This is a genomic window from Pseudomonas sp. G5(2012) (assembly GCF_000408945.1).
GTDB classification, from domain to species: domain Bacteria; phylum Pseudomonadota; class Gammaproteobacteria; order Pseudomonadales; family Pseudomonadaceae; genus Aquipseudomonas; species Aquipseudomonas umsongensis.
Map to the genome: position 1 here is coordinate 1 of NZ_APIO01000012.1, position 90,557 is coordinate 90,557.

At 60.2% G+C, this 90,557-nt stretch carries 77 protein-coding genes; 39 read left to right on the forward strand and 38 right to left on the reverse strand.

The window, feature by feature from the left end; translation table 11 throughout:
- Positions 1–104 precede the first annotated feature (104 nt).
- From pqqC to PG5_RS05095, 4 genes are read left to right on the forward strand one after another with little or no spacing between them, the layout of a single operon-like run.
- A complete protein-coding gene (gene pqqC, locus PG5_RS05080) occupies positions 105–857 on the forward strand; it encodes a pyrroloquinoline-quinone synthase PqqC (protein WP_020796018.1) in 753 nt (250 codons plus the stop codon).
- A complete protein-coding gene (gene pqqD / locus PG5_RS05085; protein ID WP_020796019.1) occupies positions 854–1,129 on the forward strand; it encodes a pyrroloquinoline quinone biosynthesis peptide chaperone PqqD in 276 nt (91 codons plus the stop codon). Before pqqC ends, pqqD begins: the two co-directional genes overlap by 4 nt.
- Positions 1,101–2,273: a pyrroloquinoline quinone biosynthesis protein PqqE gene (gene pqqE, locus PG5_RS05090; RefSeq protein WP_020796020.1), complete on the forward strand. Its 1,173-nt coding sequence runs from the start codon at positions 1,101–1,103 to the stop codon at positions 2,271–2,273. Before pqqD ends, pqqE begins: the two co-directional genes overlap by 29 nt.
- Positions 2,239–4,065: a S9 family peptidase gene (locus tag PG5_RS05095; RefSeq protein ID WP_020796021.1), complete on the forward strand. Its 1,827-nt coding sequence runs from the start codon at positions 2,239–2,241 to the stop codon at positions 4,063–4,065. Before pqqE ends, PG5_RS05095 begins: the two co-directional genes overlap by 35 nt.
- 24 nt (positions 4,066–4,089) lie before the next feature.
- On the opposite strand, the gene PG5_RS33215 is transcribed toward PG5_RS05095, so the two are convergent.
- Positions 4,090–4,248, reverse strand: a complete 159-nt coding sequence (locus tag PG5_RS33215; protein WP_003228885.1) for a YqaE/Pmp3 family membrane protein — start codon at positions 4,246–4,248, stop codon at positions 4,090–4,092.
- Positions 4,249–4,465: 217 nt separating this feature from the next.
- Positions 4,466–5,749 (reverse strand): aspartate aminotransferase family protein, encoded by a 1,284-nt coding sequence (locus PG5_RS05105; protein WP_020796022.1) that lies wholly within the window; start codon positions 5,747–5,749, stop codon positions 4,466–4,468.
- Between the two features lie 169 nt (positions 5,750–5,918).
- Here PG5_RS05105 and PG5_RS05110 point away from each other — a divergent pair, with 169 nt between their 5' ends.
- Positions 5,919–6,848 carry a LysR family transcriptional regulator gene (locus PG5_RS05110; protein ID WP_020796023.1) on the forward strand — a complete coding sequence of 310 codons (930 nt, stop codon included), beginning with the start codon at positions 5,919–5,921 and terminating at the stop codon, positions 6,846–6,848.
- Positions 6,849–7,075: 227 nt separating this feature from the next.
- On the opposite strand, the gene PG5_RS05115 is transcribed toward PG5_RS05110, so the two are convergent.
- The 10 genes from PG5_RS05115 to bioB all read right to left on the reverse strand — a co-directional run bounded on the left by PG5_RS05115 (position 7,076) and on the right by bioB (position 19,585).
- Positions 7,076–8,854: an acyl-CoA dehydrogenase C-terminal domain-containing protein gene (locus PG5_RS05115; RefSeq protein ID WP_020796024.1), complete on the reverse strand. Its 1,779-nt coding sequence runs from the start codon at positions 8,852–8,854 to the stop codon at positions 7,076–7,078.
- Between the two features lie 265 nt (positions 8,855–9,119).
- Complete coding sequence (locus tag PG5_RS05120) at positions 9,120–10,916, reverse strand: acyl-CoA dehydrogenase C-terminal domain-containing protein (RefSeq protein WP_020796025.1); 1,797 nt, start codon at positions 10,914–10,916, stop codon at positions 9,120–9,122.
- A gap of 87 nt (positions 10,917–11,003) precedes the next feature.
- Positions 11,004–12,296, reverse strand: coding sequence for a GGDEF domain-containing protein (locus PG5_RS05125; RefSeq protein ID WP_042955245.1), 1,293 nt, complete (start codon positions 12,294–12,296; stop codon positions 11,004–11,006).
- A gap of 239 nt (positions 12,297–12,535) precedes the next feature.
- Positions 12,536–14,341, reverse strand: a complete 1,806-nt coding sequence (locus PG5_RS05130; protein WP_020796028.1) for a phenylacyl-CoA dehydrogenase — start codon at positions 14,339–14,341, stop codon at positions 12,536–12,538.
- A 252-nt stretch (positions 14,342–14,593) separates the two neighbouring features.
- Positions 14,594–14,890 carry a hypothetical protein gene (locus tag PG5_RS05135; protein WP_020796029.1) on the reverse strand — a complete coding sequence of 99 codons (297 nt, stop codon included), beginning with the start codon at positions 14,888–14,890 and terminating at the stop codon, positions 14,594–14,596.
- Between the two features lie 107 nt (positions 14,891–14,997).
- Positions 14,998–15,678, reverse strand: a complete 681-nt coding sequence (gene bioD, locus PG5_RS05140; RefSeq protein ID WP_020796030.1) for a dethiobiotin synthase — start codon at positions 15,676–15,678, stop codon at positions 14,998–15,000.
- The gene (bioC, locus tag PG5_RS05145; RefSeq protein WP_020796031.1) at positions 15,675–16,487 is read right to left on the reverse strand and encodes a malonyl-ACP O-methyltransferase BioC; all 813 of its coding nucleotides are present in this window, start codon (positions 16,485–16,487) and stop codon (positions 15,675–15,677) included. The genes bioD and bioC overlap by 4 nt, the downstream gene beginning before the upstream one ends.
- Positions 16,480–17,211, reverse strand: a complete 732-nt coding sequence (locus tag PG5_RS05150; RefSeq protein ID WP_020796032.1) for an alpha/beta fold hydrolase — start codon at positions 17,209–17,211, stop codon at positions 16,480–16,482. Before PG5_RS05150 ends, bioC begins: the two co-directional genes overlap by 8 nt.
- The gene (gene bioF / locus PG5_RS05155; RefSeq protein WP_033043280.1) at positions 17,204–18,382 is read right to left on the reverse strand and encodes an 8-amino-7-oxononanoate synthase; all 1,179 of its coding nucleotides are present in this window, start codon (positions 18,380–18,382) and stop codon (positions 17,204–17,206) included. Before bioF ends, PG5_RS05150 begins: the two co-directional genes overlap by 8 nt.
- Positions 18,383–18,529: 147 nt before the next feature.
- Positions 18,530–19,585 carry a biotin synthase BioB gene (bioB, locus tag PG5_RS05160; RefSeq protein WP_020796035.1) on the reverse strand — a complete coding sequence of 352 codons (1,056 nt, stop codon included), beginning with the start codon at positions 19,583–19,585 and terminating at the stop codon, positions 18,530–18,532.
- Positions 19,586–19,679: 94 nt separating this feature from the next.
- Here bioB and PG5_RS05165 point away from each other — a divergent pair, with 94 nt between their 5' ends.
- From PG5_RS05165 to rarD, 5 genes are all read left to right on the forward strand, one after another.
- A complete protein-coding gene (locus PG5_RS05165; protein WP_020796036.1) occupies positions 19,680–20,420 on the forward strand; it encodes a ComF family protein in 741 nt (246 codons plus the stop codon).
- Between the two features lie 62 nt (positions 20,421–20,482).
- Positions 20,483–21,247, forward strand: a complete 765-nt coding sequence (locus tag PG5_RS05170) for a TOBE domain-containing protein (RefSeq protein WP_020796037.1) — start codon at positions 20,483–20,485, stop codon at positions 21,245–21,247.
- Between the two features lie 139 nt (positions 21,248–21,386).
- Entirely contained in the window at positions 21,387–23,288 is a 1,902-nt protein-coding gene (locus PG5_RS05175) for a PhoX family phosphatase (RefSeq protein ID WP_020796038.1), read from the forward strand.
- A gap of 186 nt (positions 23,289–23,474) precedes the next feature.
- A complete protein-coding gene (locus PG5_RS05180) occupies positions 23,475–24,449 on the forward strand; it encodes a serine/threonine protein kinase (RefSeq protein WP_020796039.1) in 975 nt (324 codons plus the stop codon).
- A 159-nt stretch (positions 24,450–24,608) separates the two neighbouring features.
- Complete coding sequence (gene rarD / locus PG5_RS05185; RefSeq protein WP_020796040.1) at positions 24,609–25,496, forward strand: EamA family transporter RarD; 888 nt, start codon at positions 24,609–24,611, stop codon at positions 25,494–25,496.
- Between the two features lie 215 nt (positions 25,497–25,711).
- On the opposite strand, the gene PG5_RS05190 is transcribed toward rarD, so the two are convergent.
- Positions 25,712–26,230, reverse strand: coding sequence for a glycine cleavage system protein R (locus tag PG5_RS05190; RefSeq protein ID WP_020796041.1), 519 nt, complete (start codon positions 26,228–26,230; stop codon positions 25,712–25,714).
- A 535-nt stretch (positions 26,231–26,765) separates the two neighbouring features.
- Between PG5_RS05190 and PG5_RS05200 the strand changes: the two genes are divergently transcribed.
- Entirely contained in the window at positions 26,766–28,943 is a 2,178-nt protein-coding gene (locus PG5_RS05200) for a malate synthase G (protein WP_020796042.1), read from the forward strand.
- A gap of 63 nt (positions 28,944–29,006) precedes the next feature.
- On the opposite strand, the gene PG5_RS05205 is transcribed toward PG5_RS05200, so the two are convergent.
- Together PG5_RS05205 and PG5_RS05210 are read right to left on the reverse strand one after the other, a co-directional pair.
- Entirely contained in the window at positions 29,007–29,915 is a 909-nt protein-coding gene (locus tag PG5_RS05205) for an EamA family transporter (RefSeq protein ID WP_020796043.1), read from the reverse strand.
- Positions 29,916–30,296: 381 nt separating this feature from the next.
- Entirely contained in the window at positions 30,297–30,755 is a 459-nt protein-coding gene (locus tag PG5_RS05210) for a response regulator (protein WP_020796044.1), read from the reverse strand.
- Between the two features lie 259 nt (positions 30,756–31,014).
- Here PG5_RS05210 and PG5_RS05215 point away from each other — a divergent pair, with 259 nt between their 5' ends.
- From PG5_RS05215 to PG5_RS05250, 8 genes are all read left to right on the forward strand, one after another.
- On the forward strand, positions 31,015–32,949 hold the full coding sequence (locus PG5_RS05215) for a putative nucleotidyltransferase substrate binding domain-containing protein (RefSeq protein WP_305366734.1): 1,935 nt from the start codon (positions 31,015–31,017) through the stop codon (positions 32,947–32,949).
- A 10-nt stretch (positions 32,950–32,959) separates the two neighbouring features.
- Positions 32,960–33,667: a PolC-type DNA polymerase III gene (locus tag PG5_RS05220; RefSeq protein ID WP_020796046.1), complete on the forward strand. Its 708-nt coding sequence runs from the start codon at positions 32,960–32,962 to the stop codon at positions 33,665–33,667.
- A gap of 207 nt (positions 33,668–33,874) precedes the next feature.
- Entirely contained in the window at positions 33,875–34,393 is a 519-nt protein-coding gene (locus PG5_RS05225; RefSeq protein WP_033045381.1) for an RNA polymerase sigma factor, read from the forward strand.
- The gene (locus PG5_RS05230; protein WP_020796048.1) at positions 34,390–35,364 is read left to right on the forward strand and encodes a FecR domain-containing protein; all 975 of its coding nucleotides are present in this window, start codon (positions 34,390–34,392) and stop codon (positions 35,362–35,364) included. The genes PG5_RS05225 and PG5_RS05230 overlap by 4 nt, the downstream gene beginning before the upstream one ends.
- A 247-nt stretch (positions 35,365–35,611) precedes the next feature.
- Positions 35,612–38,047 (forward strand): TonB-dependent siderophore receptor, encoded by a 2,436-nt coding sequence (locus tag PG5_RS05235; RefSeq protein ID WP_020796049.1) that lies wholly within the window; start codon positions 35,612–35,614, stop codon positions 38,045–38,047.
- A 57-nt stretch (positions 38,048–38,104) separates the two neighbouring features.
- The gene (locus PG5_RS05240; protein ID WP_020796050.1) at positions 38,105–39,235 is read left to right on the forward strand and encodes a PepSY domain-containing protein; all 1,131 of its coding nucleotides are present in this window, start codon (positions 38,105–38,107) and stop codon (positions 39,233–39,235) included.
- Positions 39,232–39,411, forward strand: a complete 180-nt coding sequence (locus tag PG5_RS05245; RefSeq protein WP_020796051.1) for a hypothetical protein — start codon at positions 39,232–39,234, stop codon at positions 39,409–39,411. Before PG5_RS05240 ends, PG5_RS05245 begins: the two co-directional genes overlap by 4 nt.
- A gap of 174 nt (positions 39,412–39,585) precedes the next feature.
- Complete coding sequence (locus PG5_RS05250) at positions 39,586–40,215, forward strand: glutathione S-transferase (protein WP_033045382.1); 630 nt, start codon at positions 39,586–39,588, stop codon at positions 40,213–40,215.
- A 29-nt stretch (positions 40,216–40,244) separates the two neighbouring features.
- Here the strand turns inward: PG5_RS05250 and PG5_RS05255 are convergent, their stop codons facing one another.
- A complete protein-coding gene (locus PG5_RS05255; protein ID WP_020796053.1) occupies positions 40,245–40,751 on the reverse strand; it encodes an ATP-dependent zinc protease in 507 nt (168 codons plus the stop codon).
- Positions 40,752–41,025: 274 nt separating this feature from the next.
- Between PG5_RS05255 and PG5_RS05260 the strand changes: the two genes are divergently transcribed.
- On the forward strand, positions 41,026–41,913 hold the full coding sequence (locus PG5_RS05260; protein ID WP_020796054.1) for an acyltransferase: 888 nt from the start codon (positions 41,026–41,028) through the stop codon (positions 41,911–41,913).
- A 1-nt stretch (position 41,914) separates the two neighbouring features.
- Here PG5_RS05260 and PG5_RS05265 read toward each other — a convergent pair whose 3' ends face one another.
- From PG5_RS05265 to PG5_RS05305, 10 genes are all read right to left on the reverse strand, one after another.
- Positions 41,915–42,514 (reverse strand): DUF2780 domain-containing protein, encoded by a 600-nt coding sequence (locus PG5_RS05265; RefSeq protein WP_020796055.1) that lies wholly within the window; start codon positions 42,512–42,514, stop codon positions 41,915–41,917.
- 263 nt (positions 42,515–42,777) lie between these two features.
- Complete coding sequence (gene fdhA, locus PG5_RS05270) at positions 42,778–43,977, reverse strand: formaldehyde dehydrogenase, glutathione-independent (RefSeq protein WP_020796056.1); 1,200 nt, start codon at positions 43,975–43,977, stop codon at positions 42,778–42,780.
- A 190-nt stretch (positions 43,978–44,167) separates the two neighbouring features.
- Positions 44,168–45,025 carry a formyltetrahydrofolate deformylase gene (gene purU / locus PG5_RS05275; RefSeq protein ID WP_020796057.1) on the reverse strand — a complete coding sequence of 286 codons (858 nt, stop codon included), beginning with the start codon at positions 45,023–45,025 and terminating at the stop codon, positions 44,168–44,170.
- A complete protein-coding gene (locus PG5_RS34105; protein WP_020796058.1) occupies positions 45,022–45,183 on the reverse strand; it encodes a hypothetical protein in 162 nt (53 codons plus the stop codon). Before PG5_RS34105 ends, purU begins: the two co-directional genes overlap by 4 nt.
- Positions 45,184–45,195: 12 nt before the next feature.
- Positions 45,196–45,828, reverse strand: a complete 633-nt coding sequence (locus PG5_RS05280; RefSeq protein WP_020796059.1) for a sarcosine oxidase subunit gamma — start codon at positions 45,826–45,828, stop codon at positions 45,196–45,198.
- A gap of 148 nt (positions 45,829–45,976) precedes the next feature.
- Positions 45,977–48,994, reverse strand: coding sequence for a sarcosine oxidase subunit alpha (locus PG5_RS05285; RefSeq protein WP_020796060.1), 3,018 nt, complete (start codon positions 48,992–48,994; stop codon positions 45,977–45,979).
- Entirely contained in the window at positions 48,991–49,320 is a 330-nt protein-coding gene (locus tag PG5_RS05290; protein ID WP_008057118.1) for a sarcosine oxidase subunit delta, read from the reverse strand. The genes PG5_RS05285 and PG5_RS05290 overlap by 4 nt, the downstream gene beginning before the upstream one ends.
- Before the next feature lie 14 nt (positions 49,321–49,334).
- Positions 49,335–50,585 (reverse strand): sarcosine oxidase subunit beta, encoded by a 1,251-nt coding sequence (locus PG5_RS05295; RefSeq protein WP_007980419.1) that lies wholly within the window; start codon positions 50,583–50,585, stop codon positions 49,335–49,337.
- 23 nt (positions 50,586–50,608) lie between these two features.
- The gene (gene glyA, locus PG5_RS05300; RefSeq protein WP_020796061.1) at positions 50,609–51,862 is read right to left on the reverse strand and encodes a serine hydroxymethyltransferase; all 1,254 of its coding nucleotides are present in this window, start codon (positions 51,860–51,862) and stop codon (positions 50,609–50,611) included.
- Positions 51,863–52,155: 293 nt separating this feature from the next.
- Positions 52,156–52,884, reverse strand: a complete 729-nt coding sequence (locus PG5_RS05305) for a TraX family protein (protein WP_020796063.1) — start codon at positions 52,882–52,884, stop codon at positions 52,156–52,158.
- A 131-nt stretch (positions 52,885–53,015) separates the two neighbouring features.
- On the opposite strand from PG5_RS05305, the gene PG5_RS05310 reads away from it, so the two are divergent.
- Positions 53,016–54,056, forward strand: a complete 1,041-nt coding sequence (locus PG5_RS05310; protein ID WP_020796064.1) for a low specificity L-threonine aldolase — start codon at positions 53,016–53,018, stop codon at positions 54,054–54,056.
- Positions 54,057–54,244: 188 nt separating this feature from the next.
- Positions 54,245–54,436: a hypothetical protein gene (locus PG5_RS05315; protein WP_033042007.1), complete on the forward strand. Its 192-nt coding sequence runs from the start codon at positions 54,245–54,247 to the stop codon at positions 54,434–54,436.
- Between the two features lie 350 nt (positions 54,437–54,786).
- Here the strand turns inward: PG5_RS05315 and gbcB are convergent, their stop codons facing one another.
- Complete coding sequence (gene gbcB, locus PG5_RS05325) at positions 54,787–55,887, reverse strand: glycine-betaine demethylase subunit GbcB (protein ID WP_020796065.1); 1,101 nt, start codon at positions 55,885–55,887, stop codon at positions 54,787–54,789.
- Positions 55,888–56,181: 294 nt separating this feature from the next.
- Between gbcB and gbcA the strand changes: the two genes are divergently transcribed.
- A complete protein-coding gene (gbcA, locus tag PG5_RS05330) occupies positions 56,182–57,477 on the forward strand; it encodes a glycine-betaine demethylase subunit GbcA (RefSeq protein ID WP_020796067.1) in 1,296 nt (431 codons plus the stop codon).
- Positions 57,478–58,329: 852 nt separating this feature from the next.
- On the opposite strand, the gene PG5_RS05335 is transcribed toward gbcA, so the two are convergent.
- The 7 genes from PG5_RS05335 to PG5_RS05365 all read right to left on the reverse strand — a co-directional run bounded on the left by PG5_RS05335 (position 58,330) and on the right by PG5_RS05365 (position 66,689).
- Positions 58,330–58,896 carry a GNAT family N-acetyltransferase gene (locus tag PG5_RS05335; RefSeq protein WP_020796068.1) on the reverse strand — a complete coding sequence of 189 codons (567 nt, stop codon included), beginning with the start codon at positions 58,894–58,896 and terminating at the stop codon, positions 58,330–58,332.
- 22 nt (positions 58,897–58,918) lie between these two features.
- Positions 58,919–59,689 (reverse strand): electron transfer flavoprotein subunit beta, encoded by a 771-nt coding sequence (locus tag PG5_RS05340; protein WP_020796069.1) that lies wholly within the window; start codon positions 59,687–59,689, stop codon positions 58,919–58,921.
- A 15-nt stretch (positions 59,690–59,704) separates the two neighbouring features.
- The gene (locus tag PG5_RS05345) at positions 59,705–60,925 is read right to left on the reverse strand and encodes an electron transfer flavoprotein subunit alpha/FixB family protein (RefSeq protein ID WP_020796070.1); all 1,221 of its coding nucleotides are present in this window, start codon (positions 60,923–60,925) and stop codon (positions 59,705–59,707) included.
- Positions 60,925–62,871 (reverse strand): dimethylglycine demethylation protein DgcB, encoded by a 1,947-nt coding sequence (dgcB, locus tag PG5_RS05350; RefSeq protein ID WP_020796071.1) that lies wholly within the window; start codon positions 62,869–62,871, stop codon positions 60,925–60,927. The genes PG5_RS05345 and dgcB overlap by 1 nt, the downstream gene beginning before the upstream one ends.
- Before the next feature lie 155 nt (positions 62,872–63,026).
- A complete protein-coding gene (dgcA, locus tag PG5_RS05355; protein ID WP_020796072.1) occupies positions 63,027–65,087 on the reverse strand; it encodes a dimethylglycine demethylation protein DgcA in 2,061 nt (686 codons plus the stop codon).
- A 15-nt stretch (positions 65,088–65,102) separates the two neighbouring features.
- The gene (locus tag PG5_RS05360; RefSeq protein WP_020796073.1) at positions 65,103–65,633 is read right to left on the reverse strand and encodes a DUF5943 domain-containing protein; all 531 of its coding nucleotides are present in this window, start codon (positions 65,631–65,633) and stop codon (positions 65,103–65,105) included.
- A 78-nt stretch (positions 65,634–65,711) separates the two neighbouring features.
- Entirely contained in the window at positions 65,712–66,689 is a 978-nt protein-coding gene (locus PG5_RS05365; RefSeq protein ID WP_008019494.1) for a dipeptidase, read from the reverse strand.
- 235 nt (positions 66,690–66,924) lie between these two features.
- Between PG5_RS05365 and PG5_RS05370 the strand changes: the two genes are divergently transcribed.
- Both PG5_RS05370 and PG5_RS05375 read left to right on the forward strand, forming a co-directional pair.
- Positions 66,925–67,326: a lysozyme inhibitor LprI family protein gene (locus PG5_RS05370; RefSeq protein WP_020796075.1), complete on the forward strand. Its 402-nt coding sequence runs from the start codon at positions 66,925–66,927 to the stop codon at positions 67,324–67,326.
- A 59-nt stretch (positions 67,327–67,385) separates the two neighbouring features.
- The gene (locus PG5_RS05375; RefSeq protein WP_020796076.1) at positions 67,386–67,802 is read left to right on the forward strand and encodes a DUF3010 family protein; all 417 of its coding nucleotides are present in this window, start codon (positions 67,386–67,388) and stop codon (positions 67,800–67,802) included.
- A 113-nt stretch (positions 67,803–67,915) separates the two neighbouring features.
- On the opposite strand, the gene PG5_RS05380 is transcribed toward PG5_RS05375, so the two are convergent.
- On the reverse strand, positions 67,916–68,860 hold the full coding sequence (locus PG5_RS05380) for a GlxA family transcriptional regulator (RefSeq protein ID WP_020796077.1): 945 nt from the start codon (positions 68,858–68,860) through the stop codon (positions 67,916–67,918).
- 194 nt (positions 68,861–69,054) lie between these two features.
- On the opposite strand from PG5_RS05380, the gene PG5_RS05385 reads away from it, so the two are divergent.
- From PG5_RS05385 to PG5_RS05410, 6 genes are all read left to right on the forward strand, one after another.
- Positions 69,055–69,999, forward strand: coding sequence for a choline ABC transporter substrate-binding protein (locus PG5_RS05385; protein WP_020796078.1), 945 nt, complete (start codon positions 69,055–69,057; stop codon positions 69,997–69,999).
- 74 nt (positions 70,000–70,073) lie between these two features.
- Positions 70,074–70,961, forward strand: a complete 888-nt coding sequence (locus tag PG5_RS05390; RefSeq protein WP_020796079.1) for a 3-keto-5-aminohexanoate cleavage protein — start codon at positions 70,074–70,076, stop codon at positions 70,959–70,961.
- 91 nt (positions 70,962–71,052) lie between these two features.
- Positions 71,053–72,018, forward strand: coding sequence for an L-carnitine dehydrogenase (locus PG5_RS05395; RefSeq protein WP_020796081.1), 966 nt, complete (start codon positions 71,053–71,055; stop codon positions 72,016–72,018).
- Positions 72,019–72,155: 137 nt separating this feature from the next.
- Positions 72,156–72,632 (forward strand): thioesterase family protein, encoded by a 477-nt coding sequence (locus PG5_RS05400; protein ID WP_020796082.1) that lies wholly within the window; start codon positions 72,156–72,158, stop codon positions 72,630–72,632.
- A gap of 12 nt (positions 72,633–72,644) precedes the next feature.
- On the forward strand, positions 72,645–73,808 hold the full coding sequence (locus tag PG5_RS05405) for a gamma-butyrobetaine dioxygenase (protein ID WP_020796083.1): 1,164 nt from the start codon (positions 72,645–72,647) through the stop codon (positions 73,806–73,808).
- 372 nt (positions 73,809–74,180) lie between these two features.
- Positions 74,181–74,447 (forward strand): hypothetical protein, encoded by a 267-nt coding sequence (locus tag PG5_RS05410; protein ID WP_020796085.1) that lies wholly within the window; start codon positions 74,181–74,183, stop codon positions 74,445–74,447.
- Positions 74,448–74,549: 102 nt separating this feature from the next.
- On the opposite strand, the gene PG5_RS05415 is transcribed toward PG5_RS05410, so the two are convergent.
- Together PG5_RS05415 and PG5_RS05420 are read right to left on the reverse strand one after the other, a co-directional pair.
- A complete protein-coding gene (locus tag PG5_RS05415) occupies positions 74,550–75,653 on the reverse strand; it encodes a GlxA family transcriptional regulator (RefSeq protein WP_007975492.1) in 1,104 nt (367 codons plus the stop codon).
- 513 nt (positions 75,654–76,166) lie between these two features.
- Entirely contained in the window at positions 76,167–77,543 is a 1,377-nt protein-coding gene (locus tag PG5_RS05420; protein ID WP_020796087.1) for an L-serine ammonia-lyase, read from the reverse strand.
- Between the two features lie 438 nt (positions 77,544–77,981).
- On the opposite strand from PG5_RS05420, the gene PG5_RS05425 reads away from it, so the two are divergent.
- The 3 genes from PG5_RS05425 (at position 77,982) to choV (ending at position 81,027) form a co-directional block, all read left to right on the forward strand.
- Positions 77,982–78,929: a choline ABC transporter substrate-binding protein gene (locus PG5_RS05425; protein ID WP_020796088.1), complete on the forward strand. Its 948-nt coding sequence runs from the start codon at positions 77,982–77,984 to the stop codon at positions 78,927–78,929.
- 77 nt (positions 78,930–79,006) lie between these two features.
- Complete coding sequence (gene choW, locus PG5_RS05430; RefSeq protein ID WP_020796089.1) at positions 79,007–79,852, forward strand: choline ABC transporter permease subunit; 846 nt, start codon at positions 79,007–79,009, stop codon at positions 79,850–79,852.
- Entirely contained in the window at positions 79,849–81,027 is a 1,179-nt protein-coding gene (gene choV / locus PG5_RS05435; RefSeq protein WP_020796090.1) for a choline ABC transporter ATP-binding protein, read from the forward strand. The genes choW and choV overlap by 4 nt, the downstream gene beginning before the upstream one ends.
- Positions 81,028–81,221: 194 nt before the next feature.
- Here the strand turns inward: choV and PG5_RS05440 are convergent, their stop codons facing one another.
- A complete protein-coding gene (locus tag PG5_RS05440; protein WP_256228076.1) occupies positions 81,222–83,162 on the reverse strand; it encodes a BCCT family transporter in 1,941 nt (646 codons plus the stop codon).
- A 381-nt stretch (positions 83,163–83,543) separates the two neighbouring features.
- On the opposite strand from PG5_RS05440, the gene betI reads away from it, so the two are divergent.
- From betI to PG5_RS05465, 5 genes are all read left to right on the forward strand, one after another.
- Positions 83,544–84,137, forward strand: a complete 594-nt coding sequence (betI, locus tag PG5_RS05445) for a transcriptional regulator BetI (protein ID WP_020796092.1) — start codon at positions 83,544–83,546, stop codon at positions 84,135–84,137.
- A 62-nt stretch (positions 84,138–84,199) separates the two neighbouring features.
- Positions 84,200–85,672, forward strand: coding sequence for a betaine-aldehyde dehydrogenase (betB, locus tag PG5_RS05450; protein WP_020796093.1), 1,473 nt, complete (start codon positions 84,200–84,202; stop codon positions 85,670–85,672).
- Positions 85,673–85,890: 218 nt separating this feature from the next.
- Positions 85,891–87,594 (forward strand): choline dehydrogenase, encoded by a 1,704-nt coding sequence (gene betA / locus PG5_RS05455; protein ID WP_020796094.1) that lies wholly within the window; start codon positions 85,891–85,893, stop codon positions 87,592–87,594.
- 160 nt (positions 87,595–87,754) lie between these two features.
- Positions 87,755–89,197, forward strand: coding sequence for a TldD/PmbA family protein (locus tag PG5_RS05460; RefSeq protein WP_020796095.1), 1,443 nt, complete (start codon positions 87,755–87,757; stop codon positions 89,195–89,197).
- Positions 89,197–90,534 carry a TldD/PmbA family protein gene (locus tag PG5_RS05465; RefSeq protein ID WP_020796096.1) on the forward strand — a complete coding sequence of 446 codons (1,338 nt, stop codon included), beginning with the start codon at positions 89,197–89,199 and terminating at the stop codon, positions 90,532–90,534. Before PG5_RS05460 ends, PG5_RS05465 begins: the two co-directional genes overlap by 1 nt.
- Positions 90,535–90,557: the final 23 nt, after the last annotated feature.

Genomic DNA, 90,557 nt, shown 5'->3' on the forward strand with positions numbered 1-90,557 from the left:
GCTCGCTCCCACAGGGGGAAGGCGATCTACTGTGGGAGCGAGCCTGCTCGCGAAGAGGCCGGTAATAACGCCTCATTTCTACGGCTGTTCGTTGGAGAACCGCAATGACCGACACCCCCATGTCCCCCGCCGAATTCGAAGCCGCCCTGCGCGCCAAGGGCGCCTACTACCACATCCACCACCCCTACCACGTGGCGATGTACGAAGGCCGGGCCACCCGCGAGCAGATCCAGGGCTGGGTCGCCAACCGCTTTTACTATCAGGTGAACATCCCCCTGAAGGACGCGGCCATCCTGGCCAATTGCCCGGACCGCGAGGTCCGTCGCGAATGGATTCAACGCCTGCTCGACCATGACGGCGCCCCCGGCGAAGACGGCGGTATCGAAGCCTGGCTGCGCCTGGGCCAGGCCGTCGGTCTCGACCCGGACCAATTGCGCTCCCAGGAACTGGTGCTGCCCGGCGTGCGTTTTGCTGTCGACGCCTACGTCAACTTCGCTCGCCGCGCCCGTTGGCAGGAAGCGGCCAGCAGCTCGCTGACCGAGCTGTTCGCCCCGCAGATCCACCAATCGCGCCTGGACAGCTGGCCGCAGCACTACCCGTGGATCGACCCCACCGGCTACGCGTATTTCCGCACGCGCCTGGGCCAGGCGCGGCGCGATGTCGAGCACGGCCTGGCCATCACCCTCGAGCACTACACGACCCGGGAAGGCCAGGAACGCATGCTGGAAATTCTCCAGTTCAAACTGGACATTCTTTGGAGCATGCTCGATGCCATGAGCATGGCCTATGAGTTGAACCGCCCGCCCTACCATACGGTGACGAGTGAACGGGTCTGGCACAAAGGAATCACCCTATGAGTTTCGATCGCAGCAAGACCCCGACCTGGCGTCCTGGCTACCGTTTCCAGTACGAACCGGCACAGAAAGGCCACGTGCTGCTGTACCCGGAAGGCATGATTAAACTCAATGAAAGCGCGGCGCTGATCGGCGGCTTGATCGATGGCGAGCGCAATGTCGCGGCGATCATCAATGAGCTCGACCAGCAGTTCCCCGGCGTGCCCGAGCTCGGTGATGACATCGAGCAATTCATGGAGGTTGCCCGTGCACAGCACTGGATCGAACTTGCCTGATTCATCCAGGCAAGTGCCGCCCAAGCCCGAGATCGGCCTGCCCCTTTGGTTGCTGGCCGAGCTGACTTATCGCTGCCCGCTGCAATGCCCGTACTGCTCCAATCCGCTGGATTTTGCCGAACAAGGCCAGGAGCTCAGTACCGAGCAGTGGATCAAGGTGTTCCGCGAGGCACGCGAGATGGGCGCGGCGCAGCTGGGCTTTTCCGGTGGTGAGCCGTTGGTGCGCCAGGACCTCGCCGAGCTGATTGGCGAAGCGCGCCAGCTGGGGTTCTACACCAACCTGATCACCTCCGGCATCGGCCTGACCGAGCAGAAAATCAGCGATTTCAAAAAGGCCGGTCTCGATCACATCCAGATCAGTTTCCAGGCCAGCGACGAGCAGGTGAACAACCTGCTGGCGGGCTCGAAAAAAGCCTTCGCGCAAAAGCTGGAAATGGCCCGCGCCGTGAAAGCCCATGGCTACCCGATGGTGCTGAACTTCGTCACCCATCGGCACAACATCGACAAGATCGACCGCATCATCGAGCTGTGCATTGCCCTGGAGGCCGACTTCGTCGAACTCGCCACCTGCCAGTTCTACGGCTGGGCGCAACTCAACCGGGCGGGGCTGCTGCCGACCCGGGAACAGCTTGTTCGTGCGGAGCGCATCACCAACGAATACCGCGCCAAACTGGAAGCCGAAGGGCATCCCTGCAAGTTGATTTTCGTCACCCCGGACTACTACGAAGAACGCCCGAAAGCCTGCATGAACGGCTGGGGCAGTATCTTCCTGACGGTCACACCGGACGGCACCGCCCTGCCCTGTCATGGCGCCCGACAGCTGCCGGTGCAGTTTCCCAACGTGCGCGAGCACAGCATGCAGCACATCTGGTACGACTCGTTCGGCTTCAACCGCTTTCGCGGTTACGACTGGATGCCGGAGCCATGCCGCTCCTGCGACGAGAAAGAAAAGGACTTCGGCGGCTGTCGCTGCCAGGCCTTCATGCTCACGGGGGATGCGCGCAACGCCGACCCGGTGTGCAGCAAGTCGCCTCATCACGGCGTGATCCTCAAGGCCCGCGAAGAGGCCGAGCACGCGACCCAGACCATTGAACAACTGGCCTTTCGCAATGAACGAAACTCACGCCTCATCGCCAAAAGCTGAACCCTTCAGCGCCGCCAACGCCGTCGCGGCCGGCATCGATTTTGCCGAGCTGCAGGTCGGCGCCCATGGTTTGTTCTGGAACGAATACCGCCCGGAGGATGCCGCGTGTCGGATCTGGCACTGGCGTGATGGTGTGGCCAGTTGCCTGACGCCACCCCCGTTCAGTGTGCGCAGTCGAGTGTATGAATATGGCGGTGGCGCGTTTTGCCTGACCGACGACGGCGTGGTGTTCGTCAATGAGGCGGATCAGCAGCTTTATCGCCAATCACTGCAAGGCGAGACGCCAGAGGTGCTGACCTCAGGTGTGTGTCGATATGGTGATCTGCAGTTCGCCAATGGCCAGGTACTGGCGGTAGAGGAAAACCGCAATGTACACCGCCTGGTGGCGATCGACCTGGTGGATGGCGCGCGGCATTTGTTGGCCGAAGGCGCGGACTTTTACGCCGCACCGACCTTGAGTCCCGATGCGCAACGACTGGCCTGGATTGAGTGGAGTCGCCCGGATCAACCCTGGACCGCGACCCGTTTGATGGTCGCCCGACGCCAGGCCGATGGCGGCTTCGCTGCCCCTTGCTGCGTGGCCGGCGACCAGGCGCAGGAATCGCTGCAACAACCTCGTTTCGATGCTGACAGTCGCTTGTTCTGCCTGACCGATCGCGGTGGTTTCTGGCAGCCCTGGATGGAATCGGCCGATGGCCTGACACCATTGCCCAGCACCGCCGCCGACCACGGCCCGGCACCCTGGCAACTGGGTGGTTGTACCTGGTTACCGCTAAGCGAAGGTACTTATCTGGCCAGCTGGACGGAAGGCGGTTTTGGCCGATTGGGGCTTTGCGGTACTTCGTGCAAAGACTTTACCGGCGATTACAGCCGCTTCCGCCATCTTGCCGTGGATGATCATTTCATCTACTGCATTGCTGCGTCCCCCGTCAGCTCAGCGGCGGTGATCGCCATCGATCGCCAGACCCACCAAGTGAAAGTCCTCGCCGGCGGTATTGCACCGCTGCCCGCCGAACAAATCAGTCGCCCGCAAACGCTGCACTACCCAAGCGGTTCGGGTGAAGCCTACGGTTTCTTCTACCCGGCGATGAACGGCGATGCCCAGCCGCCATTGGTGGTGTTCATCCATGGCGGCCCAACCTCGGCGTGCTACCCGATGCTCGATCCGCGCATCCAGTACTGGGCGCAACGAGGTTTTGCCGTGGCCGATCTCAACTATCGCGGCAGCAGCGGATACGGCCGGGACTATCGCCAGGCCCTGCATTTGCGCTGGGGCGAAGTCGATGTCGAAGACGCTTGCGCGGTGGTCAGCCATCTCGCCGAACGTGGCTTGATCGATGGCCAGCGAGCTTTCATTCGCGGTGGCAGCGCCGGTGGATATACGGCGCTGTGCGCGTTGGCGTTCCACCAGGTGTTTCGTGCCGGTGCCAGTCTTTATGGGGTCAGCGACCCTGTGGCGCTGGGCCGGGCGACGCACAAATTCGAGGGTGACTACCTGGACTGGCTGATCGGTGACCCACAACAGGATGCCGAACGCTACGCCGCACGCACGCCGTTATTGCATGCCAGCAACATTCGCGTGCCGGTGATCTTCTTTCAAGGTGAGCTGGATGCCGTGGTAGTACCTCAGCAAACCCGCGACATGGTCGAGGCCCTGCAGAACAACGGTATCCTGGTCGAAGCCCATTACTACGCGGACGAACGTCACGGTTTTCGCAAAGCCGGCAACCAGGCGCATGCGCTGGAGCAGGAATGGTTGTTCTATCGGCGGGTGATGGCGCTCACAAATTGAGAGCGCCACACAGGGAGAAACGCCTCACCGCTTGGCGATGATGTACACCGCATGCACGATCCCGGGAATGTAACCGCACAGCGTCAGCAGAATATTCAGCCAGAACGCTCCACCGAACCCCACTTGCAGAAATACACCCAGTGGTGGCAACAGAATGGCGATGATGATGCGGATAAAGTCCATGGACATAGCTCCTGATTGAAGTGGGCTCACGCGAGCCCATACCCTATCGACCTGTACCGTTGGTCAGGGTTCAGCCCGACTGTTCAGGCCAATGTACCCAGGCCATGTTTCTGAACGATGCAACCGCCATAAAAAAACGCCCCACGCCAAAAGAATCAGGCGTGGGGCGTGCGTTATACCGCGAGACGGTTCGGGAATTCGTGCAGGAAGCGTCCGCTCAGACGGCAATCCCTTTACGGCATTGCAGCTGTGCGGTGCGTACGCGGGAGAAGGCACGGGCCAGGCGCAGCAGCATTTCATCGATATTGGACTTGCTGACCGTCAGCGCCGGGGTAAATCGCAGGCAATCGGCTCGCGGCGCGTCGAGCAGCAGCCCTTCGTACAACGCGGCCTTGACCACGGCGTCTGCCGAGTCGTCGGAAAGCGTCAACCCCCAGAGCAACCCTTGCCCGCGTAATTCGCCGTGTCCGTAACGATGGGACAAACGCTGCAGGCCTTCGCGCAGGTGCTGCGCCATTTCCCCGACATGCTCGAGAAAGCCTTTGTCCTGCACGCTATCGAGCACCGCCAGGCCGGCTGCGGTCAGCAGTGCGTTGCCATGATGGGTACCGCTCATTTCGCCGGTTTCCAGGCAGCAGGCCTTGCCCCGCGCCAGCAGCGCCGCCACCGGTACGCCACCGCCAAGCCCTTTGCCGAGCACGACGATATCGGCACGCACACCGAAGGACTGTTCAGCCAGCAGGCTGCCACAGCGACCGACACCGGTTTGCACCTCGTCGAAGATCAGCAGGATGCCCAACTCGCGACACAGGCGCTCGACCCCCTTGAGGTAATGTGCGGTAGCCGCAATCACCCCAGCTACACTTTGGATCGGCTCGAGCATGATCGCCACGGTCCGTTCATCCACCGCCGCATTCAGCGCCGCAAGATCATTGAAGGGGACGCGACTGAACCCCGGAAGCTGCGGCTCGAAGCGGTTGACCAGGGTCGAACTGTCCGACGCCGAAATCGTCCCCAGGCTACGACCATGGCAAGCCTGATTGGCCACGATAATCCGCGAAGCCCCGCCGCGATGCCGTTGACCCCATTTGCGCGCCAGCTTGATCGCCGCCTCACAGGCCTCGCTGCCGCTGTTGAGCAGGTACGCCTGGTCGCTGCCGGTGATGGCACACAGGCGCTCGGCGAGCTTGAGCATGCCGCGGTTATGCAGGGCGAAACCGGGATTGATCAACGCTTGCGCCTGCGCAGTAATGGCGCTGACCAGTGCCTTGGGGCTGTGACCAAGGCTATTGGCACCGCTGCCCTGGGAGAAATCCAGATACGCACGGTCATCGCTGTCCCACAACCAGGAACCCTGGCCGCGGGCAAAAACCTGTTGGGGTCGATCGACACTGGGCATCAGGTACTCGCTGCAAAGATTGTCTGCGTTGGGGGCAGAGGAACTGTCCTCCAGCAAATCGTCGAGACTGGGCGCATGTCGGCGCAGGCTGAACAGATTCATAGGTGCAACCCTCGCAGAAGGTTTTTTGCGTTACCTATGCAAACGTCATCGAAGCGAAGGGAGTTCATCGCGTTCCGGGGCCCTGTAAGCCGTGTGAATAGGGTTAGACTAGGCTCACCCAAGGCGATGAGCTATTTCGATTTCCCAGCATTTTCGATAAGAATTACTTATGGATTTCAAGCAACTGCGTTATTTCGTCGCGGTCTACGAAGAGGGCCATGTGGGCCGGGCTGCCGAGCGCCTGTCCATTTCACAGCCGGCGCTGTCTCAACAGATCCGCCACCTTGAACAAACCCTGGATGTGAGCCTGTTCGAACGCAGCAGCAAACGCCTATTGCCGACCCTTGCGGCCCATACGCTCTACAACCATGCCCTGCCCTTGCTCGATGGCCTGCAACGGGCACGTGAAGCACTGGGCAACTTCAAGGGGCATGCGCTGCGCACCCTGGCCATTGGCGTACTGCAAACCGTGCACACCAGCCTGGTGCCACAAATGCTCGAGCGGGTGCGCAAGGCGCAACCTCATCTGGTGGTGCAGATCTATGAACTGACGGGACTGGAAATCGAGCGACGCCTGCTCAATGGTTCGCTGGACATCGGCATCGGCTACTTGCCGCCTCGTCAGCCGGGTCTGCACGGAGTGCTGTTGTACGAAGACGAACTGACGCTGGTCATCCCGGCAGACCATCCATTGCGCGAATTCAAGAAAGTCTCCATGAGCCAGGCTGCCGAATTGCCGATGTTGCTGCTGGGCGAAGAGTTTCAGATACGGCAGATCTGGCAGGCGCAAATGGCCAGCCTGGGACGGCGTCCGCAAGTGCAGGCCGAGCTGAACAACATGGCCGGCATACTCGACAGCCTGCCGCACACGCGACTGGCGACGGTGCTGCCTGGACGCTCGCAGAAGACCCACGGCAACCAGCAATTGTTGTGGAAACCCCTGAGCGAGCCGCGGGTGCCGCTGAAAGTCGGGTTGGTCTGTCGCGATGTGCAACGGCAACAGGCATCGCTGGCCTTGCTGCGCACATTGCTGGAAGAGGTGATCAATCGGCCGGATGAACGCTTGAACAGCCCGCCGGCACTGGATGGCCTGAGCTGAACACTTTTCTCGAGGCAAAAGAAAACCCCGCCGAAGCGGGGCTTTGCAGACTGTTTCCCTGACATCCATTTCACTCCGCCGTCCTGGCAGAATCCTACGTGTCCGTGTTGTTGCTTTGCGCTTCCTGCGCTACGTCCATAAGCAGTAGATTAGCTGTGGATCCAATTTACGACTATGGGAGAACAGCAGCACGTCATGTAAGAGAATGCTTACATCAGGTTACAAACTCAGAATTGCCCGGCCTCCAACAGGAACAGCGATTCGCTACCGGCCTTCACCGACGCGTTCAGCGAGTGAATACGCGGTAGCAAACGGGCGAAATAGAAGCGCGCGGTGCCCAGCTTGCTGGCGTAGAAATCGTCCTGCGTTTCCTTGCCGAGAGCCGCCTTGGCCATCAAGGCCCACATGTAGGCATAGGCTACGTAGCCAAATACTTGCAGGTACTCGACCGACGCCGCGCCGATTTCATTCGGGTTGTTTTTCGCCCGGTCCAGCAGCCATGCCGTCAGCTCGTCGAGCGTCGTCACCGCATCGTTGAGCGGCTTGGTGAACTCCGCCAGGTCAGCACTGGCCGTTGCGGTGAAGTGACGAATCTCGTCGGCAAACAGATTGTAGAACGCCCCGCCGCTGCCGACGATCTTGCGTCCCACCAGGTCCAGCGCCTGGATACCGTTGGTGCCTTCGTAGATCTGGGTGATGCGCACGTCGCGCACCAATTGCTCCTGGCCCCACTCACGGATGTAACCGTGGCCGCCGAATACCTGCTGGCCGTGAACCGTGGTTTCCAGGCCCAGATCGGTGAGGAACGCCTTGGCCACCGGGGTCAGCAAGGCCACCAGGTCTTCCGCGCGCTTGCGGGTGGTGGCGTCTTCGCTGAACTTGGCGGTGTCCAATTGCATGGCGACGTAGGTCGAGAAAGCGCGGCCACCTTCGTTCGCGGCTTTCATGGTCAGCAACATGCGACGCACGTCCGGGTGGACGATGATCGGGTCAGCGACTTTGTCTTTGTTCTGCGCGCCGGTTGGCGAACGGCTCTGCAGACGATCACGAGCGTACTCGACAGCGTTCTGGTAGGAGCGCTCGCCGGTGGCCAGGCCCTGGATGCCGACGCCCAGGCGCTCGTAGTTCATCATGGTGAACATTGCCGCCAAGCCCTTGTTCGGCTCGCCGACCAGGTAACCCACGGCTTCATCGAAGTTCATCACGCAGGTCGCAGAGGCCTGGATGCCCATCTTGTGTTCGATCGAGCCGCAGTTGGCCGGGTTGCGCGCACCCAGGCTGCCGTCGGCATTGACCATGAACTTGGGCACCAGGAACAGCGAAATCCCTTTAGGTCCAGCCGGCGCATCGGGCAGTTTGGCCAGCACCAGGTGGATGATGTTTTCGGTCAGGTCGTGTTCGCCGCCGGTGATGAAGATCTTGGTGCCGCTGACCTTGTAGGAACCGTCGGCCTGAGGCTCGGCCTTGGTGCGGATGATCCCCAGGTCGGTGCCGGCGTGCGGTTCGGTCAGGCACATGGAACCGGCCCAGACGCCGGCGTACATGTTCGGCAGGTAGGCGGCCTTCAGTTCTTCACTGGCGTGGGCGTTGATCGACAGGCAAGCGCCGGCGGTCAGCATCGGGTACAGACCGAACGACAGGCTGGCCGAGTTGACCATTTCCTCGACCTGGGCCGAAACGGCCTTGGGCATGCCCATGCCGCCGTAGGCCGGATCTCCACCAACACCGACCCAACCACCTTCAGCGTAGGTTTGGTAAGCCTGTGGGAAACCCGCCGGCGTGGTGACAGCACCGTCCGCCCAGTGACAACCTTCCTCGTCAGCCGCACGGCTCAGGGGCGCAACGCTTTTACTGGTGACCTTGCCGGCTTCTTCGAGAATGGCTTCGACCGTTTCAGCATCAATGGAATCGGCCAATGCTGGCAGCTCGGCCCAGAGGTTGGCGACCTCGAACACCTCATTGAGGACGAAGCGCATATCGCGCAGGGGCGCTTTGTAGTCAGCCATGGCAAACCTCGCAAATCTAAACAGATGGCTCGTAGGAAAGATGCTTTTCTTTGGGTCCGAGTGTAACCCAACAACTTTTGCGACACATAGGGTCAGCACATGACTGTTTTGTAATTTTTAGTCATCGGTGAAATGTAGAGGGGAAACGCAAGAATTGTAGGAGCGAGCCTGCTCGCGATAAACCTGAGGACGCCTCGGGGCACCTGGCTTCCAACGTTATCGTTAACGACCATCGCGAGCATGCTCGCTCCTACAGAAAAGCCCATCAGAGCGCAAACAACTCCGCCGGTAACTGCATCAGGCAATCACTCCCCGCTTCGATCGCCGCCCGATGAGCGTCGGTACGCGGCAACAGGCGCTTGAAGTAAAACTCACTGGTCGCCAGTTTGGCCCGGCAGAAATCCGCGTCGCCGCTGCCAGCATCGAGCTGCGCCTGCGCCACCAACGCCATACGCAACCACAAGTAGCCGAGGATGATGTAACCGCTGTACATCAGGTAATCCACCGATGCGGCGCCGACTTCATCCGGGTTTTTCATCGCCGCCATGCCGACCTTGGTCGTCAACTCGCCCCATTGCTGATTCAGCGCATCGAGCTGCGCCACATAGTTGCCCAACTGTGGATGCGCGACGTTGGCCGCGCAAAACTTGTGGACGATTTTAGTGAAGCCGCGCAACAGCTTGCCCTGGCTGCCGAGCACTTTGCGCCCGAGCAGGTCCAACGCCTGGATGCCATTGGTGCCCTCATAGATCGGCGCGATCCGGCAGTCGCGAACCAGCTGTTCCATACCCCATTCACGAATGAATCCGTGGCCGCCGAATACCTGCATGCCATGGTTGGTCACTTCCAGCCCGGTTTCAGTCATGAAGGCTTTGCAGATCGGCGTCAGGAAGGCCAGCAGGTCTTCGGCATCCTGGCGTGCCGTTGCATCCGAGCTCCGGTGCGCCACGTCGAGCAACTGCGCAGTGAAATAAGTCAGTGCCCGATTGCCTTCGTTGAAGGCTTTCATGGTCAGCAACATCCGACGTACATCCGGATGCACGATGATAGGGTCGGCAGCTTTATCCGGGGCTTTCGGGCCTGTCAATGCGCGCATCTGCAAACGGTCGTTGGCGTACTGGATCGCGCCCTGGAAACTCGCTTCGCCCAGGCACAAACCCTGCATGCCCGTGCCCAGCCGCGCGTGGTTCATCATGGTGAACATACAGTTGAGGCCCTTGTTCGCTTCCCCGATCAAAAAGCCCTTGGCCCCGTCGAAATTCAGCACGCAGGTGGCCGAGGCCTTGATCCCCATCTTGTGCTCGATGGCGCCGCAGGAAACCCCATTGCGCTCGCCCGCTTCGCCCTCGGTATCGGGCAGGAACTTGGGCACGATAAACAGCGAAATACCCTTGGTCCCGGCCGGCGCCTCCGGCAGTTTCGCCAGTACCAGGTGAATGATGTTGGCGCTCATGTCGTGCTCGCCGGCGGAGATGAAAATCTTGCTGCCGGTGATCGTATAACTGCCGTCGGCTGCAGGCACGGCACGGGTCTTGATGATGCCCAGGTCGGTGCCGCAATGGGCTTCGGTCAGGCACATGGTGCCGGTCCATTGGCCGGCGGTGAGTTTGCTCAGGTAGGTTTGTTTCTGTTCTTCAGTGCCATGGGCGTGGATCGCCGACATGGCGCCGTGGGTCAGGCCTGGGTACATGCCCCACGACGTGTTGCTCGAACCCACCATCTCGCTGATGACCAGCCCCAGCGAGCCGGGCAGACCCTGACCGCCATACGCCGGATCAGCCGCCAGGCCATGCCAGCCACCTTCGACGTATTGGGCGAAAGCCCGCTTGAAACCTGCAGGCGTCGTGACCACACCGTTGTCGAAATGGCAGCCCTCTTCGTCGCCGCTACGGTTGAGAGGCGACAGCACGTTTTCACAAAACCTGGCACCCTCTTCGAGGATCGCACTGACCATGTCCGGACTGGCCTCGGTGGCGCCGAGCGCTGCGTAGTTGCTGTGGAAATCGAAGACGTGGTCAATCAGGAAGCGCATGTCGCGCAGGGGAGCCTTGTAGGCGGGCATGGTCGTTTCTCCGGCAGTAGATGACTCAAACCTACTGCCGCCGCCCCGCCCTTCACAATGACAGTCCAGACGCTGAATGCGCCGTCATCACTCAACCGCAGCAGCGTCCATGCGCACGGCGCCACGGCGGTTCTGACCGAACGCCATCACGCAGTTGCGTCCGGCGCCCTTGGCGCTGTAAAGCGCCTGGTCGGCGGACTTGAGCACTTTCTCGGGCGTGCGTTGTTCCACCCGTTCGGCAACGCCGATGCTGACAGTCACCGACACACTCGAGGCACTGGCGCCGGCGCGACGCTGGCGGCCCTGATTGTCATCCTGTGGACGGCTGTCCTGATTGCGCAGATGAATGTTGTAGGTGGCAATGGATTCGCGAATGACCTCCAGGTGCGGCATGCATTCTTCGAGGGTCTTGCCGGCAAACACCAGGGCGAACTCCTCTCCACCATAACGATAGGCCTTACCGCCTCCGCCGATTTTCGACAGTTTGCTGGCGACCAGTCGCAGCACCTGGTCACCGACGTCATGGCCGTGGGTGTCATTGAATTTCTTGAAGTGGTCGACGTCACTCATGGCCAACACATAGTTGCGCCCCAGGCGCTGCATGCGCTCATTCAACGCGCGGCGCCCGGGCAGGCCGGTGAGTTCGTCACGGAAGGCCATTTGATAGGCCTCATGAGCAACGGCGGCCGCGATCATCAGCATCACCTGGCTGCACATGATGTTCAGGGTGAAGGGCAGGATGAAGGTTTTCGGCAACATCCAGAACAGCCCGAGCAACCCCACCAGCTGTGCCGCATGCAGCGGTCTTGGGTGACGCCAGTACTGGTAGGCCAGCAGCGCGAACGATGCGATGAACACGGGATAGGACAGCTGGATCAGGCTCATCCAGGCGCCGTGCAAGGCAGGCCAGCGTATCTGCGACAGCCACACCAGCAACGCCTGTGGGTAACTTTGTTCCAGTGCCAATGCAACGCTACCGACGGCCAGTAAAACGGCGAAACGGGCGACCATGTCCTGGAACAGATGTGTACGCTCCTGCCACGCGGCGAATACGCCGAACAGCAATGGCAATAGCAGGCAACACAAATGAAAGACCACGGCGGCGTCGTCTCGCACCTTGCCGTTGTCACGGTAGTAATCGGTCTGGGTGTCGAGCAGGAAGTAGGCGATGTACACCGTGACCATCAGAAACAGCTCGCGCTGGCGTCGGTAAACCGCACAGTAGGCACCGCCGAGCAACAACACCAAGGTTGGAAGCACCTGGAACAACGACGTGAAGAACACGTTCAGGTCCTTGATGTAGGCAGCCGCGAGCCCCGCCAGTAACAGCACTGACGACGGCAAAAAATGACCCACACGGACAGCGGATGAACGCGGCAAAGGTAAAGCTCCGACCCGTCATTTCGATTGATGGCAATGTGCCAACAACTGTAACGGCATCAATCTCGACTTGCTGAGTCAATTACCAAGAAATTTTTAAGACAGCGTCTGCGGCCTGCCGGGTGGTGCAGCGTTGCATCGCGAGCAGGCTCGCTCCTACAAAGAGCATCAACCAACAGGCAAAAAAAAAACCGCTGCCCCGAAGGAGCAGCGGTTTTCTTGAAGTACCGCGTTAAGGCTTAGTAGCCCAGCGCGAAGTCCTCTTCCTTCATGTCCATCAGGTTGTTGGCGCCCGACAGCATGGTTGCAACGTGAGTGCGGGTGCGCGGCAGGATACGCTGGAAGTAGAAGCGCGCCGTCTGCAGCTTGGCGGTGTAGAACGCCTCGTCAGAAGTGCCGGCAGCCAGTTTCTCGGCGGCCAGGCGTGCCATGTCAGCCCAGAAGTAGGCCAGGCAGGCGTAACCCGAGTACATCAGGTAGTCCACCGAGGCCGCGCCGACTTCTTCGCGGTCTTTCATGGCAGCCATACCGACCTTCATGGTCAGCTCGCCCCATTCCTTGTTCAATGCAGCCAGCGGTGTGACGAACTCTTTGACAGCTTCGTTGCCTTCGTTGGTCTGGCAGAACTTGTGCACGATCTTGGTGAAGCCCTTGAGGGCCTCGCCTTGAGTCATCAGCACTTTACGGCCCAGCAGGTCGAGTGCCTGGATGCCGGTGGTGCCTTCGTACAGCATCGAAATACGGCTGTCGCGAACGTTCTGCTCCATGCCCCACTCGGCGATGAAGCCATGGCCACCGTAGATTTGCACGCCGTGGTTAGCCGATTCGAAACCGACTTCGGTCATGAAGGCCTTGGCGATCGGAGTCATGAACGCCAGCAGCGCATCGGCCTTCTTCTTCTCTTCCTCGTCCACGCCGTACTTGACGATGTCGACTTGCTTGGCGGTGAAGTAGACCATCGCACGGTTGCCTTCGGCGAATGCCTTCATGGTCAACAGCATGCGACGTACATCCGGGTGCACGATGATCGGGTCAGCGGCTTTTTCCGGCGCTTTCGGGCCAGTCAGCGAGCGCATTTGCAGACGATCACGAGCGTATTTCAGGCCACCCTGGAAACCGATTTCGGCGTGGGCCAGGCCTTGCAGCGCGGTACCCAGACGTGCGGTGTTCATGAAGGTGAACATGCAGTTCAGGCCTTTGTTCGCCGGGCCGATCAGGAAACCGGTGGCCGCGTCGAAGTTCATCACGCAGGTGGCGTTACCGTGGATGCCCATCTTGTGTTCCAGGGAGCCACAGGACACGGCGTTACGCGCACCGATCGAACCATCGGCGTTTGGCAGGAACTTTGGCACGATGAACAGCGAAATGCCTTTGGTGCCAGCCGGCGCATCGGGCAGGCGGGCCAGCACGATGTGCACGATGTTGTCGGCCATGTCGTGTTCACCGGCCGAGATGAAGATCTTGGTGCCGGAGACTTTGTAGGAACCGTCGGCCTGAGGTTCAGCCTTGGTGCGCAACATGCCCAGGTCGGTGCCGCAGTGCGGTTCGGTCAGGCACATGGTGCCGGTCCATTCACCGGAAACCAGCTTGGTCAGGTATGCCTCTTGTTGCTCAGGCGTGCCGTGCTCGGAAATGGTGTTCATCGCGCCGTGGGACAGGCCCGGGTACATGCCCCACGACCAGTTGGCTTCGCCAACCATTTCGCTGACTGCCAGGCCCAGAGACTCCGGCAGGCCTTGGCCACCGTGCTCAACGTCGTGGGCCAGGCTTGGCCAGCCGCCTTCGACGAATTGCTTGTAGGCCTCTTTGAAGCCAGTCGGGGTCTTAACGCCGGACTCGCTCCAGGTGCAGCCTTCGGTGTCGCCCACGCGGTTCAGCGGAGCCAGTACCTGCTCACAAAACTTGGCGCCTTCTTCGAGAATGGCGTCAACCATGTCCGGAGTTGCGTCTGCACAAGCCGGAAGGCTCTGATAGTGCGCTTCGTAGCCGAGCAGTTCGTCACGAACGAAGCGAATATCACGCAAGGGGGCCTTGTAGTCAGGCATAGCGATAAACCTCTGCTGATGTAACCGGGAATGAGCGACCGTTGTCGAAACGATCAAACAGTTGTTTGAAACATACGTTTACGCCCAAATCTTGTCAAGCACCGATCTTTTGCCATTCGTCATCCAACCAATAAACAGCGCGCACGCGAGCCTGACGCTATTGCACGAGCAGCGCGCAGCGCGAGAAAAGAAGATGGGTACAGGAACTCACGCTGAAAGCGTACCGCCAGACGGTGCGCTTTCAGCGTGAGTTCAGGCGTAGGTGTCGATCAAGGTGCCGAGCATTTCATCGGAAGCCTTGGCGACTTTGGCGCCCAACTCCACCTGAAACCGGCCTTCGGCCATTTCGATTTCATGGCTCACGAGGTCCGACTGCCGACTACGGTCGACCGAACGCAGGCGATCGACCTGAGCCTCGGAGGACTGGCTGCTCACCGAACGCTCGATCGTCGCGTTGGCGATTTTTCCGGCGGCTTGATCAATACGGTCTTGCCCCGCCTGAACAGTGCTCAGGCCGGCATAGAAAGCGGTATTTCCCGAGATTTCCATGGAAGTGCTCGTCCTTGCAAAGAGTCATCAGTGTTCATTGAAGCAGACATACCGAGAAATCGCCCGTCAAAAACACTAATGGCACAGTGCCGCACCATAGCCAACATCTAGTCCAGGAGGTCGAGTTGCAGGTGCTCCGCGACTGCTTCGGCCGTGACCACCTTGAGCTTCGGCACCCGCCCCAGGCAGGGCGCTGGCAAGCGTTCGGCGAGGGTCGCCAGATTTTCTTCAAGGCGCGAAGTCTTCGGATCTATGATGTTCGCCACCCATCCCGCCAGCTGCAAACCGTCCCGGGCAATCGCTTCGGCCGTCAGCAACGCGTGGTTGATGCAGCCCAAGCGTACGCCGACCACCAGGATGACCGGCAGACCCAGCGCCATCGCCAGGTCCGACAGGTTGTCCTGGTCGGCCAATGGCACGCGCCAGCCTCCAGCCCCCTCGACCAGGGTGAAGTCGGCCTGCATGTCGAGTATGTGCTGCATCGGAGTCAGCAGCGATTGCACGGTTAACGCGATGCCGGCCTCACGCGCGGCCAGGTGCGGCGCAATCGCCGGCTCCAGCGCCACCGGATTGACCTGGGTGTAGGTCAAGGGCAGCGAACACTCCGCCAGTAACGCCAGCGCGTCAGCATTGCGCAGCCCCTTGGGCGTCACCGAACAACCAGAGGCCACCGGCTTGCCTGCTGCCGTGCTTAACCCGGCTGATCGCGCGGCATACAACAGACCGGCGGCGATCGTGGTTTTCCCGACATCGGTGTCCGTACCGGTGATGAAATACGCGGAGCTCATAAGGGTTTCTCCAAAACGGCGTACACCACTTGATAAGTCGCCGGCAGGCCTTGGGCCTGACGAAACTGCTCGTAAGCCTCGACCAGGCCGAGAATCCGCGCCCGACCGGTCAAGCCGCCCGGACGCCCAGGGTTGAGGTTGTGCGCCCCCAAGGCCTTGAGCTCATGGGTCAGGCTGCGCACGTCCGGGTAATGCAGCACATGTGCCTGGTTTTCCAGGCTGATTGCGCGCAAGCCGCTGGCCGCACACAGCTGTTGATAAACGTTGAACTCGCGGAAGCGGTTGACGTGCACCATGCCATCCACCTGACGCCAGCTGTCACGCAACTCGAACAACGTGCCTACACAGAGACTAGCAAATGCAAAGACACCGCCCGGCTTGAGCACCCGATGCGCTTCGCTGAGCACCGACGCGAAGTCCGCGCACCACTGCACGGCCAGGCTGGAGAAAATCAGGTCGCACGTCGCATCGCGCAATGGCATCCGCTCGGCGTCGCCGGCGATGAAGTGCGCGGCGCCGCCCAACGGTCGGGCGTGATTGAGCATGCCTTCGGCGATGTCCAGCGCCACGCCCTGGCCGTCGGGAAACCGCTCGCCCAGCGCACGACTGAAATAGCCGGTGCCGCACCCGAGATCGAGCCAGCGCCGGGGTACGAACGCCTGCGGTAAACGGTGCAACAACTGGCCACCGACATCACGTTGCAACTCGGCCACGCTGTCGTAGCTTGCCGCGGCACGGGAAAACGACGCGGCTACCTGGCGCTTGTCGGGCAAACCACCGGGCAACTTGGGAAAGGATAAATCAGTCATCGCCGCACTCATGCAAAAAGGCCTGGATCGCCCCCGCGACACCGTGGGGATTTTCCAGGAGAAACGCGTGGCCGGCCTGTTCGATCAGACCGATTTCGACATCGGGTAGCAACGCCAGCAAGGCCTCGGCGGCTTCGGCCGGCACCAGCCCGTCGAGGCCGGCAAACAGATGCAATTGCGGACCGCGGAATGTCTGCAGGGCTTGGCGAGTGTCCATCTGCGCGAGCAATTCCAGGCCACTCAATAGCACTGCCGCCGTTGAGTGCGGCGCCCCTGCGAGCAACAGGCGAGACAAGCCGCGCGGGTCTTCGGCACCTTGGGCGCAGAGCAATGAAAAACGCTTCAAGGTCATGCGCGGATCGGCAGCGCAGCCTGCCAGAAAGGCATCGAACGTTTCGCCAGGCATTGCGTTTGGCCATTGGTCGTGGCTGACAAAAGAAGGATTGCTCGCCAAGGTCAGCAGACCACAGCAACGGTCGCCACGGCGCGCCGCCAACTCGGACGCGAGCATGCCACCCAGTGACCAGCCGCCGAGCCAGGCGTCCTGCGGCACGCTGGCGTCGAGTTCATCGAGCCAATGTTCAAGATTGCTCGAATCCAGCTCGGGCAGCGGCTCGATTTCGACCCGCATGTGTTCGTCCAGGCCCTGCAGGGCAGCGCCCAATGGTTGCAGCGGCGAAATTCCGAGGCCCCAACCGGGCAACAGAATCAATCGATCACGCATGGCCAGGCTCCGCTCCCAGTCGTTGATAACAATCGGCCAGTCCCTCCAACAATAGCTGCACTTGCGCCTCGCTATGGGCGGCAGTCAGGGTTACGCGCAGTCGGGCACTGCCGGCCGGCACGGTTGGCGGACGGATCGCACTCACCATCAAGCCGCGTTCGCGCAGCATCTGCGACAAGCGCACCGCGCGCCCGGCGTCACCAATCATGATCGGCTGGATCGGCGTGAAACTGTCCATCAGCTCCAGGCCGATTTGCTCGGCGCCCTGCCGGAACTGGCGGATCAGCGTCTGCAAATGCTCGCGGCGCCAATGCTCGCTGCGCAGCAGTTCCAGGCTTTTGAGGGTCGCACAGGCCAGGGCCGGTGGTTGGCTGGTGGTGTAAATGTAGGGGCGAGCGAACTGGATCAGGCTCTCGATCAACTCTTCGCTGCCGGCTACGAAAGCCCCCGCCGTTCCGAACGCCTTGCCGAGCGTGCCGACCAGTACCGGCACGTCGTCCTGGCTCAGGCCGAAATGTTCGACGCTCCCGCCGCCATTGGCGCCCAGCGGGCCGAAACCGTGCGCATCATCGACCATCAGCCATGCACCTTTGGCCTTGGCTTCTCGCGCCAGCGCTGGCAGATCGGCGATGTCACCGTCCATGCTGAAGACGCCGTCAGTCACGACCAGCGTATTGCCGGTGGCTTTCTCAAGACGATTGGCCAGACTCGCCGCATCGTTGTGCAAGTAGCGATTGAAACGTGCCCCTGACAAGAGGCCCGCATCGAGCAACGAAGCATGGTTGAGCCGGTCTTCGAGCACCGTATCGCCCTGCCCCACCAACGCCGTGACCGCCCCGAGATTGGCCATGTAGCCCGTGGTGAACAGCAGGGCGCGCGGACGACCGGTGAGGTCGGCCAAGGCTTCTTCCAAGGCATGATGCGGGCCGCTGTGGCCGATGACCAGATGCGACGCCCCACCCCCCACGCCCCACTTGGCAGCCCCTGCGCGCCAGGCTTCGATCACTTGGGGGTGACTGGCCAGGCCCAGGTAGTCGTTGTTGCAGAACGCCAGCAATGGCTGACCGTCGACCACCACTTGCGGCCCTTGCGGGCTTTCGAGCAACGGACGTTGGCGGTAGAGGTTTTCGGCACGACGGGCAGCCAGGCGTGCGGCGAGATCGAAAGACATGCAGGCCTCGACTATCAAATGACACATCTCCACTGTGGGAGCGAGCCTGCTCGCGAAGAGGCCTTCACATTCAACATAAGTGTCGACTGTTACATAGCTTTCGCGAGCAGGCTCGCTCCCACAGGGTTTTGCCTTCCTTCAGAAGGATCAAACAGCCGCGTTATAGAACTGCTCGCTGCTCTTTTGCTCCACCAGCGCCTGTTCAATGGCGGCCTGGTGCACTTCGTCGGCGTGCTCTTCGCGGGCTTCCGGCAAAATCCCCAAGCGCCCGAACAGTTGCATGTCCTTGTCGGCCTGCGGGTTGGCGGTGGTCAGCAGTTTTTCGCCGTAGAAAATCGAGTTGGCGCCGGCAAAGAACGCCAGGGCCTGCATCTGCTCGTTCATGGCTTCGCGGCCAGCGGACAGGCGCACGTGGGATTTAGGCATGAGGATCCGCGCGACGGCGAGCATGCGGATGAAGTCGAACGGGTCGACGTCGTCGGCATTCTCCAGGGGCGTGCCGGCGACTTTCACCAACATGTTGATCGGCACCGACTCCGGGTGCTCCGGCAGGTTGGCCAGCTGGATCAGCAGGTTGGCACGGTCATCGAGGGACTCGCCCATGCCAAGGATGCCACCGGAGCAGATCTTCATCCCCGATTCACGGACGTAGGCCAAGGTTTGCAGGCGCTCGCTGTAAGTGCGGGTGGTGATGATGCTGCCGTAGAACTCAGGCGAGGTGTCGAGGTTGTGGTTGTAGTAGTCAAGGCCAGCCTTGGCCAGCGCTTCGGTCTGGTCTTGATCGAGGCGACCGAGGGTCATGCAGGTTTCCAGGCCAAGGGCCTTGACGCCTTCGACCATCTTCAGCACATACGGCATGTCTTTGGCCGACGGGTGCTTCCACGCCGCGCCCATGCAGAAACGGGTCGACCCGATGGCCTTGGCCCGCGCGGCCTCTTCGAGGACCTTCTGCACTTCCATCAGCTTTTCTTTTTCCAGGCCGGTGTTGTAGTGACCCGACTGCGGACAATATTTGCAATCTTCCGGGCAAGCACCGGTCTTGATCGACAGCAAGGTCGATACCTGGACGCGGTTAGCGTCGAAATGCGCGCGGTGCACCGTCTGCGCCTGGAACAACAGGTCATTGAATGGCTGAACGAAGAGTGCTTTGACTTCGGCCAAAGACCAGTCATGACGCAAAGTTGCAGAGGTGCTGGCGCTCATGGGCGTTTCCTTTGTTTTATGCTTTGGCAGGCGACCGGGAAATGGAATTTCCACCGGCGCATCACAGGTGTTTCGGCATATTTAAGGAAGAGTCATGCGCTGTCAACCACGATACGATAGGCCGGTTTACATCTGGTTAAAAAATAACCACCACTGTTTACTGTGTGATGAAGTAGCCGATGGCACCACGCCCGTTTGCATGGCTTGCGAAACCGAGTTGCCATGGCTCGGCGATCATTGCCAGCGCTGCGCAGTGCCCTTGCCCGCTGCGGGCATGACGTGCGGCCAATGCCTCATGCAGCCACCGGCCTTCGAGCGAGTGGTCGCGCCCTGGACTTACAACTTCCCGATCGACAGCCTGATTACTCGCTTCAAGCACAGCGCGAAATGGCCGTATGGCCATCTGCTCGGCGACCTTCTCGCTCAATCACTGCAACATCGCTTCAACGATGACCTGCCGCGTCCCGATGTGCTGGTACCCGTGCCGATGTCTACCCGGCGCCTGCGCCAACGCGGCTTCAATCAGGCTGCCATGCTGGCGCGCTGGCTCAGCGAACGCCTCGACGTGCCTATTGATGAACGATTGCTATTGAGGCCTCAAGACACCAACGCCCAGCAAGACCTGAACGCCGAGGCACGCAAACGCAACCTGCACCACGCCTTCGCCATGGCAAGCGACGCATCAGTGAAGGGTCGCCACCTGGCGCTGGTGGACGACGTTCTGACCACCGGTGCCACGGCGCAGGCACTGACCCTGCTGCTGCTGGACGCAGGCGCCATACGGGTCGACGTCTATTGCCTGGCGCGCACACCCAAACCTGGCGAGTCGCCGTGACTTGACTCCCGGGTCCCGAGCCGCCAACGTCCTCACCACCGTCATAGCCAAAGCGTCTTGCCATGTCCTTGCCTACGTTGTTGTCCCAGCACATTGTCCGTCGCCCGCAACGCATTGCCTTGCTGCAACACATCGCCGAGCAGGGATCGATCACCCGCGCGGCGAAAAGCGCGGGCCTGAGCTACAAGGCCGCTTGGGATGCTATCGATGAGCTGAACAACCTGGCGCAGAAACCGCTGGTGGAACGCAGTGTCGGCGGCAAAGGAGGGGGTGGCGCCAAACTGTCAGCTGAAGGCGAGCGTGTGCTGCGCCTCTATCAAAAGCTGCAGGCGCTGCAAGCCCAGGTACTGGAAGCCGCTGAAGACGCAAGCGACCTTGACCTGCTCGGTCGCCTGATGCTCAGGACCAGCGCACGCAACCAGTTGCATGGAAAAGTCGCGGCCATTGAAACCCAGGGCCATAACGATCGGGTTCGCCTTGAGCTGCCCGAAGGCCTGAGTATCGCGGCGCAGATCACCCACGACAGTACCGTGCGCCTGGACCTGCAAACCGGCACTGAAGTTGTCGCCCTGATCAAGGCCGGTTGGCTCGATCTGCTGGGCGGCCGCGACGAGGCAACACCCGGTCACAATTGCCTCGAAGGTGTCATCGAGGAAATCCTCGACGCCGAAGACGGCCCCTGCGAAGTGCGAATCAGTTTGCCTAATGGCCAGACGCTCTGTGCTCTGGTCGAACCCCGGCATTTGCAATCACGCAAGCTGACCCGCGGAACATCGGTACGCGCGCAGTTCTCTCCCTCCAATGTATTGCTCGGCACTCCGTTGTAGGAGCTGCCGCAGGCTGCGATCTTTTGACTTTGCTTTTCAAGATCAAGATCAAAAGATCGCAGCCTGCGGCAGCTCCTACTGCAACAAAAGCTTCATCACCCACCATTAAGGTGACTGCAAAATTCGCAGGGAGCCTGATGTGAGCCTATTAGAAGAAAACCAGTCCACCGACCTCGAACAGATGGTCGGCCTCAGCCGTCGTGGCTTTATCAGCGCAGGCGCCTTGTGCGGTGCCGCCATGTTCCTCGGCGGCAACCTGCTGAGCCGCAGCGTACTGGCCGCCAGCGTCAGCGCCGGCACCAGCCAGTTGCTGGGTTTCGAAAGCATTCCCGCCGCGACTGCCGACGCGATCAGCTTGCCCCCCGGCTACAAATCTTCGGTACTGATCAGTTGGGGTCAGCCCCTGCAGAAAAACGGCCCGGCGTTCGACATGAGTGGCAACGGCACCGCCGAGCATCAGGAAGTCCAGTTCGGCGACAACAACGATGGCATGAGCCTGTTTGCCTTCCCGGATGACAACAATCGGGCGCTGATGGCGATCAACAACGAATACACCAATTACCGCTACCTCTACCCCCACGCGGGCATGCCGCAATCGGCGCAGGAAGTGCATAAGGCCCTGGCTTGCGAAGGCGTGTCGGTAATCGAAGTACAGCGTGAGAATGGTCATTGGCAGTTTGTGCAGGGCTCGCGCTATAACCGGCGCATTCACGGTAACTCGCCGATCCATCTGAGCGGCCCGGCCGCCGGTCACGAACTGTTGAAAACCCGTGCAGATGCACAAGGTAAAACGGTCCTCGGCACGTTCCAGAACTGCGCCAACGGCAAGACGCCATGGGGCACCTACCTGACCTGCGAAGAGAACTTTACCGACTGCTTTGGCAGCAGCGATGCCGAACAGAAATTCGATGCCGCACAGAAACGCTACGGCGTGGTGGCAACCAGCAAAGACATCAACTGGCATCAACACGACTCGCGCTTCGACATGGCGCACAATCCCAACGAGCTCAACCGTCATGGCTGGGTCGTCGAGATCGACCCGTTCGACCCGCAGTCGACCCCGGTCAAGCGCACTGCACTGGGCCGCTTCAAACATGAAAACGCAGCCCTGGCTGAAACCACAGACGGCCGCGCCGTGGTTTACATGGGCGACGATGAGCGCGGCGAATTCATCTATAAGTTCGTCAGCCGCGACAAGATCAATCACCAGAATCCCAAGGCCAACCGCGATCTGCTGGACCACGGCACCTTGTACGTGGCACGTTTCGACGCGGGCGACGGCAATGCCGATCACCCCAAGGGCCAAGGGCAATGGATCGAATTGACCCATGGTAAAAACGGCATCGACGCCAGCAGCGGTTTTGCCGACCAGGGCCAAGTGCTGATTCACGCGCGCCTGGCAGCCAGCGTGGTGAAGGCCACGCGCATGGACCGCCCGGAATGGATTGTCGTCAGCCCCAAGGACAGTCAGGTTTACTGCACCCTGACCAACAACGCCAAGCGTGGCGAAGAAGGGCAACCGGTAGGCGGGCCAAACCCGCGCGAGAAGAACGTCTACGGGCAGATCCTGCGCTGGCGCACCGACCGCGACGACCACGCCTCGAACACCTTTGCCTGGGACCTGTTCGTGGTCGCCGGCAACCCGCAAGTGCACGCCGGTACGCCGAAGGGCGGTTCGTCGAACATCACCCCGCAGAACATGTTCAACAGTCCGGATGGCTTGGCGTTCGATAACGCTGGGCGGCTGTGGATTCAAACCGACGGCGATTCGAGTAATGCCGGTGACTTCGCCGGCATGGGCAACAATCAGATGCTCTGCGCCGACCCGACGACCGGCGAGATCCGTCGGTTCATGGTCGGGCCGATTGGTTGTGAGGTAACGGGGATCAGCTTTTCGCCGGACCAGAAGACCTTGTTCGTCGGCATTCAGCACCCGGGGGAGAACGGCGGTTCGACCTTCCCTGAGCACTTGCCGAATGGAAAGCCGCGGTCTTCGGTGATTGCCATTTCGCGTGAAGACGGAGGGGTCGTCGGCGCCTGATAGTGCCTCTTCGCGAGCAAGCCCGCTCCCACAGGGTAAGCAGTGAGCCTGCAACATGTGCCACACAGGAGATCAACTGTGGGAGCGAGCCTGCTCGCGAAGGCGTCAGTACAGACACCACCTATGTGTCCGTCTGCGCTACCATGCCTGGCCGGACGCAGCAGCCTGCTGCGCGCAGGAGTCAGCATGGCCCACCCGTTTGAAACGCTCACCCCAGACCTCGTGCTCGATGCCGTCGAAAGCATCGGCTTTCTCAGCGATGCCCGCATTCTGGCGCTCAACAGCTACGAAAACCGTGTCTACCAGGTTGGTATCGAAGACGCCGAACCGTTGATCGCCAAGTTCTATCGCCCGCAGCGCTGGACCAACGAAGCGATTCTGGAAGAACACCAGTTCACGTTCGAGCTCGCCGAGGTCGAGGTACCGGTCGTCGCGCCGCTGATCCACAACGGTGAAACCCTGCACGAGCACAACGGCTTCCGTTTCACCCTGTTCCCCCGCCGCGGCGGACGCGCGCCGGAACCTGGCAATCTCGATCAGCTGTATCGCCTGGGGCAACTGCTCGGCCGACTGCATGCAGTGGGCTCGACCAAACCGTTTGAGCACCGTGAGGCGCTGGCGGTGAAAAACTTTGGCCATGATTCGCTGACGACTTTGCTCGAAGGCAACTTCATTCCCCGCAGCCTGCTGCCGGCCTACGAGTCCGTGGCCCGCGATCTGCTCAAGCGTGTGGAAGATGTCTACAGCAATACGCCGCACCAGAACATCCGAATGCACGGCGATTGCCACCCCGGCAACATGATGTGCCGTGATGAGATGTTCCACATCGTCGACCTCGACGACTGCCGCATGGGCCCGGCGGTACAGGACATCTGGATGATGCTGGCCGGCGATCGCCAGGAATGCCTGGGCCAGTTGTCGGAATTGATGGATGGCTACAACGAATTCCACGATTTCAATCCCCGGGAACTGGCGCTGATCGAACCCCTTCGCGCGCTGCGCCTGATGCACTACAGCGCCTGGCTCGCCCGTCGCTGGGACGACCCGGCATTCCCGCGCAGCTTTCCGTGGTTCGGCACCGAACGCTATTGGGGCGACCAGGTGTTGGCGTTGCGCGAGCAGCTCGCGGCGCTCAATGAAGAACCACTGAAGCTTTTTTAATCCGGGATCAAAAGATCGCAGCCTGCGGCAGCTCCTACGGGTGTACACCATTCCCTGTAGGAGCTGCCGCAGGCTGCGATCTTTTGCTTTCAGAAGCGACACATCTATACAACCGCCCTACAATCCCTCCTTTGTTAGCTGCCTAAGCAAGGATTCTGCATGCAAGCCGCCAACCTGCGTCGCGGGTACATTCTGGGCCTGAGTGCCTACATCATCTGGGGACTTTTCCCGCTCTACTTCAAGGCCATTGCCAACGTGCCCGCCGTGGAGATCATCATTCACCGCGTGCTGTGGTCGGCGTTGTTCGGCGCCTTGTTGCTGATGGTCTGGAAACATCCGGGCTGGTGGCGCGAGCTACGGGAGAACCCACGTCGGCTGGCGATCCTGGCCCTGAGCGGTACGCTGATCGCCGCCAACTGGCTGACGTATGTGTGGTCGGTGAACAACGGGCGCATGTTGGAGGCCAGCCTCGGTTACTACATCAACCCCTTGGTGAACGTGCTGCTGGGGATGCTGATCCTCGGTGAGCGGCTGCGACGCATGCAATGGATTGCCGTGGGGCTGGCGGCGGTTGGCGTGGCGCAACAAGTATGGCAAGTGGGCAGCCTGCCTTGGGTGTCGCTGGTGCTGGCATTGACCTTCGGTTTCTACGGGTTGATTCGCAAGCAGGCGCCGGTCAAGGCGCTCCCGGGATTGGTGGTCGAAACCTGGATGTTGGTGCCGATAGCGCTGGCCTGGTTACTGCTCAATCCAACCGCCAGCAGCGCCCAGGCTGAATTCTGGACCACCTCCGAAGCCTGGTGGCTGGTGGCTGCCGGTCCGGTAACGCTGGTGCCGCTGGTCTGCTTCAACGCTGCCGCGCGGCATTTACCCTACACGACCCTGGGATTCCTGCAATACCTGGCACCGACCCTGGTGCTGCTGCAGGCCGTCCTGCTGTTTGATGAGCAACTATCGTCGAGTACGCTGGTTGCGTTCATCTTCATCTGGGCAGGCCTGGCGGTTTACAGCGTCGATGCCTGGTTCAGCCTGCGCCGTCGCAACTGATCAAAAAACACACAACCCTCTGCAGGCCACGTTGTCCGTGGCCTGCACCGATCCTTCCCAAGGTTATCCACAGCGTGATCCCCGCCGTTTGTGCGCAAGTTACTGAAACTGCTGGTTTTTTGATCAATCTTTGAAGAGCCACGGCCGGCATGGCCTGGCGGGCTGTCTCTACAGGTTATCCACAGGCGGGTGCACGTTTAAACTGGATAACCTGATCAAGGTTCACTGCGCAGCACCAATTCCACCATCAGGTCGTCCGCCAGGGTTTCCAGGCGCGATTGCAGCACGTCCAGAGACAGCGTCAGGGGCACCGCCAGTATCGCTTCGGCGTGGAACAGCGGCTCGCTGCTCATGGGGGCCGGACGTACCTCCGTCACCAGCCGTTCCAGGTTTACCCCCTGCTCACTGAGCAAGCGCGTGATGTCGCGCACGATCCCCGGCCGGTCATTGCCCACCAGCTCCATGGCAATCGGCTTCCAAGTGCACGACTGTTCGATACCGCTTTCGGCGATCAAGACGCGAATGCCGTGGGACGATAATCCTTGCAGGGCGTCGACCAGTGAGTCGTAGGCTTCCGCCGGGACCCCCACCCGAAGAATCCCGGCAAATTGCCCGGCCATGCGTGACATGCGGCTTTCCAGCCAGTTACCACCATGCTCGGCGATGCATTGGGCTATGCGCTCGACCTGTCCAGGCTTGTCCGGTGCAAAAACAGTGAGTACGAGGTGGTCCATGGCGCAGCCCTCTTTTGTTATTGAAAGAGAAGTATAGGCAAGGGTTGATTCGGCGCTGGCAGGTCCGACCTCTTCGCGAGCAGGCTCGCTCCCACAAGGTCGGCGCAGGGCTTTGTGGGAGCGAGCCTGCTCGCGAATGAGTCCCGCCCAAGAACCTGCGCAACATAAATCGTGTACAACTTTTTATATTTAACTGGAACAATCTCATGCTTTTTTGAGAACATCCTCATCCCCGACGTGACTGCAATGCGTCATGGGGTCGCAGAACGACGTAATTAGTCTAATTTTCACAACCGCAACTCATCATGTAGTATGCCGCTGCGCGCACTACATAACGTTGGATCGATGTCCGCCACAGGCGCAGACGCATCCCTGAAAGCCCTGTCAGCAAGGCCCTAAAGCCGTTGATTGGTCCCCACCCAGCCGTCAGAAATGGCATGTACTGGTCGCAGGGTTTGTGGTTTAAATGGCCAGAGGCTTCATTGTTAAATTGAAGAGCTGAAAAGCGAAATAGCTGAGCAGAGTGAGGCAAGCAATGACTGAACACGTTCAAGTCGGTGGCCTGCAGGTCGCCAAAGTCCTGTTCGACTTCGTGAACAACGAAGCCATTCCCGGAACCGGCCTCACCGCCGACCAATTCTGGGCCGGTGCCGACAAGGTCATCCATGACCTGGCGCCGAAGAACAAAGCCCTACTCGCCAAACGCGATGATTTCCAGGCTCGTATCGACGGCTGGCACCAATCCCGTGCCGGTCAACCACACGACGCCGTGGCTTATAAAGCCTTCTTGCAAGACATCGGTTATCTGCTGCCAGAAGCGGCCGATTTCCAGGCAACGACGCAAAACGTCGATGAAGAAATCGCCCACATGGCCGGCCCACAGCTTGTGGTGCCGGTGATGAATGCCCGCTTCGCGCTTAACGCTTCGAACGCCCGCTGGGGTTCGCTGTACGACGCGCTCTACGGCACCGACGCCATCAGCGAGGCTGACGGCGCGGAAAAAGGCAAAGGCTACAACAAGGTTCGCGGCGACAAGGTCATCGCCTTCGCCCGGGCCTTCCTCGACGAAGCGGCGCCATTGGCGGCCGGCTCCCACGTCGATTCGACACACTACAAAATCGTTGACGGCAAACTGGTCGTCGCCCTTAAAGGCGGTAGCAACAGCGGCCTGCGCAACGACGCCCAACTGATCGGTTTCCAGGGCGATGCGGCGGCACCCACCGCGATCCTGCTGAAAAACAATGGCCTGCATTTCGAAATCCAGGTCGATGCCAGCACCCCGGTCGGCCAGACCGACGCTGCCGGTGTCAAAGACATCCTGATGGAAGCCGCACTCACCACCATCATGGACTGCGAAGACTCCGTCGCCGCCGTCGACGCCGATGACAAGGTAGTGATCTACCGCAACTGGCTCGGCCTGATGAAGGGCGACCTGGCGGAAGAAGTCGCCAAGGGCGGCAAGACGTTTACTCGCACCATGAACGCCGACCGCACCTACACCGCCGTCGACGGCAGCGAATTGAGCCTGCATGGTCGTTCGTTGTTGTTCGTGCGTAACGTCGGTCACCTGATGACCATCGATGCGATCCTCGATAAAGATGGCAACGAAGTACCGGAAGGCATCCTCGACGGTCTGGTGACTGTTCTGGCGGCGATGCACAACCTGAACGGCAATACCTCGCGCAAAAATACCCGCACCGGTTCCGTCTACATCGTGAAGCCAAAGATGCACGGTCCTGAAGAAGCTGCGTTCACCAACGAGCTGTTCGGGCGCATCGAAGACGTGCTGGGCCTGCCTCGCAACACCCTGAAGGTCGGGATCATGGACGAGGAGCGCCGTACCACGGTCAACCTCAAGGCCTGTATCAAGGCTGCCAGCGAGCGCGTGGTGTTCATCAACACCGGCTTCCTCGATCGCACGGGCGATGAAATCCACACCTCCATGGAAGCCGGCCCGATGGTGCGCAAGGCCGACATGAAGGCCGAAAAATGGATTGGCGCCTACGAGAACTCCAACGTTGATATCGGCTTGAGCACCGGCCTGCAAGGCCGTGCGCAGATCGGTAAAGGCATGTGGGCAATGCCCGACCTGATGGCGGCGATGCTGGAACAGAAAATCGCTCACCCACTGGCGGGTGCCAACACCGCATGGGTGCCTTCGCCGACCGCTGCCGCGCTGCACGCGCTGCACTACCACAAGGTTGACGTGTTCGCCCGTCAGGCCGAACTGGCCAAGCGTGCTCCTGCGTCGGTGGACGATATCCTGACCATCCCGCTGGCAGTGAACCCACAGTGGACCGCAGAACAGATCCAGAACGAACTGGACAACAACAGCCAAGGCATTCTGGGTTATGTGGTGCGCTGGATCGACCAGGGCGTTGGTTGCTCGAAGGTGCCGGACATCAATGACGTCGGCCTGATGGAAGACCGTGCGACGCTGCGTATTTCCAGCCAGCACATCGCCAACTGGCTGCGTCATGGCATCGTTACCGAAGAGCAGGTGATGGCCAGCCTTAAGCGCATGGCGCCGGTGGTGGACCGTCAGAATGCCGGTGATGCGCTGTACCGTCCGCTGGCACCGAACTTCGACAGCAACATCGCCTTCCAGGCGGCTGTCGAGCTGGTGGTGGAAGGTACCAAGCAGCCCAACGGCTACACCGAGCCGGTCCTGCACCGTCGTCGTCGCGAGTTCAAGGCCAGGAACGCGCTGTAAAAAATAGTCTGCCAGACAACAATCCCCCGGCCTCACGACCGGGGGATTGTAGTTTCTGACCGGTCATTTCCTGTGGCGCAAGGCGCTTTCAGCGATGCAGTTAGCGATTTTCGGTGCACACATGAACAAGGCAATACCCAGGACCGTAAGCACAAGGGCGAACAGTTTCTCGCCCCCAATGGGTTCGTCGAGCACATACCAGGAAGTCACGATGCCGGATATCGGAATGATGATCGACAATGGGGCAACCTGGCTCGCCGGATATTTCCTGATCAAGCGGTTCCATGCCCAATAACCGAAAATCGTCGCCACATAGGCCTGGAACAGAATGGACAGCAGCACCGGAGCCTTGATGTCCGTCAATAACGCCTGGAAAGGCGCAGCCCCCCTGGCCCAGTAGGTCATCAAGTACAACGGCGCAATTGCATACAGACTCGACCAGACAACGAAGGAAAAAATGTCGATTACCTTGCTTTTCTTGATCACGACATTGCAAAGACTCCAGCACAAAGCTGCCAGCAGTATCAGAAACAGACCATGGCTCTGGCCTTGCGTCTCGGTCACATTGATGATGAACATAAGCCCCACCAATGCCAGGAGAATTCCTGCCACCTGGATCCCCGACATTTTTTCGCCGAACAACATCACCCCCCAGATGACTGTAAAAAAGGCACTGAATTGCAGGAGCAGAGAAGTCACACCGGCACTGACCCCGAGAAACATGCCATAGTTCATCAGCCAACACATCCCGACTCCGAACAAAAAACCATATAAAGCGATAGTTGAGGAACTGATGTTTTTCGGCTTGGGAACGAAGAACACCAACGGAAAGGCGCAGAAAGTTAAACGCAAGGCCGTCAGCATATACGGGTCTATACCGTCGAGACTGATATCAATGACCGAATAGTTACTTCCCCACATAACCGTTACAACAAGAATCAGGAGCAGGTCGCGCAAATCCATTTTTATCATGTTGTGTCCTGATTATCATTCACACGCATGCAAACCAGGAAAATCGCCTTTCCCGATCAAGCCATAGTTTTTCAGGCGCATGGAAACAAACGTTCGTTCAATAGTCCTCCTCAAGGAGGTCACAAGCACGGGCGTAAACTTCAGCGTGGAATAATAAATTAATATTTTCGAATTTGATTAAAACAAAGGCTAACTATAAACAGCCACCCGCACTTCAATCATCACGACGATATCTGAAACTACAGCCGCAGCTGACAGACATTTATGAATGGATATTTCTCAACCGCGGCAGAAAAACTTCATTACACCGAATAGACGCAGACTTAACTCGAATACCTCTGCGCGTTGGCTTTCAGGCAACTATCACTTACAAATCTTTGGTTACTCAATCCCCAACTCATGTTTGACCAGTGCTAACAACTTTCCGGTATCAATCGGTTTGAGCAAAAAGTCGACCACGCTCAAATGCATCGCGGCAATGGCGTCTTTGACGTCGGCATCGCCGGAAACGATGATAATCGGCAGCGCGGCTCGTACGGTTTCACGAATCTGCCGAACCAGTTCCAGACCATCCACATTGCCCATGCGCAAATCGGTAATCAGCAGGCCAATTGAAGGTTTCTTGATCTCCGCTTCTGCCACCAGCATCTTGAGTGCGGTCTCGCCACTGGCTGCCGTCATGCAACGAATGCCGTCCAGTGCCAGAATCTCCGACAACAGTTCCCGGGCATCCTTGTCGTCGTCAACGATCAGCACCCGCTGCGGCGGCAGGTCGGGTTCCAGCATGACGTCACTGAGCGCCTGGCGCTCGGCATCACTCAAAATATCGTGGTCGGACATGGCATTCTCTACATGTTCAATTCAATTCCCTAGCACAGTGGTAAGACATCGCTAAGCACACCATCAATGTGCACTCCGTCGGATAATTTTCCAATGGGGAAAGGTGAGGTTTTTCTCACATTTAGGTAGGTTCTTTCCGACAATGCATCACTTTTCCCGCCTACCTAGACTTACGTCCAATGGGCACCCCGACCGTAGGGGTCGACCATGGGTGAGTCATCCGACAACAACAATTCAAAAAAAGACTGCGGTAATGGTTATGAGTAAAGCGGACGCCTTCACCCAGGCAGGGAAAACCGCGGTGTTGCAGAACATCCAGGGCACTTTGCAATTCCTTCAGCGCTTCCCGCCCTTCAACCAGATGGAACACGCCCACCTGGCGTATCTGGTCGAGCAATGTCAGCTGCGTTTTTATGCCCCCGGCGAGAGCATCATCAAACCCGCCGACGGCCCGGTTGAGCATTTTTACATCGTCAAACAGGGTCGCGTTGTCGGTGAACGCCCGCACTCGGCCAAGGGCGGGACCGAAACCACCTTCGAAATCACCACGGGCGAGTGCTTTCCACTCGCTGCGCTGCTGGGGGAGCGTGCGACACGCACCGAACACCTGGCTGCCGAAGACACTTTTTGCCTACAGCTGAACAAACTTGCATTCATCAAGCTGTTCGCCATTTCCGGCACCTTCCGCGACTTTGCCCTACGCGGGGTGAGCAGCCTGTTGGACCAGGTCAACCAGCAGGTCCAGCAAAAAGCCGTGGAAACCCTCGGCACCCAATACTCGCTTAATACCCGCCTGGGCGAATTGGCCATGCGCCATCCGGTGACATGCGCCCCAACCACACCCTTGCGTGAAGCCGTGACCCAAATGCACGAGCAGCAGGTCGGCAGCATCGTGATCGTCAATGAACATAAAGCGCCGCTGGGCATTTTCACCCTGCGCGATTTGCGCCATGTCGTGGCCAACGGTATCGGCGATTTCAGCGAGGCGATCGAGCGGCACATGACCCCGTCGCCGTTTTACCTGTCTCCAGACCATAGTGCCTTCGATGCCGCGATTGCGATGACAGAGCGGCATATCGCCCACGTCTGCCTGGTCAAGGATCAGCGCCTGTGCGGTGTGGTTTCGGAACGCGATCTGTTTTCCCTGCAACGGGTCGACCTGGTTCACCTGGCGCGCACCATCCGCAGCGCCCAGCGTGTGGAAAACCTGGTGCTGCTGCGTGGCGAAATTGGTCAACTGGTGGAGCGCATGCTGGCCCACGGTGCGTCTTCGACCCAGATCACCCACATCATTACCCTGCTCAACGACCACACCGTGTGCCGGGTGATCGAGCTGACCCTGGCTGAGAAAGGCGATCCGGGCATCCCGTTCAGTTGGCTGTGTTTCGGCAGCGAAGGTCGCCGCGAACAGACACTGCACACCGATCAAGACAACGGCATTCTGTTCGAAGCGCGGGACGCGGCCCACGCCGCCGAGATTCGTGGGAAATTGCTGCCCATTGCCCATCAGATCAACCAAAGCCTGGCGCTTTGCGGTTTCACGCTGTGCAAAGGCAACATCATGGCCAGCAATCCAGAACTGTGCCTGTCGCGGATCGAATGGGCCCGACGCTTCAGCGCGTTCATTCGCGAAGCCACGCCGGAGAACCTGTTAGGGTCGAGCATCTATTTCGATTTGCGCGTGGTCTGGGGCAGCGAGCTAGGCTGCGAACAACTGCGCCGTGCGATTCTCGACCAGGTGGCCGACAACCGACTGTTCCAGCGCATGATGGCTGAAAACGCGTTGCGAAATCGTCCGCCTGTAGGACGTTTCCGTGAGTTCGTGCTGGCGCGTAAAAATGGCGAAAAAGCCACGCTGGACCTGAAGATCCAGGGCCTGACCCCCTTTGTCGACGGGGCGCGGTTACTCGCCCTCGCCCACGGCATCGAAGCGAACAATACCCTGGAGCGCTTTCGCCAACTGGTGGCCAAAGAGGTCATCGAGCCACTGGACGGTGCGGCGTATGAAGAGGCCTATCACTTCATCCAGCAAACCCGCATGCAGCAACATCAGCTACAGACCCGGGAGAATTTGCCCTACTCCAACCGGGTCGACCCCGACAGCCTCAATCATCTGGATCGACGCATCCTGCGCGAATCCCTGCGCCAGGCCCAACGCCTGCAAAGCAGCCTGTCCCTGCGATACCAATTATGAGCTACCAACTATGAGTCTTTTTTCATGGTTGCGCCCCGCCGGCCCGAGCTTGTCCGCGGACCTGCAACAACGCCTTCAACGCCTGCCTGTGGTCCAGGGATTAAGTGAATGCAGCCTGCGCGAACAGCGCTGGGTAGTGCTCGACCTGGAAACCACCGGGCTGAATATGAACAAGGACCGGGTACTGTCCATCGGCGCCGTGGTGATCGAGGATGGCGCGATCGATTTCAGCCGGCAGTTCGAGCGCACCTTGCAGTGCGACGAAATCAAACTCGGCCCCAGTGTGCTGATTCACGGCTTGGGGCCCAGTGCAATCGCCGCCGGCAGTGACCCGGCTGAGGCGTTGCTCGAGTTCATGGAGTTTGTCGGCGATAGCCCGGTGCTGGCCTTTCATGCGCCTTTCGACCAGCACATGCTCGGACGCGCATTGAAAGAGCACCTGGGCTACAAGTTGCAACATCCCTTTATGGATGTGGCGGACATCGCCCCGCTGCTGTGTCCGCAGGCCAATATCCGCGAGGCCGGCCTGGACGAGTGGATCGATTGGTTCAAGCTGGAAGTCTTCGAGCGGCATAATGCCAGCGCCGACGCCCTGGCAACCGCCGAACTGGCGCTGATCCTGTTCAGCCGTGCACGTCAGCAGCAGATTCACAGCCCGCTGAATCTGCAGCAGCGGTTGAACCAGTGGAAGCGGCGGCAGCAAACACATTCTTTCTAACGGTCACGCCGTCCCGTGTAGGAGCTGCCGCAGGCTGCGATCTTTTGATCTTGGAAATCAAAATCAAAAGATCGCAGCCTGCGGCAGCTCCTACAGGGTCATACGACAACCTCCTGCCCGACCAACGCCGATTGCTTTCACTCCCCCGCCTCTGACACAATCGCGAACAATTCTCGTTAGTTAACATTTCCCAATCGGTGATGCTGCGTGTCGTCAGTTCCAAGCCCCCAAAGTGAGCTCGTCGGTGCGTTGTATCGCGACCACCGTGGTTGGCTATTGGCTTGGCTACGTCGCAATGTCACCTGCCCGCAACGGGCCGAGGACTTGAGCCAGGACACTTTCGTGCGCTTGCTCGGGCGCGAAGAACTGAAAGAGCCGCGCGAGCCGCGGGCATTGCTGGTGGCGATTGCCAAGGGCCTGCTGTTCGACTACTTCCGCCGCGCCGCGCTGGAGCAGGCTTATCTCACCGAACTGATGCTGATTCCAGAAGCCGAACAACCGTCGGTGGAAGAACAGCAAATGATCCTCGAAGACCTGAAAAACATCGATCGCCTGCTCGGCAAGCTGTCGAGCAAGGCCCGTGCGGCGTTCCTCTACAATCGACTCGATGGCCTCGGCCACGCGCAAATCGCCGAGCGCCTTGGTGTGTCGGTGCCGCGAGTGCGCCAGTACCTGGCCCAAGGCATCCGTCAGTGCTACATCGCCTTGTACGGGGAGCCGACATGAACCCGGTCAGTTCCAAGCCGGTGTCGGCACAGGTGCTCGACGCTGCCATCGCCTGGCAACTGTCCCTGGACTCCGGCAGCCCTGTGGAACGCGAAGAGTTCGCCAAATGGCACGCCGCCCACGAAGAACATGCCCGCGCCTGGCGTCAATTGGGCATGCTCGACCAGCGTTTCAGCGTCGCCAGCGGCCCCGCCCGCGCCGCCCTGCTGCAATCGCGCGAAGGCATTCGCCGCCGGGTGCGCAAGCTCGGCAGCGGCCTGGCCAGCATCGTTGCGGTGTTCGGGCTGGCACTGTTTGCCGGTGAGCGCTATCTGCCGATCGATTATTGGCTGGCCGACCAGCGCACTGCCACCGGCGAACAACGCACGATTCGCCTGGACGACGGCACCCTGATCAACCTCAACACCCACAGTGCCGTGGACGTGCGCTTCGATGACAAGCAGCGGCGGGTCATCCTCCAGGAAGGCGAAATACTGATCGAGACCGGCCACGGCGACGCACGGCCGTTCATCGTTGAAACCCGCGAAGGCCGCATGCGTGCCTTGGGCACAAGGTTCCTGGTCAAGCGTGAAGAGCAAGGTACGCGCCTGAGCGTGTTGCAATCGGCGGTGGCTGCCCATCCGCAATCGAGTCCTGAAGAGCAGGTCCTGCGCGAAGGCCAGCAAATGCTGATCCGCAGCGACGGCCTGGGCCCGATTGTCGCGCTCAACCTCGGCGCCGATGCCTGGACCCGCGGCATGCTGGTAGTGGACAACGCGCGACTGGAAGATCTGGTGCGTGAAATCGGTCGCTATCGCCCGGGTCTACTGGGTGTGGCACCGGAAGTGGCCGACCTGCGGATCACCGGTAGCTTCCCGTTGCAAAACACCGACCTGGCCCTGAGCGCGCTGTTGCCAACGCTGCCGGTGCAGATTGAGCATCGTACGCAATGGTGGGTGACGGTGGTGGCGAAGACCGAGGCCAAGCCCTAAAAGGTGCTGTGTCAGTGAAGCCGCCTTCGCGGGCAAGCCACGCTCCCACAGGTTTTGTGTCGGTCACAAAATTACCGGTCAGTGCAGAACCTGTGGGAGCGGGCTTGCCCGCGGTGAGGCCATCAGATCTGCCACAAAACCCAACTTTGTTTACTGAATCGAAATTATTTCCATCCAGCCCTATCACTTTTTGATTTTCGTTCGGTACTTAGGCAATTGAGAAGTATTCACTTTCAGGAGCCGCTGTATGTCCCGTTCGTTAGACGCCTTGTTGCGCCCCGGTTTGCTGGCGCTTGCCATTGCTCTTTGTACGCCTTTGGCCAGCAGCCAATTGATCGCCGCTGAACAGGCGTCCAGCGTTCGTGCCTACAACCTGCCGGCCGCACCACTGGCCAGCACCCTGAACCAGATTGCCAGCCAGGCCGGCCTGGCGTTGTCGTTGAACCCGTCGCTGGCCGCCGGCAAGAGTTCGGCCCCGGTCCAGGGCCAGTTCGACGCTGCCGGCGCCCTGCGCGAAGCCCTGCGTGGCACCGGGCTGCAACTGGAGCAAAGCGGCGGCACCTACACCCTGGTGACCGTGCCTGAGGGTGTGATGGCTTTGCCGGCAACCAGCGTCATCGGTGTAGAAGCAGAGACTGAAAACGCCTGGGGTCCGGTGCAAGGCTACCTGGCCAAGCGCACCGCTGCCGGCACCAAGACCGACACGGCACTGGCAGAAGTACCACGCTCGATTTCTGTTGCCACCCGCGAGCAGATGCAAGACCGTGCCGTACAGAATCTCGATGACGCTGTACGCTACATGCCCGGGGTCATTGCCAGCAGCTACGGCAGCGATAGCCGTGCCGAGTGGCTGAAAGTTCGTGGATTTGAGCCCACTCAGTTCCTCGATGGATTGCCGCTGCCAAAGGGCACTTACACCATGCCGAAAATAGAGACCTGGGACCTTGAGCGAGTAGCACTGCTGCGTGGCCCTGCCTCCTCGCTTTACGGCCAGACACCGCCTGGCGGCTTGCTCGACATGGTCAGCCGACGCCCTGATGCGTTGGCCAGCAACGAAGTGCAATTGCAAGTTGGCAGCTACGAGCGTAAGCAGATCAGTTTCGACAGTACCGGTCCGGTCGATGACGAAGGGCGTTTTTTGTACCGCGTCAGCGGTGTGGTGCGTGATAGCAACACCACCATCGAGCACATCGACGACAAGCGTTACAACATCGCTCCCAGCCTGACCTGGAACATCGATCCCGATACCACGCTGACTTTCCTCAGCCAGTACAACCGTGACGATACCGGTACCACCAGCCAGTTCCTTCCGCTACAGGGCACCAAACTGTCCTCGCCCGCTGGAGAAGTGAAGTTCCACAAGAATCTCGGTGATCCGGAATGGGAGTTCTACGACAAGACCTATTACGCGTTGGGATATGCCTTTGAGCACCGGATGAACGACGTTTGGCAGTTCCGTCAGAACCTTCGCTATACCAAGAGCGATCTGTCCTTCCAGAGCATTACCGCGGGCGGTTTCTATGGTTCGGTCGAAGACGACGGCACCCTGTCCCGGGGTGCCAACGTAGTTGACGAAGACCTCAGCCAGTTTGCCGTGGATAACAATTTCCAGGCCGATTTCGACACCGCCGCCATCAGGCACACACTGTTGCTGGGGCTGGATCACCAACGCGTCAACACCAACTACAAATGGCTGTTCGGCAACGCGCCAACCAGCAACATCACCCACCCGATCTACGGGCAGGACTTCAGTAACGTCCAATACACCGCGTTCAATGACTACAACCAGAAGACCCATGACACAGGCCTCTATGTCCAGGACCAGATGGCCCTCGACAACTGGCGCCTGACCCTGGGCGGTCGTCAGGACTGGCTGCACACGGAATCGACGTTCTACAACATGAACAATGCCAAGGACACCCGCGACGACACCAACTTCAGCGGCAACGCGGCCATCAGCTATGTGTTCGACTCCGGCTTCACTCCCTACATCTCCTACGCCGAATCCTTCCAGGCAGAAGCAGGTGGCGCCAACGGCGAGGCATTCCGTCCTGGCACCGGCAAGCAATATGAAATCGGACTCAAGTACCAACCACCGGGCACCGACATGCTGTTCACGGCTGCCGCCTATGACCTGACCCGCAAGGACATCGTACTCAGCGACACCCTGGGCGTTTCTCGCCCGCTGGGTGAAGCGAAAGTCCGAGGCTTCGAGCTGGAGGCAACCGGCAACGTCAACGAAAACCTGAATCTGACGGCTTCGTACACCTACGCCAACAGCAAGATGACCAAAGTCACCGATCCGCTGGACAAAAATCGCCCGCTGCCACTGACCCCGGAAAACCAGGCCGCGGCATGGGCTGACTACACCTGGCATACCGGTGTTCTGGATGGCTTTGGAATCGGCTTTGGTGTGCGCTATATCGGCGAAACCGACAACATCGCCATCGGCAGCATGGCCTTTGTACGCGATCCGTCAGACGGCCACAGCGATTCCTATACCGTCTATGACGCGGCCGTTCATTACGACCTGGGCCGCCTGGACAATGCACTCAAGGGCGTCAGTGTCAGCGTCAACGCCAACAACGTATTCGACAAGGAATACATCTCGACCTGTGACGGTTTCTACTGCTACTACGGCGACCGTCGCAACGTCATGGCCAGCCTTGACTACAAGTGGTAACGCCCGGTACCCAGGCCGTCCTTCGAGGACGGCCTGGGTATTTCTGGAGGCTACGAAATGAAAAGTAAAACAATTCGCCGCTGGTCCTTTGTCCACACCTGGACCAGCCTGATCTGCACGGTGTTCCTGCTGATGCTGGCACTCACCGGCCTGCCGTTGATCTTTCACCATGAGATCGACCATTTGCTGGGCGATGCCGCCGAATTGAAGCAAATGCCGGCAGACACACCGCAACTGAATCTGCAGCAGCTTGTGCAGGCGGCTGAAAAGCATCGTCCCGGTGACGTCATGCAGTATTTCGGTTTCGACGATGATGAGCCCAACGGCGCAATCGCGATCATGGCGGCCACCGCCGGCACCGAGCCGAACTCTTCCCACACCTTCATGCTCGACGCCCGCACCGGCGAAGCGCTGGAGATGCCATCGGCCAATGGCGGCTTCATGATGGTCATGCTGCGCTTGCATGTAGACATGTTCGCCGGGCTGCCGGGCAAGTTGTTGCTGGCGTTCATGGGTTTGCTGTTCGTCGTCGCGATCGTTTCCGGCACGGTGCTGTACCTGCCGTTCATGCGTCGCCTGAAATTCGCCACCGTGCGCCAGGACAAATCCACCCGCCTGCGCTGGCTCGACCTGCACAACCTGATCGGCGTGGTGACCCTGACCTGGGCCCTGGTGGTCGGCGTAACCGGCGTGATCAGTGCCTGCGCCGACCTGTTGATCGCCGCGTGGCGCAACGACAGCCTGAGCGCGATGGTTGCGCCGTATCGCGATGCGCCCCCGCTGTCGCAACTGGCGCCGGCTACACGTTTGCTCGATATCGCCAAGGAAGTCGCACCCGGCATGCAACCGGACTTCATTGCCTTTCCCGGCACGCGGTTCTCCAGCGAACACCATTACGCTGTGTTCATGAAAGGCAGCACGCACCTGACCTCGCACTTGCTGACACCGGTGCTGATCGACGCCAGCACCCTGAAAGTCACCGCCGTGGCCGAGCGTCCCTGGTACATGGACGCCATGGGCATGTCGCAGCCTTTGCATTTCGGTGACTATGGCGGCATGCCGATGCAAATCCTCTGGGCCACCCTGGATGTGCTGACGATCATTGTGCTCGGCAGTGGCGTTTACCTGTGGGTGGTGCGGCGCAAGGCGGTGAAACCCGTACTGGAGAAAGCGGAGAGCGTGGCATGAGGCCCCGCCAGTCGAGTTTCTGGAAGGTGTTCGCCACCCCAACTGTTATCGCCTTGTTCAGCGCGGGCGGGTTATTTGCCGCGTTGCTCGGCGATGGCGTTTGGGATGCCCTGAGCTGGCTTGGATTAGGCATCCCTGCCGTCCTCGCCCTGCGCGGCCTCCTGCAATGCCGGTAACGGACATCCCCCTGTAGGAGCGAGCCTGCTCGCGAAAGCGGTGTGTCAGAGAGCATTGATGTCAACTGACACGGCCTCTTCGCGAGCAGGCTCGCTCCCACAATTGAATGTGATCTTGAGCTCTCGCCTCCACACGTTATGCTGCGTGACACCGCCACCAACCGAGTCACTGCCATGTCCACCCCGAGCATGACCCTGTACCACAACCCCCTCTCCCCCTTCGTCCGCAAAGTCATGGTGCTCTTGCACGAAACCGGTCAACAGGACCGCGTTGCCCTACAGAATTGCGTGCTCACACCGGTTGATCCGGACCAGACCCTGATCGACGACAACCCCTTGAGCAAGATCCCCGCCCTGCGACTGGCCGATGGCAGCATCATCCACGACAGCCGGGTGATCCTCGACTATCTGGATCACCAGCACGTCGGCAACCCGCTGATCCCCCGCGAAGGCTCGGCCCGCTGGCGGCGCCTGACACTCGCCTCCCTGGCCGACGGCATCATGGACGCCGCGGTACTGGTGCGCTACGAAGTCGCCCTGCGCGCCCCGGAAAAACACTGGGACCAATGGCTCGACGGCCAGCGCGACAAAATCCGCCGTGCCCTGGCGTTGCTGGAAAAAGATGCGATGGCCGAGCTGGCCAGCCATTTCGACATCGCCGCGATCGGAGTGGCCTGTGCGTTAGGGTATCTGGATTTGCGCCATCCGGACCTGGACTGGCGATCGGCCAATCCGCAGTTGGCGGCGTGGTATTTCGAGGTGAGTCAAAGGCCTTCGATGTTGGCGACGATGCCGAAGGTTTGATGAAGCTACACCAACACCCTGTGAACCGATCAACAATCCGGCTTGTCCGCCGTAAACCTGCGAGCCGGATTCACCGCCGCGCCAAACTCGCGCAAGGCCTTGGCGCCGATCAACAATGGGTAATTGAAGCTACTGCGATCGGTGAGGTTAACCTCGACCGTGCGTTTGACATTGCCCAGGCACAACTCCAGATCCACCACCGGTCGCTTGGTGGGCGCGATCACTTCGCTGTCATCTTCGTCCTCTTCGGAACGGGTCTTGATCTTGCTGATCCGCGCGACCTTGTGTTCGTAAACCTTATTGCTCGCGCCCTTGGTGGCGAGACGGAAGCGCACCCAGTCTTCGCCGTCGCGGGTGAAGGTTTCGATGTCCTTGGCCGACAGCGACGCGGTCAGGGCGCCGGTGTCCATCTTGGCCTTGAGCACTTCGCCGCCGATTTCCGGTAGCGCGATGTATTCGTAGCGACCGTACAGGGTCGGCTCGGCGGCCATGACCGGCAGGGCGATGAGTGAAAACAGTGCAAGAAGGGATTTCACGTACGGGGAGTCCTTGAGAGATGGGCAGCGCAATTTTAGACCGTTGTCGAATAGATCGTTCCCACGCAGCGCAAAGGATTGCCTCAACGTACGCTCTGCGTTCGGCCCCTGATTTGGGACGCAGCGCGTCCCGGTCTGCATTCCCACGCGGAGCGTGGGAATGATCGGTGTCAGGAGGTTAGCGCGTCAAAGGTGAAACATTCGTCACCGGTGATTTGGCCTGTCGCCCGAAGCTGCTTATCATGGCGCGCCCAAACGCTTCCAAGAGTTCTTTATGCGCCGCCTGCTCACCGGCTGTTTTGTCACATTGCTGCTGTTACTTAACACCCTGGTCCTGATCGGCCCCTTGATGGTGTTTGCCCTGCTCAAGCTGGTCCTGCCCGGCCGCTTTCGCGATTATGCGTCCTGGGTGGTGATGTGGATTGCCGAGACCTGGTCGGAAATCGACAAGCTGATCTTTCGCCTGTGCATTCCCACCCGATGGGATATCCGCGGCGGTGACGATCTGCGTCGTGACACTTCGTATCTGGTGATCAGCAATCATCAGTCCTGGGTCGATATCCCGGCGCTGATCCAGACGCTGAACCGACGCACACCGTTTTTCAAATTCTTCCTCAAGAAAGAACTGATCTGGGTGCCGTTCCTCGGCCTGGCATGGTGGGCGCTGGATTACCCATTCATGAAGCGCTACACCAAGGCTTTTCTGGCGAAGAACCCGGAACTGGCCGGCAAGGATCTGGAGATCACCAAACAGGCCTGCGAACTGTTCAAGCGCCAGCCCGTGACCGTGGTCAACTATCTGGAAGGCACTCGCTACACCAGCGCCAAAAGCACCCAGCAACAATCACCCTTCACTCACCTGCTCAGGCCCAAGGCCGGTGGGGTAGCCTTTGTGCTGGCAGCGATGGGCGAACAACTGGATGCCATTCTCGACGTCACCGTGGTCTATCCACAGCAAGCGATTCCGGGGTTCTGGGACTTGATCAGCGGCAACGTTCCGAGGGTCATCATTGACATCAAGACCCGCGAACTCGACCCGGCGCTTTGGCAGGGCGACTACGAAAACGATCCACTGTTTCGCGAGAAAGTCCAGAACTGGGTCAACCAGCTCTGGAACGAGAAGGACCGGCGTATCGACGATTTGCGCGCCGAGAGTCGCTGAATCAGCTACCGGTGCTGGTGCCGAATCCTGTGTCTGTGCCTGTGCCTGTGCCTGTGCCTGTGCCTGTGCCCCAGATGCTGCCCAAGCTACTCAGCAGGGAACCGCCGACGCCTTGTTGACCTAGGTACTGCAGGATCACCGGGGTAAACATCCCGATCATGCCGGTGTCCATGCCCAGGGCGCTGAAGGCGTTGTTCAGGTCATTGGTGTCCTTGACGTTGCCCAGGGCGTTATCCAGCCCTGCGGCCTTGCCGCTCGAACCGAGCAAACCGGCGAGCGCCCCCAACTCTCCCCCACCCGAGAGAATGTCGATGCCCGGCACGCTTTTGGCCAGCTCCGAATAATCGGTCGAACTCAGCTGATTCTTCGCCAACCCAAGCATCGCCCCGGCGCCGCCGACGGCTTGCTCTGGCGTGATGTTCAATTGGGTGAGCGCGCCCAGCAGGTCTGCTGTCTCAGAGGTCGGCGCAGCCTCCGTGGCCGCGTTGCCCTTCATGCCGGAAATGGCACTGGCCGCATCGCTCAGGCTGAATTGTGCAAAAGCCGGGCTGACCACCAGGGTCATGAGCGATGCCAGGACAAAACCGCGTGAAATCTTCATTCAGACATCCTCTTGCGTCGAGAAAAAACACCCGGCTTTCGGGCGCAAAGCTGCCGGTTTGACCGGGTAGCCGCGGGCATGTTCCTCAGGCCTGCATCCATTTCTCATCCGTTCGTCACAAAGGAGCCCTGAAGCCTGCGGCAATATCAAATTTTCAAACGAAAAAGTGATGTGCACACGCAGCTCTAAAAAACGCGCATTGAGCAAATGCAACTTACAAAAAAAGGGCGATCCAAGATCGCCCTTTTTTACCTATACAGCGTTTACGCCGCGCTGAACAACTTATGCGGATCAATCACAAATTTCTTCGGCACGCCCGCATCAAACTCGCCATACCCTTCCGGCGCCTGATCCAGGCTAATCACCTGCACACCCACCACTTCAGCAATGTTGATACGGTCCCACATGATCGCCTGCATCAGCTGGCGGTTGTACTTCATGACCGGGGTCTGGCCGGTGTGGAAGCTGTGGGATTTGGCCCAGCCCAGACCAAAGCGAATGCTCAGGCTGCCCATTTTCGCGGCGGCGTCCACGGCGCCCGGGTCTTCGGTGACGTAGAGACCTGGGATACCGATCTTGCCGGCTACGCGTACTACGCCCATCAGCGAATTGAGCACGGTGGCCGGAGCTTCGTGTTTCACGCCGTCATGGCCGTGACCGCGGGCTTCGAAGCCTACGGCGTCGATGGCGCAATCCACTTCTGGCTCGCCCAGCAGTGCGGCGATTTGCTCGTGCAGTGGAGTGTCAAGGGACAGGTCGGCGATTTCGAAACCCTGGGCCTTGGCGTGGGCCAGGCGCACGGTATTGACGTCACCGACGATTACCACCGCCGCACCCAGCAGGCGAGCGGAAGCGGCCGCCGCCAAGCCGACCGGGCCAGCACCGGCGATGTATACGGTGCTGCCTGGGCCAACGCCGGCGGTCACTGCGCCGTGGTAGCCGGTCGGCAGGATGTCGGAGAGGCAGGTCAGGTCGCGGATTTTTTCCATCGCGCGATCGCGGTCCGGCAGTTTCAGCAGGTTGAAGTCGGCGTAAGGCACCATCGCGTATTCAGCCTGGCCACCGGTCCAGTCACCCATGTCGACGTAACCATAAGCACCACCGGGACGCGCCGGGTTAACGCTCAGGCATACGCCGGTATGCATTTCCTTGCAGGAACGGCAGCGCCCGCAAGCCACGTTGAACGGAACAGACACCAGGTCGCCGATCTGCAGGTTCTCGACGTCGCTGCCCTTCTCGATCACTTCACCGGTGATCTCGTGACCCAGGACCAGGCCGGTTTGCGCAGTGGTACGGCCGCGCACCATGTGCTGGTCGGAACCACAGATATTGGTGGAAACCACGCGCAGGATGACGGCGTGGTTGATTTTCCTGCCGCGCGGGTCCTGCATTTTCGGATAGTCGATTTTCTGTACTTCGACCTTGCCAGCGCCGAGATACACCACACCACGATTGCCAGACATGCTTTCACCTCGCTGTTGTTTTTATGTAGCGGTCGCGTCGCCATGAATCGGCGGCGCGTTGATTGCTCGGGTTATTGCCTGTTTGTCTTGTGTTGCTTGTCAGGGCCTCTTCGCGAGCAGGCTCGCTCCCACAGTGAATCTCGGAACAACACAAAAAACCTGTGGGAGCGAGCCTGCTCGCGAAGGCGATCTAAAGAACGACCGTACGATTGGCGTTCAAGAACACTCTTCTCTCAATGTGATAACCCACCGCCCGGGCCAATGTCAGCCCTTCGATATCGCGCCCCTTGGCGATCAGGTCTTCCGGGTAATGACTGTGATCCACCACCTCGACGCCTTGGGCGATGATCGGTCCTTCGTCCAGGTCGTTGTTGATGTAGTGCGCCGTGGCACCGACCAGTTTCACGCCTTTGTTGTAGGCCTGGTGATAGGGTTTGGCACCCTTGAAACCCGGCAGCAGGGAGTGGTGGATGTTGATCGCCCTGCCGTCGAGCTTGCGGCACAGCTCCGGCGACAGCACCTGCATGTAGCGGGCAAGGATCACCAACTCGGCACCGGACTCCTCGATCACCTGCAAGACCTGACGCTCTTGGGATGGTTTGTCGTTCGGGTCCAGCGGGAAATGGTAGTACGGGATCTGGTGCCAGTCGGCCAGCGGCTTGAGGTCCGGGTGGTTGGAGACCACGGCGACTACGTCCATCGACAATTGGCCGATGCGTTGGCGGTAGAGCAGGTCGTTGAGGCAGTGATCGGCCTTGGAGACCATGATCACCACTTTAGGCCGGTAATGCGGCGGCGTCAGTTCGAAGACCATGCCGAAAGATGCACCGCGTTCAGCGAGGCCTGCGCGAAACGACTGTTCGTCGAAACCCTCCGGCTGGCGGAACTCCACCCGAATGAAGAAACGGCCCGAGAGCCGGTCATCGAAGGAGTGGTGCTCGGTGACGTAACAGCCCTGCTCGAACAGAAAGCGCGTCACCGCGTCCACGGTGCCGAGCACGCTGGGGCAGTCGGCGGTCAAGATCCATGTGTCTGGGGCGCGGCTCATAGTGCGGTGACTCCTGAGGCATCGATAAACGAAAGCTGCATCTTGTGGGAGCGAGCCTGCTCGCGATGGACGTTAACGATAACGCGTATTTCCTGAATCAACGCGTTGCCCTCAAGTTCATCGCGAGCAGGCTCGCTCCCACAGTTGATCGCCTCCATGACTGGCTCTAATCAAGCCTGGACGCTAAGCCCGTATTCGGCAGACGCATCCTGCAACCACAACCACCAGTAATCCGAGAAGCTGCGACGGATCAGCAGCTCCCAGGTGTCTTCAGCGGTGTGACGGATCACCAGTTGCGATTTGGCGAACACCGTGCCAACAGCCTTGCCCACCGGGAAGTTGTTGGGGTGCACGTCGTAGCTGGTGGACTTCATCAATACCTGGCGCACGTTCGGGCCGCTCAGTTCGAGGATCTGCTGGCCACCGCTGACGTTGACGATCTGGATGTGCAGGTCGCCCAGCGCTTTGCGCAGTTTTTGCTCGGCGGCGAATTCTTCGCCGGTCGGGACGATCAGCAGCCACTCATCCGGCCCCATCCATTGCAGGCTGGTCTCGCCTTTGACGATGACGGTCAGAGCGCCCGGCAATTCGATGCCCAGGGCCTTGTGCACGCCCGCGGCAAATGCAGCGTCGTGGCCATCACCACGGATGGTCAGGTGACCAAGGAGTTTTTTCTCACGCACGGTCACGCCGGCGTTCTTGCGACCCTTGCCCACGAGGCTGGCGAGGTCGGCGTGATGCAGCGACGACTCGGCCTTGGCCCCGTTGGTTGGGCGCTGTTGGTAAACATTGGCTGCGGTCATAAAGCACCTGTTCCTGAATTCTGTTGGCCCTGTGGAGGCTGTTCCGCCGCCTTCGCGAGCAGGCTCGCTCCCACAAGGGTTACGCAATCTCTGTGGGAGCGAGCCTGCTCGCGAAAGCGTCGGCAGGCTCACCACAGGGCCTGGGCAATTACACGTTCTGGCGTTCGCCTTTCGGATCGAAGAACACCGAAGAAACGATTTCCGCCTCGATCACGCTGCCATCCGCCAGTGGCGCGAACACACGTTCGCCCATGCGGTTCAGGCCGCCCTTGACCACGCCCATGGCAAACGAATAGCCCAGGGAGTTGTGCAGGTAGCTGGAGGTCACGTGACCGACCATGGTCATCGGGATGGCCTGCTTGGTGTTGAACACCAGCTGCGCACCTTCCGGCAGCCACTTGTTCGGATCGATCGGCTTGAGGCCGACCAGCTGCTTGCGCTGATCACGCACGCAGTCTTCACGGTTCATCCCGCGCCAGCCGATCCACGAGAACGGTTTGTTGCGACCGACACACCAGCCCATGTTCAGGTCATCCGGGGTCATCGAGCTGTCAGTGTCCTGGCCGACGATGATGAAGCCCTTCTCGGCCCGCAGCACGTGCATGGTTTCGGTGCCGTACGGCGTCAGGTTGTACTTCTTGCCCGCGTCGACGATTTTTTCCAGCACGCCCATGGCGTAGTCGGCTTGCACGTTGACCTCGTACGACAGCTCACCGGTAAACGAAATCCGGAAAATCCTCGCCGGCACGCCACCGACCTGGGCTTCTTTCCAGGTCATGAACGGGAAGGCTTCGTTGCTCAGGTCGGCGTCGGTGACTTCGCTGAGCAGCTTGCGGCTGTTCGGCCCGGACAGGGTCATGGTCGCCCAGTGATCGGTCACGGAAGTGAAGTACACCTTCAGGTCCGGCCATTCGGTCTGGTGGTAGATCTCCAGCCATTGCAGCACGCGTGCAGCGCCGCCAGTGGTGGTGGTCATCACGAAATGGTTGTCGGCGAGGCAGGCGGTTACGCCGTCGTCGAAGACCATGCCGTCTTCTTTGCACATCAGGCCGTAGCGGGCCTTGCCCACGTCGAGCTTGGTCCAGGCGTTGGTGTAGATGCGGTTGAGGAACTCGCGTGAATCCGGGCCCTGGATGTCGATCTTGCCCAGGGTCGAAGCATCCAGCAGGCCGACGCTGTCGCGCACGGCTTTGCATTCGCGCTTGACTGCCGCGTGCATGTCTTCACCGGATTTCGGGAAGTACCATGGACGTTTCCACTGGCCAACATCTTCAAACTCGGCACCATTTTTCAGGTGCCACTGATGCAGCGCGGTGTAGCGCACTGGCTCGAAAATGTGCCCACAGTGACGACCAGCCACCGCGCCGAAGGTCACCGGCGTGTAGTTCGGACGGAACATGGTGGTGCCCATCTGCGGGATGGTCACGTTCAGCGAACGGGCAGCAATGGCCAAGCCGTTGACGTTGCCGAGCTTGCCCTGATCGGTGCCGAAGCCCAGCGCGGTATAGCGCTTGACGTGCTCGACCGACTCGAAGCCCTCGCGGGTCGCCAGTTCGATGGCGGCGGCGGTGACGTCGTTCTGCAGGTCGACGAATTGCTTCGGAGCCCGTGCGGTGCTCTTTTCGTGCGGCACCTGGAACAGCGCCAGTGTCGGCTCTTCCAGACGGGTCAGGGCTTTTGGCAAGGTCGCTTCGACCGCACCGAAACCGGCTTCGCTGGCAGCGCGAACACCGCCTTCAAAACCGTCAGCCAGGGAATCGCCGAGACCGTAGACGCCGTTGATTCCACCGACGCATACACGTTTCTGCGGTGCTTCGCCCGGTACGAAACCAAGGATATCTTCGCGCCAGATCGGCTTGCCGCCCAGGTGCGAGGCCAAGTGAACCACCGGGCTGTAACCGCCGGAACTGGCGACGATGTCGCAGTCGAGCCATTCACCAGGGCTGGTGACTTTGTGGCCTTTGACATCGATCGCGGCCACGCGGGCAGCGGTCACGTGCTTGGTGCCACGGGCCTCGATCACGGCGCTGCCGGTGAGGATGCGGATGCCCTTGGCGCGTGCTTCTTCCACCAGCGCACCGCGCGGGTTGCTGCGGGCGTCGGCGACGGCCACCACTTGCAGGCCGGCATCGAGCCAGTCCAGGGCCACGCGATAGGCGTGGTCGTTATTGGTCGACAGCACCAGTTTCTTGCCCGGTGCTACACCGTAGCGGCGCACATAAGTCGAGACGGCACCGGCCAGCATGTTGCCCGGCACGTCGTTGTTGCCGTAGACCAGTGGACGCTCGTGAGCGCCGGTCGCCAGCACGACACGCTTGGCGCGAACACGGTGGATGCGCTGACGTACCTGGCCAATCGGCGCGCGGTCACCGAGGTGATCGGTGAGGCGTTCGTGAATGGTCAGGAAGTTGTGGTCGTGGTAGCCGTTGACCGTGGCGCGCGGCAACAGCAGCACGTCCGGGGTGTTCTTCAGCTCGGCGATGACGCTGGCGACCCACTCGGTCGCAGGCTTGCCGTCGAGGCTTTCGCGGGAGTCGAGCAGGCTGCCGCCGAACTCTTCCTGTTCGTCCGCCAGGATCACCCGGGCACCGCTACGCGCAGCCGCCAGTGCAGCGGCCAGGCCTGCAGGGCCGGCGCCGACGATCAGCACGTCGCAGTGCTGGTTCATGTAGTCGTAGGTGTCCGGATCGTTCTCGGTCGGCGAGCGGCCAAGACCGGCTGCCTTACGAATGTACTTCTCGTAGGTCATCCAGAACGATTGCGGGTACATGAAGGTTTTGTAGTAGAAACCCGGTGGCATCAGCTTGCCGCCGACCTTGCCGAGAATCCCCATCATGTCGTTGTTGACGCTTGGCCAGCCGTTGGTGCTGGTGGCGACCAGGCCCTGGTACAGCGCTTGTTGCGTAGCGCGCACGTTCGGGATTTGCGTGGCTTCGGTGGCACCGATCTGCAGCACCGCGTTCGGCTCTTCGGCACCGGCGGCGAAAATGCCGCGCGGACGGGAATACTTGAAGCTGCGACCGATGATGTCGACGCCGTTAGCCAGCAGTGCTGCGGCCAGGGAGTCGCCTTCAAAGCCTTTGTAGCTCTGACCGTTGAAGGTGAACGTCAGGACTTTGTTGCGGTCGATCCGTCCGCCGTTGGACAGGCGATTGATCTGGCTCATACCTTCTCTCCCAGAGCCGTGGTGGCCGCTTTCGGGCTATCGGTCTTGTCGGTGAATTGTGGCTTGGTGCCGATCTTGTAGGTTTCGAGAATCTCGTAGGTCACGGTGTCGCGGGTGACGTTGAAGTATTGGCGGCAACCGGCGACGTGATCCCACAGCTCGTGGTGCAGGCCGCGAGGGTTATCGCGGAAGAACATGTAGTCGCCCCACTCCTCGTCGGTGCAGCTGTTGGGGTCCAGTGGACGCGGGATGTGCGCCTGGCCGGATGCATGGAATTCCTCTTCGGAGCGCAGTTCGCCGCAGTGAGGACAGAAGATATGCAACATGGGGATTTCTCCTGTTAGTGGGCAACCGCAGCAGCGCCGTGTTCATCGATCAACGCACCGTTGTGGAAACGGTCGATGGAGAAAGGTGCGGCCAACGGGTGCATTTCACCCTTGGCCAGGCTTGCGGCAAACACGTTGCCCGAGCCAGGTGTTGCCTTGAAGCCACCGGTACCCCAACCGCAGTTGAAGAACATGTTCGGGACCGGGGTTTTCGAAATGATCGGGCACGCATCCGGCGTGGTGTCGACGATGCCGCCCCACTGACGGTTCATGCGTACGCGGGACAAGACCGGGAACATCTCGACGATGGCCTGGATGGTGTGCTCGATCACCGGGTACGAACCACGCTGGCCATAGCCGTTGTAGCCATCGATACCGGCGCCGATCACCAGGTCGCCCTTGTCGGACTGGCTGATGTAGCCGTGTACGGCGTTGGACATGATCACGCTGTCGATAATCGGCTTGATCGGCTCGGACACCAGCGCTTGCAGCGGGTGGGATTCGATCGGCAGACGGAAACCGGCCAGCTTGGCCATGTGCCCGGAGTTACCGGCGGTCACTACGCCGACGCGCTTGGCGCCGATGAAGCCCTTGTTGGTTTCCACGCCGATGCACACGCCGTTTTCCTTGCGGAAACCGATTACTTCGGTCTGCTGGATCAGGTCCACGCCCAAGGCGTCGGCGGCACGGGCAAAACCCCAGGCCACGGCATCGTGACGGGCCACGCCGCCGCGACGCTGGACGGTAGCGCCCATCACCGGGTAGCGGGTGTTCTTCGAGCAGTCGAGGTACGGGATCTCATCGGCCACTTGCTTGGCATCGAGCAGCTCGCCGTCCACGCCGTTGAGGCGGTTGGCGCTGACCCGACGCTCGGAATCACGGATGTCCTGCAGGGTGTGGCACAGGTTGTAGACGCCACGCTGGGAGAACATCACGTTGTAGTTGAGGTCCTGGGACAGGCCTTCCCACAGTTTCATCGCGTGTTCGTACAGGTGCGCAGACTCGTCCCACAGGTAGTTGGAGCGAACGATGGTGGTGTTGCGCGCGGTGTTACCGCCGCCCAGCCAGCCTTTCTCGACCACGGCTACGTTAGTGATGCCGTGTTCCTTGGCCAGGTAATAGGCGGTCGCCAGACCGTGCCCGCCACCGCCGACGATGACTACGTCGTAGACCTTTTTAGGGGTCGGCGTGCGCCACATGCGCTGCCAGTTTTCATGGTGACTGAGAGAGTGTTTGAAGAGGCCGAAGCCCGAATAGCGTTGCATAGTCATTTACTCCAAAACCGCACTCAGCGATAAACCGGGAAGTCCGCGCACAGAGCCGACACTTGCTGCGCAACATTGGCCTCGACGTCGGCATCGCCGAGGTTGTCGAGGATGTCGCAGATCCAGCCGGCCAGCGTCACGCACTGGGTCACCTTGAAGCCGCGAGTGGTCACCGCCGGGGTGCCGATACGCAGGCCGGAGGTCACGAACGGCGACTGTGGATCGTTCGGGACAGCGTTCTTGTTCACGGTGATGTGGGCGCGACCGAGGGCTGCATCCGCCTCTTTGCCGGTGAGGCCCTGACGGATCAGGCTGACCAGGAACAGGTGGTTGTCGGTGCCGCCGGACACTACATCGTAGCCGCGTTTGATAAATACGCCGGCCATGGCCTGGGCGTTGTCGATCACTTGCTGCTGGTAGGCCTTGAAGCCTGGCTCCAGCGCTTCCTTGAAGCACACCGCCTTACCGGCGATCACGTGCATCAGCGGGCCGCCCTGGGCACCGGGGAACACTGCAGCGTTGAGTTTCTTCTCGATTTCTTCGTTGGACTTGGCCAGGATCAGCCCGCCACGTGGACCGCGCAGGGTCTTGTGGGTGGTGGTGGTGACCACGTCGGCGTAAGGCAGCGGGTTCGGGTACAGGCCGGCGGCGACCAGGCCGGCAACGTGGGCCATGTCGACGAACAGCAGCGCACCGACTTTGTCAGCGATCTGACGGAAACGTGGGAAGTCGAGGGTCTTGGAGTAGGCCGAGAAGCCGGCGACGATCATCTTCGGCTTGCACTCGACGGCCAGGCGCTCGACTTCGTCGTAGTCGATCAGGCCGGTCTTGGTGTCGATGCCGTACTGCACGGCGTTGTACAGCTTGCCCGAGGACGACACTTTCGCACCGTGGGTCAGGTGACCACCGTGGGCCAAGCTCATGCCGAGGATGGTGTCGCCGGCTTGCAGCAGCGCCAGGTACACGGCGCTGTTGGCCGAGGAACCGGAGTGCGGCTGGACGTTGGCGTAGTCGGCGCCGAACAGTTGCTTGGCGCGTTCGATGGCCAGGGCTTCAACCTTGTCCACGTGCTCGCAGCCACCGTAGTAGCGCTTGCCCGGATAGCCTTCGGCGTATTTGTTGGTCAGGCCGCTGCCTTGCGCTTCCATCACACGTTTGCTGGTGTAGTTCTCTGACGCGATCAGCTCGATGTGATCTTCCTGGCGTTGCTCCTCGGCATTCATCGCCGCCAGCAGTGCATCGTCGTAACCCTGGATCTGGTCTTGCTTGCTGAACATCGCGTCTCTCCCAGCGGCGGCACTGCGCCATTCGTCTCGGTGAGGCACTGGCTTTTCGGCAGTGCCCTTTGATAGCGATGGTATGACCGGCTTCGAGTCGTCAAATGCCTACGCGCGCCACGTAAAGGTGCGTTTACGACATGGCGGGAAATGGCAGGTCGGACACGACCCGCGAACCAACTGCAATCCCCTGTGGGAGCGAGCCTGCTCGCGAAGGCGATGAGTCAGAAACATTGATGTCGCCTGACACTCCCTCTTCGCGAGCAGGCTCGCTCCCACAAGCTTTCCCGGGGTTATGCGAGGGCTTGGCGCAGTGCTAGCAACACCAGGAAATGCACGGGATACAGCGCATACGCCCAGCGCCGCATCGGCGGTGGTTTTACGTCACTGGCATGTCGCAATAGGAACAGCCCCAGCCATGGCGCAATCAGACAAGTGGCGATGGCCGCCATCGCCACCTCATTACCCTGTCGAACGGAGTAATAAAGCACCTGCCATTGATTGGCCGCCAGACAAACCACCCCCGGTAACAGCGCGAAATACCAGGGACGCCGGATCACCAGCAGCATCGCCAGCGGCAACATCACGCCGAAAAATCCGAACATCAGTTGTCGCGCAAACAGTGCCGCCAGCACGACGGCGCCGGCCGCGACCAGACGCGCCTGCAGGGTCCGGTCCTGCCAGCCGAGCACCACCAGCAGACCGAGTGCCAGCGTGGGCATCACATTCAACGTATCGGGGCTGGGAATGAACATTCGGTAGGGAATTTCACTCACTGCGCTAAACATCAGTAACCAACTCAGATAGCGCCACTGTCCGCTGGTCGCCACCGCCGGCTTGCGCGTCAGATTGATCACCATCGCCAGGCAAAACCACGGGAACGCCAAGCGCCCCGGCACATACAGCCAATCGGCGGAGTAACCGACATATCGCAGGTGATCGAGCACCATGCTCAAAAGCGCCAGCCACTTGAGCAAATCCAGTGCACGGTCGCGCTGCTTTAAGTGTGTAGCCGTGTGCATAATTGCCCGACATCCTTGTAATGTTCTGACAGTGACATCCCGTGCGCTCCCCGGATGATCTTCGGTACAGTGCGCACCATCATTGACCACGAGACGCTTCACCATAAGCGTCCCGACCACGGAAGCAGGCCATGACCGATAAGAGCCAACAATTCGCCAGCGACAACTACTCCGGCATTTGCCCTGAAGCCTGGGCTGCCATGGAGCAGGCCAACCATGGCCACCAGCGCGCTTACGGCGACGACGAATGGACCGCCCGCGCGTCCGACGATTTCCGCAAATTGTTCGAAACCGACTGCGAAGTGTTCTTCGCCTTCAACGGCACTGCCGCCAACTCGCTGGCCTTGTCGTCGTTGTGCCAGAGTTACCACAGTGTGATCTGCTCGGAAACCGCCCACGTCGAAACCGACGAATGCGGCGCCCCGGAATTCTTCTCCAACGGCTCCAAGCTGCTGATCGCCCGTACCGAAAACGGCAAACTGACGCCGGAATCGATCCGCGAAGTGGCCCTCAAGCGCCAAGACATTCACTACCCCAAACCCCGCGTCGTGACCCTCACCCAGGCCACCGAAGTCGGCAGTGTCTACACCCCGGACGAAATCCGCGCCATCAGTGCCACCTGCAAGGAGCTGGGCTTGAACCTGCACATGGACGGCGCGCGGTTCTCCAACGCCTGTGCGTTCCTCGGGTGTACGCCAGCAGATCTGACCTGGAAGGCCGGTGTTGATGTGCTGTGTTTCGGCGGTACTAAAAACGGCATGGCCGTGGGCGAAGCGATTCTGTTCTTCAACCATAAGCTGGCTGAAGACTTTGATTACCGCTGCAAACAGGCTGGGCAACTGGCGTCGAAAATGCGCTTCCTCTCGGCGCCGTGGGTCGGCATCCTGGAAAACGATGCCTGGCTCAAATACGCGCGCCACGCCAACAGCTGCGCGCAATTGCTGGCTGAACTGGTGAGCGACATTCCAGGTGTGGAACTGATGTTCCCGGTGCAGGCCAATGGCGTATTCCTGCAACTGTCGGAACCGGCCATCGCTGCACTGACCGCCAAGGGCTGGCGTTTCTACACCTTCATCGGCAACGGCGGCGCACGCTTCATGTGTTCGTGGGATACCGAAGAAGAGCGTGTGCGGGAATTGGCGCGGGATATTCGCGAAGTGATGTCGCACTGATAACTGACGAGGCCGGGCGCGCTGGAATGCGCGCCTGACCGCTCGTCTGTACTGATATTTCTGACAGTACCGCCACCTGACTGTGCAAGGTTACTTTCTGACGACCTGAAAAGAGGTCTATGCAGTCTTTCGGGCCAACTTCCTGCCGACGTCTCGGCTGGAGAATAATCCAACAGGAGATTGCAGAAATGGAAACCAAAAGCGACTCAACCAGAAACATTGATCGAGACGAATTCTTCAAACTTGTACAAGTGGGCGACCACGACGTCACAGAACATTTTGGCGATCGTATCATTACGAAAAAGGCCTACGTGACGCTCCCCGACAAGTCGATTCAGATCCAGATCTGGTCTACCCCCGCCCCTACCTCCGCCCAATAATCATTCGCTCTGCGTACGGAGGCTAATGACTGTGCGCGGAACATCAATATCTCGACGTGAAACTATTGCTAAAGGGGATATCCCAGATATGGAAACCAAACATTCCAACGAAATATCTGACATTCAAAAATTCTATGAACTCGTTCAGGTGGGGGATCACTTCAAATAGAAAGGCAAGACGCACCGCATCGTCAAAAAGACCTTTGATATCCTTCCGGGTGGACACAGTTCGGAATTGAAATTGAATGGGAAGACATCCCTGCCGCCAAGTAACCCGCGCAACTTCCGCACACAGGCTGTTAACCCGTGTGCGGAATTTCATGCCTTACACGCCAATATTGGCGGCGCGATCAAAACTCAATCCGCACATCCCCCTTCGGCACGCTGCAGCACGACAGGATGTACCCTTCGGCTTCGTCTTCCTCGGTGATCCCGCCGTTGTGCTCCATCTCCACTTCACCTCCCAGCTTCAGCACCTTGCATGTGCCACAGATGCCCATGCCGCAGGCTTTGGGAATCAGCAAACCGACCTTGGCCGCTGCCGCATGCACGGTTTCGCCAGGCGCCACGCGAATGCTCTTGCCGGACGAGATGAACTCCACCTGATGCAGATCCGCCACGTCGACTTCCGGTGCTTCGGCCGCTTGTTCGGCGTGTTCCACAGCGTCGGCACGCGCCTCTGGCGGCGTCGCGCCGAAGGATTCCTCGTGATAACGCTTCATGTCGAATCCGGCGGCTTCCAGCAGGCGCTTCACCGCATTCATATACGGTGTCGGGCCGCAGCAAAACACTTCCCGTTCCAGGAAGTCCGGCGCCATCAATTCAAGCATTCTATGGTTGAGGTAACCGCGATAGCCGGCCCAAGGCTCACCCATACCGTGCTTCTCGCAGATCAGGTGCAGGCTGAAGTTGTCGATCCGCGACGCCATGTGTTCCAGCTCGCGGTGGTAAATGATGTCCTTGGGCGAACGGGCGCTGTGGATAAACACCATGTCGACATTGCCGTTGGTGTCGTAGAACCAGCGCGCCATGGACATGACTGGCGTGATACCAACGCCGCCGCTGAGGTAAAGCACCTTTGGCGCAGTGAAATCCATGGCGTTGAACAGCCCGACCGGCCCGTGTACCGCCAGCTCCTGGCCTTCGTGCAAGGTGTCGTGCAGCCAGTTGGAAACCTTGCCGCCCGGCACTCGCTTGATGGTCACCGAAAAGCTGTACGGCACCGACGGCGAGCTGGAAATGGTGTACGAACGCATGATCTGCTGGCCTTCGATTTCCAGCTCCAGGGTGACAAACTGCCCCGGCTTGAAGAAGAACATGATCGGCTGGTCGGCCATAAAGCAGAAGGTGCGCACATCCCAGGTTTCCTGGATGACTTTGACACAACGGACGATGTGCCGACCATTGGCCCAGGTCTGGGTGGTTACCGGGTTCAGGAAGCTGTTGGACATGCTGATCTCCACGGCCGACTGTCGGCCTTCATGTTGGCGATTCTGCGTATAGCGCGAAACAGCCATTTACCTATCTGCGACATTCACATGCTTATCGCGACCAGCCCCCAACGACCGGGGCTTGCGCGTCGGGAACAGATTGCACCATGTCGCCCATGGATAAGGTTCTGGCCAGCGCCGGCCCCACACTCGCCCCATACCAAGACACAATCTTTACACCTTGCGTAGCACCCTTAGCAGTACACCTGATTAGCCACTTTCGCCGGCCACGCAGATGGCCTTGAGGATTAAACGATGGACGTCACTACTACCCTGAGCCTGGGCGATCCGCTGGAACCCGCACGCAAGGCCACCGCGCAGATGCTGCAAGAGCGCGAACGCACGTTCTCGCTGCCGCAGCCTTTCTACTCTGACGAGCGCCTGTTTGATATCGACATGCAGGAAATCTTTCAGAAAGAGTGGTTGATCGCCGGCATGACCTGCGAAATCCCAGCCAAGGGCAACTACCTGACCCTACAAGTGGGCAAGAACCCGATCATCGTGATTCGTGGTGCCGAAGGCGTGGTGCATGCCTTCCATAACGTCTGCCGCCACCGTGGTTCGCGCCTGTGCACCAGCGAAAAAGGCAAGGTCGCCAAACTGGTCTGCCACTACCACCAGTGGACGTATGAACTGGACGGTCGCCTGCTGTTTGCCGGCACCGAAATGGGCGCCGACTTCGACATGAAGCAGTACGGCCTCAAGCCGGTGAACGTAAAGACCGCCGGTGGCTACATCTTCATCAGCCTGTCGGAGAATCCGCCAGCCATTGATGACTTCCTGTCGACGCTCAGCCATTACATGGAACCGTACGACATGGAAAACACCAAGGTGGCAATCACCACCACCTTGATGGAGAAAGCCAACTGGAAGCTGGTGCTGGAAAACAACCGCGAGTGCTACCACTGCAATGCGTCGCACCCGGAACTGCTGAAAACCCTGCTGGAATGGGACGACGTCACCGACCCGCGCGCCGACCAGGCGTTCAAGGACCACGTGGCCGCCTCTGCCGCTGCCTGGGAAGCCGAAAAGATCCCTTACGCCCACGCCAGCTTCGGCCTGCGTAACCGCATCGTGCGCATGCCTTTGCTCAAGGGCACCGTGTCGATGACCCTGGACGGCAAACAAGGCTGTGCCAAACTCATGGGCCGCATCAAGAACCCGGATCTGGGCTCGATGCGCATCCTGCACCTGCCACACTCGTGGAACCACTGCATGGGCGACCACATCATCGTGTTCACCGTGTGGCCGATCAGCGCGCAGGAAACCATGGTCACCACCAAGTGGATCGTGCACAAGGACGCCGTTGAAGGTGTGGATTACGACGTTGACCGCATGCGCCAGGTCTGGGACGCCACCAACGACCAGGACCGTCGCCTGGCCGAAGAGAACCAGCGTGGCATCAACTCCACGGCATACCAGCCAGGTCCGTACTCCAAGACTTACGAATTCGGCGTGGTGAACTTCGTGGATTGGTACAGCGAGCGCCTGCTGAGCAACCTGGGCGCCGAGCCTGCGCCGTACCTCAAAGGCGTCCCTGTCCAGGGCTAACGCCCACGCCCCCCTGTAGGAGCGAGCATGCTCGCTCCTACAGGGACGGGTTCTCTTCCGAATTCATATCTCATATCACCTCTTTAGCACTGTACGAAATATGATCTATTGCGTTCAGAGCTATACCCTGTGTGCCTCCCAGCCTTCCGCAAACAAGTTATCCACATATCCACCCACAGCAAATGGGGACAACTGTGGAAATGCCGATAACTTTCTCCACAGAACTCAAAGAAAATCCGTGACTTATCCAGAATCAAGGTTTTTCACAGCGCCTGATCATTTATTGATCAAACCTCTATAAAGCACGAAATACGTGGCCTGCAGAGGATGGCGAACACCTTATCCACAGAAGCGCCAACAGACTTTGGGGGCAACTATTGTTCATCTGTGGAAAAGCGCTGAAAGCCGCGATTTTTGAGGGTTTACGCAGGGGATAACCGTTAAAAAGCCATCTTTGATCAATTTTTAACCAGAATCCTGAAAGCCGCTGTTTATAAGGCCCTCAGCGGTAAGCGAACATCTTATCCACAGAAGCGCCAACAGACTTTGGGGGCAACTAGGGGCCTGCTTTGGATAAAAAAGTGTGAAAAAACCGTATCTTATGCTGGTTATAATTTGACCTAAGGCTTGCAGCCCACGGTTTTAAAGAGGTATAGCGAGGGGCGAACATGTTATCCACAGAAGAGCTAACAGGGATTGTGGGTAAACCAGGCAAAATCTTGTTAAAACGACTCACTGTGTTTTAACGGCACTGCCGAAGATGGTGGGTACAAACTGTTAACTACCCTAACAAAGCGCCACTAAAGCCAACACTATCAGATCTGATAGGGCCGCCCGCCACCGGGCAGCCCGTTAAGGCCGATACATCAAATAGGCTTCTCCCGTGACTCGAATCATCGGATGCGGCGCAATCTGGCAGGTATCGACAACACGGAAACCATGGCGCTCATAGAACCGCCGGGCACCGGTGTTTGCGGCGTAGTCGATCAGGCTCAAGCCATTGAGCCCGAGCCGGTTGGCGCGGTCGTAGGCGTAGGCAAGGAACTGCTTGCCCAGCCCCTGGTTGCGCCAGCCTTCGTGCAGCGCCAGGCTGGAAATATAAAGGGTGTCGGGGATTTCCATCTTGGCGTACGGCGCCAGCACCGGGTCGGTCACCGGTGCCGCGAACGGATCGTGACGCATCACGTAGCTGTGCAGCATGCCAATGACCTTACCTTCAGCTTCGGCGATCAGGCAGTTCTGCCAGGAGAAATCCACATCGTCGCGGGCGTAACGCAGGGCTCCGACGTCCAACAGATCCTGCCCCGGTTCTGCTATCTGGCTCCAGATGTAATCCGCAGCACCCTCCGATGAAATCTGGAACAAACGCGCAATCTCGCGCGCATCCGCGCGCACTGCCGGACGAAATTCTACTGCCATTGACCTGCCCCCAAACGGACCGCTAGCGGACCACACCTTCTTCGATCAGCAACTTAAGGATGGCTTCAGCCCCCGCCTGTGCCGTCACGCCCTTGAGCACTTGTCCGCCACCACCACTGGCTTTCGCCGTTGCGGCTTTCATGCGATCGGCGCCGCTCTTGGCCTTGATTACCTTCAAGCGCTTCGGCCGTGGCTTGGCCGGTTGCAGGGTGGCGACCGCGAGCAATTCATCGTCGACGATTTCCACCTCATTGGCTTGCAAAACTCCGCGCCGGGCCGGACCGTAGGCGCTTTGCCGAGGCTTTGGCGCAGCGTTATCCACAGTGGCGAGAAACGGCAAGCGAACCTTCAAGCGACGCCGCTGACCGCGCGGCAGAGCCTGCAGTACCAGCGCCGAACCCCCATCAATCGACTCGACCTGCGCCAATCCCACCACCAGCGGCCAGCCAAGGCCTTCGGCCAGCAGGAACGGCAGCATGCCCGAGCCCTCGCCGGTTTCCGCCTGGCTACCGGTCAGGACCACCTGTGCCCCGGCATCGCGCAAATAAGCGGTCAACGCCGGAAGCGCATCGGCGCCCTGCGGTTGTTCAAGCACATGCAATTGTTCCAGCCCCATGCCCAGATAAGCGCGCAAGGCCGGTTCGCCAACGTCGCCGGCGTGCAGCACCTGCAAGTTATCCCCAGCCAGCTGCAAGCCCAACTCCACCGCCCGTGCATCCTGTTCCGCGCGACGTGGTCGACCGGAAGTCGGGTGGGCGCCGATGGACACCAGGCTGATGATTTTCGTGCTCATAACCCTTTCCTTCCCTTAAGCCGCATCGCGCTTGGCGTCGTTGCGGTAGGCTTCTACCGCCGCGATCAAGGCCCGAAGAATCTCCGCACTTTCGCCGATTACCGACAGGTCGGCCCGTTTGATCATGTCGCAACCCGGGTCGAGGTTGATCGCCACCACCTTGTCGCAGGCACCGATGCCCTGCAGGTGCTGGATTGCCCCGGAAATCCCCACCGCCACATAGACCCTCGCGGTGACCCAGGTGCCGGACGCGCCGACCTGACGGTCGCGCGCCATGAAACCATCGTCCACCGCCACCCGCGACGCGCCTTCGGTGGCGCCAAGGGCTGCGGCGGTCTGGTGGAACAAGTCCCAATCCTTGACCCCGTTGCCGCCGGAGAAGATGAATTCGGCTTCGGCCATGGGAATCGCCGCCGGGTCCACCGCCACCGCCCCCAGATCCTCGATGCGCGAGAGACTGCGGGCGACGGCTGTGGATAACTCCACCGGCAAAACTTCGTGACGGGTTTCGCTGACCGGCTCGGCGCATTCGACGGCGGCCAGCATCAACCGTGCAACCGGACGCGCCAGATCTTGCAAACCGGCACCGGCGCGACCAATGCACTCCTGATCCTTGACCTGCCAAACCCGCGTGGCCGGGCGTTCGCCCAAGGCAGCGGCAAAGCGCCGACCCAATTCGCCACCGCCGCTGCGACTGTCCGGCAGCAGCCAGTGACGTGGGTTGAACTGGTTATCCACAGCCCGCAGGCCCTGGACACGTTGTTCCGGTGCATAACCACTGAACTCTTCGCCTTCCAGCACCAGCAGGCGATCGACGCCGGCTGTGGAAAACGCGTTTTCCTTGTGTTCGCCAAAGACCACCGCCAACACCGCGCCGTCGCTGCCGGCCAGTTGATGGGCCAGTCCCAGCAGATCTCGGTCGTGACTGCTCAAGCGGCCGCCGACCATGTCCGGCACCACGCAGATGAAGAATGCCGGCGCAGGGACTTGATGCAGCGGTAATTGCACTTCAACGGCGGCCGAACGTTTCGTCGTCCCGCCCTGCTGAGCGCCGCTACGGTCGATTCGCTTGATGCCGTTAGGGCCGATGAAACCGATGCCGTGCGGGTTCTTGCGAATGACGCCGTTAGGCCCCATCCAACTGTGCTGCGCCGGTTGCATGGCGGCGTGCAGAGGGTGCAAACGGTTACGGGCGATCCATTCGGCACGGGGGTCGCGGCGGATAATGTCGCTCATCAGTGCACCTCCGCGGGTTCACGTTTGGCCGGCGTAGCCGACTTTGGGGCCTGATCCTCCAGGAGCGCGTCGGCCACCAGTTCGGCAATGTCCTTGATCAACGGTCGTGGTTCGACCACACCTTCAAGCATCGCGGTGCACTGCGGGCAGCCCACGGCCACCAGTTCGGCGCCCGTCTCGCGGATGTCTTCCATGCGCATGTCGGGGATACGCTGCTTGCCCGGAATGTCGGTGATCGGCGCACCGCCGCCACCGCCGCAGCAGCGCGAGCGGAAACCGGAGCGTTGCATTTCCTTGACCTCGATGCCGAGCGCGCGCAGAACCTGGCGCGGCGCTTCGTACTCGCCGTTGTAGCGGCCGAGGTAGCACGGATCGTGATAGGTCACGCTGTCGCCCTTGTGCTGGCCAAGGTTCAGCGCGCCGGCGTCGATGATTTCCGCCATGTAGGTGCTGTGGTGCTGCACCAGGTAGTTTCCATCGAAAGCGCCGTATTCGTTTTTCAGCACGTGGAAGCTGTGCGGATCGCAGGTGACGATGCGGTTGAAGCTGTACTTGGCCAAGGTCTGGATGTTGCGCTTGGCCAGCAACTGGAAGGTTGCCTCGTCGCCCAGGCGGCGAGCCACGTCACCGCTGTCGCGCTCTTCGAGGCCAAGCACGGCGAAGTCGATTTTTGCCGCTTTCAGCACTTTGACGAACGCACGCAAGGTGCGCTGGTTGCGCATGTCGAAGGCGCCATCGCCCACCCAGAACAGCACGTCGGTGGATTTCTTTTCGCTGAGCAGATTGAGGTTCAAGTCCGCCGCCCAGTTCATCCGCCCGCCTGGCGCAAAACCGCCCGGGTTATCGGTGGCGATCAGGTTTTCCAGGACTTCGGCACCCTTGTTCGGGGTAGCGCCTTTTTCCAGGGTCAGATGGCGACGCATGTCGACGATGGCATCGACGTGCTCGATCATCATCGGGCATTCCTCGACACAGGCGCGGCAGGTGGTGCACGACCACAGGGTTTCGGCGTCCACCAGACCGTTGACGATCGGTTGATGCGGATTACCGGCGTGTTCACCGATTGGCTTGCCCGGATACGGACTGCCGGCAAATTTGGCATCGGTGCCGCCAGCCAGGCCGACGACCATGTCCTGGATCAATTTTTTCGGGTTCAACGGCTGGCCGGCGGCGAAGGCCGGGCACGCGGCTTCGCATTTACCGCACTGCACGCAGGCGTCGAAGCCGAGCAACTGGTTCCAGGTGAAATCCTTGGGTTTTTCCACGCCCAGTGGCGCGCTTGGGTCGTTCAGATCCAAGGGTTTCAGACCGGTGGAACGACCGCCGCCAAAGCGCTCGGCACGACGGTGCCAGGCCAGGTGCAGGGCACCGGCGAAGGCATGCTTCATCGGCCCGCCCCAGGTCATGCCGAAGAACAGCTCGGACACGCCCCACAGCACGCCAATCCCGAGGATCACCGCCAACAGCCAGCCGCCGAAGTTTTCCGGCAGGATACCGGCCACCGGCAGGGTCACGAGGAAGAACGACACCGAAAATGCCATCAGGCTTTTCGGCAGGCGCATCCACGGACCTTTCGACAGGCGCGCAGGTGGATTGCGCCGACGCAGGTAAACAAAGACCGCACCGACGAACATCACCGCCGACATCAACAACAATGCATAACCGAGGAAGCGGTTATGCAATCCGAAACCATGCACCAGAATTGCCAGCACGATGGACGCCACTGCGCCGCCGGCCGTCGCGACGTGGGTGTTGGCAATGTATTTGTCCCGCGCCACTACATGGTGCAGATCGACCATGTAGCGCTTGGGCATGGCGAACAGGCCGCCGATCAGATCGACCTTCGAGGCCCGGCCTCGGCGCCACATGGCTACCCGCCGCAACGCGCCCAGAACCGCGAGGCCCAGGGCAGCGAACAACAGGATTGGAAGAAGGGTGTTCAACATGGTGGAGCTCCCGCCAGTACAACTTGGAGAATCTCGGTCGGCGACGTCTGTGGGAGCGAGCCTGCTCGCGAAAGCGGTGGGTCAGTCGACATCGATGTCGGCAGACAGATAGCATTCGCGAGCAGGCTCGCTCCCACAGGGTTTACTGCAACCCGTTAGAAGTCCTTGCACAGCCGCAGCGCGTCATAGATCGCCGCATGCACGTTACGCTGGGCCACACAGTCGCCGATGCGGAACAGCAGGTAGCCGTCGCCGCTCTGTTCCAGGCATGGCTGCGGCTTGATCGCGAACAAGGCTTCGACGTCGATCTGGCCTTTGTTGCGCGAGCCTTCCTTCATCGCGTAGTAGATCTCCTCGTCCGGACGCACGCCGTTCTCGATGACCACCTGGTCCACCACCCGCTCCTCTTTGGCGCCGGTGTATTCGTTTTCCAGCACCGCTATCAGCTTGTCGCCTTCGCGGTAGACCTTCTCCAGCATCATGTCGCCAGTCATGATCACTTCTTTCGGATACATGCTGCGGTAGTAGGTCGGGAACGACGTACCGCCAATGGCCACGCCTGGCTTGATGTCGTCGGTGACGATCTCGACCTGGCTGCCCTTGTCGGCGAGGAAGTCGGCAGTCGACATGCCGGTGAATTCGCAAATGGTGTCGTAGACCAGCACGTTCTTGGCGGGTGCAACCTTGCCGTCGAGAATGTCCCAGCTGCTGACCACCAGGCCTTCAGCCGCGCCCCAGTGCTCGTTCTGCTCGATGAACGGATGACCGCCGACGGCCAGCACCACCACATCCGGACGCAGGTCCATGATGGTCGGCGCATCCGCCGCGGTGCCCAGGCGCAGGTCGACTTTCAACCGTGCCAGCTCCAGCTGATACCAGCGGGTGATACCGGCGATCTGGTCACGCTGCGGCGCTTTCGACGCCGTGGTGATCTGGCCACCGATAAAGTCCTTTTTCTCGAACAGGGTTACGTCGTGGCCGCGCTCGGCAGCCACACGAGCGGCTTCCATCCCGGCAGGACCGGCACCGACCACCACCACTTTGCGTTTAACGCCGGTGGTTTTTTCGATGATGTGCGGCAGACCCATGTATTCACGGGAAGTCGCGGCGTTCTGGATGCACAGCACGTCCAGGCCCTGGTACTGGCGGTCGATGCAGTAGTTGGCACCGACACACTGCTTGATCTGGTCGATCTGGCCCATCTTGATCTTGGCGATCAGGTGCGGGTCGGCAATGTGCGCGCGGGTCATGCCGACCATGTCGACGTAACCGCCTTCCAGGATACGGGTGGCCTGGTTCGGGTCCTTGATGTTCTGCGCATGCAGCACCGGAACCTTGACCACTTCCTTGATACCGGCGGCCAAATGCAGGAACGGCTCCGGTGGATAACTCATGTTCGGAATCACGTTGGCCAGGGTGTTGTGGGTGTCGCAACCCGAGCCCACGACGCCGATGAAATCGAGCATGCCGGTGTCGTCGTAATACTTGGCGATCTGCTTCATGTCTTCATGGGACAGGCCATCCGGGTGGAACTCGTCACCGCAGATACGCATGCCCACGCAGAAATCGTCACCGACCTCCGCGCGCACCGCTTTCAACACTTCCAGGCCGAATTTCATGCGGCCTTCGAAGGTGCCACCCCATTCGTCGGTACGCTTGTTGACCCGCGGGCTCCAGAACTGGTCGATCATGTGCTGGTGCACCGCCGACAATTCCACGCCGTCCAGGCCACCGGCCTTGGCGCGACGCGCAGCTTGCGCGTAGTTGCCGATCACCCGCCAGATTTCTTCCGGCTCGATGGTCTTGCAGGTGGCGCGGTGCACCGGCTCGCGTACGCCGGACGGCGACATCAGCGTCGGCCAGTTGAAGCCGTCCCAACGCGAGCGACGGCCCATGTGGGTAATCTGGATCATGATCTTGGCGCCGTGCTTGTGCATGGCGTCCGCAAGATTCTGGAAGTGCGGGATGATGCGGTCGGTGGACAGGTTCACCGAGCTCCACCACTCCTGCGGGCTGTCGATGGCGACGACGGACGAACCGCCACAGATCGCCAGGCCGATCCCGCCCTTGGCCTTCTCTTCGTAATACTTGACGTACCGGTCGGTGGTCATGCCGCCGTCGGTCGCATAGACCTCGGCGTGTGCAGTGCTGAGCACGCGGTTACGGATGGTCAGTTTGCCGATCTGGATCGGCTGGAACATTGCTTCGAAAGCCATGGCGGGTTCCTCGACTTACAACGGCTTGACGGTGAACAAGCCGTCTTCGTGGCCCTCTTCGGAGCCACCGTAGACTTGTTCGGCCACGGTGCGGATCTTGCTGCCACGAGCGGCGAGGATCTGGTCCATCGCGCCGGCAAACCAACCGGTGAACATGTAGTCGACCTTGCGCCCGACCTTGCCGTACACGTAGACGAATGCCGAGTGTTCAAGCTTGACGCTGCAGGTGCCTTTGTCGAGGTCGATGTCCTGGATCTTGAACAGGCCCCAGCCGCGCTGCGACAGGCGCTTCATGTAGTGCTCGAACACCGCAACGCCTTCCAGGCCATGGCATTCGGCTTCTTTTTCACACCAGTGCCAGGCGGACTTGTAGCCGGCCTTGTAGAGAATCTCGGCGTAAGCTTCGGCGCCCAGCACTTCCTCGATGCCCATGTGGTTGTTGACGAAGAAATGACGGGGCACATACAGCATCGGCAGGGCGTCGGACGTCCAGACACCGGTTTCGCTGTCGACTTCGATAGGCAATTGCGGGGCGATCTTGGCCATGGAAACTTAACTCCAGAAAAATTTTGTTGTTGCCTGCGGCGCGGACGGCCGCAGGAAAGGATTCAGAAGAGCGGTGGCTTATTCGCCCCAGACATCTTTCAAGACGTTCACCCAGTTCTCGCCCATGATCTTGCGCACTACGCGCTCGGAATGGCCGCGCTTTAGCAGGGTTTCGGTGAGGTTCGGGAACTCGCCGACGGTGCGGATGCCCAGCGGGTTGATGATCTTGCCGAAGCTGGTCAGGCGGCGGGCATAGCCCTTGTCGTGGGTCAGGTACTCGAAGAAGTCCTGGCCGTGACCCTGGGTGAAGTCGGTGCCGATACCGATCGAATCTTCACCGACGATGTTCAGGGTGTATTCGATGGCTTCGGCGTAGTCGTCGATGGTCGAATCGATGCCCTTGGCCAGGAATGGCGCGAACATGGTCACACCGACGAAACCGCCGTGGTCGGCAATGAACTTCAGTTCTTCATCGGACTTGTTGCGCGGGTGCTCCTTGAGGCCAGACGGCAGGCAGTGGGAGTAGCACACCGGCTTTTTCGATTCGAGGATGACTTCTTCGGACGTCTTGGAACCGACGTGGGACAGGTCGCACATGACGCCTACGCGGTTCATCTCGGCAACGATTTCACGACCGAAGCCCGACAGGCCGCCGTCACGCTCGTAGCAACCGGTACCGACCAGGTTCTGGGTGTTGTAGCACATCTGCACAATACCGACGCCCAGCTGCTTGAACACTTCGACATAGCCGATCTGGTCTTCAAACGCATGGGCATTCTGGAAACCGAAGAGGATGCCGGTCTTGCCCTGCTCCTTGGCCTTGCGGATGTCGGCGGTGGTGCGCACCGGAATCACCAGGTCGCTGTTCTCGCGGATCAGCTTCTGGCTGGCGGCGATGTTGTTGACGGTGGCCTGGAAGCCCTCCCATACCGACACGGTGCAGTTGGCTGCGGTCAAACCGCCCTTGCGCATGTCTTCGAACAGTTCACGGTTCCACTTGGCAATAATCAGCCCGTCGATAACGATGCTGTCGGCGTGCAATTCGGCTGGGCTCATCAGGCTGTCCCCTTGTTAGCGATTCATGCGCCGAATCGTCTGTCGGCGCTTTGGGGCCAGCATATGCCTCGGTGCATTGGTAGCCGGGTGCAAAAACGACAGGGGAATTGCCGAAAGCGTCAATCCGCGACAAAGGGTCGTCGCAAGGCACAATTGCCGACCTGTTCAAGGCAATCCGCTTGGGCCAGAATTCGCCACATCTCTTGATGCTTCACTGGATGGGAGCGGCAACCACATGAAATTCATCGTCCTGGCCTTGGCACTGATTGCGACCGGCGTACACGCCGCCGAGGAATCTGAAGACACCCCCTGCGACAAAGTCGAAAACGACGTACAGACCCTGGAATGCTCCGCCTTCAGCAAAACCACCGCCGAAGACTTGCTGAGCGAAAACTACAAAAGCCTGAACGAACGCATGCAGTCGCTCTACGGCAAGAACCCGTCGCAATTGGCCGACATCACCGCCAAGATCAAGGCCGCCCAGCAACAATGGCTGAAAACCCGCGACGCCGACTGCGCCATCGAAACCTTCCCGGCCACCGCCGGCAGCAAGGCATTCACTATTGCGCAGAATGATTGCGTGGCGCGGATGAGTGACGAGCGGTCGGAGTTTTTGGAGACGATTGGGCAGGAGTAACGCCTGCTATTCAACTGGAGCTGTAAGCTTCACGCCTTCAGCCAGAAAAGGGATTCACCATGAAAGTCTGCGGCATCGAAATCAAAGGCAGCGAAGCGATCATCGCCGTGGCAGCTCTCGACGGTTCCACGCTGAGCCATGTCGCGCTTGCGACCAAGAAAATCGCCCTGGAGGATGACGACGAAGCCGCCAATGTCAAAGTGTTTGCCGCTCAGGTCGCATCCTTTGTTCGCGAGAACTCGATAGATCGAATCGTGATCAAGAAGCGCAGCAAGAAAGGTGAGTTTGCCGGTGGGCCGACCACGTTCAAGATCGAGGGCGTTTTCCAGTTGCTGGAGAATTGCGAGGTGACGCTGCTGTCGCCGCAGACGATCAATGCACAGGCCAAGAAGCATGGTTTTGAGCCGCCGGAGACGCTGAACAAGTATCAGCATGAGGCGTACAAGGCAGCCTGCTCGGCACTTCTGAAGAAATAAGTTGCCCATTGTGGGAGCGAGCCTGCTCGCGAAGGCGGCGGTTCAGTCAACATCCATGTTGAATGTGCCGGACTCTTCGCGAGCAGGCTCGCTCCCACAGGTTTTCGGGGTGGTTATGCTTTGGCGGTACGCCGATCCTCCCGCGGGCACCGCTCGAACTTCGCCCGATAACTGCGGGTGAAATACGACGGCGATTCAAACCCGCAGGCAATACTCACCTCCAACACACTCATATCGGTCTGGCGCAGCAGTTGCCGGGCTTTCTCCAGCCTCAGGCGCAGGTAGAAATTGCTCGGTGTGTCGTTCAGGTGCAGGCGAAACAAGCGCTCCAGCTGACGCCGGGTGACCTTGATCGATTCCGCCAATTCCAACGTACTCAGCGGCGGCTCGCTGTGCTGCTCCATCTCGCCAATCACGTGAACAAGCTTCTTGTTGCTGATGCCATAACGCGTCGCGACTTCCATGCGCTGGTGGTCTTTACGCGGACGGATGCGCCCGAGCACGAATTGCTCGCTGACCTGGATTGCCAGTTCCGGGCCATGGGACTGGGCGATCAGATCCAGCATTAAATCGATCGACGCGGTCCCGCCAGCGCTGGTGATGCGTCGACGGTCGATCTCGAATAACTCTTGGGTGACGCTGAGCTGCGGATAGGACTCCTTGAAGGCGTCGATGGCCTCCCAGTGCAGGGTCAGGCGATGGCCGTCGAGCAAACCTGCCTCAGCGAGAATGAAGCTGCCGGTGTCAATGGCGCCGAGCGTCACGCCTTCGTTGTCGAGGCGACGCAGCCAGTGCTCCAGCGCCGGGGTGGCGAATTTCAGCGGTTCGAAGCCGGCGACCACCCATAACGTCGCGCCTTTTTTCAACGGCTCCAGCGCCGCGTCGGCGTTGACCGACATGCCGTTACTGGCCAGCACCGCCCCACCATCGGCGCTCAATACATGCCAGCGATAGAGCTCGCCGCGAAAGCGATTGGCAACCCGCAATGGCTCGATTGCCGAGATAAATCCAATCGCCGAGAAACCCGGCATCAACAAGAAATAGAAATCCTGGGACATGGAGCGCACTCGTTCGACGGGTAGCGTGAAGACGTTGATACGCCACTTGCAGAAGGCATTCAAGAGCACAGGTCGCTGCAGTGCAAGAGTCGGTCGCCGCAGTGCGCTTTCATGACAGATTAGCTGCGTAACGTGACATCACCGGCGCACAGACGACCGGACCCACAATAATGAAACTGCCGAGGAACCTGAGAATGAAACGACTGATCAGCAGCTGTGTTCTTGCACTCAGTGGTACCGCTTTGCTGAGCGCCAGTGTCATGGCAGCCGAACCGGCGTCGTGCCAGAACGTGCGCATGGGCGTGGTGAACTGGACCGACGTGATCGCCACCAGTGCGATGACCCAGGTATTGCTCGACGGCCTCGGCTACAGCACCAAACAAACCAGCGCCTCCCAGCAAATCATCTTCGCCGGGATTCGCGATCAGCGCCTGGACCTGTTCCTGGGTTACTGGAACCCGCTGATGACCCAGACCATCACCCCGTTCGTCGACGCCAATCAGGTCAAGGTGCTTGAAGCGCCCAACTTGAAAGACGCACGTGCCACCCTCGCCGTTCCGACCTATCTCGCCGACAAGGGCCTGAAGACCTTCGCCGACATCGCCAAGTTCGAAAAAGAGCTGGGCGGCAAGATCTACGGCATCGAGCCAGGCTCAGGCGCCAACACCCAGATCAAGGCGATGATTGCCAAGAATCAGTTCGGCCTCGGCAAATTCCAACTGGTCGAATCCAGCGAGGCGGGCATGCTCGCGGCGGTGGATCGCGCCGTGCGCCGCAAGGAAGCCGTGGTGTTCTTCGGCTGGGCACCGCACCCCATGAACGTCAACGTACAGATGACCTATCTCACCGGCAGTGAAGACGCCCTCGGCCCTAACGAAGGCATGGCCACGGTTTGGACCGTGACCTCGCCGACCTACGCCGAGCAGTGCCCGAACATCGGTCGCCTGCTGAGCAACCTGACGTTCACCGCCGAAGATGAAAGCCGGATGATGCAGCCGCTGCTGGATCACAAGGACGCCTTCGAGTCCGCCAAACAGTGGCTGAAGGATCACCCGCAAGACAAGCAGCGCTGGCTGGAAGGCGTGACCACCTTCGACGGCAAGCCTGCGGCTGAAAACCTCAAGCTGACCAGCAAGTAACCCTCAATTGAACCACCGATTCGCGGCCCGAACGGGCTGCGAACGGGACCACCACGCCTGAAGGAAACCGCCAAATGAACCACGACGTCATCATCACCTGCGCACTCACCGGTGCTGGCGACACGACCGCCAAGAGCCCACATGTGCCGGTCACCCCGAAACAGATTGCAGCCGCAGCCGTGGAGGCCGCCAAGGCCGGCGCTACCGTGGTTCACTGCCACGTTCGCGATCCCGAAACCGGCAAGTTCAGCCGTGACGTGGCGCTGTACCGCGAAGTGATGGAGCGTATTCGCGAGGCCGACGTGGACATCATCGTCAACCTCACTGCCGGCATGGGCGGCGACCTGGAAATCGGCGCAGGCGAGAACCCGATGGAGTTCGGCCCGAACACTGACCTGGTCGGCCCGTTGACTCGTCTGGCCCATGTCGAGGAACTGCTGCCGGAAATCTGCACCCTCGATTGCGGCACCCTGAACTTCGGCGATGGCGACACCATTTACGTCTCTACTCCGGCACAGCTGCGTGCGGGCGCCAAACGCATCCAGGAACTGGGCGTTAAGGCCGAGCTGGAGATCTTCGACACCGGTCACCTGTGGTTCGCCAAGCAGATGATCAAGGAAGGCCTGCTCGACAACCCGCTGTTCCAACTGTGCCTGGGCATCCCGTGGGGCGCGCCGGCTGACACCACGACCATGAAAGCCATGGTCGACAACCTGCCGGCCGACGCCGTGTGGGCCGGTTTCGGCATCGGCCGCATGCAAATGCCGATGGCCGCGCAAGCCGTGCTGCTGGGTGGCAACGTGCGAGTTGGGCTGGAAGACAACTTGTGGCTGGACAAGGGCGTACTGGCGACCAATGGCCAACTGGTCGAACGCGCCAGCGAAATCCTCAGCCGCCTCGGTGCCCGTGTGCTCACGCCTGCTGAGGGCCGCAAGAAAATGGGCCTGAAACAGCGCGGTTAATCCTCCCCCCCCCTTTTCCCCTTGTGGGTGTGGGCTTTTGTGGCAAGGGTCTGCCCCACAAGGGAATCATCGAATTCTTCAGGAAATTGCCATGACCTTCATTACCGAAATCAAAACCTTCGCCGCACTGGGCAGCGGTGTCATCGGCAGCGGCTGGGTGTCCCGCGCCCTCGCCCACGGCCTCGACGTGGTGGCCTGGGACCCGGCCCCCGGTGCCGAAGCCGCCCTGCGCAAACGCGTCGCCAATGCCTGGGGCGCCCTTGAGAAACAAGGCCTGGCGCCCGGAGCCTCGCAGGATCGCCTGCGCTTTGTCGCAACCATCGAAGAATGCGTGCGCGACGCCGATTTCATCCAGGAAAGCGCTCCTGAGCGCCTGGAACTGAAACTGGAGTTGCACAGCAAGATCAGCGCCGCGGCCAAGCCCAATGCATTGATCGGCTCCAGCACCTCCGGCCTGTTGCCAAGCGAGTTCTACGAGAGTTCGACCCACCCGGAGCGCTGTGTGGTCGGCCACCCGTTCAACCCGGTTTACCTGTTGCCATTGGTGGAAGTGGTCGGTGGCAAGAATACCGCCCCCGAAGCCGTGCAGGCGGCAATGAAAGTCTACGAATCGCTTGGCATGCGCCCGCTGCACGTGCGCAAGGAAGTGCCGGGATTCATCGCCGACCGCTTGCTCGAAGCGCTGTGGCGCGAGGCGCTGCACCTGGTTAACGACGGTGTGGCGACGACCGGCGAAATCGACGACGCGATTCGTTTTGGCGCCGGTCTGCGCTGGTCGTTCATGGGCACATTCCTGACCTATACCCTGGCCGGTGGCGACGCCGGGATGCGCCACTTCATGGCACAGTTCGGCCCCGCCCTGCAGTTGCCGTGGACCTACCTGCCGGCACCGGAACTGACGGAAAAACTGATCGACGATGTGGTGGATGGCACCAGCGATCAGTTGGGCACACACAGCATTTCGGCGCTGGAGCGCTATCGTGATGATTGCCTGCTGGCGGTGCTGGAAGCCGTGAAGACCACCAAAGAGAAGCATGGGATGAGTTTCAGCGAGTAACCCGTACCACTGATCGTTCCCACGCTCTGCGTGGGAATGCAGCCCGGGACGCTCGGCGTCCCAAAAGATCGTGACGCAGAGCGTCACAGGAGGCGTTACCACGCAGAGCGTGGGAACGATCATCTCTGGAGAGCAAGATGCCCGCACTAACCACCTATCAAACCCGCATCATCCCCGATTGGGTCGACTACAACGGCCACCTGCGCGACGCGTTCTACCTGCTGATCTTCAGCTACGCCACCGACGCCCTGATGGACCGCCTCGGCATGGACAGCAGCAACCGCGAAGCCAGCGGCAACTCGCTGTTCACCCTGGAACTGCACCTCAACTACCTGCACGAAGTGAAGCTCGACGCCGAGGTCGAGGTGCACACACAAATCATCGGCCACGACAATAAACGCCTGCACCTCTACCACAGCCTGCACTTGGTGGGCGACGCCAAGGAGCTGGCGGGCAACGAGCAAATGCTGTTGCACGTCGACCTCGCCGGACCACGCTCCACGCCATTCAGCGAGCAGACCCTGGGCCGGCTGCAAGCCATGGTCGCCGAACAGAGCGACCTGCCCGCCCCCGCCTGCATCGGCCGAGTGATCGCATTGCCGCCAAAAAAATAACAAGGAGATCCCATGAACACTGCCGCCGCTTTTGCCGACTTCCGTACTTATCCGCTGATCAGCGCGCTGACAGGCGTGCAGGCCATGGCCGATCGTATCCTGGTGACGTGGGCCGACAACCGCGTCAGTCCCTTCCACCACCCATGGCTGCGGGACAATTGCCCGTGTCCGCAATGCGTCTACACGGTGACGCGCGAACAGGTGCTGGAAATCGTCGATGTGCCGGAGAACCTTAAGCCTGTCCAAACCAGTGTCGACCCTGATGGTTGCCTGAGCGTGCAGTGGCAGGATGGCCACCTCAGCCGCTTCGACCCTGGCTGGCTGCGGGCCCACGCCTATGACGACGAGTCCCGCGCCGAGCGCCTGGCAAGCAAGCCCAAGGCCAGGCTTTGGCACAGTGATTTGCAGTTGCCGGTGTTCGAGTATCAAGCACTGATGAACGACAACCAGGCGCTATTGCAATGGCTGCTGGCCGTGCGTGACACCGGCCTGACCCAGGTCCGTGGCGTACCCACCGAGCCTGGCTCGCTGAAGCTGGTCGCCCAGCGCATTTCCTTCATCCGCGAGAGCAATTTCGGCGTGCTGTTCAATGTGCAATCGAAGGCCGACGCCGACAGCAACGCCTACACCGCTTTCAACTTGCCGCTGCACAGCGACCTGCCGACGCGCGAGTTGCAACCGGGGCTGCAGTTCCTGCATTGCCTGGTCAACGATGCCGAGGGTGGCGAGAGTATTTTCGTCGACGGTTTTGCCATCGCCGAGGCGTTACGCCAGGAGGACCCCGAGTCGTTCCGAAGCCTGTGCGAAATCCCCGTGGAATTTCGCAATAAAGACCGCCTCAGTGACTATCGTTGCCTGGCGCCGATCATCGCGCTGGATACCTTGGGGCGGGTCTCGGAAATCCGCATGGCGAACTTTCTGCGAGGGCCGTTCGATGCATCGGTGGAGCAGATGCCCAGGCTCTATCACGCCTATCGCCGTTTCATCGCGATGACTCGCGAGCCTCGATTCAGGCTGATGCAAAGGCTCAACCCCGGCGAACTCTGGTGCTTCGACAATCGCCGTACCCTGCACGCGCGCAACGCCTTCGACCCTGCCACGGGTGCCCGCCATTTCCAGGGGTGTTATGTGGATCGGGATGAGTTGTTGTCGCGCATCCTCGTGCTACAGCGTTAAACCGCGTCATCGTTCTTCGCGAGCAAGCCCGCTCCCACAGGGGATTTGCGCATGACGCAGATCAAATGTGGGAACGAGCCTGCTCGCGAAGGCGACTGTACAGACCACACAGAAACCACAGGCAAAAAAAAGCCCCGATCAAGCCGTGACAGGATCGAGGCAGAGGGTACTGTTGAGGAGCTGCCGCGGGAAGGTGACCAAACCCTCGTGAAGCAAGCTGGGTCCAGTGTGCCGACTCTCAGCGCAGGTAAATAGCCCGAAAACGACCTGTTCATAGTCAATGCTGCCATAACGACAAATCGCCCTTGCCGCCACTGCGTGCCACTACCAGAATCGACCCACGACATCATTCCCAGAAGAAGGATTTGCGTCATGATGCACGCCGATTTGATAGACCAGGAAGACCTGTTGGGCCAGCTCAAGTCATTGGGTTTTCAAGTGCCGAGCGGCGCGACGGCCGAACAGGCTTGCGAATGCGCGGTAAGGGGCCTGGACGATGCTCGGGCCTATGAACTTCGCAAGATGGTCAAGGAGATGTACACCAGCAGCGCGACGATCCTGCCGGCTGTGCGCCAGGCCATCGACAAGCAATTGCTGCCAGCGTTGGCGCAATACCAACAGAGCCACACCACCCGCTAAAACGCCTTCGCGAGCAGGCTCGCTCCCACATTCGACCGCATCCCAATGTTGGAACTCGGTCAATGTGGGAGCGAGCCTGCTCGCGAATGAAGCGACTCGCTATTAGAGCCTTACGCTGGCGAACGTCGACTCATTACGCGCCTGACTCAGCGCCGACAACGGCCCGGACAACGGTGAAAGCACCAATGCCTGTGGCAGCGGCATCATCGCCACTTGCTGCGTGGTGTTGGAACCTACGCGCTCGTCGCGTGGCGGAATGCCGAAGTACTCGCGGTAGCACTTGGAGAAGTGCGGCGTGGACACGAAGCCACAAACCGATGCCACTTCGATGATCGACATTGGCGTTTGCTTGAGCAGTTGCCGAGCGCGGATCAAGCGCAGCTTCAGGTAGTACCGCGAAGGCGAGCAATGCAGGTACTTCTGGAACAGCCGCTCCAGCTGACGACGGGACACGGCGACGTACACCGCCAGTTCGTCGAGGTCGATCGGCTCTTCGAGGTTGGCTTCCATCAGCGCGACGATTTCCTGCAGTTTCGGCTGGTTGGTGCCGAGCATGTGCTTGAGCGGGACGCGCTGGTGATCCTGTTCGTTGCGGATGCGCTCGTAGACGAACATCTCCGAGATCGCAGCCGACAGTTCACGACCGTGATCGCGGCTGATCAGGTGCAGCATCATGTCCAGCGGCGCGGTGCCGCCGGAGCTGGTGAAACGGTTACGGTCGAGGGTGAACAGGCGAGTACTCATGGCCACCCGCGGAAACGCTTCCTGCATCGCCGCCAGGCATTCCCAGTGCACGCTGCAATCGAAACCGTCGAGCAGGCCGGCGCACGCCAGGGCCCAGCTGCCGGTGCACACCGCACCCAGGCGACGGGACTGCCGCGCCTGGCTCTGCAGCCAAGACACGTGTTCGCGGGTAACCGTGCGTTGAATTCCGATACCGCCGCAGACAATCACGGTGTCCATTGGCGGGGCTTTGTGCATGGAGGCATCGGGGGTGATTTGCAGACCGTCACTGGCCCAGACTTGCCCGCCATCGACGGTGAGAGTGGTCCAACGATACAGCTCGCGACCGGACAGCTGGTTGGCCATGCGCAGTGGTTCGACTGCGGATGCCAGGGAAATCAGCGTGAAATTGTCCAGCAACAGAAAGCCGATGGATTGTGGCGCACGGTTCTGGGGTTGGGCCCCGGAGTTGAACGTCGTCATCGCAGTATCTCCTCACACAAAGCGGGTGATGGCCTCAGGCGGAGGCTCTTGTTATTGCCATCGTTCTCGCATGGGAGACGGGCTTTGTAATGACAGAGCAAATGCCATGCCTAAATTTGAATACGCGTTCAATAACTCCTAAAAACGACGTCGGAATGTGTCTATATATGACGCGCAGGGAGTAAGGGTTATAAGTGCCATCAATGGCTGCAAGCGCTCTGCCCCGTTGCGTTTGAGCAAAACGGTAGCACTTGTGGGAACAGGGCTACAGGGAGCTCTGTAAGAGTGTCACCGCAGGCACGGGGTGACGGGTGGTCCGGGATGGGGAGGACCTGATTTTGAGGTCAGGTACTTATCTGTTAGCGACGCGCCAAAAGGAGGCGCATCAGGTATTACGTGTTCACTTAACGCGCAGTTTTGACTGGTCTGCCGCCTTCGCGAGCAGGCTCGCTCCCACAGTGGATTGCATTTCAATGTGGGAGCGAGCCTGCTCGCGAATGGGCCGACTGGATTTCAGCACTCAACCGCGCTGACAGCCAACCCACCCCGCGACGTCTCTTTATACTTGTCATGCATATCGGCCCCGGTATCGCGCATCGTGCGGATCACCCGGTCCAGGGAGATAAAGTGCTGGCCATCGCCGCGCAATGCCATCTGCGCCGCATTGATCGCCTTCACCGCGGCAATCGCGTTGCGCTCGATGCACGGCACCTGCACCAGGCCGCCCACCGGGTCACACGTGAGCCCCAGGTTGTGCTCCAGGCCGATTTCCGCCGCGTTGCACAGTTGTTCCGGTGTGGCGCCCAAAATTTCTGCCAAGCCCGCGGCCGCCATGGCGCAGGCCGAGCCGACTTCGCCCTGGCAACCGACTTCGGCACCGGAGATCGAGGCGTTCTTCTTGCACAGGATCCCGACCGACGCCGCGCCGAGCATGTAGTCGACGACATTGGCGTCGGTCACGTCCTCGCTGAACTTCATGAAGTAGTGCAGCACCGCCGGGATGATCCCGGCCGCGCCATTGGTTGGTGCCGTGACCATGCGCCCGCCGGCGGCGTTCTCTTCGTTGACCGCCAGGGCGAACAGGTTGACCCACTCCATGGCGCTCAGTGTCGAGCCGATCACGTTAGGCTTGTTCAGCTCCTGCAAGCTGCGATGCAATTTCGCCGCGCGACGGCGCACGTTCAGCCCGCCGGGCAGGATGCCCTCGTGCTTGAGGCCTTGTTCGACGCAATCCTGCATGGCGCGCCACAGGTGCATCAGGCCACTGCGGATTTCCTCTTCGCTGCGCCACACCTTCTCGTTGGCCATCATCAATTCGGCCACGCGCAGGTTGTGCTTTTTACACAACTCCAGCAGCTCGGCAGCGCTGGAAAAATCGTACGGCAGTTCGGTGTGATCCATGTCGACCACCCCGCTGCTGGCTTGTGCCTCATCGACGACAAAACCGCCACCCACCGAATAGTAGGTGTCGCGATGCAACTCGCCGTCATCGCCCTCGACAATCAGGGTCATGGCATTGGGATGGAATGGCAGGTTTTCGTCGATCAGGCGCATATCCCGAGCCCAGATGAACGGCACCGGCTGGCGGCCATCGAGTAGCAATGTGTCGGTTTCGCGCAGAGTGGCGATGCGGATGCCGATTTGCGACGGATCGATCGCGTCCGGCCACTCCCCCATCAAGCCCATGATCACAGCGTTGTCGCTGCCGTGGCCGATGCCGGTGGCCGACAGCGAACCAAAAAGCTGCACTTCGACACGCCGAACCTGCTCAAGCTGCCCGCGTTCGCGCAAGCCCTGCACGAACAGCGCCGCGGCCCGCATAGGCCCCACGGTGTGTGAACTGGAAGGGCCGATGCCGATTTTGAACAGGTCGAAAACACTGATAGCCATTACTGCCGGACTCCTGGATGTGCCAACTCCAGGCGCAGAAGCGCCCGGTGACGGAGCTGCTACGCTCAAGCTGCAATCCGTCGTGATGGCCGCATCATCAGGCTTTTATCCTGTCGTTCGACGTCTCACACCGACGCACTCATGTCCACGAACGCCGCGTGTCTTTCACGTCGTGTTTTCGCCGTTTTTTTGCGGCTCAGACGGACAAAAGAGGCTGAAAAAATCTGTAAACGACGTCACCGACACTGGATGCGACCATCCCTGTACTGGTTACGACGCACCCTGTAGGCGTCAGATTTTCACTGGTACATGATCGTAACGACTCGATTGCAAGGCGCCGTGGTAGAGATGTCTCCAGAACGCCATCCAACCGCAACCTATAAGTGCGGTGGTTCCAGTCGGAAACTACTGCCAAAAAAAACACCAAGGAGTCCATCCATGAAAGGTTCCCCGTCGTTGTTGTTGGCCGCCCTGCTTAGTCTGCCGGTTATGGCGCAAGCCGCCGAACCGGCTCAATGCAGCACCGTAAACTTCTCCGATGTCGGCTGGACCGACATCACCGCAACGACCGCCACCACCAGCGTCGTGCTCAACGCCCTCGGCTACAAGACCAAGACCACCATGATTTCCGTGCCCGTGACCTACAAGTCCCTGGCCGACGGGAAGAACATGGACGTGTTCCTCGGTAACTGGATGCCGACCATGGAAAACGACATCAAGGCCTACCGCGACGCCGGCACCGTGGAAACCGTGCGCACCAACCTCAAGGGCGCCAAATACACCCTCGCCGTGCCACAAGCCCTGTACGACAAAGGGCTGCATGATTTTGCCGACATCGCCAAGTTCAAGAAGGAACTGGACGGCAAGATCTACGGCATCGAGCCCGGCAACGACGGCAACCGCCTGATCCAGAGCATGATCGACAAGAACGCCTTCGGCCTCAAGGACGCAGGCTTCAAGGTCGTCGAATCCAGCGAAGCGGGGATGCTCTCCCAGGTCGACCGCGCCCAGAAACGCGACACCGCCGTGGTCTTCCTCGGCTGGGCGCCGCACCCGATGAACAAGCGCTTCAAGATTCAATACCTGACCGGCGGCGACGATTTCTTTGGCCCGGATTTCGGTGCTGCCACCGTGGCGACCAACACCCGCAAGGGTTACGCCGAGGAGTGCAGCAACGTGGGCCAACTGCTGAAAAACCTGGAGTTCACTGTCGACATGGAGAGCGAACTGATGGGCAACATCCTGGACGACAAGATGAAGCCTGACGCGGCCGCCAAGGCCTGGCTGAAAAAGAATCCACAGGTGCTCGATACCTGGCTCGCTGGCGTGACCACCATTGACGGTAAACCAGGCCTGGAGGCCGTGAAAGCCAAACTCGCGCCTTGAATCGGGGAGCATCGCTTATGCCGGGCGGCTCACGCCGTCCGGGCTGTTAATTTCCTTGCATGCGGACGTTCACTACCATGCTGATTGATCAGAAAATCCCTTTAGGCCAGCACATCGCGAGCTTTGTCGAATGGTTGACGCAACACGGCGCCAACACCTTCGACGCCATTGCCGTGACGCTGGAAACGATGATCCACGGCGTGACTTTCGCGCTGACCTGGTTCAACCCGCTGGCACTGATCGGCCTCATCGCCCTCCTGGCCCACTTCATCCAGCGCAAATGGGGGCTGACCGCTTTCGTCATCGCCTCCTTTCTGCTGATCCTCAACCTGGGGTACTGGCAGGAAACCATGGAGACCCTGGCCCAGGTGCTGTTTGCCACCCTGGTCTGCGTGGTCATCGGCGTGCCACTGGGCATCGTCGCGGCGCACAAGCCAATGTTCTACACTTTTATGCGTCCGGTACTCGATCTGATGCAGACCGTACCGACCTTCGTTTACCTCATTCCTACCCTGACCCTCTTCGGGCTGGGTGTGGTGCCAGGCCTGATCTCCACGGTGGTATTCGCCATCGCCGCGCCGATCCGCCTGACCTACCTGGGCATCCGCGATGTCCCGCAAGAACTGATGGACGCCGGCAAGGCCTTTGGCTGCTCGCGTCGCCAGCTACTAACACGGATAGAACTGCCCCACGCCATGCCGAGCATCGCGGCCGGCATCACCCAGTGCATCATGCTGTCGCTGTCGATGGTGGTGATTGCGGCACTGGTGGGCGCCGACGGACTGGGTAAACCGGTGGTCAACGCACTGAACACTGCTGATATCGCCCTGGGCTTCGAAGCGGGCCTGGCGATCGTACTGCTGGCGATCATGCTCGACCGTATCTGCAAACAACCCGACGCGAAAGTAGGGGGTGACGCATGAGCATAATTCGCTTCGAAGACGTCGACGTGATCTTCACCAAGGATCCACGCGAAGCACTGAAACTTCTCGATCAAGGCTTGACCCGCAGCGAGATCCTGAAAAAGACCGGGCAAATCGTTGGCGTCGAAAAGGCCAGCCTGGATATCGAAAAAGGTGAAATCTGCGTGCTGATGGGCCTGTCCGGCTCCGGCAAGTCCAGCCTGCTGCGTTGCATCAACGGTCTCAACACCGTCAGCCGTGGCAAGCTGTTCGTCGAGCACGAAGGCAAGCAGATCAACATCGCGTCCTGCTCCGCCGCCGAGCTGAAAATGATGCGCACCAAGCGCATTGCGATGGTGTTCCAGAAGTTCGCCCTGATGCCTTGGCTGACGGTGCGCGAGAACATCAGCTTCGGCCTGGAAATGCAGGGCCGTCCGGAGAAGGAACGCCGGAAACTGGTCGATGAAAAACTTGAGCTGGTGGGCCTGACCCAATGGCGCAACAAGAAACCCGATGAGCTGTCCGGTGGCATGCAGCAACGTGTGGGCCTGGCCCGTGCGCTGGCGATGGACGCCGACATCCTGCTGATGGACGAACCGTTCTCGGCACTCGACCCGCTGATCCGCCAGGGCCTGCAGGACGAACTGCTGGAGCTGCAACGCAAGCTGAGCAAGACCATCGTGTTCGTGAGCCACGACCTCGATGAAGCCCTGAAGCTCGGCAGCCGTATCGCGATCATGAAAGACGGCCGGATCATCCAGTACAGCAAGCCCGAAGAAATCGTCCTCAACCCTGCGGACGACTACGTGCGGACCTTCGTCGCCCACACCAACCCGCTGAACGTACTGTGCGGGCGCAGCCTGATGCGCACCCTGGACAACTGCAAGCGCATCAACGGCTCGGTGTGCCTCGATCCGGGCGGCGATTCGTGGCTTGACCTCGCCGAAGGCAACACCATCAAGGGCGCACGCCAGAACGGTGCGAGCCTGGACCTGCAGAACTGGATTCCAGGTCAGGCGGTCGAAGGCCTGGGCCGCCGGCCGACGCTGGTGGATTCCAACATCGGCATGCGCGACGCACTGCAGATTCGTTATCAGACCGGCAACAAACTGGTGTTGCACGACAACAACAAAGTGGTCGGGATTCTCGGCGACAGCGAGCTGTACCACGCGCTGCTCGGCAAGAACCTGGGCTAAGGCAGCAGACACAAAAACGCCGCGAGAGATCGCGGCGTTTTTATTTGTGTGAAATCGGGTAATGCAGCATTGCGGCTGATGACCCCTTCGCGAGCAAGCCCGCTCCCACAGGGGAATGCATTCCAAATGTGGGAGCGGGCTTGCTCGCAAAGAAGGCGACGCGGTGTCACTGAAACACCGCATCAGTTCAGAACTTAGCTATACACCCGGCCAAGAAGCTGGCGATGGCTTTCAAACTGATCGAGCACGTCACGGGTGATCTGATCCTGGGTGAAACCCATCAGGTCGTAGTCCTGGCTACCGTTGTGCAAGTACACCTCGGCGCGGTAGTAACGCTGACGCGCCTCATCGGACTGGGCTGACTCGGTTGGAGTGGCCAGATACCCATCCAGGCTGACTTCGTAGACAAAAGGGTTGCCCTCTTCCATCTCGACCCGCACTCCCATGCAGCGCTTGGACTTGCCCAGCAGCGTCTGCACTTCGAGGCCTTGGGCACGCATTTGCGTCGTCGCATCCTGCAATGCCGGGCTCACATGCTTATCCATGAAGCGTTGTACCACCGACTGGCTCGGCTGCAGGTCCAGCTGCGTCAAACGCTCGCTGAAGCCACGACGACCGCGCGCTGCCAACTCCGCCTGCTCCTGTTCAATCTGCACGTCCTGGCGCATGGCCTTGTGCAAGCCGAACATGAAGAACACCAACACCACCGAGAACGGCAAGCCGGCCAGAACCACCATGGTTTGCATGGCTTCGAAGTTACCGGCGAACAGCAGGCCGATGGTCACCAGGGTGATCACCACCGACCAGAAGATCCGCAGCCAGTGCGGCGCATCTTCGTCGACGTTACCGCCCTTGCACGACAGGTTGGCCATCATCACCGCACCCGAATCCGCCGGCGTCAGGAACAACACGAAGCCCACGAAAATCGATACACCGATCACCACCTTCGATGCCGGGTAATGCTCCAGCAACTGGTAGATCGCCATGGACGGCTGTTCCAGCGCAGTCTTGCCGAGCTCCACCGCGCCGTGATTCATCACCAGGTCCAGCGCCGAGTTACCGAAAATCGACAGCCACGCCAGGGTGAAACCCAGCGGAATCAGGAGCACGCCAGCAACCATTTCACGCACCGTGCGACCACGGGAAATACGCGCGATGAACATGCCTACGAATGGGGCCCAGGAAATCCACCAGGCCCAGTAGAACAGGGTCCACAGGCCCAGCCAGCGGTCAGACCTCTCACTGTCGCCTTCGTACACATAAAGATCGAAAGTCTTCAGCACCACACCGTTCAGGTAATCACCAACGTTCTGCACGAAGCCGTTGAGCAGGTGCAGGGTCGGGCCGAACAGCAGCACGAAAATCAGCAGACCGCTGAACAGCACGATGTTGAGGTTGGACAGGCGGCGGATGCCGTTTTCCACACCCGACACGGCAGCGATGGTCGCCACGGTGCTCATCACGATGATCACGATCAGCAGGTTGGTGTTGCTGTGCTCCATGCCGAACAGGTTTTCCAGGCCCGACGACACTTGCAGCGAACCAATCCCCAGGTTGGTCACCAGGCCCAGCAGGGTCACGAACATGCCAAAGCCGTCCACCGCATGACCGGCCGCGCCTTTGACCCAACGCTCACCCACCAGCGGGTACAGCGCCGAACGCAGCGCCAGCGGCTGGTTATGCCGGTAGGCAAAGTACGCCACCGCCAGGCCGACCAGGGCGTAGATCGCCCAGCCATGCAGGCCCCAGTGCAGGAACGTCAGCTGCACAGCCTGACGTGCCGCCAGGTTGCTGCCGGCCACGCCTTCCGGCGGGTTGAAATAATGGTCCAGCGGCTCGGACGCACCGAAGTACAGCAGCGAGATGCCGATACCCGAGGAGAACAGCATCCCCGCCCAGGCGCCGTAACTGAAGTCCGGGGTGTCGTCCTTGCTGCCCAGCTTGAGCTTGCCGTAGGACGAGAACGCCAGGCCGACCACGAAGATCAGGTAGGCGGCAATCACCACCATGTAGTACCAGCCGAAGCTGCGGGACAACCAGGCTTGCGCCGTACCGAGCAGTCTGCCGGCCTCTTGCGGGGCAATTATCAGAATGGCGGTCAACAACAGAATCAACGCGGTAGAGGTGTAGAACACCCAACCGTTGACCGTCACCTTCTCGGGTGGGGTCTTTATTAGCGAGGCAGAACTCATGGCACAGATGCTCCGGGCAGTGCGAGAGAAGAACGCAAGACAAACGAGGTACCCGACCAATCGCTTAGTGGGCAGCCGACCAGCGGGTGATATAAAGACAACCCGATAAAGCTCGAACCCCCTTTAACGCCGTGGCGCGTGGGTTTCGAGCAATTGCGGAAGTCGTTTTTTTTCGCCGCTACGCGTCGGAAAAATCTGTAGGCAGCGACGATTTGTCGCAGATCTTATTCTTTGTTGATTGAACGTTCAATCAAAACAAAATAGACTGGCCCTCAAACCGATAGACGTCTTGCGTCTGCCGGAAGGCCTAAGGAGATGTGCAAGATGCCCAAGGTCGGTATGCAACCCATCCGTCGCCAACAGTTGATCGAAGCCACCTTGCTGGCGGTCGACCAGGTCGGAATGGGGGACGCCAGCATTGCGCTGATCGCCCGTTTGGCCGGTGTCTCGAACGGCATCATCAGTCATTACTTTCAGGACAAGAACGGCCTGATCGCCGCCACCATGGGGTACCTGATGACCGTCCTGAGCGAGAACGTCACCGCGCGCCGATTGGCGCTGACAGATGACAGCCCGCGGGCGCATCTGCAGGTGATCATCGAAGGCAACTTCGACGCCAGCCAGGTCAACGGCCCGGCAATGAAAACCTGGTTGGCCTTCTGGGCTACCAGCATGCACCAGCCGTCTTTGCACAGGTTGCAGCGGATCAACGATCACCGTCTGTATTCCAACCTGTGCTGCCAGTTCCGCCGCGTGTTGCCGCTTGTCGAAGCGCGCAGTGCGGCCCGTGGCCTGGCAGCGTTGATTGACGGCTTGTGGTTGCGCGGCGCGCTGTCGGGAGATGCTTTCGACACCGAGCAGGCACAACGGATCGCTTACGAATACATGGATATCCAACTGGCCAAGCAGGTGAGTTAGAGCACACATAGAACGCTCGACACCTGCACCGTGCCAATAACCAATGCACTTGCGAGGACTTTATGGCCCGTTTCGAACTGCAAAAACTCTACATCGATGGCGGCTACAGTGACGCTGGCAGCGATGCCACGTTTGAAGCCATCAACCCGGCTAACGGTGAAGTCCTCGCAAAAGTACAACGTGCGACCAAGGAAGACGTCGAGCGCGCCGTAGTCAGCGCCGAAAAGGGCCAGAAAATCTGGGCTGCGATGACCGCCATGGAGCGTTCGCGCATCCTGCGTCGTGCCGTGGACATCCTGCGCGAACGCAACGATGAACTGGCCGCACTGGAAACCCTGGACACCGGCAAGTCGTACTCCGAAACCCGCTACGTCGACATCGTCACCGGCGCTGACGTGCTGGAGTACTACGCAGGCCTGGTACCCGCCATCGAAGGCGAGCAGATCCCTTTGCGCACCACTTCGTTCGTCTACACGCGTCGCGAGCCACTGGGCGTCGTGGCCGGTATCGGCGCGTGGAACTACCCGATCCAGATCGCCCTGTGGAAATCCGCACCGGCCCTGGCCGCCGGTAACGCGATGATCTTCAAGCCAAGCGAAGTCACTTCGCTGACCACCCTGAAACTGGCCGAGATCTACACCGAAGCCGGCCTGCCAGCGGGTGTGTTCAACGTCCTGACCGGCAGCGGCCGTGAAGTCGGCACCTGGCTGACCGAACACCCGCGCATCGAGAAAGTCTCGTTCACCGGCGGCACCGACACCGGCAAGAAAGTCATGGCCAGCGCTTCGAGCTCTTCGCTCAAGGACGTGACCATGGAACTGGGTGGCAAGTCGCCGCTGATCATCTGCGACGACGCCGACCTCGACCGTGCTGCCGATACCGCGATGATGGCCAACTTCTACAGCTCCGGCCAGGTTTGCACCAACGGCACTCGCGTGTTCGTACCGGCGCACCTGAAAGCCGCTTTTGAAGCCAAGATCGTTGAACGTGTTGCGCGCATCCGCGTCGGCAATCCGGAAGATGAAAACACCAACTTCGGCCCGCTGGTCAGCTTCGCCCACATGGAAAGCGTGCTGGGCTATATCGCCAAGGGCAAGGAAGAAGGTGCGCGCCTGCTGTGCGGCGGCGAGCGCCTGACCGAAGGTGAATTCGCCAAGGGCGCGTTCGTCGCACCGACCGTGTTCACCGACTGCACCGATGACATGACCATCGTGCGCGAAGAAATCTTTGGCCCGGTGATGGCGATCCTCACCTACGAGACCGAAGAAGAAGTGATCCGCCGCGCCAACGACACCGACTTCGGCCTCGCCGCCGGTATCGTCACCAAGGATCTGAACCGCGCTCACCGCGTGATTCATCAACTGGAAGCCGGTATCTGCTGGATCAACGCCTGGGGCGAATCCGACGCGAAGATGCCGGTTGGCGGCTACAAGCAGTCGGGTGTTGGCCGTGAGAACGGCATTAGCTCGCTGAACAACTTCACCCGCATCAAATCGGTACAGGTCGAGCTGGGCGATTACGTCTCGGTGTTCTGATCTGCGAGCGACCTGGAGTGAATGTCGATGTGGCGAGGGGATTTATCCCCGCTGGGCTGCGAAGCAGCCCCCCATCCCGACACCACGATCTCCAGATAGATCTCAGTCGCTGAGTTTACGACTGCTGCGCAGCCGGACGGGGATAAATCCCCTCGCCACGGGTTGCGCGGCGTCGAGGCGACCCGCGACCTGAACCAACTTCCAAGAGGGTGCATTCAATGTCCCAAGAATTCGATTACATCATCATCGGTGCCGGCTCGGCCGGTAACACCCTGGCGACCCGTCTGACTGAAGATGAAGGCGTCACCGTCCTGCTGCTCGAAGCCGGCGGCCCGGACTACCGCATGGATTTCCGTACGCAGATGCCGGCCGCCCTGGCGTTCCCGCTGCAAGGCCGTCGCTACAACTGGGCCTACGAAACCGATCCAGAACCACACATGGACGGTCGCCGGATGGAATGCGGCCGCGGCAAGGGCCTCGGCGGCTCCTCGCTGATCAACGGCATGTGCTACATCCGTGGCAACGCCATGGATTACGACGGCTGGGCAAAACTGCCAGGCCTCGAGGACTGGTCGTACCTGGACTGCCTGCCGTATTTCCGCAAGGCGGAAACCCGCGACATCGGCCCGAACGACTACCACGGTGGCGACGGCCCGGTCAGCGTGACCACACCGAAAGCCGGCAACAACCCGCTGTTCCACGCTATGGTCGAAGCGGGCGTACAGGCCGGTTATCCACGCACCGAAGACTTGAACGGCTACCAGCAAGAAGGCTTCGGTCCGATGGACCGCACCGTGACGCCCAAAGGCCGTCGTGCCTCCACCGCCCGCGGTTACCTGGACATCGCCAAGAAGCGTTCGACCCTGACCATCGTCACCCACGCCCTGACCGACAAGATCCTGTTCGAAGGCAAGCGTGCGGTCGGCGTGCGCTACCTGGTTGGCTCCGCCGAAGAGCGCGTTGAAGCCAAGGCGCGCAAGGAAGTGCTGCTGTGCTCCGGCGCCATCGCTTCGCCGCAAATCCTGCAACGCTCCGGCGTCGGCCCGGCCGAACTGCTGAAAAAGCTCGACATTCCGGTGGTTCACGACCTGCCGGGCGTCGGTGAAAACCTGCAGGACCACCTTGAGTTGTACCTGCAATACGCGTGCACCCAACCCGTCTCGCTGTACCCGTCGCTGCTCTGGTACAACCAGCCGGCGATCGGTGCCGAATGGCTGTTCAACGGCACCGGCATCGGTGCCAGCAACCAGTTCGAAGCCGGCGGTTTCATCCGTACCCGTCCGGAATTCGAATGGCCGAACATCCAGTACCACTTCCTGCCGGTAGCGATTAATTACAACGGCAGCAACGGTGTGAAAGAGCACGGTTTCCAGGCACACATGGGCTCCATGCGTTCGCCAAGCCGCGGGCGCATCCAGGCCAAGTCCAAGGATCCACGCCAGCACCCGAGCATCCTGTTCAACTACATGGCCACCGAGCAGGACTGGCAGGAATTCCGCGACGGCATCCGCCTGACCCGTGAAATCATGCAGCAACCGGCACTGGACGCCTTCCGTGGCCGCGAAATCAGCCCGGGCATCGAAGTGCAAACCGATGAGCAGTTGGACAAGTTCATCCGCGAGCACGCCGAAACCGCGTTCCACCCGTCCTGCTCGTGCAAGATGGGCACCGACGAAATGGCCGTGGTCGATGGCGAGGGTCGCGTGCATGGCATGCAAGGCCTGCGCGTGGTCGATGCCTCGATCATGCCGATCATCACCACCGGCAACCTGAACGCGCCGACGATCATGATGGCCGAGAAAATCGCCGACAAGATCCGTGGTCGCAAGCCATTGCCGCGCAGCAAGGCCAAGTACTACGTAGCAGGCGATGCGCCGGTGAAGGGCAAGCCTGTGCGGGAAGTCAGCGCCACCGCACAGTAAGCCTCCCCCTGATCGTTCCCACGCTCTGCGTGGGAACGATCAATCCCCGCTGACACCGCTCCATCCTTGATCCATCCCCCTCGCAGGCCTACTCTAGCGCCACGCAAATGCTTCACCCTCCCCGCGCAACATCGATGCTCCACACCAAGGAGGTTCCCGAATGTTCGATTTCCACCCCCAGCTCAAGCAGCGCTTTGCTGCCTTGCGCACGGGCGCCGAATTCTTTTCCCTGCGTTATGTGCGCGAGTCCGGCCAGTACCTGTCGGTGCGCAAGAACGTCGCCGAACCGCCGAGCCTGAGCCGCGACGAAGGCGCGATGCTGACCGTGCGAGTCAATGGCGTCGAAGCCTATGCGGCAACCAACGACCTGTCGCAACAGGGCCTGCAAGCCGCCCTCGAACGCGCCGAACAGCAGGCGCGCCGACTCAAGCCCCATGCCCTGCTGGACCTGCGCGAACACGCCGTTTCCAGCGACCGTGCCGACTATTTCTCGCCGACCCTCGACCAGCCTTTCCCCTCCCTGAGCGACTGCTATCAGCTGCTGGGGGCCGAATCCGCCGCCGTGCCCAAGGACGAGCGCCTGGTGAGCTGGCAGGTCAGCCTCGGCATCACCCACGTCGAGCAGATCTACCTCAACAGCGCCGGCGCCGAACTGCGCCAGGCCCAACGCTTCGTCTACCCGGGCCTCGATGTCACCGCCTACGACGGTAACGACAGCCAGACCCGCAGCCTGGGTCGCGAGAATTTCGGCCAGCAGGGTGGCGCGGATGTGATCAGCCGCTGCGGCCTGGTCGGTGCCGGCCCGCTGGTCGCCGACCAGGCGCTGCAACTGCTGCTGGCACCGAACACGCCGCAAGGTCCACGCGATCTGCTGCTGATGCCCGACCAGATGATGCTGCAAATCCACGAATCCATCGGTCATCCGTTGGAACTGGACCGCATCCTCGGCGATGAACGCAATTACGCTGGCACCAGTTTCGTCAAGGCAGAAGACTTTGGCCGCCTGCAATACGGCTCTAAACTTCTCAATGTGACCTTCGACCCCGATATACCCGAACAGCTCGCCAGCTATGGCCATGACGACGACGGCACGGCTGCCAGCAAACAATTCCTGATTCGCGAAGGCCTGTTGCTGCGCCCCTTGGGCGGTGCACTCTCGCAATTTCGCGCGGGCCTGGACGGTGTCGCCAACAGCCGTGCCTGCGGTTGGAACCGCCCGCCGATCGACCGCATGGCCAATCTCAACATCGAACCTGGCGATCAGCCGCTTGCGCAACTGATCGGCAACATCGAGCACGGCATCCTGATGAGCACCAACCGCTCGTGGTCCATTGATGATGCGCGCAACAAATTCCAGTTCGGTTGCGAATGGGGTCAGTTGATTGAAAACGGCGAATTAAAGGGCGTGGTGAAGAACCCGAATTACCGGGCGATTTCCGCGCAGTTCTGGAAAAGCCTCAGCGCGGTCGGCGATGCCAGCACCTTCAAGGTCCTGGGTACGCCCAATTGTGGCAAGGGCGAACCGAATCAAGTGATTCGCGTCGGCCATGCCTCGCCAGCCTGCGTATTCAGCAACGTTGATGTTTTTGGGGGAGACAGCTGATGACTACGTCGAAAGCACAGGCCGAGTCTTTCAAGGCATTGGTGGCCGGGTTAAGCGAAGCGTTGCGCGAACCGGAACAGTTCACCCTGAGCTACGCCGCCGAATCATCGGCCTTCGTGCGTTTCAACCACGCCAAGGTGCGTCAGGCCGGACAGGTGCAACAGGCCAGCATCGGTTTGAAATTGATCAACGATGGCCGCCACGCCGATCTGCAAATCACCTTGGCAGGCGACCCTGCAGTCGACCATCAGCGTCTGGCCGAAGGTCTGCAACAACTGCGCGAAACCTTGCCTTTGTTGCCCCAGGACCCCTACCTGCTGCTCAATCACAACGGCTGGCAAAGCCAGAACGTGCAGGAGCACCCGCTACCGGACACCGAGCAAGTGGTCGGCGAAATCACCCAGGCCGCCGAAGGACTGGACCTGGTCGGGTTCTATGCGGCAGGGCCGATCAGCCGCGGTTTCGCCAGTTCCGCTGGCGCCTTCGGCTGGCATCAGGCCAACAGTTTCAACTTCGATTTCAGCCTGTTCCATGAAAACGGCCAAGCGGTCAAGGCCAGCTATGCCGGGCACGACTGGAACACCGAAGGCTTTGCCAGACGCTTCCAGCAAGCACGTGAACAGCTGGAATACCTGGGACGGCCGCTGCGCACTTTGGCGCCGGGTCAGTACCGCGCCTACCTGGCGCCCGCCGCGCTGGAAGAAATCATGGGCATGCTGTGCTGGGGCGGTTTTTCGGCGCAGTCGATTGCCAGCAAAAGCAGTCCGCTGCAAAAGCTCTACGGGGGTGATCAAGCATTCAGCCCGTTGGTCTCGCTGGAGGAAAAAGTCAGCGGTTCGCTGAGCCCGGCGTTCTCCGACGAAGGTTATCCGCGCAGCGACCTGGGGTTGATCGTCGAGGGCAAGGCCGGCGCGCAACTCGTGGGCTCACGCAGCGCCGCAGAGTACGGCTTGAGCGCCAACGGCGCCAGTGGTGGAGAGTCGCCAACCGCCCTGAACATGCGCGCCGGGGATTTGCCTGAGGCAGAGATACTCGAGCAACTCGGTACAGGCTTGTACATCAGCAACCTGTGGTACCTGAACTTTTCGGATCAACCGGCCGCACGCCTGACCGGCATGACGCGGTTTGCGACCTTCTGGGTCGAAAATGGCAAGATCCAGGCTCCGGTCAGCACCATGCGCTTCGATGACAGCGCCTACAGTTTGCTGGGCTCACAGCTGGAAGCGCTGACCGCGGAACGCGAACTGCTGTTGTCGGCGAGCACCTACAGCCAGCGGGCGACGGCATCGGCGCTGTTGCCGGGGGCGCTTATTAGCCGGTTGACCTTGACCCTGTAAACACAAATCCCCAGCACACAGGG

Bases quoted from the DNA above. Each gene is read 5' to 3' on its own strand.
- PG5_RS05315 (WP_033042007.1), top strand. From the start codon at position 54,245: ATGGAAACCAAAAGCGACTCAACCAGAAACATTGATCGAGACGAATTC.
- PG5_RS05110 (WP_020796023.1), top strand. From the start codon at position 5,919: ATGGATTTCAAGCAACTGCGTTATTTCGTCGCGGTCTACGAAGAGGGC.
- PG5_RS05365 (WP_008019494.1), bottom strand. From the start codon at position 66,689: ATGAGCCCAGCCGAATTGCACGCCGACAGCATCGTTATCGACGGGCTG.
- purU (WP_020796057.1), bottom strand. From the start codon at position 45,025: ATGAGCCGCGCCCCAGACACATGGATCTTGACCGCCGACTGCCCCAGC.
- PG5_RS05375 (WP_020796076.1), top strand. From the start codon at position 67,386: ATGAAAGTCTGCGGCATCGAAATCAAAGGCAGCGAAGCGATCATCGCC.
- PG5_RS05415 (WP_007975492.1), bottom strand. From the start codon at position 75,653: ATGACGACGTTCAACTCCGGGGCCCAACCCCAGAACCGTGCGCCACAA.
- PG5_RS05245 (WP_020796051.1), top strand. From the start codon at position 39,232: ATGAGGCCCCGCCAGTCGAGTTTCTGGAAGGTGTTCGCCACCCCAACT.
- PG5_RS05390 (WP_020796079.1), top strand. From the start codon at position 70,074: ATGAACCACGACGTCATCATCACCTGCGCACTCACCGGTGCTGGCGAC.
- rarD (WP_020796040.1), top strand. From the start codon at position 24,609: ATGCAAGCCGCCAACCTGCGTCGCGGGTACATTCTGGGCCTGAGTGCC.
- bioC (WP_020796031.1), bottom strand. From the start codon at position 16,487: ATGACTGATTTATCCTTTCCCAAGTTGCCCGGTGGTTTGCCCGACAAG.
- PG5_RS05310 (WP_020796064.1), top strand. From the start codon at position 53,016: ATGACCGATAAGAGCCAACAATTCGCCAGCGACAACTACTCCGGCATT.
- PG5_RS05095 (WP_020796021.1), top strand. From the start codon at position 2,239: ATGAACGAAACTCACGCCTCATCGCCAAAAGCTGAACCCTTCAGCGCC.
- PG5_RS05335 (WP_020796068.1), bottom strand. From the start codon at position 58,896: ATGGCAGTAGAATTTCGTCCGGCAGTGCGCGCGGATGCGCGCGAGATT.
- PG5_RS05280 (WP_020796059.1), bottom strand. From the start codon at position 45,828: ATGACCGCAGCCAATGTTTACCAACAGCGCCCAACCAACGGGGCCAAG.
- PG5_RS05395 (WP_020796081.1), top strand. From the start codon at position 71,053: ATGACCTTCATTACCGAAATCAAAACCTTCGCCGCACTGGGCAGCGGT.
- bioB (WP_020796035.1), bottom strand. From the start codon at position 19,585: ATGAGCGCCAGCACCTCTGCAACTTTGCGTCATGACTGGTCTTTGGCC.
- gbcA (WP_020796067.1), top strand. From the start codon at position 56,182: ATGGACGTCACTACTACCCTGAGCCTGGGCGATCCGCTGGAACCCGCA.
- PG5_RS05420 (WP_020796087.1), bottom strand. From the start codon at position 77,543: ATGGCTATCAGTGTTTTCGACCTGTTCAAAATCGGCATCGGCCCTTCC.
- PG5_RS05240 (WP_020796050.1), top strand. From the start codon at position 38,105: ATGAAAAGTAAAACAATTCGCCGCTGGTCCTTTGTCCACACCTGGACC.
- bioD (WP_020796030.1), bottom strand. From the start codon at position 15,678: ATGAGCTCCGCGTATTTCATCACCGGTACGGACACCGATGTCGGGAAA.
- bioF (WP_033043280.1), bottom strand. From the start codon at position 18,382: ATGTCTTTCGATCTCGCCGCACGCCTGGCTGCCCGTCGTGCCGAAAAC.
- PG5_RS05265 (WP_020796055.1), bottom strand. From the start codon at position 42,514: ATGAAGATTTCACGCGGTTTTGTCCTGGCATCGCTCATGACCCTGGTG.
- PG5_RS05465 (WP_020796096.1), top strand. From the start codon at position 89,197: ATGACTACGTCGAAAGCACAGGCCGAGTCTTTCAAGGCATTGGTGGCC.
- PG5_RS05295 (WP_007980419.1), bottom strand. From the start codon at position 50,585: ATGCAACGCTATTCGGGCTTCGGCCTCTTCAAACACTCTCTCAGTCAC.
- PG5_RS05235 (WP_020796049.1), top strand. From the start codon at position 35,612: ATGTCCCGTTCGTTAGACGCCTTGTTGCGCCCCGGTTTGCTGGCGCTT.
- PG5_RS05305 (WP_020796063.1), bottom strand. From the start codon at position 52,884: ATGCACACGGCTACACACTTAAAGCAGCGCGACCGTGCACTGGATTTG.
- PG5_RS05220 (WP_020796046.1), top strand. From the start codon at position 32,960: ATGAGTCTTTTTTCATGGTTGCGCCCCGCCGGCCCGAGCTTGTCCGCG.
- PG5_RS05410 (WP_020796085.1), top strand. From the start codon at position 74,181: ATGATGCACGCCGATTTGATAGACCAGGAAGACCTGTTGGGCCAGCTC.
- PG5_RS05150 (WP_020796032.1), bottom strand. From the start codon at position 17,211: ATGCGTGATCGATTGATTCTGTTGCCCGGTTGGGGCCTCGGAATTTCG.
- PG5_RS05380 (WP_020796077.1), bottom strand. From the start codon at position 68,860: ATGTCCCAGGATTTCTATTTCTTGTTGATGCCGGGTTTCTCGGCGATT.
- PG5_RS05345 (WP_020796070.1), bottom strand. From the start codon at position 60,925: ATGAGCGACATTATCCGCCGCGACCCCCGTGCCGAATGGATCGCCCGT.
- PG5_RS05180 (WP_020796039.1), top strand. From the start codon at position 23,475: ATGGCCCACCCGTTTGAAACGCTCACCCCAGACCTCGTGCTCGATGCC.
- PG5_RS33215 (WP_003228885.1), bottom strand. From the start codon at position 4,248: ATGGACTTTATCCGCATCATCATCGCCATTCTGTTGCCACCACTGGGT.
- PG5_RS34105 (WP_020796058.1), bottom strand. From the start codon at position 45,183: ATGGAGGCGATCAACTGTGGGAGCGAGCCTGCTCGCGATGAACTTGAG.
- PG5_RS05170 (WP_020796037.1), top strand. From the start codon at position 20,483: ATGTCCTTGCCTACGTTGTTGTCCCAGCACATTGTCCGTCGCCCGCAA.
- dgcB (WP_020796071.1), bottom strand. From the start codon at position 62,871: ATGTTGAACACCCTTCTTCCAATCCTGTTGTTCGCTGCCCTGGGCCTC.
- PG5_RS05135 (WP_020796029.1), bottom strand. From the start codon at position 14,890: ATGGAAATCTCGGGAAATACCGCTTTCTATGCCGGCCTGAGCACTGTT.
- PG5_RS05190 (WP_020796041.1), bottom strand. From the start codon at position 26,230: ATGGACCACCTCGTACTCACTGTTTTTGCACCGGACAAGCCTGGACAG.
- PG5_RS05210 (WP_020796044.1), bottom strand. From the start codon at position 30,755: ATGTCCGACCACGATATTTTGAGTGATGCCGAGCGCCAGGCGCTCAGT.
- choW (WP_020796089.1), top strand. From the start codon at position 79,007: ATGCTGATTGATCAGAAAATCCCTTTAGGCCAGCACATCGCGAGCTTT.
- PG5_RS05360 (WP_020796073.1), bottom strand. From the start codon at position 65,633: ATGGCCAAGATCGCCCCGCAATTGCCTATCGAAGTCGACAGCGAAACC.
- fdhA (WP_020796056.1), bottom strand. From the start codon at position 43,977: ATGTCTGGCAATCGTGGTGTGGTGTATCTCGGCGCTGGCAAGGTCGAA.
- PG5_RS05130 (WP_020796028.1), bottom strand. From the start codon at position 14,341: ATGCCTGACTACAAGGCCCCCTTGCGTGATATTCGCTTCGTTCGTGAC.
- PG5_RS05370 (WP_020796075.1), top strand. From the start codon at position 66,925: ATGAAATTCATCGTCCTGGCCTTGGCACTGATTGCGACCGGCGTACAC.
- PG5_RS05340 (WP_020796069.1), bottom strand. From the start codon at position 59,689: ATGAGCACGAAAATCATCAGCCTGGTGTCCATCGGCGCCCACCCGACT.
- gbcB (WP_020796065.1), bottom strand. From the start codon at position 55,887: ATGTCCAACAGCTTCCTGAACCCGGTAACCACCCAGACCTGGGCCAAT.
- choV (WP_020796090.1), top strand. From the start codon at position 79,849: ATGAGCATAATTCGCTTCGAAGACGTCGACGTGATCTTCACCAAGGAT.
- dgcA (WP_020796072.1), bottom strand. From the start codon at position 65,087: ATGGCTTTCGAAGCAATGTTCCAGCCGATCCAGATCGGCAAACTGACC.
- PG5_RS05205 (WP_020796043.1), bottom strand. From the start codon at position 29,915: ATGATAAAAATGGATTTGCGCGACCTGCTCCTGATTCTTGTTGTAACG.
- PG5_RS05260 (WP_020796054.1), top strand. From the start codon at position 41,026: ATGCGCCGCCTGCTCACCGGCTGTTTTGTCACATTGCTGCTGTTACTT.
- PG5_RS05425 (WP_020796088.1), top strand. From the start codon at position 77,982: ATGAAAGGTTCCCCGTCGTTGTTGTTGGCCGCCCTGCTTAGTCTGCCG.
- betB (WP_020796093.1), top strand. From the start codon at position 84,200: ATGGCCCGTTTCGAACTGCAAAAACTCTACATCGATGGCGGCTACAGT.
- PG5_RS05285 (WP_020796060.1), bottom strand. From the start codon at position 48,994: ATGAGCCAGATCAATCGCCTGTCCAACGGCGGACGGATCGACCGCAAC.
- PG5_RS05120 (WP_020796025.1), bottom strand. From the start codon at position 10,916: ATGCCCGCCTACAAGGCTCCCCTGCGCGACATGCGCTTCCTGATTGAC.
- PG5_RS05230 (WP_020796048.1), top strand. From the start codon at position 34,390: ATGAACCCGGTCAGTTCCAAGCCGGTGTCGGCACAGGTGCTCGACGCT.
- pqqD (WP_020796019.1), top strand. From the start codon at position 854: ATGAGTTTCGATCGCAGCAAGACCCCGACCTGGCGTCCTGGCTACCGT.
- PG5_RS05165 (WP_020796036.1), top strand. From the start codon at position 19,680: ATGCGCTGTCAACCACGATACGATAGGCCGGTTTACATCTGGTTAAAA.
- PG5_RS05460 (WP_020796095.1), top strand. From the start codon at position 87,755: ATGTTCGATTTCCACCCCCAGCTCAAGCAGCGCTTTGCTGCCTTGCGC.
- PG5_RS05405 (WP_020796083.1), top strand. From the start codon at position 72,645: ATGAACACTGCCGCCGCTTTTGCCGACTTCCGTACTTATCCGCTGATC.
- PG5_RS05105 (WP_020796022.1), bottom strand. From the start codon at position 5,749: ATGAATCTGTTCAGCCTGCGCCGACATGCGCCCAGTCTCGACGATTTG.
- PG5_RS05400 (WP_020796082.1), top strand. From the start codon at position 72,156: ATGCCCGCACTAACCACCTATCAAACCCGCATCATCCCCGATTGGGTC.
- PG5_RS05290 (WP_008057118.1), bottom strand. From the start codon at position 49,320: ATGTTGCATATCTTCTGTCCTCACTGCGGCGAACTGCGCTCCGAAGAG.
- pqqC (WP_020796018.1), top strand. From the start codon at position 105: ATGACCGACACCCCCATGTCCCCCGCCGAATTCGAAGCCGCCCTGCGC.
- glyA (WP_020796061.1), bottom strand. From the start codon at position 51,862: ATGTTCAGCAAGCAAGACCAGATCCAGGGTTACGACGATGCACTGCTG.
- PG5_RS05385 (WP_020796078.1), top strand. From the start codon at position 69,055: ATGAAACGACTGATCAGCAGCTGTGTTCTTGCACTCAGTGGTACCGCT.
- PG5_RS05250 (WP_033045382.1), top strand. From the start codon at position 39,586: ATGTCCACCCCGAGCATGACCCTGTACCACAACCCCCTCTCCCCCTTC.
- PG5_RS05200 (WP_020796042.1), top strand. From the start codon at position 26,766: ATGACTGAACACGTTCAAGTCGGTGGCCTGCAGGTCGCCAAAGTCCTG.
- betI (WP_020796092.1), top strand. From the start codon at position 83,544: ATGCCCAAGGTCGGTATGCAACCCATCCGTCGCCAACAGTTGATCGAA.
- betA (WP_020796094.1), top strand. From the start codon at position 85,891: ATGTCCCAAGAATTCGATTACATCATCATCGGTGCCGGCTCGGCCGGT.
- PG5_RS05215 (WP_305366734.1), top strand. From the start codon at position 31,015: ATGAGTAAAGCGGACGCCTTCACCCAGGCAGGGAAAACCGCGGTGTTG.
- PG5_RS05115 (WP_020796024.1), bottom strand. From the start codon at position 8,854: ATGGCTGACTACAAAGCGCCCCTGCGCGATATGCGCTTCGTCCTCAAT.